The sequence below is a fragment of the Ochrobactrum sp. Marseille-Q0166 genome (genome assembly GCF_014397025.1).
Taxonomy (GTDB): domain Bacteria; phylum Pseudomonadota; class Alphaproteobacteria; order Rhizobiales; family Rhizobiaceae; genus Brucella.
Genome location: NZ_JACJUO010000001.1, coordinates 1538139 through 1653481 on the forward strand (window position 1 = coordinate 1538139; position 115343 = coordinate 1653481).

Here is a 115343-nt window from a genome sequence, read left to right on the forward strand (position 1 = left end):
CGGAGTACTCCTCTTATAAGAGCCACGACAATAATGTCTGTTCAGAGAGGGTTCAGAAACAGGCACCTAAAACATCTTCGTCGTGGTTGGGGAGTTAATTGGCATGAGGATGGCTTTATGGAAGGCAGCGTTGATAACGTTGTCTGTAGTTTTAATTTCTCTCGCAACAAGCTTTATTGTGGGTTTCTTTTTGGGCCAAATGCCGGGGGTCGTCGGTCTTTCATTAAGTACGTTTGTACCGATTGCTACTGCGTTTCCGTCTCTATTTTATATCTTCATTCAGCATAATAAGCTTCGTGATGCATATTCGCAGCTCGAAAAAGCCCATGGTGAGTTGCAGGCGCGTTCGCGTGTCGATCACATGACCGGGCTGCTCAACCGCGAAGCATTATTCGATGCGATGAAAATCAGCCGATCACGTATTGAAAGCGGAACACTTCTCGTTATTGATGCCGACCACTTCAAGGCGATCAACGATACGTTTGGGCATAGCGTTGGTGATCGCGCACTCAAGCTGATTGCTTTTGCACTACAAAATGTAACGCGTAAAGGCGATCTCGTGGGGCGTATCGGTGGTGAAGAATTCTGCGTTTTTCTTCCTGGTGCAACGGGAGAAACGGGTATGCGCGTCGCACAGAGAATACGCGCAGAAGTAGAAAATACACCATTCCATGCTACCGAATATCAAATATATCCGCTGACGATCAGTATCGGCGTGGCATCTGCACCAAAGAACGAAACCAATTCGCAAGTGTTAAGCCGCGCTGATCGTTGCCTTTATATGGCCAAGCAGCGCGGTAGGAACTGCGTCGTTTTTGATGAAGAAAGCGGTCGGATTACGAGTGCGTCTGTCGTTTTGATCACTAATGGACGCGAAGCCGCCCGCGGATAATTTAGTTCCAGGGCGTGACTTCTTCTTCGGACCAGCTGACGGGTACAAATCCCATCCTCTGATAAAGCTGCAACGCACGCGGGCTATCGAGCGTGTTGGTGTGGATAGCCACTTTCTGCGGGCTATGGGACCAGGCCGTAGAAATTGCTTCATTGAGGAAAAATTTTCCCAATCCCCTGCCCTGATAATCGGGAACCAGGCCGAAATAGAGAATTTCAGCCGTTTCAGGTAATGCAGACAAGTCCAGCTCGAGAAAGCCAGCCGGATTACCATCAGCGTAGAGAACGTGAATTTCGGCGGTTTCAGCGTGAATGGCTTCGGCCACTTCCGCATCGCTTTGCACGCGACGCATCATCCAGTGATGCTGGCGACCAACCTGTTCGTAGAGATAGCGATAGAAATGCACCGGCATTTCGGTCGAGCGCATTATGGCAAGGCGCAAGCTGGAGGGAACGGGAACCGACAGCGCGGGACGCGCTGTCATTTCCAGATGGGTTACTCTGGCCATGAGTTTTTCAGTCATACTTATTCTGCTTCGCCGGTCACCACAGGCGTATCCTGCCTGCTGCCCCACTCGCTCCATGAACCATCATAAAGCCGATTGTCTTCATGGCCAAGCGACGTTAATGCCAGAGTTATGACGGCAGCGGTTACGCCTGAACCGCAGCTGGTGACGACTGGTTTATTGAGGTCTACACCGGCACTGGCGAAGATTTCACGAAGGCTGTGGAGGCTTTTCAGCTGACCGTTTTCAGACAGAGAACCGACCGGAACGTTGCGAGCGCCCGGCATGTGACCGGAACGCATACCTTCACGCGGTTCTGCATCCCGCCCTGTGAAACGGCCTGCGGCACGCGCATCAGCAATCTGAGAGCTGCGTTGATCCACGATTTTGCTCATTTCGGCAAAACCAACAACCTTTGCCGCATTGAATGAAGGCGTGAAAAGCGTTGCGGCGATTTTCGTAACTTCATCGGTGACAGGGAAGTTTGCTGCTTTCCAACCATCAAAACCGCCATCGAGAACCAGAACGTTTTTCACGCCCATCACACGGAACATCCACCAGACACGCGGCGCAGAGAACATGCCGGGGCCATCATAGACGACAATGGTTTCATCCGCCGTGATCCCCATCGCGCCGACATGGCGCGCAAAAAGCTCTGGTGATGGCAAGGTATGCGGCAACCCAGAATCCTTGTCTGCAATCACATCCTGATCAAAGAAAACTGCGCCCGGAATGTGTGCTGCATCGTATTCATCGCGCCCATTGCGACCGGCTGCAGGCAAATACCAGGATGCGTCCACGATTGCGAGACCCGGCTCGCCCAGTCGGGCTTTCAGATCATCGCGGGAGATAACAAAGGCACTTTTGTCGGACATGATTGCTCCTGAATTTACACTAGAGCGTGTCGCAATTAATCGTATCCACTGCGCTCACTCTATCCCTTTGTTTTTAAGCATATCTTTATCCCATCGTAGCGGGAATAGAAATCAGTCCAGTGAACTGATTTCCGCGCGAAGGCGGTTCCCACGTTTGGGAGACATGCTCTCATGGTGCGTTGCCAAATCGAATGCGGAAGCGGCGGTTTTCCTTGCCCTTCTTTTCGATTTTGCCGATGTGGATTTCACCCACTTCCTGCGTTTCAGAAACGTGTGTTCCGCCGCAAGGTTGCGAATCCACCGAACCATTTTCACCGATAACCACCAGACGAAGACGCCCTGCACCCACAGGTGGGCGGACGTTCTTCGACTTCACAATATCCGGATTAGCCAGAAACTCTTCATCGCTGATCCAGTGCAGCGTAACTGGATCATTGGCTTTCACCATTTCCATGAGTTTTTGGGTAACGGATTCCTTGGTGTAGCTCGCATCTGGAAGATCGAAATCGACGCGGCTTTCGTCTTCACCAACCGCGGCTCCGGTAATTGGAAACGGGCACGCGACAGAAAGAAGATGGCAGGCTGTATGCATACGCATCAGCTTGTAGCGGCGCTCCCAATTGATATGCAGAACAAGCTTCTCGCCAATCGTGGGAAGCACTTGCCCTTCGGCTGGCACATGAACGATTTCGTTTTTGCTTTCGCCGGTAACGGTTGCAGCAATTTCAATGCGCGATCCATCGGCACGCTCAAAAAAGCCGGTATCTCCCGGCTGTCCGCCGGAAGTGGCGTAAAAATTTGTCTGATCGAGAATAATTCCGCCAGTATCTGTCAGGGCAAGGACCGAACCCTCCGCGCTTTTAAGATATGCATCTTCGCGGAACAGAGCTTCAGTCTCGTATGCCATGATTATCCCTCGTATGGTATGTGAACATCAGGTTTCGTTTCCAACCAACCCGGCACAGGCAGATCTTTGCCGCGCAGGAAAGCAGGATTGAACAGCTTGGACTGGTAACGATTACCATAGTCGCAAAGCACGGTCACGATTGTGTGGCCCGGTCCGAGATCTTTTGCAAGACGGATTGCACCGGCAATATTGATGCCCGAAGAACCGCCCAGGCAGAGTCCTTCCTCCTGCACCAAATCAAACAGAATATCGAGCGCATCGGCATCGCCAACACGGTAGGAAAAATCGGGTGTGAAACCCTCGAGATTGGCTGTAATGCGCCCCTGCCCGATGCCTTCCGTGATGGAATCACCTTCTGATTTCAATTCGCCTGTCGTGTAGAAGGAATGAAGCGCTGCGCCATGCGGATCAGCGAGAGCGATCTTGATATCCGCATTCTTTTCCTTGAGGCCAAAGGCCGTGCCTGCGAGCGTGCCACCTGAACCTACAGCCGAAACGAAGCCATCGACCTTGCCATCGGTATCACGCCAGATTTCCTGCGCGGTGGTTTCAATATGTGCGATGCGATTGGCGACATTATCGAACTGATTGGCCCAGATTGCGCCGTTGGGTTCGCTTTTGGCGAGTTGTTCGGCCAGACGCCCGGACAGACGCACATAATTGTTCGGATTGCGGTAAGGCGCGGCAGGAACCTCAATCAGTTCTGCGCCAAGGAGGCGCAGCGCATCCTTCTTTTCCTGACTCTGGGTTTCTGGAATGACAATCACCGTGCGATAGCCAAGCGCTTTGGCAACGAAAGTAAGGCCGATGCCGGTGTTTCCTGCCGTACCTTCAACGATAACGCCGCCGGGCTTGAGCAGTCCACGCCTTTCGGCATCACGGATAATGTAAAGCGCTGCGCGGTCCTTTACAGACTGGCCGGGATTGAGAAATTCGGCCTTGCCATAGATTTCGCAACCAGTGCTTTCAGAAGCCTTTTTCAAGCGGATCAGTGGTGTATTGCCGATAGCATCGAGTGCCGAATTGAGCATGGCTTCCGTTCCTTCTGGTTGACAGGAAACTATGTGGAAGCACGACGTTCTTCAAGCAAGCGGGGAATAATTTTCCAAATGAAATTGCAAGGAATAACTCACAAATCCAGCTAAAACGAAAAAACCGCCCCGTTAAGGGCGGCTTTTAGAAAAAGTAGTGCTGCGATTAAGCAGCGCGTTGGCCGCCGCCGCTGCCACCTGGACGACGTTTGCGATGGAATGGACGCTTTGGCTTCGCAACAGCTTCTCCACCTGCAGGCCGTGATCCTTGGGAACCCTGGCCTGAGCGATGTTCGCCAGACTTCGCCATCTTATTTGCAGGGCGGCGATGTTTCTGCGGCACAGAATGCGATCCCGGCTTGCGATCCGAACGTGGCTTGTCTTCGCCATCATCAAACTTTGCAGCCGGTGCTGGTGCGAGCTTAACAGGCGCTTCCTTGATGGTCAGCTTGTTACGCGTCACGCGTTCAACGGCGCGCAGCTTCGAATCTTCTGTTGCCTGATCGTAAAGCGTAATCGAAGCGCCGCTTGCGCCGTTACGGCCGGTACGGCCAATACGGTGCACGTAGGTTTCAGGTTCATCCGGCAGATCGTAATTGACAACGTGGCTGATGCCCGGAACGTCAATACCGCGTGCGGCGATGTCGGTTGCAACCAGAATGCGCAATGTGCCATCGCGGAAGCCGTTCAGCGCGCGCTGACGGGCATTCTGCGATTTATTGCCATGGATCGCAGCAACGTCAAAGCCATCACGTTCGAGATGACGAACGACCGCATCCGCTCCATGCTTGGTACGGGTGAAGACGATAACCGACTTCATGCCCTTGTCGCCCAGAAGGCCGGAGAGCAGACGGCGCTTTTCCTTGGTTGGAACAGGATGCACAACCTGCGTGATTTCAGCCGCTGTCGTACCCTGTGGAGCAACTTCAACGCGAATTGGATCGCGAAGCAGGCTCTGTGCGAGCGCTGCGATTTCCTTTGGCATTGTTGCCGAGAAAAGTGCTGTCTGACGGTTCTTGTGTGTGCCCTTGGCAATGCGCTTCACATCATTGATGAAGCCCATGTCGAGCATACGGTCGGCTTCATCGAGAACCAGCCAACGGGTTTCCGACAGGTCAACGCAGTTTTCGCGGACCAGATCGGTCAGACGACCCGGCGTTGCAATAAGAACGTCCACACCACCCTGCATACGCTTGATCTGGCTCAAACGCGATACGCCACCAAGAATAAGGGCGGTGGAGATATGGGCGTGCTTGGCAACAGTGCGGATTGTTTCTTCAATCTGCACGGCCAATTCGCGAGTTGGTGCAAGGATCAGCGCGCGCGCGGTTTTGCCCTTGCGCTTGTCACCAAGTGCAATGATTTTCTGCAGGATCGGCAGGCTGAATGCAGCAGTTTTGCCAGAGCCGGTCTGTGCAATACCCAGAATGTCGCGGCCTTCCAGCTGATGCGGGATAGCCTGCGTCTGGATCGGCTTTGGCTCGGTCATGCCAGCGGCTTCAACGCCTTTGAGTAGCACGCCAGTAACGCCAAGAGCGGCAAAGCCGCCGATGTTTTCAGCTGCGTTCTCGCCAATATTTTCAGTAGTCAATTTAAACTCTTTCGGCGGCACCGCATAGTTGCGGTCCGCTTTAAAACTTCGGGCAAGCGCAACTTGCCGAACGGAATATCTTGGATGTACGACGGGACGCCGGAAAACTCCGGTCGACTTGCGCTGCCGTGCCCGAAACCAGTCGGGTCTCCCCTGCTATCAGACCATTCTGACTGCAAGAGGCGAGACGCAACAAGTCCGATTCCGGGAAGGCTGAAATTGTTCAGCCCATGCGCCTGAGGCCCCATATGGGGTATTATGCCCCAAAAAGCAAATGAATTTTGCCTTTAGGTCTATCAGATGATGAAGTCGGCAAGCACCTGATTGTCGGTAATGTCCTGATAGGCCCAGCCCGCATCTGCAAATTTCTTTTCCAGAATTTTGAAGTTTGCAGCGTCCTTGGTTTCAATACCTATCAGCACAGAACCAAAATTACGTGCAGACTTTTTAAGATATTCAAAGCGTGCAACGTCGTCTTCCGGTCCAAGCAGGTCGAGGAATGAACGCAGCGCTCCGGGACGCTGCGGGAAGCGGAAGATGAAATATTTCTTGAGACCTTCATAGCGAAGTGCTCTTTCTTTCACGTCTGGCAAACGTTCAAAATCGAAATTGCCGCCAGATACGACGATGACAATGCGCTTGCCTTTGAGTTCGCTTTTCTTGAAATCCTTGAGGGCATCAATGCCGAGTGCGCCGGCAGGCTCAAGCACGACGCCTTCAATATTCAGCATTTCGACGATGGTTGAACAGAGACGATTTTCTGGAACTGTTATGACAATATTCTTGTCGAAGCCTTTGAGAAGTTTGAAGTTTTCTTTGCCGATCTCTGCGACGGCTGCACCATCAACAAAATTATCGACTTGGCTAAGCTTGATACGCTTGTCTGCTTCAAGGCTGCCCTTAAGGCTCGCAGCACCCTGTGGCTCGATAAAGCGATAGGCAGTCTTCGAGCCCAGAGCACTGAAATATTGCGTCACGCCGCCCGAAAGGCCGCCACCGCCAACCGGCAGAAAGACAAAATCCGGCTTCTTGCCATTCGGTAGCTGGCGTTCGATTTCGAGCGCAACAGTCGCCTGCCCCTCGATAATGCCTGCATGGTCAAATGGCGGCACCATCACGCCCTTGTTTGCCTCTGCATATTCTTGCGATGCAGCATAGCAAACATCGAAAATATCGCCGACGAGCTTAATTTCGATAAATTCTGCACCAAAAGCGCGGGTCTTGTCGATTTTCTGTTGCGGCGTCGTAACAGGCATGAACACCACACCCTTGCGACCAAAGTGTCGACAGGCGAAGGCAAAACCCTGCGCGTGATTGCCAGCAGATGCGCAAACGAAGACAGCATTTTCATCAGCAGTTTTTACCGCACGCGAAATGAAGTTGAAGGCACCACGTATTTTATATGAGCGAACTGGTGTCAGATCTTCGCGCTTGAGCCAAATCTCCGCGCCGTATTTCCGTGAAAGATAGTCATTGAGCTGCAAAGGTGTCTCTGGGAAGAGCGCACGCATGGCGGCTTCAGCTTGAGCTACGGCTTTAACGAAGGCGTTCATTGTTCAGCTTTCTGCTTTTTCTCAGGTATTCGCGCATGGCTACATGGCTTTGAGAGTGCAAACAAGCTTGAAACGATAAACATGAGTATAATTATCGTGTTTCATCAAGGGAGATGAGTGGTGCGGTCGGCGGGACTTGAACCCGCAAGCCTAAAAGGCGACGGATTTTAAGTCCGTTGCGTATACCAATTTCGCCACGACCGCAGCTGAGCATTTCTATGTCATGATTTGTGAAGCAAATTCAAGCTGTTTCGAGCAATTGTAACAACTGGTTTTTTTGCCAGTGGAAAAGATTTGAAAAATAACCCGCAACATTTTTATTGAATAAAAGTTATTTTGAAAACAAACAGTATCACGCGGGGAGCTTCCCTTTGAAAAACGCAGAAAACCAGTTGCAGCATTCATCTGCCGGGGATTAACTGTGCATACACAGAATGGAGTCTGGGCATGACGACTACCTCGCAGCAGGCCGTTACGGCTGCAATGCTTGCAATCGGCGATGAACTTCTCTCTGGACGCACCAAGGATAAGAATATTGGCCATCTGGCCGATGTTCTTACAGCGGCAGGCATTGATCTTAAAGAAGTCCGTATTGTAGCTGACGATGAAGATGCGATTGTTTCAGCGCTCAATGCGTTGCGTTCAGGCTATGATTATGTTTTCACGTCGGGCGGTATCGGTCCTACACATGATGATATTACTGCAGACGCCGTATCACGCGCTTTTGAAGTGCCATGCATCTATGATGAAAAGGCGATGAAGCTTCTGGGCGACAATTATGCCAGGCGTAATCTCGAGTTCACGGAAACTCGCAAACGTATGGCACGGATGCCTGAGGGCTCGGAACATATCGATAATCCGGTGTCCACGGCACCCGGCTTCCATATCGGTAATGTCTATGTGATGGCCGGAGTGCCGTCTGTCTTTCAGGCCATGCTGGATAATATTCTTCCGTCGCTGAAAACCGGGCGAAAACTCTTGTCGAAAGCAGTTCATTGTCCGTTTGGCGAAGGCGTAATTGGAGCACCGCTCACAAAGATCCAGAATGAAAACCCGGACACAATCATCGGATCTTACCCGAAGTTTGAAAATGGCAGGTTCAGCACAGAACTGGTTGTCCGTGGCAGCGATGAAGCGAAAATCGATGTAGCCGTGGTCGCAATCGAAGTGATGATAACAAGATTACAAGCGCAAGGTTCGGCTTAAAATTTCACCTGAGCTTGAACCACATGTCATGTTAAAATGAGAGTATAGCCGGAAGGAGAACTGATATGTCCTACAAAACGGTCGTAGCCTATTCCCGCAGTGAAGCCGAGTTAAAGCGGGTTTTGTCGGCAGTTGCTCTTCTGACGCGCAAAACGCCTGATATTCATGTAATAGGGCTTTATTCCGTTCCTTCACCCATTGTTTATGCCGATCCCAATGGATTCATTGATCCAGGCATGTTTGAACTGCATGACAAGCAGCACAATGAAATCTCTGCGCGTTTGAAGTCGCTTTTCGAAGAGGAAATGCTTCGTCAGAGAATCGATTACGAATTTCGCATTACACGATCAGAAACCGGTACAGCGGCAGATGGTGTACTAACCTCTTGCCTTGGCGCTGAGTTGTTGGTTGCAGGTCAACCGGACCCTGACGATCCAGCAACAAATGACGAAACCGCAGATACACTGGTGTTTAATTCAAGCTGCCCGGTTTTGCTTGTTCCCCATGCCCCAGCGCTTCCTCTTGAAGCGATTGATCGGATCGTTGTGGCATTTAATGGCAAGCGCGAAGCGGCGCGTGCCACGTTTGATGCTCTGCCCTTAATGAAAAACGCAACCCGAACTGAACTCGTCTGGATTGATCCCCCAGAACGCGAAGGTGAAGATGAAGCGCTCGCTGGCAGCGAACTGGCCGCAGCACTTGCACGTCATGGTGTCAATGTGGGGGTTACACCTCTTGCGTCAAACAGCCGTTCTGCGCAGGATGTATTAAGAGAGCACATCATTTCACACCGTGCAGACCTACTGGTTATGGGCGCATACAGCCACTCACGACTGCGCGAACTGGTTTTTGGCGGCGTGACGCGCTCCATGTTGAACGAGTTGCCAATTTTGACGCTATTCTCACGTTAATTGAAATAATAAGTCATGATGGCTGAAACTTGTATAGGCCGGAGCGTTATTTTGCTCTTTGAAGAACGATGATCTCACGCCGCTCTTGCGCAAACGCCATTTTTGCGGTTATCAGCATCACCCGGCGCTGACTGTGCCGGGCGGAGAGCCTTTTCTATTGTGCAGCATGCATGTGAAATGCTGTGCGCGCATCAAGAAAAGCGGCAGATCCATACAGTTCAGCGCGAATGGCACCAGTCATCGCGCATTTTTGGTTTTATAGATCCAGAAACTTCTGGATTTTCATGGAGCGTTTCGATGTCGTTGCCCGATAAAGCATTCCCCGTTTCCTGGGATCAGTTCCACCGTGATGCCCGCGCACTCGCATGGCGTATTTCTGATATGAACCGCGAATGGCGCGCTATTGTCGCTATCACCCGCGGTGGTCTGGTGCCGGCTGCAATTGTTTGCCGTGAGCTCGGTATTCGTTTGATCGAAACAGTCTGCGTTGCTTCTTATCACGATTATACATCGCAAGGGGAAATGGAAGTTCTTAAAGGGATTAGCTCTCCGCTTCTAGAAAACGGTGGTGAAGGTGTAATCGTCGTCGACGATTTGACCGATACCGGGAAAACAGCCGCAATCGTTCGCGAAATGATGCCAAAGGCGCATTTTGCAACCGTTTATGCAAAGCCAAAAGGTCGTCCGCTGGTCGATACATTCGTAACGGAAGTCTCTCAGGATACGTGGATTTATTTCCCTTGGGATATGGGTTTCACATATCAGGAACCAATTGCCGGCGGAAAACGCGGCTAAACGAAAACAAGTGAAAGTGGAGTGCGGTGGTAAATCCGCCGCAATTACACTATATTGAAAGTTAGCCGAAAAGAGATGGAGGCGCATCGCTTAGCTTTTTATTTAAAGCGAAGTGTTCGCTAATTTCAGTAAAGCCTTAAAAAGAAAGTGTTTTAAGCTTCTTGTTCTAAGAGCCTGTAAAATAATTCCATTGTCATTTTGGCGAATCAATCCATTCTTGGTAAAAAATGGTGGGACTTTCGCAGTGAAAACACAGGCTAAAAAATTTGTAGCAACGGAGAAGCGTATTCTGACGCCTTCTGGTCGTTTGCAGCAAGTTGCAGCACTTGTGTATCGTTATGAATCGGAACAACTGCAAATCCTCGTTATCACCAGTCGGGGTACTGGTCGCTGGATTATCCCCAAGGGGTGGCCGCAAATCGGCCGCACATTTGCTGAGACGGCTGCACGTGAGGCTTACGAAGAAGCTGGAGTTCATGGAGAGATTTCATCTCATCCAATTGGTAGTTTCGATTATTACAAAAATGACCTTCCGCCGGAATGCATCAATCAGTTTACCGTCGCTGTTTATGCTTTGCACTTTGTTGAACGTGCAAAGGATTGGCCAGAACGTGAGCAGCGCGTTTGCGAGTGGGTCTCTCCGCATCAGGCGGCAGAACGCGTCGACGAAATCGACTTGAAGCGTATTCTTCTCGGATTTGACGGCTCTTTGGCAGCGATCGCAGCCGAGTAACTTTCATAATCGCATTGCATTTCCAGTGGTCCAAGTGTTGCTAATTAGCAATGTTTCGGCAATATTTGAGTAGATAGTCATATATCTGTCATTCTCCCCGTTATCCACATTCGCCCCCAAGGCGTTATCACAATATCTAGCGTTGGGGAGCATATGGTAAACCAAAGCTTGACGCTCATGTTCGAGTCGTTTTTTATGAAATGGTCGTTGCGTAAGTAGCGTGGCCGAGCGTAGTCAATTTATTCGGTCTTTTTTCAATTTTGTCGGATGGATATCGGGCGTTGCGTCGGAAAGACGTCTATCGCGCGAGGTTTTTTGCGTCTCAAATTCAGAGGCTTAGCGTTGTAAGAAGCTCGGGTTTTGTTGGTGTGATTGTCAGATTAATACTAGATTTAGTATTTTTAATTATGGTAACATACCAGATAGGGAAAAACCTTATCCGCAAGTTCATTTGACTTCGAAGAAGGCCGCCCAAGCGGCTGGGACTGCTATCACGTTCATAGAACGCGTTTGGCGCAAGAATTCTAAAGGAGCGAGCTCCTCAACATGATTGCCCTCTCGTACAGGGAGGACGTTCGAAACAAATATGCAAGATGCCTCTTGCGGCTGGCACGCCGACGCTGAAATTGATCGCTTCGGCTACTATATATAGAACGTTTGGATGGGACAGATGAAGATCGAACGCCGTTTTACCAAAGAAAACCAGTCAGCTTATGCGGAGATCGAATTCCGCACGGCGACGAGTGAGATCAAGAATCCCGATGGCTCTGTGGTGTTCCGCCTTGAGAACATCCAAGTTCCTGCGCAGTTCAGTCAAGTTGCTGCCGACATTCTTGCGCAGAAGTATTTCCGCAAAGCTGGTGTCCCTGCCGAACTCAAGAAGGTTGAGGAAAACGACGTTCCCTCCTGGCTCTGGCGTTCGGTAGCGGATGAAGACAAGCTTGCGAAGCTCCCCGAAAGTGAGCGCTACGGCTCCGAAATGGATGCGCGTCAGGTCTTCGATCGTCTTGCTGGCACCTGGACCTATTGGGGTTGGAAGGGTGGTTATTTCGATACGGAAGAAGATGCGAGCGCTTTCCGCGACGAACTCGCTTACATGTTGGCGACGCAGCGCGTGGCGCCAAACAGCCCTCAATGGTTTAATACAGGTCTTCATTGGGCTTACGGTATTGACGGTCCTGGTCAGGGGCATTTCTATGTTGACTGGCAGACAGGCAAGCTGACGAAATCGAAGTCCGCTTACGAACATCCGCAGCCACATGCCTGCTTTATTCAATCGGTGGGCGATGATCTCGTCAATGAAGGCGGCATCATGGATCTCTGGGTTCGTGAAGCGCGTCTCTTCAAATACGGCTCAGGCACCGGTTCGAATTTCTCCTATCTGCGTGGTGAAGGCGAAAAACTTTCGGGCGGTGGCAAGTCCTCCGGCCTGATGAGCTTCCTTAAGATCGGCGACCGTGCCGCGGGCGCGATCAAGTCCGGTGGTACGACCCGTCGTGCGGCCAAGATGGTTGTCGTCGATGTTGATCATCCGGATATCGAAGAATATATCGACTGGAAGGTGAAAGAAGAGCAGAAGGTTGCCGCTCTCGTAACGGGTTCCAAAATTGTCAAGCAGCATCTGACTGCCATTATGAAGGCTTGCGTCAATTGCGAAGCCGATAATGATGATTGCTTCGAGCCTGCAAAGAACCCTGCCCTCAAGCGCGAAATTCGCGCGGCCAAGAAGAATCAGGTTCCTGAAAACTACATCAAGCGTGTTATCCAGTTTGCACGTCAGGGCTACACTGACATTCAGTTCAAGACCTATGACACCGACTGGGATTCGGAAGCTTATCTGACGGTCGCAGGCCAGAACTCGAACAATTCGGTATCGCTCAAGGATGAATTTCTGCGCGCTGTCGAAGAGGATGGCGACTGGAACCTGACTGCACGCCGCGATGGTCGCGTCATGAAGACGCTGAAAGCCCGCGATCTTTGGGAAAAGATCGGTTATGCTGCCTGGGCGTCGGCTGATCCGGGCCTGCATTTCAACACCACGATGAATGATTGGCACACCTGCCCGACCGCAGGCCCAATCCGTGCGTCCAATCCGTGTTCGGAATACATGTTCCTGGATGACACGGCTTGTAACCTCGCATCAATCAACCTGCTGACCTATCGCAACAAGGACGGCTCGTTCGACATCAGCGCCTATGAGCATACTGCTCGTCTGTGGACGATGGTTCTCGAAATCTCGGTGATGATGGCGCAGTTCCCTTCGAAGGAAATTGCCCGTCTCTCCTACGAATATCGCACGCTCGGCCTCGGCTATGCCAATATTGGCGGCCTGCTGATGACCAATGGTATTCCTTATGACTCTGATGAAGGTCGCGCCATCGGCGGCGCCCTCACCGCGATCATGACTGGTGTTGCCTATGCCACGTCAGCTGAAATGGCGCGTGAGCTTGGCGCTTTCCCAAGCTATGAGCCAAACGCTGAGCACATGCTGCGCGTTATCCGCAACCATCGTCGCGCCGCCCATGGTGAGACGGAAGGTTACGAAGGTCTTGCCGTCAACCCGGTCGCTCTGATTGCTGAGGATTGCCCTGATCAGAACATGATCATCCACGCACGTGCTGCATGGGACAAGGCATTGGAACTTGGTGAAAAGCACGGCTACCGCAATGCACAGGCAACCGTTATCGCGCCGACCGGCACGATCGGCCTTGTCATGGATTGCGACACAACCGGTATCGAACCAGACTTCGCGCTGGTAAAATTCAAGAAGCTTGCCGGCGGTGGTTATTTCAAGATCATAAACCGCGCAGTTCCTGAAGCACTTCGCACACTTGGTTACGCCGAAAGCCAGATCGCCGAAATCGAAGCTTATGCAGTCGGCCATGGCAACATCAATCAGGCTCCGGGCGTCAATCCATCATCGCTGAAGTCGAAGGGCTTTACTGATGAGAAGATTGAAGCGCTGAATACTGCTCTTAAGAGCGCATTCGACATCAAGTTTGCTTTCAACAAATGGACGCTGGGCGAAGATTTCTGCAAGGACGTGCTGAAGCTTACGGATGAGCAGTTGAACGATTTCTCGTTTGAAATGTTGCCAGCACTTGGTTTTGCCAAGAAGGACATTGAAGCGGCAAACGTACATGTTTGCGGTGCGATGACCCTTGAAGGTGCGCCGTTCCTAAAGGAAGAGCATTACGCAGTGTTCGATTGTGCCAATCCTTGCGGCAAGATCGGCAAGCGATACCTCTCAGTTGACAGCCACATCCGCATGATGGCCGCAGCGCAGCCGTTTATTTCGGGTGCGATCTCCAAGACGATCAACATGCCGAATGAAGCAACGGTTGAAGATTGCAAGAGCGCATATCTTCTGTCGTGGAAGCTGGCTCTTAAAGCCAATGCGCTTTATCGCGATGGTTCCAAGCTTTCGCAGCCGCTCAATGCGTCACTCATCTCTGACGATGAAGACGAGGATGATGCAGTGGAAGCGCTGATCGAAGCACCGGCCGCAGCGCGCGCAGTCCAGATTACCGAGCGCGTTGTCGAGAAGGTCATCGAAAAGATCGTTCACGAGCGTGAAAAACTGCCGAACCGCCGTCAGGGTTACACGCAGAAGGCAGTCGTTGGGGGCCACAAGGTTTACCTGCGCACCGGTGAATTTGGAGACGGTCGTCTCGGCGAAATCTTCATCGATATGCACAAGGAAGGCGCTGCTTTCCGTGCGATGATGAACAACTTCGCTATCGCTGTGTCGCTTGGTCTGCAATATGGCGTGCCGCTCGAGGAATATGTCGAAGCGTTCACCTTCACGAAGTTCGAGCCTGCCGGCATGGTCATCGGCAATGATGCGATAAAGACAGCAACCTCGATCATCGACTATGTATTCCGCGAACTGGCTGTTTCTTACCTTGGCCGCAATGATCTCGCTCACGTCGATACGAGCGATTTCTCAAACACGGCGCTCGGCAAGGGCATTCAGGAAGGCAAGACCAATCTCGTTTCGACTGGCTGGACACGCGGCTACAAGCCAACGCTTGTATCGAACGCTCTGCCCGCCAATGAATCGAAGGGTTCCGCTGTATCGACGCCACAACAGGTCTCGAATGTTACAACGCTCAAGTCCCCCTCAAACCGCCCGGCTTCCGTTGGCTTGGTGACGGATGGTGCGACTGCGTTCAAGCGCGAGTTTGAAGAGCAATCGACAGCAGCGCCACAGCTGGACAATGTCGCTGCGACTGAACTGTTTTCGGATAAGGCTGCGTCGGATGCGGCATCTGCCCGCGCAGAAACTGCGAATGCTGCGAAGAAGCTTGAAGCTGACCGTCGCATTAAGTCGATGATGCAGGGTTACACCGGAGACAGCTGCACGGAATGTCAAAACTTCACGATGGTTCGCAATGGAACCTGTCTTAAGTGCGACACTTGTGGTGCTACAAGCGGCTGCAGCTAAATTTCAAGTTCCCATATGATATAAAAGACAGGCCGGATTTTCCGGCCTGTCTTGTTTTTTAGTTTGGAATTATTAGTCAGATATAGATTGTATTAATTATCATTATATCCAATCAGAATATTAAAAATATTGGAACTCAATTGCCTTCTCTACGTTCATATAATGCAACCGAGCGTATAGAGGAGATAATTATGCTTAGAACAGCACTTCTGACAACGACGTGTGCATTGTTTATTGGTGGCACAGCCTTCGCGCAGACTGCGACCCCTGCCCCTACAGATGCGCCCGCAGCAGCACCGGAACTGCCGGTTTCCTCCCAGAACATGTTTGGCAATCCGCCAGCCGAAAATGCTGACAAAATTGGCTTTATGGAAGCTAAAGATGGCCAGATGCTTGTGTCTAGCTTCATCGGACAGAGTATTTATGAGAGCGACGCGCCTGACGCAGCCTCTGTCGGTAAGTTGAATGACCTGATTGTGAGCCCGGAAGGGCACGTTGAGGCAGCAGTGATCGGTGTCGGCGGCTTCCTTGGCGTGGGTGAAAAAGACGTCGCGGTAAGTCCGGATCAGCTTCAACTTGCGAAGCGCAGTGATGGTAAAAAATGGCTGGTGATCAAGGCCTCCAAGGACCAGTTGACGGATGCTCCAGCTTTTGACCGTTCAGCGCTCTTTTCGGACGGCGTGGCTGATCCAACTGCAACGGGACAGACAAATGCTCCAGCGATGGAGACGCCTGCTAGCGATCCAGCACCGGCAACGCCTGCTCCTGCGCAGTGATAAACCTCCTTGTGCCTTGAACGGCACCTATGGTGTAAAAGTCCTGGCCTTTGGCCGGGGCTTTTGTTTGACCTCCCCGCAAAGGTTGATTTCACAAGGTCATCCACGTACCAGTATCTCTCAATCGTGCGGTCATTTGGTTTAGTTCATTCAGGAAAGTCTATTGTCGGAATTTTTTATTTCCCACCCTTGGGCACAGACACTTGCAGCTCTCGCGGGGCTTTTTCTCGCTGCTTTCGCGGCAAACTTCCTCATAAAAGCGATCCTGCTAAAAGTTCTAGACAGGATCGTTCAGAAGACATCTTTCGGGCAGGATGAAGAACTCAAGCAACATGGCGTGATTGCGCATCTTGCAAATATCGTTCCGGCGCTGATTATCGCAACAGGCATTGCGGCTGTACCCGAACTTCCGCAAACAGCGTTGAAAGTGATTAGCAATGTAGCTATCGCGTTCATCATTCTCACTTTGGCTTTCACAGTCAGTGCCGCTCTAAGTGTCGTGGATACGCTTTACAGCCGTCGCGAAGAATCAAAAGACCGACCGATCAAGGGCTATGTTCAGGTCAGCAAGCTCGTCATTTATATCGTTGCTGTCGTCCTTATTATTGCAACGCTTCTTGATCGATCACCTCTGATTTTGCTGTCTGGTGTGGGTGCCATGGCTGCGGTTCTTATTCTGGTGTTCCAGGATACGCTGCTCTCGCTTGTTGCCAGTATGCAGATTGCCTCGTCGAACATGGTACGCGTGGGCGACTGGATCGAAATGAAAAACCTCGATGCCAATGGCGACGTCGTCGAGATCGCGCTTTATACGGTGAAGGTGCAGAACTTCGATAAAACAATCACCACGATTCCCATCCGAAAGCTTATCACCGAGCCGATGAAGAACTATCGCGGAATGCAGCAGTCTGGTGGGAGGCGTATCAAGCGCGCGCTGTTTATCGATCAGGCGACCATTCGCTTTCTGAGTGAAGATGAACTGCAGAGCCTTGCTTCGATCGATCAGCTCACAGGTTATCTTTCGAAGAAAGAAAAGGAAATCGCCGACTGGAATGCGAAGCTTGGCGACAAGGCAAAAAATCCGGTGAACACGCGTCGTTTCACCAATATCGGGACGTTCCGCGCCTATGTAGAAACATATCTGCGAAACCACCCTGGCGTTCACAAGGGCATGACCTTGCTCGTGCGCCAGATGGACCCGACACCGGACGGTCTTCCACTCGAAATCTATTGCTTCACCAATACGACCGTTTGGGCATCTTACGAGCAGATCCAGTCCGATATTTTCGACCATCTCTATGCAGTGATGCCGGAATTCGGCCTCTATCCGTTCCAGAATCCAAGCGGAGGCGATTTCCGCAAGCTCAGTCTTGCGGATTTGCCTGCAGTGACTGCAAAGCCTTGATGACTGCGGCCTGAAGTTCGGGAACCTTGTAACCCTTCCGAGACGGTGTGAGACCAAGGCGAATAATGGCCAGGTTCATCGAAGGTACAATGATCAGGCTCTGGCCATCATGGCCCGACATCCAGAAGGCGTCCTCCGGGATGCCTTCTTTACCCGCTTGAATGCCCGCACTTTGCAGCCATGTCTGAGCTGATCCGTAACGCCCCTGCGATTCTGTGGCTGGGGTGTGCATCAGACGCAAAAAGTCCTCGCTCAAGAGCTGCTTGTCGCCGACTTTGCCCATATCAAGCAGAAAGCGGGCGATCGAGAGCCAGTCGCGCGCATTGGCATAAAGATAAGATGAACCGACGAATATCCCGCTCGCATCCGCTTCCAGCGTGGCGCTTGCAATGCCCAATGGTTCAAAGAGCACTTTCTGCGGATAGGTCAATGCTTCTTCAGGCGTGTCGAAGCTTTCCATGTAAAGCTTTGAGAGGATATTGGCCGTGCCGCTCGAATAATTGAATTTGGTGCCAGGGCGTGCTTCAAGCGGCAGTGATGCTGCAAATTCCGTCATGTTGTTTTCGAGGAAAAGCATCCGCGTCACATCTGAGACAGCGCCGTAATCCTCATTAAATTTCAGACCGCTTTGCATGGAAAGCAGATCGGCAAGCCTGATATTAGCGCGTTCGTCGCCTTCCCATTCCGGCAGAAGATGGTCACGCTGAAAATCCATCTTGCCTTCCGAAATGCGCATACCAATCAGTGTTGCCATAACGGATTTCGTCATAGACCACCCCAAAAGAGGCATATCTGCATCAAAGCCTAGTGCATAAGTCTCTGCGATGATCTGACCATCTTTCAACACAGCAACAGCACGCATTCCGGGGCCTGCCAATGCGGGATTTTCGATAATGTTTTGAACTGCAGGGTTGATATTGATGTCGGCTATGAGAGCCGCGGCATCAATGGGCATCGTCAATTGAGGACGCAGATCTTCATCACGCACATTTGCGCAACCAAGGCCCTGACGATAGACTGCCTTGCTTGGCGCGAAAAAGCCAAAAATATGCGCGGTGACCGTTTCTCTTCCCTTATCGACTGACACATCGACAAACTTCAAAAGCGGATGACCCGGTGCCTGCACATCGAGTGCCAGAACTTCCTGCGGGTCGCGGTTTGCCAGAAACACATTGGAACACACGATTTTTGCGGCATAGCCAGTTCCGACTTTGAGAAGTTCGGGTGGTCGAAAGCCGAGCCACAAGACCACACCCAGCAGGCTTATGAGGATAATGAAACTGGCAATCTTCAAAAAGCGTATCATATTCCCTCCCATTCACCTGAACAGTTATGCGCCTAACTGCTTCTCGATAGCCAGTGATCCATACCCTCTGCTGCGGCCTTCGCAGTTGCAAAACATGCCGTGAGAAGATAGCCGCCAGTCGGCGCTTCCCAGTCAATCATTTCGCCAGCGACAAACATGCCGGGCAATTTTGTGAGCATATAATGCTCATCAATTTCGCTCCATTCTATGCCACCAGCGGAAGATATTGCTTCCTCAATGGGGCGTGGACGAAGGAGCGGAACCTCCAGTGCCTTGATGGTCTGGGCCAGTTTGGCTGGATCTTTTTCGCGCTGAAACTCAAGCACAAGTGCAGCTTTTACACCAGTAAGCCCAGCACCCTTTCGCAATATATTACTAATACTTAGCTTCTTATCCTGACGCGAAAGATCAAGTGTCAATCGTTCAAGCGTACGGCCTGGCGCAAGATCAAGAACGAGGTTGTTATGGCCATTACGTTCAAGGTCATCACGTAAGGCAGCCGAATGCGCATAAATAAGACCGCCTTCTACGCCGCCACGCGTGATCACGAATTCGCCCTGTGTTACGCCAGCCTTGCTGGAGATCGTAACCGACTTGACCGGTTCTCCCGCGAAGCGTTCTGCAAAGAAGTTGCTCCACCTGACATCAAAACCGCAATTGGCTGGTCGCATGGGAGCAACCTGAATACCCTGCTCGATAAAAGGTTCGAGCCATCCCCCGTTGGAGCCGAGCTTGGGCCAGCTTGCACCACCAAACGCGAACAATGCTGCATCGCAGGATATAGGCTCGATACCCGCCGGTGATTCAATGAGTGGCTTTCCAGACTGGAACCCGATCCATTTATGACGGGTTAGTATTCTGACACCCTGCGTTTCCAGCTTTCGCACCCATCCGCGAAGAAGCGGTGATGCTTTCATGGCCTTGGGGAAAACCCGACCCGATGAGCCTACAAAGGTTTCAGCGCCGAGCGCATCCGCCCAGTCGCGCAGATTCTGCGGTGTGAATTGCTGCAAAGCGGACCGGAGGCGTTTATTGCTCTCACCATATCGCTCGGCAAATTGTGAAAAATTTTCCGAATGGGTGATGTTAAGACCAGACTTGCCTGCCAGAAGAAACTTGCGTCCAACGGTCGGCATCTGCTCGTAAACTTTGACCGTATAGCCAAGTTCAGACAAAATCTCAGCGGAGAACAGCCCTGCTGGTCCGCCACCGAAAATCGCAATCACGCGTTCACGCATCGCTGTCTGCACCGCATTGAGGCGTCAATCTTCTTTCTCCAGCATTTCTTTAACAGCAGTTGCTAACTGTTTGAGTGAGAAAGGTTTTGGTAGGAAACCAAACTTGGCATCTGATGGTAGGTTGCGCGCAAATGCGTCTTCTGCATAACCAGAAACGAATATGAACTTGATGTCAGGATGCTTCTTGCGCAATTCGCGCAGCAACGTCGGACCGTCCATTTCAGGCATCACCACGTCGGAAACGACGATGTCGACCTGGCCGTTCAGCTCTTCAAGTACCTCAAGCGCTTCGACACCGGATGCTGCTTCATGCACGGTATAGCCGCGCGATTGCAGCGCGCGTACGCCGCCCATGCGCACCGCGTCTTCGTCTTCTACAAGAAGTACAGTTGCCGATCCGGAAAGATCGGCGGCCTTTTCTGCCTTCTTCTCCTTGACCGCCACGGGCGCATTGTCTGCACCCTTTTCTTCAATATGGCGTGGCAGGAAGATTTTGAACGTCGTGCCTTTGCCAACTTCGGAATCGCAATAAATGAAGCCGCCAGTTTGTTTGATGATGCCATAGACCATCGAGAGGCCCAGACCAGTGCCTTTGCCGACTTCCTTTGTCGTGAAGAATGGCTCAAAGATTTTTTCGAGCACATCGGCTGGGATACCCGTACCGCTGTCTTCAACTTCAAAGACCACATAGTCCGCTTCAGGAAGGTCGCGATAATTGAGCTTGGCTGTTTCGTTTGCTTTTACATTGCGGGTGCGCAGTGTGATCTCGCCGCCCTCCGGCATTGCGTCGCGGGCGTTTACGGCGAGATTGACTGCAACCTGCTCAAACTGACCGAGATCGGCCTTAACGGGCCAGACATCGCGTCCATGTTCGATCTTGAGGGCTATATCCTTTCCGACAAGACGCGCCAGAAGCATACGCAGATCGGCCAGAACGTCGGTAAGATCGAGAACCTCCGGGCGCAGCGTCTGACGACGCGAGAACGCAAGCAGTTGCCGCACGAGCGAGGCCGCACGGTTGGCGTTCTGCTTGATGTTCATGATGTCCGGGAAGGATGGGTCGGAAGCACGGTAGTTGCTCAGCAGCAAATCCGACGACATGATGATCGCGGTCAGCACATTGTTAAAATCATGCGCGATACCACCAGCGAGCTGGCCCACAGCCTGCATTTTCTGGCTTTGGGCCATCTGATTTTCAAGCGCCTTCTGCTCCGTGGTTTCCACCGCAGAAATAATCGCAGCTTCCTCGCTTGTTTCACCCAAATCAGTTACGGCACTCATATAGAACCGAATGTGGCGCTCTTCATTTCCCGGCAGGACCGTATCGACAGGGGAAATGCTGGCTTGACCTGCAAAGGCTGCAGCCAGTGCCTTGTTAAAGGTTTCACGGTCACGTTCATGAACGACATTTTCAAGCTTCACGCGGTTATCGACCGCATCACGATCAACCACAGGGGCAAAAATATCGAGGAAACGTGCATTTGTCCGCAGCGTATGACCTTCAGCATCCACTGCCGCAATGGCCATTGGAGCCGAATTGAAGAAGCGCGTGAAGCGCACTTCAGCGGAACGTAATGCTGCTGATGAATCTTCGCCTTCGGCGCGATCGAGCACAATCGTACGACTTGTGCCCCGTGTCCCATCACGAGCGGCCTGAACGCGGTGATAAAAGCGCACTGCAAGGCTCTGGCCATTGCGCTTGATCAGATCAAGGTCGATTACCGTATTGCGGCTGGTGCCCGGCTCTGCCTTAACAGCCTTGATCAAGGCCATGCCACTCCCGGCAACAATGTCATTGAGCGTAAGCGAGCCGGGTGTGAATTGAGTCAGATCAACGCCCAGCCATTCGGCAAGCGTTGCATTAAGATAGATGATCCGGCCCGACGGGTCCGCCGAGAAGAAGCCCGCAGGTGCGTGGTCAAGGTGGTTTATTGCTTCCTGCAATTCCTGAAAGAATCGCTCCTGTTCAGCGCGTTCGTTGGAAATATCTGCAATCTGCCAGGCGACGAGTTGCCCCTTGAAATCGTGACCACCATCAACCGGGCGCGCTTTGATTCGATACCAGACAGGCTCTGCCGAACTTTGACCTTCACGCGCGAGACCGCCTGAAATTCTCACTTCTTCCTGCGCGGAAAGACCGTCGCGAACTGCATTGGTCAGGCGATAGATAGCGTCGGATGCGGCCGGTTCGTTAGTTAGAATATTATCGAGTGAGCGCACGCCGTCAGCAGTCGCTACGCCTGTCATTCCTGCATATGCATTGTTTGCATAAACGATCTGGCCACGGGCATCCGAAATCACGGTCCCTTCAGGCAATGTATCCATGAAGGTGTGTGCGAGATCCTGTCCGCCATGTCGCTGGCTGAACTGGATAAGCCCGGTTGCCGCGCCAAAGAGATAGAAAACGCCAATCATGGACAGTATGCCCATCAAAACGATAGCAAAACCATCGCCTAACTGCTCACGGAAAACAAAATAAACGAGCGCTGCCGTCGTTAATACAATACCGATGATCAAAAGTCGCAAAGCCGAACTGGAGCCACGCTTCGGCATGACGAGCGGTTTCGGATAATTATCGTCCGTTAGTCGCGACATCAGGCCCACTGCCCTTTCCTGCTGTTTAGCTGAATAGCGAGAACATACATGTGTCCGCGCGCTGTTTGTTTCAGCTCAAGCGCTATCTTATTCATCGAGCAAAACCAATCACGTTCCCTGAATCGTTTTCTGACTTTTATGACTTCTGCCAGAATTACATTCATATTGCAGGGTATATACGATTCGCAGAATGCGTTAATTGCCCCGCAGTACAAGCTTTTGGGCGTTAGAATTGGTCAAACGAACGCGTTTTGCACTGTTTTGGCTGGGGATCATATGTTTCTCTTAAATCAATGGAACATTCCCAAGTCGTGCAAATTAAACTAATGTTTGGTGAAATATCTGTCGTCACGATAGGTGGTTGCGCGGGGAATTGTGGCCTCCATCCATTGGACACTACTGGTTTTAGTATGAGAGGGTTACCCGCATGAAGGAATGGCTCAGCGGTTTTGTTGGGGAAAGCGCGGCAAATATTGTCGGCTTTATCCTTATTTTTGCGATCATTCTTGGCGGAATTTTCGTTGTTTTGAGTATTATACGCCGATTTAGCGGCGGAACTTTTGCCACGCCCGGCCGTACAGGACGCCAGCCAAGACTTTCGGTGATGGATGCAGCGGCCGTCGATAGCCGTCGTAAGCTCGTGCTTATTCGTCGCGATGATGTTGAGCATCTTCTGCTTATCGGAGGCCCAACGGACGTCGTCGTTGAGCAGAATATAGTGATGGAAGCGCGCGCAAATGCGCGATTACAGCCATCGCGTATCGAGCCGGAACATATAGAGCGTTTCCGTCAGCACGAAGAAAATGTATCTTCGGACATAAAGGAAAGACAGATACTTGCACAACCTGTTCAGCAGCAGTTGACCAGGGAAGAGACTATTCAGCTCAACTCGCCAATTGAACCAGATATCGATGAAAAACCTCAACCTGTACGCCAGTCACCTGTGATTCATCCATCTCAGGAAGCAACACAGTTTCGTGCGCCTCCGCGTGCGCCTCTCACTCCTTCTGCCCCCCCTAAAGTCGAAGCGCCAGTTGCTGCGGCTCCGACCCGCCCTCAACCACCTCGCCCTGCCCCGAGTTATCCGCCACAGCCCCGCACAGTTCTCCCGGCAGTGAACACGCAGGAACAGTCGCAAGCACCACGCCTGCATCCCGCTTATCCGCTAAGCCAGGTTTCGCGTGGAGTTTTGAGTTCAACGTCCGGCTTAGGAGCTGGGGCAGCGGCGGCGGCAGCAGTTGTTGCAGCCGATCTCGGCAGTGTAACGCCCGAGCGTGAAGCTGCACCCAATGTAAAAGCCCCTGCACCGGATACAGCTGATATTCAGCAAAGCCCGGCCATCGCTACGTCATCAGCACCCAACTTTATTCCCGCTGCACCTAAATCGGAACCTGAGTTCGCTTCTTCGGTTTCAGAATCAGAATCTAATGATGGCCTAGAAGATCTCGGCGGTGCCTTGCATGATGCGATCATGGCGGATCTCGAAACTGAGAGCGCTGATGCTTCTGGCAATAAAGAGCCTGAAATGTTTGAAATCGATATTCTCGAGGAGGAACTTTTGGGGTCGCTCGACATAACTGCCGATGGCGCCAAGCCGGACGACAGCATTGAAGACGAAATGGAAAAGTTGCTCGGTGAACTTACAAGTGGTGAAACGCGCAAATTCTGATTTGAGAGTTTCACTGCAAAGGGCGTCTGCAGAAATGCAATCGCCCTTTGTTTTACCCTGTACAACAAAGAAAAAAGGCTGCGTAAAACGCAGCCTTACAAATTTCTTTTCGACTGAAATCGATCAATCGTCGCGATAGACCTTTTCGCGGCGCTCATGACGCTCTTGTGCTTCAATGGAAAGCGTTGCGATTGGGCGTGCGTCCAGCCTTTTTAAACTGATCGGGTCACCGGTCTCCTCACAAAAACCGTAAGTCCCCTCGTCAATACGGCTCATGGCTGCATCGATTTTTGAAATCAGTTTGCGCTGTCTGTCACGAGCGCGAAGTTCAATTGCCCGATCCGTTTCGGAGGATGCCCTATCCGCCAGGTCCGGGTGATTTGCATTTTCCTGCTGCAGCGCATCGAGGGTTTCGCGCGCTTCGCGCAGAATATCATTCTTCCATGCAATAAGCTTTGCACGGAAGTAAGACTTCTGCCGTTCATTCATGAACGGCTCGTCTTCAGTGGGCCTATAGTCAAGGTCGATCAATTCACTCATTCTGAATTACCCCACATCTAGGAGACGCGTGCGGTATATAAGTCCATCAAACCGATGACACAACATTAAACACACGCAGTACGTCATTTTTTAATTCATCAAAATTATGTGATTATGGTGAATTTATAAGCAACTGAAATGCAAAACGTAATTTATTCGCTTTTTCTTTTATAAAACGCTTGAAATAAGTAGGTTTACAAAATTTTACGAAACATAATTACAAGGGAAGAACAAGCCTTGTTTCAACTTCTGCCCAATAATGCAGCACAACTATCTGTGCATATTCATTTTCTTCCTACAAAAAGCCTCCCAAACTGAAAGTCGTATCCCTATTTCGCAGAAATTGTGGCATGAAATATATCCATTTCTCCTCAAAATACCTACGGGAGCCCCTAAATGAGTCGCCTCTATCTTCTTCGTCATGCCAAGGCAATCTGGGCCAAGCCTGGCATGAAAGACTTTGACAGGCCTCTTGATGAAGAAGGTTTTGCATCTCTGGATATACTAGCACATGCAATGAAACTGTCAGGCTTGTTGCCCGAGAGGATTGTGCTGTCAGGCTCATGCAGAACACGTGAAACTGCGGCTGGTCTTATCGAACGGCTCGAGGCTCATATTGACATGGTTATCGACGAGACAATCTACAGCGGCGGTGCCGGAGAATACTTGCAGGCTATAAAGAACAACTCCAGCTCCGGGCAATTGATGCTCATTGGACATAATCCTAGCATCGAAGATCTGACGCTCGCGCTTGTCCGTGACGGCGATCCCCAAAGCATATCGCGACTTGAAGCTGGTTTTCCGACTGCTGCACTCGCAACAATCACTTTTGATTACCCCCTATCAGAAATAGCAAGAAAACAGGGTTTTCTTACAAGTTTTCCTTTGCCGCGGTGAGTATGCTTTACCGCCGATTACAGGCACCTTGTTGATACACTGCAAGAATTCCTATCTATGGCTTTGACGGTAAGTAATTTTCACGAGGTAAAAATTGGCAAAACTGACCAGTTTCGGTGATGAGGCAAGGATCGCACTCGACACCCTGACGGATCGGGCAACTGGCCTGATGTCTCCATCATTGAGGCTTGGTGTGACGGGTCTTTCCCGGGCCGGGAAAACAGTTTTCATCACTTCTTTAGTACACAATATGGTGCATGGTGGCCGCCTGCCCCTTTTTGAGGCTTATAAATCCGGACGAATTTCGCGCTCGTTGCTCGAACCGCAGCCAGATGATGCTGTGCCGCGTTTTCAGTATGAGGAACACCTTTCAGCGCTTCTTGATGAACGCATCTGGCCGGACTCAACGCGTGCGATATCACAGCTTCGCCTGACTATCGAATATGAAAGCGCTTCTGCTTGGGGGCGATGGCTTTCACCTGGACGGCTTTCCGTCGATATTGTCGATTACCCTGGTGAGTGGCTGCTTGACCTGCCCTTGCTCGGTAAAACCTATAGTGAGTTCAGCGCTGATTCCTTCGCTCTGGCTCATGAGTCCACACATAAGGATCTGGCGCAGGACTGGCTTGCGGAGGTGCAAACAGTTACACCTTCGGATAGCGCCGATGAACTGACTGCGCAACGGCTGGCAAAAAGTTTCACAGCTTATCTGCGTGCCGGTAAAGCAGACGAGCGCGCATTATCAACACTCCCTCCCGGACGCTTCCTCATGCCTGGCGATATGGATGGATCACCAGCCCTCACCTTTGCGCCTCTGCCGGGCCTGAAGACGGAAGATTTGAAATCGGGCAGCTTGGCATCAATGATGGAGCGTCGTTACGAGGCTTACAAGACGCATGTCGTAAAGCCATTCTTTCGCGAGCATATTGCACGGCTTGATCGCCAGATTATTTTGATTGACGCCATGCAGGCTATGAATGCTGGCGGCGACGTTGTTACGGATCTCGAACGCGCATTGACCGATATTCTTTCATGCTTTCGACCGGGGCGCGCAAATCTGCTCACCGGATTGATCCAGCGGCGTATTGGACGCATTCTCGTCGCTGCTACAAAGGCAGATCATCTCCATCATGAAAGCCATGATCGCTTACAAGCCATTGTTCGCCGACTTGTTGAACGTGCGATCGAGCGTGCGGACTTTTCCGGTGCGGATATAGAAGTTTTGGCTATGGCTGCGGTTCGCGCGACCCGTGAGGCAACGGTGAAAGAAGGCAAGGATACGCTCCCCGTAATCATCGGAACGCCACTTAAAGGTGAGCGTATTGATGGTCAAACCTTTGATGGAGAAACAGAAACTGCTATATTTCCCGGTGATTTACCCAAAAACCCTAATGTAATATTTGATGCTTCGTTTTCGCATGAAGAGCCGGCAATCCGCTTTGTGCGTTTTCGCCCACCTCGCCTTGAGCGGACGGCTGAAGGAATTACGCTTTCGCTGCCACATATCCGGCTTGACCGTGCATTGCAGTTTCTGATTGGAGATCGTCTGGCATGAGTGAGAAATCTCCACGTAAACCAGCAGCCTTCAGCGTGAAACAACCCGTGCCAACGGGCTCAACAATACCAGATGAGATGTCACGTCGTCCGCGAGCAGTGACAGATCTTGAGAAAGTTGTGCCGGAAGTTGATGTATTTGCGCTAAGCGAAGAAGAAGCTGCGGAACTTGAAATTCTAGATCCGTCTTTTGAAGCGCCACCGCATCGGCGATGGTCTTTAAGCAAGGTACTGTTCGGTGCCTTAGGTGTGCTGGCATCCTTCGCGATTGGCATTTGGATTGAAGATCTTATTCAAGCACTTTTTTCACGTGCAGATTGGTTGGGTTGGACGGCTTTCGGGGTGGCGATGGTCGCTCTTGCAGCCTTCATAGCAATCATCACACGTGAGTTGATTGCATTGCGCAGGTTGGCTTCCGTCCAACATCTCAGAAAAGAGGCAGCCGATGCTTCTGAACGTGATGATATGGCGGCGGCACGCAAGGCTGTTGATGAACTACGTGCGATTGCTGCCGGCCTGCCGGAAACAGCACGAGGTCGGCAGATGCTTGAGGGCCTGACCAATGAGATCATCGACGGGCGTAATCTTATTCGGCTTGCCGAAACGGAAATCTTGCGCCCACTGGACCGTGAAGCGCGTGCCTTAATCTTAAATGCATCAAAACGCGTTTCTATCGTCACGGCGATCAGTCCTCGCGCACTTGTCGATATTGGTTATGTTATTTTTGAGTCAGCGCGTCTTATCCGCCGACTGTCACAGCTTTATGGCGGACGTCCGGGAACGCTTGGATTTCTCAAGCTTGCTCGACGCGTTGTAGCACATCTCGCAGTCACCGGAACAATCGCTATGGGCGACAGTGTTATTCAGCAGCTCATTGGTCATGGTTTGGCATCTCGCCTGTCGGCAAAGTTGGGAGAAGGTGTCGTCAATGGCTTGATGACTGCGCGCATTGGCATTGCTGCTATGGACGTGGTAAGACCCTTCCCGTTTAATTCGGAAAAGCGCCCTGGTGTAAGTGACTTCATCGGCGATATTGCTCGAATAAACGGCGATAAGACCGGGAAGGCGTCTGATCGCGTCTAAAGAGTCTTTTAAACATGTTTATCTTGTCAGCATTGACGCCTATGAAAACGAAGCATTAACCATTCGCGGCGAATATAACAGTTAAATATAGGGCGTTCGAATCTGTGATCCTTGCGCTATAAAACACCCTGACGTGTGGTTGTGGCGTGTTTACAGATAATCTATTGGAAGAGTGCCTTGAGGCCGAGATTCCGGGACAGAGCCGACTATGAAAAATTACATTGCTGCTTGCCTTACGCTCCTGCCCGCATCATTTTTTGTTGCGCCAGTTTTGGCCGCGGATAAGGACGAACAGTTTTTCCAGACGATTGAGGGCCAGTGGTCCGGCCCGGGTGAAATTGTTGCCGGTAAATACAAAGGCACTAAATTTGTCTGCAACCTCTCTGGCACGACACCTAACGATACGGTTGGTATGACACTTGATGGCACTTGTCGCGTTGGCGTGTTTTCTCAGCCAATGAAGGCTACCGTTACACGTGTTGGCTCGAGTTATGCTGGCAAGTTTAATGATGGCGCAGAAGGCAAAGGCCTGAATGTCACTTCCGGTTCCGTATCAGGCAACAAGGTGGTTCTTGGCCTTAATCGCAAAGAGTTGAATGGTGCCATGCTTGCTCGCGTTGCCGACAACAACACCATGAATGTCACCGTATCGGTGCGCGTCGAAAAGGAACTGGTTCCAGTGATCGGCATGAGCCTCAAACGCGTTGACAGTATCGCTGTCGGTAGCATTGCCAAAAATTAAGACAGATTTTCTTACAACCACCAGCCCGCATCTATGCGGGCTTCTTCTATTTCAGAACGCTCACAGAGCTTTTCCCATTCCAAAACTGTTTTACCGGCAATTTCAAGCTGTGGCGCAATATCTTTAAGTGGCACCAGCACGAAAGCGCGTTCCTGAATACGTGGATGCGGCAATTCCAGCATCGTATCGTTCATCCTGATCGCTTCGCCCGCTCTCGTTTTCATAACCAGAATGTCAATATCGATGATCCTTGGTCCCCAGCGCTCAAGTCGAACGCGCTTGAGTGACCGCTCTACATCCAGACAGGTCTCGATAAGCTGGAGCGGTTCCAGCGTGGTTGCAATTTCAGCACAGGAATTATGAAACCATGACTGATCAATCTTGCCCCATGGCGGTGTGCGATAGACCTTCGATACGGCAACGACGTTAATATCTTTTCGAGCGTCGAGCAGTCTTAAAGCCTTAGCCATGGAGGCTATGGGATCATCAATATTGCCGCCAAGGCCGAGCCAGGCGCGGTAAGGCATGGCATTGCTCATCAGCGCGGATAAACCACCGTAACTTCAACATGGTCCAACACGCCGGGAACGGGCGCATTTGGCTTGCGGATCGTGATTTCAGCACGTTTGATCTGCGGGAAACGTGCTACCAGTGCCTTGCCAACATCAAGTGCAAGCGTTTCAATCAGATAGCGCTGGCTACCTGTAATGATGTCTTGAATAACGGCAAAGGCGATACCGTAATGAACTGTGCCTTCGATGTCGTCATTTTGCAGTGCCTCACCCGGATCAACATCAAGGATCGCGTCAACATAAAAACGTTGACCGAGCTTATGCTCTTCGTCGAAGACGCCGTGATGCGCAAAGAATGCGCAATTCATAATACGGATGGTGTACACGGCTATGCTTTCTGTTTTGAGTTTTCTCTGCTTTGCAGGATAGCATCAGCAACTGCAAGGGCGTCTCTGTTAAACGCGACATTATGAACGCGAAAAATGTCGGCGCCTGCCAAACGCAGCATTACCGATGTAGCGGCTGTACCCGCATCCCGCTCTAAAGGATCAGCCTGTCCAGTCATCGCACCTATAAAGCGCTTTCTGGACGTTCCGACGAGCAAAGGCTGGCCAAAACGCTGCAGTTCTTCCATACGCGCCATTAGCGCTATGTCTTCCTCTTGATTTTTGCCAAATCCAAACCCCGGATCAAGCACAATACCTGCTTGTCTGATGCCTGCCCTGTCTGCAATTTCCAGCGACTTGTCCAAAAATTCAAACTGATCAGCAATCACATCGTGATCAGTCTGACGATCACGGCTTGTATGCATGATAACAAGCCCTGCGCTGGTTTCTTTTGCGACGTTAGCGATTTCGGGTTCTCTTTGCAGTCCCCACACATCATTGACGATATGTGCGCCCGCTTCCACCGCAAGCCGTGCTGTTGAAGCGCGGTAAGTATCAATTGATATGATGCATCCAAAATGCTCGGTTAGTGCCCGAATAACGGGCAAAACTCTGGCGGCCTCCACTTCAGGCTCAACAATGGCTGCGCCGGGGCGGGTCGATTCTCCGCCCACATCAATGATAGTGGCTCCATCATCGAGCATTGTTTTCGCAGCAGCAAGGGCCTTGTTCAATTCGATATGATTCCCGCCGTCAGAGAATGAATCCGGTGTCACGTTCAAAATACCCATGATGACCGATTTTGAACCCAATTGGAGACTACGGTCATGAGCGAGCTGCCACTGTTTGATCATTCAAAAATATTCCAATTGTTTATTAACGCTGCTGACAAAACTAACCGCCTACTATGTCAATTTGCGAGAGATGTTATAGTTCTCTTGACCTTTGCATGCCATGTTGCTCATCAATGAAGTTGAAGTTTTCTTTCTGGTTTTATGAAGAGGTGCCGGAACATGTCTTTAAAAAAACGAGTTCTGGCATTGGGGCTTTCCTTAGCCATTCTTGCACCTGAGGCTCAGGCTGCCTCGATTTTCCGTACATTCAGCTATTATAATGTCAATGGAAAGACCGCAGAAGATCTCGACAAAGCTTTATCACGCAGCGGACCTTTTCTTAAGAAAACCGGCCAGCACCACCCGGGCGCTGCCGAGATTCGCTTTGATGCAAAGGTTCGGTATGGGCGAGCAACCGGTCAAAAAGCCTGCAAGGTGCAGGATGTCTATGTTAACGTTCATGCCAAAGTTATGCTGCCACGCTGGAAGCAGCGCCGCAAAGCTGGACCGGAACTCGCGCTGATCTGGGATACTCTTTATCAGGATATTCGACGACACGAAGAAAGTCACATCGTGATTGCACGCAGCCATGCGACCGAAATGGAGCGTACAATACGTGCCCTGCGCAGCCGAAAAGATTGTGCAACATTACGTGCGGATATCGACAAAGTGACTGAACGATTGATGGCTGCGCACGATAAAGCGCAAGAACGTTTCGATAAGGTGGAAACAATCAATTTCGAACGGCGTTTTGAGCGTCTGCTCACGTACAAGCTCGAAAAAATGCTTCAGTAGTCATAAACCCAACGTGCCGATGATCCGCACGATCAAGTTCATCGGCACAATTTAAGAATAACAACCTTAATTCTGGCGTTCAGGCACCTTCACGACCAGTCCATTGATCTCATCGGTTACACGGATTTGACAGGAAAGGCGCGAATTGGGTTGCGGTTCGTAAGCGAAATCCAGCATATCCTCTTCCATTGCATCCGGCCCGCCAACCACTTCGGTCCATTCATCGTCAATATAGACGTGACAAGTTGCACAGGCACAAGCTCCGCCGCATTCTGCATCAATGCCGGGAACGCCGTTGCGAATTGCGGCTTCCATCACGCTCGACCCGTTATCGGCTTCGACTTCCATACGCGAAGCGCCGTCTGCGGATACGAAGATAATTTTTGTCATTTTAAGTTCCTAAGCACGCCAGCCTAGCGTGTTTGATAAACCCGTGCAAAATCGAAAAGATCGCTACAAGTTTTATTAACATCTCGCGGACGCAAATACGGCCTTATGCGCTGAGTTTCAACAGCCCTTACAAGCTCTTTAATCCAACTGCGCCAATATGCCGTTATGGTCATATCTTCCTGAAGGATGGATAGCGAGAATGCGAATATGCCATTTTTTGTCTTTACCTGAAAACACTCATATCAACATACAAACCAGTGACGCGACTTAATATTAAAAGAATGCAATGAATCTGAAACCACCCTCGATAGAGAAATATTGTCCGCTCACTTTTTGCGTGTAAATTTGTTAACTGTTTGATGCGGCCGTAGAATGCCTGTATGATGGGTTGGCGTGATTTCCACAGATTGATCGTTAACTCAAGAAGGCCACATTTCCGGGCTTTTTTACAAGTTCGCCTGTTTTTGTTAACCTTGTATTTAAAGTTTTATATATCGTGCGCGGGGGGCTATTTCCTTAACAAGCCCGAGCCGATACGATGAAAAATGGCGGAGTAAGTTTTGTAACGGCTCAGAGTTGATCCGGCCGTCGCAGTAATGAGTACGAGGTAGGCAAAGCTATGGCTTCTAAATCCAAGGCGCAAAAGCTCGACCACGAGGTTGAACAGGCACTTGAACAGGCTCTGGACATCGAGTTCGGTGACGATTTCGACATTGATATGGACCTGAGTGCGATTGAAGCAGAGTTTTCGGTCGATGATCTCGAAGAGCAGATTTCGCGCGCGGCTGAAGAACTCGTCGCAGAACAGAGCACGAAAGTGGTCGAAGAGGGAAAACTCGCTTCGTTAAATATATCCACTGAAGACAGCGCCAAGGCTGAGACGATTGCTACCGTTTCCGTGATCGCAACCCCTGCTGCACCACCCGTTCCGCCGGTTGTCAACGCCGTACTCCCTTCCGCTGCTCCCGAGGCTGCGAACGTTTCTCCAAAATCTGTAAACAAGGCTAAGCCAGAGGCTCAGAATACCGCAACGCCGTCCGCCAAGCCTGCACCGAGTGTTGTCGCCGCCACGCCTGCCGCAGCGCTAACCCCCGCTAATGATGATTCTCGTAATAGCCGTACCGTTATTGCCGCGCCGCGCCGCATAACTGAACGCTCATCTAAGCTTTACTGGACGACGACCGCAATGAGCGTGCTTTGGGCCGCGGGTGGTGTTGCGATCAGCAAGGCAATCAGCCCTGATGTCTTTTCAAGTCTTCAGGCGACTACGAATTTCTTTACCTCGCCTGCAGGTATCGGTGTTATGGCAGGCGTGGCGCTGCCTGTTGCCATGTTCTGGGGCTTTGCGCACATTGTGAAACGTGCGCAGGAAATGCACGTCGCGGCCCGCAGCATGTCAGAAGCAGCGCTCAAGCTCTTGCAGCCTGAAGCAGCAGCCGGCGATCGCGTATCGACGCTCAGTCAGGCCGTTCGTCGCGAAGTTGCAGCGATGAATGAAGGCATTGAACGTACACTTGCTCGCGCTGTTGAACTTGAAACCCTCGTTCAGTCCGAGGTCAATCAGCTTGAGCGAGCTTACAGCGATAACGAAGTTCGCATTCGCACGCTCGTCAGCGATCTTGGCAATGAACGTGAAGCTGTCGTCAGCCACGCTGAGCGCGTACGCTCGTCAATCACAGGTGCTCATGAGCAGCTTAAGGAAGAATTGTCGAGTGCCGCCAATATTATAAGAGATAATGTTGCATCGGCATCTGAACAGCTCAGCTCGCTCTTGGGCGACTCCGGTGAGCGCTTGATCAGCAGCATCAATGAAAGCGGCGGCGCGATTGCCGAGGCTATTGAAAAACGAACTGGCGATATTGCGACGCGTATTACAACGTCTGGCGAAGCATTCTCGAACGAACTTGATGCGCGCATCACGACGCTTGATCAGCAGTCTCGTGAGATTTCAGAACGTGTAAGCTCGGCACTTGATGAGCGTACAGCCGGTATCGCAACACTACTTGGCGGCGCAACTCAGTCCATGGTCAGTGAATTTGATGCTCGTCTTACGCAGCTTGATACGACGCTCAATGAACGTGGTCGTTCGCTTCTCACTGAGTTTGAAACGCGTGCTCACGCGCTCGACAGCAGTACAGAAAAGCTCAATGCGGCGCTTGAGACCCGTTCGCGCCAGATAAACGAAAACCTGATCGCACGCACTCGTGAAATTGCCGAAACCTTCTCAGGTGGCCGTAATGCCCTGAGTGCTATGATCGATGAAACAAAGACCAAGATCAGTGATGACCTGACTTCGATCAGTGAAAGTGTTGGTAACGTCCTTAGTGAAAAGGCTTCGTCGTTCGCTGGTAAGCTGGCTGAAAGCCGTGATGTTCTGGCAGCCTCTCTTGAAGGTGAAACAGAACGCGTTTCGGAAGTTATTCGCGGTCATGCCGACACGCTTTCCGCACGTACCAACGACATTGAAAATGCTATCAACAACAGCGCATCTGCTCTTGATACAGCCGCTGAGCGCCATGCCGCGATCCTTGCTGAAAGAACCAGTGCTCTTCAGGAAGAGATGGCAAATAACGCCTTGCGTCTAGATGTGACATTTGCTGATCATGCCCGCTCGCTTGACGAACGTGCGGCTTCGCTTGCCAGCGTCATTGCCGGCAATCAGGCTATTCTCTCTCAACTGATGGATGAACGTACCACCGCTCTGCGAGATAACTTTACTGAAAATCGCGACGTTCTGGCCCGTATGTTTGATGAACGCGTGAATGTGTTACAGGCTCTGATTGCCAATAATCAGCAGGAACTCTCACGCTTATTCGATGAGCGTTCGCAGATGATCGGCGATACGATTGGTGCGAGCCGCGATGCATTGGAAGCAACATTCAACGATCACGTACATCGTGTCGAGGAGCGTACAAGCGGTCTGCGTTCTGTGCTGAGCGACCATAATAGCGCCCTTTCCCAGATTCTCGATGGCCATGAACAGACAATTGAAGGTCGTACTGCCGCAATTCGCGAGACGCTGATCGAAAGTACAGCTTCGTTAAGCCAGACTCTGCAAGATCACGGCGATATTCTTTCGCAGCGTACAGCCAATCTGCACAACGCGATTGAAAACAGCAGCGACACAATCAGCCGCACCTTTGAAAGCCAGACCGGTATCATCGAAGAGCGGACGCAAACGATGGAAAAGGCGCTCACAATTGGCGTCGACAATGTCCGTCGGGCCTTGGAACAAAGCGCGGGCGTGGTCGCAGGTTCGCTGCGTGAAAAAATCACGGAAGCCGCCAGTGTCCTGTCCGCAGAGGCTGCCAAAGCCGGTGAATCGCTTAATGGCTTCGGCCAGAGCTTCAGCGCGGACCTGACAAGCAGCCTTGCAGCAACAGAAGAACGTCTAAGCGAACACGCCAGTGCAATCGCTTCACGTCTGTCACAGATTGAAGGAAGCATTGCTGATACGGCCAACAAGACGAGCGAGACACTTGCTGGGCATAGTGAAGCATTTGCGGCAAGCGTTGCGGACAATCTTGCAGGCACTGAATCCCGTCTCAAAGAACGTGCAAGCACGATTGCTGCTGGCCTTGAAGCTATTGAGGCACGCCTCACCGGTGATCTTTCAACAATCGAAGCCCGCATCGCCGATACTGCGGCAAAGACTAGCGAGACACTGGCCGTTCATAGTGAAGCCTTCTCGTCAAGCGTCACGGAAAATCTCTCTGGAACAGAGGCTCGTTTGACTGAACGCGCTGATGCTATAGCAACCCGTCTTGGTGACATCGGTTCGCGTATCACGATGGAACTGGGTTCCGTTGAAGCCCGCATTGCTCAGGTTACCGATACAACTGCTGTTACGCTTGAAGAACGTACGCGAGAACTCAATGCTGTTCTCGCTGCGCGCTCGCAGGAAATTACGCAGATACTCAATGATACTGCGGAGCCTCTCGTGCAGCGTCTCGCAGACAACGGTCGCGGCCTTGCTGAACAGCTCGAACAGGCAACCCATGCGGCAACTGATCGTTTGCGTGCCGAAAATGCTGCCCTCGTTAATGCTCTGGCAAGCCGGACCGCAGAAACAATTGCAGCCGTTCAGCAGGCAAAAGCAGGTCTTTCGGACAATGTCAGTGAATTGATTGACCGCCTCGCCGCCTCCAACGGCGAACTCGGCAAGCTGATCGATGCTGCTGCAAATAACCTCAACAGCATTGATGGTCGCCTTGTCGAGACGACAAGCAGCTTTGTCGAGAATGCAAATCGTGCAGCACAGATGTTCCAGGCTTCAACTGGTCTCATCGATAATAATATCGGAACACTTCGTGCACTATCCGACGGCACATTGTCGCAAATTGCAGATATTGCTGAGCGCTTTGAAGAGCATGGCAAGGTTCTCTCGACCGCTTCCGATATGATCAACTCAGCGCAGAACGGCCTTGCCGGTACGTTGGAAGATCGTCATCTGGCGCTCGATAAGCTGGCTGCTGGTCTTGTTGAAAAGTCCGAAGGTATCGAGAAACTGATGCAGTCGTTTGAGGCTGTCGTCACTCTCGCTTTCCAGCGCGCAGAAGGCCAGACACGGTCTTCCGCTGAAAAGATGCGCGAGAGCGTTGCCGAGATCGTTGAACAGGCATCACAGAAATTCTCTGCAGCAACCGATGATATTCGTCGCACTGCAACGGAAATTCGCACGGAACTCGATACCACCCGCAGCGAACTTAAGCGCGGTGTTCTCGACATGCCGGCAGAGGCTAAGGAAACAACGAGCGCGATGCGCAAAGCCGTTGGCGAGCAGATCAATGCACTCAAAGAGTTGGCCGAAATCGTCAATAAATCTGGACGTCTGGTCGATGTTGGTGAAAGCCGTGCTGATCGCTCTGTATCCCGTCCGGCCGCGTCCCAGCGTCCAGCTCCGGTTGCCGCACCACGCCCGCAGCAGGGAGATGTTGCGGTCCGTACACGCCAGGCAGAGGCTCCCAAACCTGTTCAGCCAGTGCAGACTGCTGAGAAACCACGGGGCTGGGTTTCAGACCTTCTTGCTCGCGCATCACGTGAAGACGACGTAGCTGCTCCATCTCAGGCGCAACCAACGCAAGTCACGCGTTCGCCAAGTCATGTGGTTGAATCGCTCAACTCGCTTTCAGTCGATATTGCACGCGCAATCGATCACGAAGCATCGGTTGAACTGTGGGATCGGTATCGCCGCGGCGAGCGTAATGTGTTTACGCGCCGTCTCTATACCCTCAAAGGTCAGCAGACTTTTGATGATATCAAGCGCAAGTATCAGACGGATAGCGAATTCCGTCACGCTGTAGATCGCTACATGGATGACTTCCAGCGTCTGCTTGAAGATGTAGCCCGCAACGACCGTGACAACATGGTGACTCAGACTTATCTGACGTCAGACACTGGCAAAGTTTACACCATGCTCGCTCACGCAAGTGGACGTTTACGCTAAGACAAAGCGCATAATAAATAAAAACGCAGCTCATAGCTGCGTTTTTTTATGCCCAGTTTTCGCAGCTGTAGCTGTTAGGGTGTTTCCTGTTTTGATTGATCTATTGGAAATGCTCTATTCAATTTATTTTAAATGCGCCTTCCTCTGATCGTAGCGGGATGGGTTAACAGGCGAATTGATTGATTTTGCTGCGTAGGTGTCTCACCCATTTGGGATGTGCTCTAGTGTCAGCTTTCTATCAAAAAGAACGGCGTGCAAGAGTTCCCAAATTAGGATACAAAAAAGGCAGCTCGTTTATCCGGGCTGCCTTCAAATTCCCTTTGGTAAATGTTGTCAGAGTGATGAAATCGTCCAACTGACAATCTCGCTCGCCACCTGTTCAAACGCTTTGTCCAGCGCTCTCACATATTCATTATTTGAAGTGCCACGAACTGGCGTTGATGCACGGAAAACGCGTGTAGAGCGAACTTCCCCGTTCTTGTCATTCATAAGCCTGACCGCAATTTCTACAACTGCTGCGCGTTGTGAGCCATAAGCCTGAATGCTGAATACCCGTAAGTCGCTCAGGATCTGATAGTTGATCGCGAGACCATCACCAGGGCGGCCTACACCACCGAATACGCCAGTGTTTTCATAGGCCTGTACCAGGCGTGATTGTACCAGATTAGGGAGTCTGTCACCCCACTGCGCACCTTTGAGATATTCAATTGCACCGGGTGCGGTGTTGACAACAATATTTTCGCTATCAAGCGCCTTTAAAGCATTCGGCAAAGGCACCAATATTTGCAAGTTCTTCCGACTGGCAGATGTACCCTGCTTCTGTTGTGGTGCTGACAGGCTGAATGTGTCCAATGGCGTTGTTGTTCCGCAACCGACAAGCGCAGTTGTCAACAAAAGAGGAATGATCAGCTTACGAGGGGATTTTGTCACGATGGAACCTGTAATGGACATTAATGACGCGTCCTTCCGTTATACTGCGGAACACTGCCTGGACCACCAAAGATCAAGCGCTGTGGGTTACGTTCAAGATCTGTAATCGCCTGTTCAACGCGCTGCACGGCACGACGACTATCTCCAATCAATGCCTGAACATCGCTCAAACCCTGACCAGAAAAGCGCTCAAGATTACTGGCAATTGGCGTAATGCGCTTGTCGAGATTGTTTGAAAGCTGACGGATTGATTCAAGGGTCGCCTTGGCCTGTGCAACAATACCGTTTTTATCGTCGCTGGAAAGCAACTGGTCGGCCTTGTTAATGACCGTTTCGACACGGGCAGAAGCAGCGTTGAGGCGCTCCATCATCTGCTTTGCTTCAGCGACGATCTGATTGATGTTATCGGCATTGGAACCAAGCTCATCAATAACATCAGCATTTTTTGCCAAAGCGTCGGTAAAAGTCTTTGTATTGTTGATCGTATCGACCAATGGACCGCGAGCTTCTTTTGCAAAGCTTTCCAGTTCACCAAGAATAGTATTTGCACGCCCGAAAATATCCTGCGCTGTTGCGAGCAGATTGTTGATGGATGAAGGATCGGCATCAATACGGGCAATCGTGTCTTCCTTCGCTGCTTCTGTTAGCAGATTGGGTTCTTCGAGACTACCGCCGTTCAATTCGATATAGGCCTGACCAGTCAACCCCTGAAACCCAAGTGTTGCCTTTGTGGATCGGGTGATAGGGGTGGTCGCATTGACGCGCGTCTGCACAATGACCATGCTTGGATTGGATTCATCAAGGTGAAGTCGGCGAACATCACCAACCTTGATCCCGTTAAACAGAACCTGACTACCAATGCTCAAGCCGGTTACAGACCCCGGAATGCGAACGTCGAGCCCCACGGAATCGCGTGCTTCACCATAACGCGCAATCCAGTACACGAAAGCGAAAGCCAGCAGGCTGACGACTAACGTGAAAACTCCTACCACAACGTAATTGGCCTTAGTTTCCATATCTTATCCAGTCTGCAAACGGTTGTCAGGCCGTCTTCTGCTCGGCGCTGAAGTATCAATCTGACGCGCACGCTTTCCCCGAAAGTAGGATTTAACCCACGGATCGTCTACAGTCAGCATCTCCTCAATGGAACCGCTAACCAGAATTTTTTTATTGCCCAGAACTGCAATCCGGTCACAAATTGCAAAAAGGCTGTCGAGATCATGCGTTACCATGAAAACGGTGAGACCCATAGTATCGCGTAAATTGGCGATCAATTCATCAAAGTCCGCAGCACCAATCGGATCAAGGCCAGACGTCGGCTCGTCCAGAAACACAATGTCTGGATCAAGAGCTAATGCACGTGCGAGCGCTGCTCGCTTAATCATGCCGCCGGAAAGCTCAGACGGAAACTTATCCGCCGCATCCGGGTTGAGCCCAACGAGATCTATTTTCAATCGCGCCAGTTCATCCATCAGTTTAGGTGGAAGATCAAGATACTCCCGCATTGGCACCTGAATATTTTCAAGAACACTCAGCGCAGAAAACAACGCACCATGTTGAAATAAAACGCCCATACGCATATCGATGGCCATTTTTTCAACTTCGGTCAGTTTGTCGATATTGTTTCCTAAAATCTCGATCTGCCCGGACTGCTTTTTATTTAGACCCAGAATAGTACGCGTCAGCACGGATTTTCCAGAACCGGACGGTCCGATAAAGCCCAGGACTTCCCCTTTAAAAACGTCAAGCGAAAGATGATCAAGCACAGGTGCGCGGCCGCCAAAACCAACGGTCACATCCCGCACGGAAATGATCGGCACAGGCTGATCGCTATTTTCTGTCTGCTGCACTTGCGGCTGATTATCTATGCTCGTGTCCATCACTATTCTTTATCCGAGCTTATCCAGCAACTGAATGGTAAGAAACGGCTTCGCAACGATTTTTATCCCTGAGTGTATCAGAAAGACCTCATGATACGCGGCTGAATGCCGTCAGAAGTCAATGGCTGCATAGAACATCGCAAACATGCCATCGACGACAATAACAACAAAGATCGATTTTACGACTGAAGCTGTTACCCGGCTACCAAGTGATTCTGCACTTCCACCCACTTTCATGCCTTCGACAGAAGCAAGTATACCAATAATCATCGCCATAAATGGCGCTTTAATAAGACCCGCAAAGTATGTGTTCAATGCCACGGCATCATGCAAGCGGGAAATAAATGCTTCGGGAGAGATATTTGAGTAAAAATAAGTAACGGCGGCGGCCCCAACCAAGGCAGATAAATCAGCAACGATCGTGAGAAGAGGCAAAATCACCACCAGCGCGACAAGCCGAGGGAAAACAAGCACCCCGACAGGATTAAGCCCTATGACCGTCAGCGCATCAGTTTCTTCGCGCATCTTCATGGAGCCTATTTCTGCCGTGATTGCACTGCCCGAGCGGCCAGCGATCATGATGGCAGTGAGCAAAACGCCCAACTCACGCAGAACAAGAATGCCAACAAGATCAACGACAAATATTTCAGCCCCGAAATATCGCAACTGAAACGCACCCTGCTGGGCTATAATTGCGCCAACAATTGTAGACATGAGGACGATGATAGGAATCGCACCGACACCCATCCGATCAATCTGTTTGACGATTGCTGGAAATGGAATCCCGCTACCGCGCCCTGCTTTGAGCTGTGCTCCACGAATGGTTGCACCCAAAATATGCATGGCCATCAGGAAATCCTGATAAACGGCAGCGACACCTCGACCGATAGAGTCCAGCATTTTGATGATAAAAAACGGCTTTTTTATCTGCTGCACGTCCAGCGTTCGCTGAACTGAGCTGCCAACTTCTTCTACAAGCGGCAGCCAAGCCGGTTTAATGCCTTCTAACTGAACGTCGATATTTTGTGACGAAAGCTTCTGACGCAACCGCTCGATTAGCCATGCTCCAGCTGTATCTAGCCCTTCCACACCTGACGCTTCAATATTGACGGCCTGCGAGCCCCCCATTTTTTCGAGTTCACGCATTTTACCGTCAACCAGACCGACGCTCTGCGAAACCCAGCGTCCGCTCAGAGCGATGCGACGCACACCTTCGTGCTCTGCCAAATCAATCTTAGGCGCGAGATCTGTAGCAGCACTTGCTTTGTCGGCAGCATCGGTCAACATGTCTTAGCCTCTTATACGAGTCGTTACACGACCGAAATACCGCGTCCTAAAGGGCATATCCATGCACAGTAGTTTGAAAATCATTCACGAACGCTATCCTATCGCCGGGAAATTCACAATCTCTCGCGGATCGAAGACCGAAGCATCTGTCATTGTGTGCGAGTTAAGTCGAGATGGTAGGATTGGCCGAGGTGAATGCGTGCCATATGCACGTTATGGCGAATCAATCGAAAGTGTAAGTGAACAGATTGAAGCGGTGCGCGCGATGATCGAAACGGGTGTCACACGCCAAGCAATTCAGACAATTATGCCAGCAGGTGCGGCCCGTAATGCGGTCGACTGCGCAATGTGGGACCTTGAAGCCAAGCTTTCTGGAAAAAGCGTAGCAGAAACACTGGGTATAGAGGCACATCCTTTGGAAACCGCAATCACCGTGTCGCTTGGCACACCGGCTGAGATGGCGGATTCAACTACAAAGGTCGCGCACTATCCGCTTATCAAAGTTAAAATGGGCGGTGATAATGACATCGAGCGCATTCATGCAGTTGCCAATGCTGCCCCCAACAGCCGCATAATCATTGATGCGAATGAAGGTTGGACCAACGAAAATATTGAAAAAAATATGATTGCGGCAGCCGAAGCTGGTGTGGTTTTGATCGAGCAGCCCCTGCCCGCTGGCAAAGACGAAATTCTAAGTCGGATTAAACGGCCCGTAATTATCTGTGCTGATGAAAGCGTTCATACGTCGATTGGGTTGGAAGATCTCGCCAAGCGCTATGATGCCGTTAATATCAAGCTTGATAAGGCCGGTGGATTGACGGAAGGCCTGGTTATGCGAGAGAAAGCCCGTTCTCTGGGCTTGCAAATCATGGTTGGGTGTATGGTCGGTACATCACTTGGTATGGCCCCAGCAGTTCTGCTTGCACAAAAAGCCAATGTTGTGGACCTCGATGGACCATTATTATTGGCGCATGATCGTGAACCGGGACTGCTTTACGAGGGAGCTCTGGTTTATCCCCCGGAAGCGGTTGTCTGGGGCTGATTATCCGGATACCTCATAGTTTGTGCGACACTTTTTGTGGAAGACAAAACATTTTCAAAGATGTCCGCACAGGCTTCCCATGTGAAATTCTTCAGCACTTCCGCCGGATCGAAGGCTGGCATGTTTAGGGCTGCTAAACAGGCAGCTTGCAAGTCTTCGGATAAAATTCCTGCTCCGGTGGTACCAACAACGTCGGAAGATCCCGGAACTGGAAATGCCGCAACAGGCAAACCCGATGCAATGGCTTCCAGCAAAACGAGGCCAAATGTGTCGGTTCTGCTTGGAAACACAAATACATCGGCTGATGCATAGATACGCGCTAGATCTTCGCCTTCTTTCTTGCCTACGAAATGGGCTTTCGGAAAACGGCCTTTCAAATCGTCAAGTTCCGGGCCGTCCCCAACGATCAGCATGGTTCCCGGTAGCTCGAGCTCCAAAAACGCGGGTAGATTCTTTTCTGTGGCGACACGTCCAACACATATGAACACTGGTTTTGGCCATTGCTTCGCCAATTTATCTCGCGGATGAAACAACTTGCGATCAACGCCGCGCGTCCAAAGCTCCAACCCGGTGAAGCCACGCCCTTGCAAATCATCAATGATTGACTGAGTTGGAACAAGCGTATGCGACGCCGCATTATGAAAACGGCGAAGAAATGCGTAGGTCCACTTTGGCGGGATGGGGACCCGGTCCCTAAGATATTCTGGAAAACGCGTATGGAAACTCGTCGTAAAACTCCACCCCATCTTAAGACAAGCGCGTCGCGCCATAAACCCGAGCGGGCCTTCCGTTGCAATATGCACGTAGTCCGGCTTTAGTTTGACCAGTCGCTGTCTAACTGTCGAAGGCCTTGTTAAGGCGAGTCGAATTTCTGGATAGGTCGGGCACGGGGCTGAGCGATAATCCTTTGGGGAAATCACGATCACCTCGTATCCCCGCTCCTTCATCAGCTCGCAGCATTTAGCCAGCGTTCTTACAACGCCATTTACTTGCGGATGCCAGGCGTCTGTAACGATGACAAGTTTTTTATCGGCTGCCATTTACCGTTTCTCGTGGCACTTTCGGGAACCCGACTATTTTGCCGCCGGTGTTTACATCCATAACCGCGGGTAGCAACGGCTTTTGATCCAATTGCTTCGCCCATTCGAGCAATTCCATACGGCCGTCAAAATGCTCCGCAACCGCTGTACAACTCTCAACCCAGTCCCCTGTGTTGATGTACTCAACACCATTCATTTTCTCTATTGTTGCATGATGGATATGTCCGCAGATAACCCCATCGACACCAATGCGCTGCGCCTCTTCTGAAACCACGTCTTCAAATTTACCGATGAAGTTAACCGCTTTTTTGACCCGGAATTTCGCCCAAGCAGAAAACGACCAATAGCGAAGGCCAAACTTGGCGCGTACGCGGTTCATAATCGTGTTGATCCAAATGGCGGTGTCGTAAGCCCAATCACCGAGATAGGCGATGAAGCGCGCATTTCGTACCACTACGTCAAACTGGTCACCGTGAATTACGAGAAACTTACGTCCGTCAGCCGCTTCATGAATTGCACGGTTCATCACCTCGATACCACCGAAATGCGTCCCTTGGAAATTGCGCAGAAACTCATCATGATTGCCGGCGATATAAATGATCGTCGCGCCCTTACGACTTTTGCGCAGAAGCTTCTGCACAACATCATTGTGTTCTTGTGGCCAATGCCAATTGCGTCGCAAGCGCCAACCATCAACGATATCGCCAACTAAATAAATCATTTCCGCATCATGACGGCGCAGAAATTCCAGCAAAAGTTCGGCCTGAGCCGCTTTAGAACCTAGATGCACGTCAGAAACGAACAGGGTGCGGTATTTCTTTGGCGCAGTCTGTTCTTCGCTCATTGGGTTGTCCTTCCGATGGCAACCTGAATTTGAGCGAAGAAGACCTGATTCAGGTCACAGGCATATGACGATGGAAATTATGCAACCTAAAACTCGTTGCACCCATGCTAACGCGAATAATCAGCAATGATTATTCTTCGACCCCTGTATATCGCAACGTCGGGCGAACAAGCCAAGGGGTTTGCATTTGCTCACGGCAATGAGCAACCCAACCGACAGTTCGTCCCATAGCGACTACACAACTGAACACCTCTGAAGGAAAACCCAACTGCTCTAGTAGCAGAGCAGAATAAATCTTGTGTCGAGTGAATAATCCGTTATTCCCATTATAGTTATTTTGGTCATCTATAAATTTATCGTCAAGACTTTCAATTAAAGATACCTTACTTGAAACTCTTAAGCCTATATCGTTCTGAAGATTGACGAGCGTTGACTTGATTATGTCAGCTCTTACATCTCCATTAGACGTTGATAAGCTGCCGCGTTCTTGAGTGGGCGCATTGCCATCAATGGCAGCAACTGGCCAATCATCCGTCATTTTTTCCGATGAAAGAATATCGAGGATGTTCGAAGCTGCGGTAGGATTACACTTTTGATTTTTTTCTGAAAGAACAGAAAGAGCAGTAATTATTGAGGACGTAATTGATTGCCGTTCCGATGCTGAAATTCGCGCAGCTAACGTTGCTGGTGTGAGGCCAAAATCCACGACAGAAATAAGAAAGGTATCGAGAGCTTGCGCTTCCTGCGGCTCAGGCATAGAAACATTCATCATTCGTAAAATATCTGCGCTATGAGGCAACGATGAATCAGGGCGAATTATATGCCTTCCACGTTTCATACGTATGAAAGCAGGTGCAAATACCGCCGGTGCAGCGACCACGTGCAGTGCGGTCGTAAAGTCATTACCATCAGGAATGCGGCTTACCAAAGCGCGAATTGCCTCCAGCGGTGACATTTCCAGTAAAGTATCGTCGATTTCTTCAGTGTAATGAAAGATCTGCTCTCGCGCCTGCCCAAGAGCAAATTGCAAATTATCATCAAACATATTCTTCTGGAAAAAATTAGGCCATAATAAATCGATACAGCCCTCTATTTTCACATCATGACAAATTCTTTTTATTGATTTTCCTAATAAAAAGAAATCACCTGTTTGATCATCATACCTTGAAATAATTGTTTCAGAGAAAACTACGTCATTGCAATTATCTTTCATTAAAATTACTCCGATTTTTACAAAATAAGATGTTATAATAACTCACTTTTTGAACAAATAAATCGAATAATGTTGTTAGCTAATTATAATTAATCTAATTTAAAAATTTTAATTCACAAATAGTATTGATTACTAAAAAGAAGGATAAATATAAGTAGCATAAAATTATCTTTCCTTAAAAATATACTTGAAATTTTTTCATATTTTGAACGAGACATTATCTCGCTGCATCCAATAAAAAATTTAAATTTTCTAACGTGGATAAAAGAGCAGTTGATTTGATATTACCGCATTTGCGTAATAACTGCTTGTTAGAATCGGGCCTACATTATTTTGGAAGTTTGAGATAGAAGCGACATTGGCTCAACGGGTGCGAATTGCCATCTGCGAAATTCCCCTATTGCAAGCATGAACCGGAAAGCGATGCGATCATGACGAATAAAAAGACACCTAAAACCTCCACGCGTTCGGATTTTGATGAAGCGGCTCTCTTCTTTCATCGCTATCCAAAGCCGGGAAAACTTGAGATTCAGGCAACCAAACCGCTCGGCAATCAGCGCGACCTTGCACTTGCCTATTCACCTGGTGTCGCTGCTCCGTGTCTCGCAATTCATGAAGACCCTTCGACCGCTGCTGAATATACAGCGCGCGGTAATCTCGTAGCCGTTGTTTCGAATGGCACAGCAGTTTTGGGTCTTGGAGATATTGGTGCACTTGCATCAAAGCCGGTTATGGAAGGCAAGGCTGTCCTGTTCAAAAAATTCGCAGACATTGACGTCTTCGATATTGAAATTGATGCGCATGAAATCAACCGAATGGTTGATGTAATATCAGCGCTTGAACCTACGTTCGGCGGCATCAATCTTGAAGACATCAAGGCGCCGGAATGCTTCGAAGTTGAAGAACAGCTTCGTGAAAAGATGAATATCCCGGTTTTCCATGATGACCAGCATGGAACGGCTATTATCGTTGCTGCCGCTGTTCTTAATGGTCTGGAACTGGCAGGTAAAGACATCGCAAGTGCAAAGATCGTCACTTCTGGTGCGGGCGCTGCGGCACTCGCCTGTCTTAACCTGCTCGTTAAGCTTGGCGCAAAGCGTGAGAATATTTTTGTCTGCGATCTTGAAGGCGTTGTTTATGAAGGCCGTAACGTCCTTATGGATCGCTGGAAAGACGTGTACGCTCAAAAAACAGATGCTCGCGTTCTGGCTGATGTTATTGGCGGTGCAGATGTATTCCTCGGTCTATCGGCCGCGGGTGTGCTGAAGCCCGAATTACTCAAGCAGATGGCTGAGAAGCCGCTTATTATGGCGCTCGCCAATCCAACCCCTGAAATCATGCCAGAGGCGGCGCGCGAAGCACGCGCTGATGCGATGATATGTACGGGACGCTCGGACTATCCAAATCAGGTTAATAACGTTCTTTGTTTCCCTTACATTTTCCGCGGTGCGCTGGATGTTGGTGCAACAGCCATCAATGAAGAAATGAAGCTTTCTGCGGTGCGCGCAATTGCTGCGCTTGCCCGTGAAGAGCCCTCAGATGTAGCGGCCCGCGCCTATTCGGGTGATACACCGACGTTTGGGCCCAACTACCTTATTCCATCTCCCTTCGATCAGCGCTTGATCTTGCGCATCGCGCCCGCAGTTGCTAAGGCCGCAATGGACAGCGGGGTCGCAACACGCCCAATCGAAGATTGGGAAGCTTATACAGATCGCTTAACGCGTTTCGTTTTCCGGTCCGGCCTTATCATGAAGCCGGTTTTTGCCGCAGCACGCGCGCAAAGCAAACCAATGCGCGTGATTTATGCTGACGGTGAAGATGAACGTGTATTACGCGCGGCTCAGGTTGTGATTGAAGAAGGTATCGCCTCGCCAATCCTGGTCGGTCGCCCGCACGTTATTGAAACTCGCCTTAGCCGCTATGGTTTGAAAATCCGCGCAGGTGTAGATTTTGACCTTATTAATCCTGAAGATGATCCCCGCTATCGTGATTATGTGGACCTTTACCTGTCTTACGCAGGCCGACAAGGTATAACCCCAGAAGCCGCACGCACTATCGTTCGTACGAATTCGACAGCCATTGCTGCTCTTGCGGTAATGCGCGACGAAGCAGATGCAATGATCTGTGGATTGGAAGGTCGTTTCGAACGTCATACACGTGTCGTCAAACAGATCATCGGAAAACTACCCGGGATCCGTGATTACTCTGCATTAAGCCTACTGATTTCACAGCGCGGCGCGCTATTCTTGACGGACACCTATGTCAGTGTGGAACCTAGTGCAGAAGAGATTGCTGAAATGGCAATTCTGGCAGCAAAAGAAATTCGTCGGTTTGGTATTGAACCCAAAGCTGCTCTTGTTTCCCACTCGAACTTTGGTTCAAAAGAATCTGCCAGCGCTGAAAAAATGCGGCGCGCCGCTGCTATCCTTGCTGAGAAAGCACCCGATCTTGAATCCGACGGTGAAATGCATGGTGATTCTGCACTTTCACAAGCTTTACGCGACCGCGTATTCCCGAATTCGCGTCTCAAGGGCGAAGCCAATCTGCTTGTCTTTCCTAATCTTGACGCTGCAAACATTACACTGAACGTCGTAAAGACAGTAACGGACGCACTGCATGTAGGACCGATTTTGCTCGGTGCTGCACGTCCAGCCCATATCTTAACGCCTTCCGTAACGTCGCGCGGAGTTGTTAATATGACGGCATTAGCTGTTGTTGAGGCAATACAAAAATCAAATGAAATCAATAGGAAGATGTAATTAAGTGCAAGCTTATTTATAATATATACTTTATATAAATGCCAAGTATTTAATAAATACTTGGCATTTATGTTTTTTTAACTATAGTCATCCAACATTCAGGCATACGGACAACGGGATGGGCTTGTTCTATGGTGATTGTTGACAGGAAAATTTGTAAGTTACGGCCGGCGATATTTTTTTTCGCTGCAATTGGCATTTTAAGCGGATGTACTACGACAACAAACAAGTCGAGTTTGCCTTGTAACTCTAGAGAAGTTACCAATCTTCGTAAACAGATTGAGCCAACAAAGTTTAAACTCAAAGTCAATCAAAGACAGCTTACACTTATTCGCAGCGATCTTTATAAAGAAAGTTGTAGCGGAGGTATTTTTTCTCCTACAAACAAGTCAGCGACATGTGAGCGCTTGAAAAAGCAGGAAGAAAGTCTGATTACCGAACGTCGATCACTTGAGAAACGTTTGGCGGAAATAAGCGCTGCTATTGCAGGCCAGTCGTATAGTGGTAAACACGTTAATTCATGTAAAGCCGCTTGGTTGCCTATTCGAACAAACAAGAAAAGCGCGGCTAAGACTGCTGATATGAAAGTATCTGCACACAAGCAACAAGTTGGAAAACTGGCTAAGATTGATAAGGTTCCAAAGGCTGATGCTTCAATTATAGAAGACTATATTGTTCCGGCATCTTCGCCTCCGGAAACCAATAAATTGGATCCTGTCGCTTACACATCTTCTGGACAACCCTTATCGCAGTCTCCGAATTACGTTGCGCCGGCAGCAATTTCGCCGCCGACAGAACGTTCTTATTCAGACAGCTCAAAAGTCAGAGTGATCGGATCGTCGTTTTTTCCGGACCAATCAAAACCAGTAGATCCGCAAGCTCCGGACCATGCGCCTGCCCCGTAAGCGCGATGCGCAGGGGCATGAACAGCGTCTTGCCCTTGCGTCCTGTTGCCGCTTTCACAGCGTCGGTCCAGGTCTTCCACGTCTGCTTGTCCCAAGGGGCAGCCGGTAGCAGTTTAAACGCTTCCCGCACAAATGCCTGATCTTCCTCAGACAGTTCCGGCTTTTCCGGTAAGTTGCCGTTGATGATCTCCCACCAATGGGCCACATCATTGAAGCGATCAAGATTGCCACGAACGGTCAGCCAGAAAGGCTCTGCCTGATGGCCTGAAATGCCGAGTGCTTCAAGACGCTCTTTTGCTTTTTCGAAAGGCATATCATGGAGCAGGGCCCGGTTAAGCGTATCAAGTTCCGCTGGATCAAATTTTGCCGACGACTTTGAAATCGCAGCCAGATCAAAACGTTCTGCCAAGGCATCCATATCTACCGCTGCCGAAACGGACTCGGATGTTCCGATCAGAATAGCCAGCGAAGCGACCGACATAGGTTCATAACCGCTTTCACGTAAGCTACCGACAGAAAGCGCGCCAGAGCGTTTCGAAAGACCCTCACCCGAAACCGTGGTGAGCAGGTTGTGGTGTCCAAAGACCGGCGGCTCGGCACCGAGCGCCCTGAAGATAGCAATCTGAACGCCCGAATTGGTGACGTGGTCGTCGCCACGGATGATGTGGGTGATACCAAGATCAATATCATCGACAACCGATGGCAGCGTGTAGAGATAAGTGCCGTCTTCGCGAACCAGAACCGGATCGGACATCGATGCCAGATCGACAGTCTGCGGGCCACGCACCAGATCGTCCCAATGAACTTCAGTACGTGTGGTCGTAAAAGGGTCGCTTTCGAAATTCGGCAAAAGGAAGCGCCAATGTGGCTTGCGGCCTTCGGCTTCAAAAGCTGCCTTCTCCTGATCCGTCAGCTTCAGGGCTTCACGGCCATAAACTGGCGGCAGACGACGCGCGAGACGCAGCTTGCGGCGGCGTTCGAGTTCATCGGCCGTTTCATAGCAGGCATAAAGAAGACCGGCCTGCTTCAGCTTTTCGACGGCTTTGGCATACACATCAAAACGCTTCGACTGATATTCAACCCGGTCAGGCGTAACGCCCAGCCACGCGAGATCAACGGCAATGGCATCTGCATATTCCTGCCTGGAGCGCTCAACGTCTGTATCATCGTAACGCAAAATGAAATTGCCACCGTTCTTTTTGGCGTAAAGCCAGTTTGAAAGCGCGGTGCGCGTATTGCCAATATGAATATACCCCGTCGGCGACGGTGCAAAACGAACGGTAAGAGTCATGACTAAATCTTTCAGCGGTCGCGGAAGCGGTTCGTTATTGGATAACGACGATCACGTCCGAAATTCTTCTTTGTAATTTTGACACCGGGTGCAGATTGACGGCGCTTGTATTCTGCCAGATTAAGGAGATGTTCGATCCGTTGCACGGTCTCAAGCTGATGGCCACGCGCGACGATCTCAGCATTGCTCATTTCGTTTTCCACCAGGCATTCGAGAATGTCGTCCAATACAGGATAAGGTGGCAGACTGTCCTGATCAGTCTGATTTTCACGCAATTCTGCGGATGGTGCCTTTGAAATGATGTTCTGCGGGATCACCTCACCGGAAGGACCAAGGCTGCCAACCGGAACATTGTTGTTGCGCCACTCAGACAGCGCATAGACCTGCATCTTATAGACGTCCTTGATGGGGTTGAAGCCGCCATTCATGTCGCCATAAAGCGTTGCATAACCAACCGACATTTCCGACTTGTTGCCCGTGGTGATAACCATCGAACCGAACTTGTTTGAAATTGCCATCAGGATTGTGCCACGCGCGCGGCTTTGCAGGTTTTCTTCGGTAACGCCGCTCTCGGTACCTTCAAACATTGGCCTTAAAGCAGACAGGAAACCTTCGACCGGCTCTGCGATTGGCACAATGTCGTAACGCACACCGAGCGCCTTCGCACAATCGGCAGCATCTTTCAGCGACTCTTCTGAAGTGTAACGATAAGGCAGCATCACGCAGCGCACGCGATCCTTACCCAATGCATCAACTCCCAACGCCGTACAGATCGCCGAGTCGATACCACCTGACAGACCAAGCACAACGTCCTTGAAACCATTCTTGTTCACATAATCACGCAGGCCGAGCATACAGGCTGCATAATCAGCTTCGAGACCTTCTGGCAGCTTTGCCTTTTCGGCTGCTTCGCAATACCAGCCCTCGCCGTTCCGCTTCCACACAGTCAGCGTGATCGCTTCTGCAAATTGCGGCATCTGCAAGCTAAGGGTCTTGTCGGAGTTGAACACAAAAGAGCCACCATCGAAAACCAGCTCGTCCTGCCCGCCAATCTGATTGGCATAGAGCATTGGGAGTTCGGTTTCGATAACCTGCTTCAGCACGACCTGATAGCGACGCTCAATCTTGGCGCGATGATAAGGCGAGCCGTTTGGCACCAAGAGAAGTTCAGCACCACTTTCAGCCAGCGTTTCCGCTACACCGAGATCGCCCCAGATATCTTCGCAGATCGGGATACCGATGCGTACACCACGGAAATTGACGGGGCCAGGCATTGGACCTGGCTGGAAAACGCGCTTTTCATCAAATTCCCCGTAGTTCGGCAAATCGACCTTGAAACGCTCGGCGATGATTTCGCCGCCATCGAGTACTGCAATCGAATTATGCAAACCGCTGTTACGTTGCATCGGTGTGCCGATAATAACGCCCGGGCCGCCATCAGCCGTGTCTTTGGCAAGCTCAGCTACGGCCTTTTCACAGGCTGCAACAAAAGCAGTCTTGAGAACAAGATCTTCCGGCGGATAGCCTGCAATAAACAACTCTGTGAACATCACGAGGTCGGCGTTCATTTTGGCTGCTTCTGCACGGGCAACACGAGCCTTGGCAAGATTTCCGGCGATGTCACCCATAACAGGATTGAGCTGTGCAACGGCAATACGAAGCATATCGGGATTCTCGTTTACGCTGATCATGCGTCAGCTTTAGCGCGCTTGTGCAGTTAATTGCAACGGATGGCGAACAAGAACAGGCGTTCTTTGTCAGGTCTTATAGGTCATGATCAGAATATAGCCCCATGTAGCAGCCACAAACACAATCGCGATCAGAACGGCGAGCGAACCGCAGTCCTTTGCAATCTGAATTTCTTTATGAAAATCACGCGAGACTGCATCGCAAGTGGCCTCAATACCCGTGTTGAGCACTTCAACCAGAATGAGGAACAGGATCGATCCCGTCATCAGCAGAAATGCCAACGGACTTGGAGCGAGGAAAAATGCGATTGGCAGCGAAAGCAGAAACAGGACAAGCTCCTGCTGCACCGCTTTCTCGTGCTTGGCCAAATGCTTGAGAGCACGCATTGAATTGAGAAACGCCAGAATAATCCGCTTCATCGATGCCCCAGGATGAGTTTTCGCCAAAATCAATAAGCAAATTCAGCCGAAATACAACAGGGCGAAGGATGAATCCTCCGCCCTGCGTTGAATGATGTGATTGGACCGGATCAGGCGTTAACGGCCTGTTTTTCCGAACCGGAGTCCCGTTCCTTCTTGAGCAATTCTGCCAGAAGGAAGGCCAGCTCAAGCGCCTGATCGGCGTTCAGACGTGGATCGCAGTGCGTATGGTAACGGTCGTGCAAGTCTTCCGCCGAAATTGCACGAGCGCCGCCGGTGCATTCGGTAACGTTCTTGCCAGTCATTTCGACATGGATACCACCCGGATGCGAACCCTCAGCGCGATGGATCGCGAAGAAGGATTCAACTTCCTTGAGAATACGGTCGAACGGGCGCGTCTTGTAACCGCCTGCGGTAATGGTGTTGCCGTGCATCGGGTCACAAGACCAGATAACCTTGCGGCCTTCCCGCTCAACAGCACGGATGAGCTGTGGCAGATGATCGCCGACCTTGTCGTAACCGAAACGAGCGATGAGCGTCAGACGACCTGCTTCATTTTCAGGGTTGAGAAGATCAATGAGACGGATGAGATCATCCGGTTGCAGCGATGGGCCACATTTCAGACCGAGCGGGTTCTTGATGCCTCGGCAATATTCGATATGCGCGTGATCAGCCTGACGTGTGCGGTCGCCAATCCAGATCATGTGACCTGAAGTGCCGTACCAATCGCCGGAAGTTGAATCGACGCGCGTGAGCGCTTCTTCATAGCCAAGCAACAGTGCTTCATGGCTGGTGTAGAAATCGGTTTCACGGAGCGAATGATTGCTATCGGAAGTGATCCCTATCGCACGCATGAAGTTCATCGTTTCCGAAATACGCTGAGCCAGCGCGGCATAGCGCTCTGCCTGGGGGCTTTTGCCTACAAAACCGAGCATCCACTGATGCACGTTCTCAAGGTTAGCATATCCACCCTGCGCGAATGCACGCAGCAGGTTAAGCGTTGCAGCAGACTGGCGGTAAGCCATGTCCTGACGCTGCGGATCAGGGATACGCGAAGCTTCATCGAAATCGATGCCGTTGATGATGTCGCCACGGTATGACGGCAGCTCGACGCCATTGAGCTTTTCCATGTCGGAAGAACGCGGTTTTGCGAACTGACCGGCAATACGCCCCACCTTAACAACCGGCTTGGAGGCACCAAACGTCAGTACAACGGCCATCTGCAAAAAGACGCGGAAAAAGTCGCGGATATTGTCCGCGCCATGTTCTGCGAAACTTTCCGCACAATCGCCGCCCTGAAGCAGAAATGCCTTGCCTTCGGCAACATCCGCGAGCTGGTTCTTCAGCTTGCGGGCTTCACCTGCAAATACGAGCGGTGGATAGGTACGAAGGCGAGCTTCAACATCGGTCAGAGCCTGTGCGTCCGGATAAAACGGCACTTGCTTGATCGGTTTGTCTCTCCAGGAATTCGGGGTCCAGTTCTTCGTCATTTCACACCTGTGTTAATTATCCGCGCGATTTCTCTCGGATTTTGTCCTCCTTAACACGAAAGCCGGCATCCGCTTCTATTGGGCAACTTAAAACCCAAACACGGAAACCGGCACACGTGACCGCGTTGATATAATGCAGACGCTCGCTTTATACCAGCAAGAATCGTTAACAGGATCAGCGTGCGACGAAAGATTTAGCTGTCGACCTTCTCTCCATTCACAACGCGATAGGTGGGCTTATACATGGTGACCAGTTCTTCAGCCGCTGTCGGGTGAACGGCCATGGTGCGATCAAAGTCATCCTTCGTCGCGCCAGCCTTGAGCGAAATGCCCAGTAGTTGCGCCATTTCACCCGCGTCCGGCCCCATGATGTGAGCGCCGATGACCCTGCGGCTCTTGGCGTCGACGATGAGCTTCATCAGCATTTTTTCATTGCGACCAGACAGCGTGTTCTTCATCGGGCGAAACAGAGCGCGATAGACTTCCAGTTCCGGATATTTCTTCGCAGCTTCATCTTCCGGCAAACCGACAGTGCCAATTTCCGGCTGAGAGAAGACGGCTGTGGCAATGAGCTCATGGTCAGGTTTGGTCGGATTGTCCTTAAAGGCCGTTTCGAGGAAACACATGGCCTCATGGATTGCCACCGGCGTCAACTGAACGCGATTGATCACGTCACCGACAGCCCAGATGTTGGAAACACTGGTACGCGAATAGTCGTCGACTTCGATAGCGCCCTGCGCATCAGTTTTAACACCAGCCTTGTCGAGGCCCAGACCCTTTGTGTTAGGCTTGCGGCCGATAGCCATCATGACCTGACCAACATTTAGCGTTTCACCATTGGTCAGCGAAACTTTCAGCTTGCCATCAGACTGTTTTTCGACCTTCTCAAACACTGCGCCGCAAATGATGCGTATACCTTTTGCTTCCATGGTTTCATGAAGCAGGTGGCGCAGATCATGATCGAAACGGGATAAAATTTCCTTGCCTCGATAGACAATCGTCGTTTCAACACCAAGGCCGTGAAAAATATTGGCAAATTCGACAGCGATATAACCGCCACCGGCAATGACGATAGATTTAGGCAGTTCTTCCAAATGAAACGCTTCGTTGGAGGTGATGCAATATTCGCTACCGGGCAACGTGTCGTGCACACTTGGATGACCGCCGGTTGCGATTAAAATCTGATCAGCCGTTATCCTGCGGCCGTCTGCTTTGAGTTCGATAGTGTGCTCATCAATAAGTTCGGCGCGGCTTGCAAAAATATCGACCTTCGAATTTTCCAGACCTTTGCGATACAGGCCTTCAAGTCGGGTAATTTCCCTGTCCTTGGCTTCAATCAGCTTCTTCCAGTCGAAGCTTCTTTGCCCCACTTCCCAGCCATAGCCCACGGCGTCTTCAAAATGTTCTGGAAATTGCGAAGCGTACACAAAGAGTTTCTTCGGAACGCAACCACGAATAACACAGGTTCCACCCATGCGATATTCTTCCGCCAGACCAACCTTCTTGCCCATGGCACCTGCCAGACGCCCTGCCCGGACACCGCCGGAACCGCCGCCGATAACAAAAAGATCATAATCATAGTCGGCCATGGTGGTCTCCATTCAAAATCAACGCTGCGCTTCATGTAAGCAAAACAAAAAGCCCGGCCAAGTCGCCGGGCTTCTAAATTTTAGTTTACTGCTAACAATTACTGCTGAGCAGGCTGCTCTGGAGCAGCGGCGGCACCAGCCTGAGCTGCCAATACTTCTGCAACCGATACAGCGAGATCACGGGCAATGCCATTCTGCCAGATGTTTGCAGCCTTAACGACTTCACGCGTAACAATCGGACCTTCTGCAAGCAGCTTCTTGCCTGCATCGGAGTTGTAGAAAGTGGCAATCGCCTTCAGTTCATCTTCGCTGAACGCGTTTGCATAGGCGCGGGCTGATTCTGTTTCGAGATCAGCACGACGGGCTGCAAGTGCCAGAGCCTTCTCATCAACAGTCTTGGTGATCAGTGCTTCGAGATTTGGGTCTTTCTGAATAAGCTCACCCTTGAGCGCGCGTGCTGCACTCGGAAGAATCTCGTCGAACTGCTCTGTTGCACTGATCGAAGCGATCGCTGCACGAGCAGCGTCCAGATGCGATGCGGAAATTTCCTGCGCGGAAGCCGCATGAATCCCTGACATCAGGACCAGTGCGGAAAACGGTGCAATCAGACGGCGGAAGCCAGTTGCCGGGATCATATGGTCAATACTCCGTTCAAATAATTCTTAGCGGCGTTTCAAGGCCGGTTCATGGTTCGGATACCGTCAGTGCCTGCGATCACAGCGGCACGAGCCAGTCCGATAAAAAGTCCGTGCTCAACAACACCGGGAACGGCGAAGAGAGCGTCAGAGAGAATCTTTGTATCGGGAATACGGCTAAAAGATGCATCCACGATATAATGTCCACCATCGGTTACAAACGGCTGGCCATCTTTTAAACGCAGGACGAGCGGACCTGCAAGGCCACATTCCGATGCGGCTCTTTCAATACCACGCAAAGTTGCGCTCAGACCAAAACGGTTGACTTCGATTGGCAAGGGGAAACGTCCAAGCGTTTCGACAACCTTTGAACCATCAGCTATCACAATCATCGAGTCCGAGGCCGCGGCGACGATTTTTTCACGCAGCAACGCACCACCACCACCCTTGATAAGTGAGAGATCGGAATCAACTTCATCCGCGCCGTCAACAGTCAGGTCAAGATGCGGTGTTTCTTCGAGTGTGGTCAGTGAAATGCCCAATTCGGTGCATAGCTCAGCTGTGCGTTCAGATGTCGGCACGCCTATAACGTTGAAACCGCTCTTCACTTTTTCGGCCAGCAGGCGAACGAATTCCTCGGCAGTCGATCCTGTCCCAATTCCAAGACGCATTCCGTCTTTGACGTGCGTCAATGCCTCTGCAGCGGCGGCGATTTTCAGCTTGCGTGCTTCATCCATGCCCGAATTCCTATATTCCCAGCGGATTCTCACCCGGCTCTAGCATGTGCGTGCAGCGCAACAAAGTGTTCAATACAAAATATCGCGATTTTTGCGATAGGCCCTCGTTTCTGTGTACAGTTTGGCCTATTTCAAAAAGCGGCTCGTAACGCGCTCGCAACTCTCATGGTCCTGAAGGAAGTTATATGTCTGCTGTCAATTCCACGCCCATCATCGTTTTCGATCTTGACGGAACTCTGGTCGAAACGGCGCCGGATCTTCTGGACAGTTTAAATCATTGCCTTGCTATTTCAGGTCTTCAAACAGCGGATCGCGAATCCCTCCGTCGCTTTGTTGGACAGGGTGGCCGCGTCATGATCGAGCGGGCTTTTGCTGCACAGCAAAAGCGGGTCGATGATGTCAAGCTGGATCACCTCGTTGAAGAGTTTCGCCAACATTACGCAGCGCATATGCCGGGCCATTCGACATTTTATCCAGGAGTTCTGGAAGCGATGGATCGCTTCGACGCACATGGTTATACGTTAGCGGTTTGCACAAACAAGTTTGAGGCTCTCGCTGTCAGACTGCTGACCTCAATGGGTGAAGCACACCGTTTTGCAGCAATTTGCGGTGCAGACACCTTTGCTTATCGCAAGCCCGATCCACGACATCTGACCGAGACGATCTCAAAGGCTGGTGGAAATCGCGACCGTGCTATAATGGTTGGCGACAGCCGCACAGATATTGACACTGCAAAAGCAGCGGGCATTCCTGTGGTTGCTGTCGATTTCGGTTATACTGACCTGCCGGTACAACACTATGAGCCGAGCCGCGTTATCTCTCATTATGATGAGTTCACGCTCGATATGGCTGAACAGCTTCTCGAATCCGTGGCAGATCAGGTTTGAAACGAGGATTGAGAATATGAAGCGATTTCTAATATTTACCGCTGTTTTCTCAACAGTGTTATCAACGAGTGCTTTTGCTCAGGACAATTCACCATCAGGGTTGCCGGGCGTGGAATCGCAGAAACCAATCGTTTCTGCTCCGCCGCCCGCGCCGGAACCTAATTCGCAACCGGCCGGAAGCTGGAAGAACTTTCGCGTCGGCAATACCGATGTCTCGATTTCAGGCAGTGTTACGGTCGATGTCGGATCAGGGGGCAGCCGTAGTTCAAGGCGTTAACCGTTCAAGTGCAGACCAGACGGCGGGAAGCTGGTTGGGCAAATCCTCTGCGATAAGCGCATGGCCGAACCGACGGCCCGCATCTGCGTGTATCCACACCGCCGCGCTTGCCGCCTCAAAGGCCGGCATCCCCTGTGAGAGCAATCCGCAGACAATACCAGTCAAGACATCGCCCGATCCGGCTGTAGCCAGAAACGCTGTGCCATTTGCATTGATAACGGCGCGCCCGTCAGGTGCTGCGATCACCGTATCGGGCCCTTTGTAGATCACGATAGCATTGGCGCGACTTGCAGCCTGACGTGCTTTATTCGTCTTCGAGCTCTCTGCTTTTGCAGCGATATCCGGAAAAAGACGTTTGAACTCGCCTTCATGGGGCGTGAGCACGAGAGCTGTATGCATACTGCGCCGGGCGTTGAAAAGTTGCTCGGGCTGATTTTCAAATGCCGTTATGCCATCGGCATCCAGCACCACGCCTTTTAAATGTTCAGCCTGTTCGTCAACGGCTGAAAGAAGCATCAAAGCATGATTGCGTGCAGATGACGGGCTGCCATAACCCGGACCGAGCACGCAGGCCGCGACCTTGCGATCCGCAACAAATACCGAAGCATCATTGATGCTGCGTGTTTCGCGCACCATGATGCTCGTCAGATGTGCAGCATTTGTCAGAAGCGCATCAGAAGGCGATAAAACGGTGACTGCGCCGGCACCGCTACGCGCTGCAGCCATCGCGGAAAGCCGCGATGCACCCGTTGAATGTGCAGGCCCGGAAAAGACGACCGCATGACCACGACTGTATTTATGTGCATTGATTGAAAGCTGCGGTAATTGACTGTGCCAAAGTTCCGGTGAGTTTTCGAAAGTTGTGGGTTTGATAGCGGTCAGGACGTCATCGGTGATGCCAATATCTGCAACATGAAGAATCCCGCAATGTGCCCTGCCCGGTTGCAGCAAATGGCCCGGTTTTTTACGGAAAAATGTGACTGTTGCACGTGCATTAATGGCTCCACCCAAAACCTGTCCGCTTTCACCGGAGACGCCGCTGGGCAAGTCAACAGCTATAGTCGGAATGCCGGACGCGTTTATTTCTCCGATGACGGAAGCTTCAACACCCTCGATGTTACGCGCAAGTCCTGCGCCATAAAGCGCATCGATAACGCCTGTAAAACCCGCTGGCGAAAACGCGCTGAGCCGATGCACTTCACCTTTATAAAACAGCAGTGCCCGCATAGCGTCGGAACCCTGCCGGGGCTGCGCAGTTCCGAAGCAAGTGACATCCACGCCTGCTTCGAGCAGAAATTGCGCAGCAACATAGCCGTCACCACCATTATTCCCAGGCCCGCAAAGCACCGCTATCGGCCCCTGACCTGCAAACACCCCCAGAGCCACATCCGCGACCGCATGACCTGCGGCAAGCATCAGTGAAAAACCATCGCGTTTGCCGGATTCGATGGTCAGTCTATCCGCAGTCGACATTTCCACAGGTGTCAGCAGTTCGAACATGGATTCCAATTCCCCTCGTTATAGAAGTGATTAATTACGCGGCACTCACCCTCAACCGAAAATGATTAACTTATTAGCATTTTGTCTATTTTTTAATCATCACTAACAAGCTTGAAACCTTGTTGGAAATCTTTCTCACGGACCGCCTTGTCTCCATGGCAATAATAATGCCACTCTGGATTAAAGAAAGTTGCACTTCTGAAATTTTTGAAAACGCGCTAGCCTTGGTATTAGTGCGATTTTTACGACAAAAGATGGAGCTACTTTGCTAAATTTTGCTTGAAAAAGCATGAAACTTGAAAAACCTGGTTGAGATAGATCGATTTGGCACAGTTCATGCTTCTATATCTGCGAAACGGGCACAATGTCCATTTCCGAACAAGAGCGGAGACCATTCTCTGATGAAAAAGATCGAAGCCATCATTAAGCCCTTCAAGCTCGATGAAGTGAAGGAAGCCCTTCAGGAAGTTGGTTTGCAGGGTATTACTGTAATTGAAGCGAAAGGTTTCGGCCGACAGAAGGGCCATACCGAGCTTTACCGTGGCGCGGAATATGTCGTCGATTTTCTTCCAAAAGTGAAAGTCGAAGTCATCGTTGCCGACGAAACCGTCGATGGCGCTATCGAAGCTATCCGCAAGGCAGCCCAGACGGGACGCATTGGCGACGGAAAAATTTTCGTTTCCAACATCGAAGAAGTTATCCGTATTCGTACCGGTGAATCCGGCGTGGATGCGATCTAACAAAATAAGACTACCGACCCAGTCTACCGACCATCGTCGTGCAAACAGGATACCAAAATGACGACTGCTAGTGACATTCTGAAACAGATCAAAGACAACGACGTCAAGTTTGTTGACCTCCGCTTTACAGACCCAAAAGGTAAGCTTCATCACGTTACGATGGATGTTAGCCTCGTCGATGAAGAGATGTTTGAAGACGGCGTTATGTTTGACGGCTCTTCGATCGGTGGCTGGAAGGCTATTAATGAATCCGATATGGTTCTCATGCCGGATCCAGAAACAGCTCACATCGACCCATTCTTTGCACAGTCAACGCTCGTCATTCTCTGTGATATTCTTGATCCGGTTTCGGGTGAAGCTTATGGCCGCGATCCACGCACGACCGCAAAGAAGGCTGAAGCCTACATGAAGTCGCTCAACATCGGCGACACTGTTTATGTCGGTCCAGAAGCTGAATTCTTCATCTTTGATGATGTGAAGTACAAGGTTGATCCATTCAATACCGGCTTCAAGCTTGACTCGACCGAACTGCCGTCAAACGACGACACCGATTACGAAACCGGTAACATGGGTCACCGCCCACGCGTCAAGGGCGGATACTTCCCGGTTCCACCAATCGACAGCGCACAGGATATGCGTTCGGAAATGCTTACCGTTCTGACGGAAATGGGCGTAACCGTTGAAAAGCATCACCACGAAGTCGCTTCCGCTCAGCACGAACTGGGTGTGAAATTCGACACGCTCGTTCGTAACGCCGACAAGATGCAGATTTACAAGTATGTTGTGCATCAGGTTGCCAATGCCTATGGCAAGACCGCGACCTTCATGCCGAAGCCAGTTTTCGGCGATAACGGCTCGGGTATGCATGTTCACTTCTCGATTTGGAAAGATGGCAAGCCAACCTTTGCTGGCAATGAATATGCCGGCTTGTCGGAAAACTGCCTGTACTTCATCGGTGGCGTTATCAAGCATGCTAAGGCTGTGAATGCGTTTACCAACCCATCGACCAACTCCTACAAGCGTCTGGTGCCGGGTTATGAAGCTCCGGTACTGCTGGCTTACTCGGCTCGCAACCGTTCGGCTTCGTGCCGTATCCCATTCGGCTCCTCGCCGAAGTCGAAGCGTCTTGAAGTTCGCTTCCCGGATCCATCAGCAAACCCGTATCTCTGCTTCGCAGCGCTGCTGATGGCTGGTCTTGATGGCATCAAGAACAAAATCCATCCAGGACAGGCCATGGACAAGGATCTTTACGATCTGCCTGCAAAGGAACTCAAGAAGATTCCAACCGTTTGTGGCTCGCTTCGTGAAGCGCTGCAGTCGCTTGATAAGGATCGCGAGTTCCTCAAGGCTGGCGGCGTATTCGAAGACGACCAGATCGACAGCTTCATCGAGCTCAAGATGGCGGAAGTGATGCGTTACGAAACCACACCGCACCCAATTGAGTTCGACATGTACTACTCGGTTTAATCGGGGTTCCGAGTGGCAATCAACGATTGCCACTCTCTCTGATTACTCTTTTTAAAGCGCATCTTATCCGAGAACCGTTTTATACTTTTCGGGATGTGATGGAGTTACCGAGGGGAACGACGTGCCAAAAGGTACGCAATAGAAAACCCGGCTCTCGCCGGGTTTTCTATTATTTTCAAACTTTTATATATATTAGCTAAACAATCACTAGAGTGCTTGCAGCACGCGGGCAGCGACCATCATTTCACCTTGACGTGTCTTGCGACGCGCCTGTGCTTCAGCATCTTCGCCCCAATGCTCAACGGTCCAATCTTCATCAAGATGCGCACGTTTCCAGCCATCTTCGACAGACACTTCACCTTTTGCAATTGCCAACGCAATCAGCGCGGAGCCGGTCAACGTGGTCATCGTATGGAGCGATGCCAGTGCGATTGGATTTTCGAATTCCGACAGATGAATGCCGAAAGCTGAGATCGCTTCGCGCGATTGCTCAACATGCATAACACCTTCTGCCAACGCAAAACGTGCGCCAAGGCTTTCAGCCCAGTCGATCAACGGATCCCACTGTTGAGTCTGACGTTCAACCAGTTCTTTCGGGCTTGCCGCACGATAGCAGATCATATCGGTTCCGGCAAAGCGCAGAATATCTTCAAAAACCGCTTGCGGGTCTTGTGCAATGCCGTCAATTGCCGTGTTTACCAAACGCGTGGCGGGCATTTTTGAAGGATCGATAACCTTTTCCTGTGCGCGAAATTCTTCGGCAATAATTTCAGCCGCTTCGCTTGTTGGTAGAAGGAGAACGGCCCGCGCCGGTGTTTTAACCGGACGGCCATCAAGATGCACGGTAAAGCCACCATCAACCTCGGCCACCTCAGCCTTTTCATAAAAGCGCTTTGGCAATGGGGTGCGCATCAGTTCCTGTGAGCGCTTCACCGGGTCTTTTTGAGAAATTGACATTTCAGATTGAGGATCGCTCAGAGTGTCGCGCATAATAATATCCAATGGTTGTCGGTCAGAATGCGAAGGCATCCATTTCATGCAAAATCGCATAGAGTTCTTCAGGCGTATTCAGGACATGATGGGCGCCTGCATCTTTCAGTGCGTCAGGCTTATGATAACCCCACGAAACACCGGCGGCACGCGCACCCGCTGAACGAGCCATTTGCATATCGTAAATAGCATCTCCGATCACAATGGTTCGCTCTGGTTCTATCCCCATTTCGGAGCAGGATTCAAGCACCATGGCCGGATGTGGCTTGGATGGGCAATCGTCTGCGGTACGAACGACCATGAAATGGTGTCCGATAGCATGTCGCTCAAAAACCGAGCGTACACCGCGTTGCGACTTGCCGGTCACAATTCCCAAAAGAAGATCATCGCGGCTGCCAAGCTCTGTCAGAAGCGGCAAGATACCATCATAAAGCGGTTCAGCGAAATCAGGCTTCTGACGCAGCTTTACAAAGTTTTCTTTATATCGCTGTGTGAGCCAGTTCACCTGCGCATCAACTTCACGTCCAAGCAGTTGAGCAATGGCGAGAGGCAAAGAGAGACCAATGATAGAATGCGTCTGCTCGATTGCAGGCGGGATTAGTCCTGCATCGATAAAACTTGCCGCCATGCAGTGATGAATCGTATCACCACTATCGACAATTGTGCCGTCACAATCAAAAAGAACGAGTTTCATCGGGCGGCTCCGGCTTTTGCTGGTCGATTAATGATAATGAGGCCTAGCCCGATCAGAGCGAGAGCAACAAAGATTTTCCAACTGAGTAATTCATTGAGAAGCAACCCACTCAGGAGTACGCCGAAAGCGGGCGTGAGGAATGCAAAGTTGGAAAGCTTTGACGCCGGGTAACGACGCACCATCCAGAACCACAACGGGTAGGTCACAGCGACCACGAACATTGACTGAAACAGAAATGAAAGAACCGAGAGCGCATCGGGATCGCGGATCAATGGACCGCTCAAAGACATGAACGGCAACGGCACAAGTGCGGCCACGGCAAGCTGATAAAGCAGGATTTTCTCAGGCACAGCATTGGCAAGCTTCGATCGCTTTATGACTATCGTGGTCATTCCCCAAAGCATTCCGGAAATCAATGCCAGAAGATCGCCATAAACCGCGTTAGGGCCGGGCCGGCTAATATGGTCTGAAAAGACCACGAAAACACCCATAAATGCCACGCACATGCCAATGAAGGCACGCATGGAGATGCGCTCACCCAGAAGGAAATGACTGCCGATTGCCACCCAAAAAGGCATTACATTCATCAACAAAGTGACACGTCCGACACTGGTTAACTCCATTGCCAGAAAGATCAGAACAAATTCGACACCAAAAAGAAGACCGGCCAGAATACCAGGCTTCAGCGTGCCATCACGGCCGAAGAGAGGAATACGTTTCCAGTAACACCAGAGAAAAACGCAGAAGCCGCCGAGAGCTGCACGACCTGCAGCCATGAGCATGGGATTAAAGCCGCGATTGCCGATCTTGATGGCGACCTGATTAAGCCCCCAGGTGAACATGATGAACATGACGAGAGCAATTGCCATCCCGTCGAACGACACCCGGCCCTGAACCGATCCTCCCCCCATACCCGACATGTTTACTCTTCCGCGTCTGCCTCATCAAAGCCAAGCAAATTCCATGACTGTACCATATGTGGCGGCAGCGGTGCTGTGACATCAATGATCCCGCCGGATGGATTCGGAATGCGAATACGGCGGGCGTGAAGATGTAATTTCTTCTGAATGCCTCCGGGGAACTCCCAGTTCTGGTCCGCTTCAAAATACTTCGGATCGCCAATAATTGGATGACCTATATGCGCTGCATGAACACGCAGCTGATGGGTTCGGCCTGTATAAGGCTCCATTTCCAACCAGGTCAGGTTGTTTCCAACCTTTTCGATGATCCGGTAATAAGAAACTGCATGATCGGAATCGGGTTCACCGTGCTGGCAAACACGCATTTTGTCGCCATCCGGCGTTTGTTCTTTAACCAGCCAAGTTGAAATCTTGTCTTCGCGCTTGCGTGGAACGCCCTTCACAAGTGCCCAGTACGTTTTCTTGGTATCTCTTTCGCGGAATGCAGCGGTCAGAGCTTGAGCACCACCGCGCGTCTTCGCAACAACAAGGCAGCCCGATGTATCACGGTCGATACGATGAACGAGGCGAGGCTTTTCACCCTTCTTATTGCGCCATGCTTCAAGCATACCGTCTACATGACGAACGAGGCCAGAACCGCCCTGCACTGCCAAGCCCGCAGGCTTATTGAAAACAAAGACCTTCGCGTCTTCGTAAATCAACATCTGCTTGAGAACATCACCATCCTCCTGACTGCGAATGGTACGAGCCGTTACAGGACCTGTAGCCTTCTCATCAACGCCAAGTGGCGGAATACGGACTGACTGGCCAGCTTGCAGACGTGTGTCCGCTTTTACGCGACCGCCATCGACACGAACCTGACCGGAACGCAGCAATTTCTGCAGGTGTCCGAACCCAAGTCCGGGAAAATGAACCTTGAACCAGCGATCAAGACGCATACCCGTCTCATCTGCAGCCACATTCTTTTGTTCAACGCCTGCCATGGAAAACCCGCTCAATACTTTTTTAGTGGCACGAGCTTCACGTGCCTTTCTCTGGTGCGTCTTACAGGCCGCAACCCTTAAACGGTCGCCGGAATGCGCTTTAAATCTGTCAATAGACGCGCCAAGGCCGGATTGCTAGGCATAATCTACGAAAACAACAATCTGCGTCTGTTACAAAATTGTTATAGAGTCTTCACGGTCGGTTACATCTATTTTTAATTTATGGTCAACCTTGACACCCAATCGCCACTTCTTGCCGTCATTGCATATTGATAGAACAACGGGACTGCACCATGTAGTCTCGTGAAATAGAACGAGCGGGAGTGCTAAGGTGTCGTTGCTCAAAATCTACTGGCGCGCCATGGAATATCTTGCGGCTGAGAAAGCTGCAACCATAACCATGTGTATAGCGAGCGTATTGGTTGCCCTCGTCATGCTGGCCGAACCGATCCTTTTCGGTCGGGTTATTCAGGCTATCTCCGATAAGGGAGATATCGTTACGCAGCTAGCCATGTGGGCGGCGCTCGGTGCTTTTAACATTGTTGCAGCAGTTTTTGTTGCGCGTGGGGCTGACCGGCTCGCCCATCGTCGCCGTCTGGGTGTGATGATCGAATCCTATGAGCGTATCATCACCATGCCACTCTCCTGGCACCAGAAGCGCGGTACCTCGAACGCATTGCATACGCTGATCCGCGCAACAGACTCACTCTTCACTCTTTGGCTTGAATTCATGCGTCAGCACCTGACCACGATCGTGGCTCTGGGTGCGCTTATTCCTGTTGCAATGAGCATGGACCTTCGCATGTCCATGGTGCTTATCGTGCTCGGCGTGATCTATGTGATGATTGGCCAGTTGGTCATGCGCAAGACCAAGGACGGACAGTCAGCGGTTGAAAAGCATCACCATAAGCTTTTCGAGCATGTTAGCGATACGATCAGCAACGTTTCGGTAGTGCAGAGCTATAACCGCATTGCCTCTGAAACGCAGGCACTACGCACTTACGCCAAAAACCTCGAAAACGTTCAGTTCCCGGTCCTTAACTGGTGGGCGCTCGCCAGCGGTCTTAATCGCATGGCCTCGACTTTCTCGATGGTTATTGTGCTTCTGCTTGGTGCATATTTTGTGACCAAGGGCCAGATGCGCGTTGGTGACGTGATTGCCTTTATCGGTTTTGCGCAGCTGATGATCGGGCGTCTTGACCAGATCAGCGCCTTTATCAATCAGACTGTGACGGCGCGCGCGAAGCTTGAAGAATTTTTCGAGATGGAAGACGCGACAGCCGACCGTCAAGAACCGCAGGGCGCGACCGATCTTGAGAACGTCAAGGGCGACATCGTGTTCGACAACGTGACCTTCGAATTCCCAAATTCTGGTCAGGGCGTTTATGACGTTTCGTTTGAAGTGAAGCCGGGTCAGACTGTAGCTATTGTCGGTCCTACGGGTGCCGGTAAGACCACGCTGATCAATATACTTCAGCGCGTATTTGATCCTGCCGCTGGTCGCATTCTGATCGATGGCATCGATACACGTACCGTTAGCCGCCGTTCGCTTCGTCACGCCATCGCAACCGTTTTTCAGGATGCCGGTCTATTCAATCGTTCGGTTGAAGAAAATATCCGCGTCGGTAATGAAAATGCGACCGACGAAATGGTTCACGCTGCCGCCAAAGCTGCTGCTGCCCATGATTTTATTCTCGCAAAAGGCAATGGCTACGATACAGTTGTCGGTGAACGTGGTTCACAGCTTTCGGGTGGTGAACGTCAACGTCTGGCGATTGCACGCGCTATTCTGAAGGATTCACCGATCCTCGTACTTGACGAAGCAACCAGTGCGCTTGATGTCGAGACCGAAGAAAAAGTCAAGCAGGCCGTTGATGATCTGAGCCAGAACCGCACGACCTTCATTATTGCGCACCGTCTGTCGACCGTCCGTTCTGCTGATATCGTCCTGTTCATGGACAAGGGCCATCTGGTTGAACGCGGCAGCTTCGATGAACTGGCTGCGCGTGGTGGCCGCTTCTCCGACCTGCTTCGTGCTGGTGGTTTGCAGCTTGAAGACAAGTCTGAAAAGGCCACAAAAGAAGACGAAGCAGAAGAAAGCAACGTCATGCCATTCCCGGTTAAGGGCTCTGTTGCCTGATACCGTTGCGTATCAATGAAAAAAGCCCGCTGCGAATTTCACAGCGGGCTTTTTCTTATTAAAGAGGCACTTCAAATCGCAAGCCGTCATAGCCAGGTTCTACGTGATCAGGCGTGTCCCGCATAACCGTGTCGTAATCGAGCGGCACATGCATATGGGTCAGGATTGCGCGTTTTGGTCCGAAGAATTCGATCCATTCAAGCGCCTGCTCCAGTGAGAAATGACTTGGATGCGGGCGATATTGCAGCGCGCCGATAATCAGCACATCCGCATGGCGAATATATTTCAGGCTCTCATCCGGGAACGCGCTGACATCCGTGCAGTAAGCGACATTGGCGATACGGAAGCCGAGCGATTCAATATCGCCGTGCACCTGCCTGAATGGCTCAAAGCGGATCGACCCGCCCGCGCCCGTGATCGAGAATGCTGTTTCTGCCATGATGTCATGCATGGAAAGGATTGGCGGATAGCTCGAACCCACAGGCGTCTCAAAACAATAGCCGAACGCTTCAAACAGGCGGTTGCGTGTCAGCCGGTTGGCATACACATCCATCAGTCGCCGATTTTCAACGACATAGGTTCGTAAGTCATCAATGCCATGGATATGGTCGGCATGGGGATGCGTATAAACGGCCGCGTCAAGCGACGACACGTTGACGTCAATCATCTGATCCCTGAAATCGGGGCCAGTGTCTATGACAACGACCGTGCTGTTACCGTCAACGTCGAACCGTTCAACGAGCAAGGCCGCGCGACGACGCTTGTTCTTGGGGTTTTTCGGATCGCAATTCCCCCAATCACCGTTGATACGTGGCACACCGGGAGACGAGCCGCACCCGAGAATTGTGAAACGCAGACAATTGCGAGGCGATACCACGATCTCTATTCCCCGGCAGGCTTTGGCATTTTAGAGAAAAGCCGAAAGGTATTTTCGCTGGTTATGTTCGCGATTTCTTCGTTGCTTACCCCAATCGTTTTAGCCAATACCGCTGCCGTGTGCTGCACGAATGATGGCTCATTGCGCTTGCCACGATGCGGCATGGGCGCGAGATAAGGTGCATCCGTCTCAACCAGCAAACGATCACGCGGAACTATCTGCGCTATCTCGCGAATATCGGCTGAATTTTTGAACGTCAGAATACCGGAGAACGAGACATACCCGCCTAGTTCAATACCTTTTTCAGCCAGAGCACGTCCTGATGAGAAGCAATGCAGGATGAAGGGGAATGCACCCTTAGCCGTCTCAGATTCCAGAATATCGGCCATATCCTGATCCGCGCTGCGTGCGTGGATCACAAGTGGCAACTGTGTGCGGCGCGCAGCTTCAATATGCACGAGAAAACCCTGCCGCTGGGCTTCTGGCGGCGCATAATCATAATGATAATCAAGCCCCGCCTCACCTATGGCGACAACTTTCGAATGCTCTGCCAGCTCCACGAGATCGTCGGCTGTCACATCCAGTTCTTCATGCGCATTGTTCGGATGGGTGCCAACCGAACAATAGACGGAATCATATTTCTCGGTCAGTGCGAGGATCGTATCGAACTTGCGCACTCGCGTCGAAATCGTGACCATGCGTTTGATGCCAGCCTCGAGCGCGCGGCTTACGATAGCGTCGCGCTCGGGTTCGAAATCCGCAAAGTCGAGATGGCAGTGACTATCAACCAGCATGTTCAGCTCAGTTCTGCTCTTCCGCTTCCACATAGCGCGGGAATACCGGCTGTGGTGCTGGCAATTCTGCGCCGCCGACAAGCGGGCTTGCTGCCACGTCAGCAAACTGACGCTTGTCTGCCGGTATTGCCAGAGTATCAAGCAACTTTTCTGCCGACTGCGGGATGAAAGGTTGAACCATAATGCCGACGCGACGGATAACTTCTGCTGTCACGTACAGAACCGTGCCCATGCGCTCCAGGTCGGTCTTGCGCAGTGCCCAAGGCTCCTGCCCCGCAAAATAGCGGTTTGCTTCTGCAACAACGGCAAAAATAGCCCCGAGCGCGATGTGTAATGCCTGATCGCCTACAGCTTTCCGCGCGGTTTCCAGTGCTGCATCGGCCTGATCGAGAATAGCCTTATCAGCGTCTGAGAAAGCACCCGGAACCGGAACCCTGCCTTCGCAGTTCTTTGCAATCATCGACAGTGAACGCTGTGCGAGGTTGCCAAGGTCGTTAGCGAGATCGGCATTGGTGCGGTTGACGATTGCATCGTGGCTATAGCTGCCATCCTGACCGAATGGCACTTCACGCATCAGGAAGTAACGCAGCTGGTCAAGGCCATAACGCTCGACCAGTTCAAACGGATCAATGACGTTGCCGAGAGACTTCGACATTTTTTCGCCGCGGTTGAACAAAAAGCCATGCGCGAACACGCGCTTTGGCAGCGGAATGCCGGCCGACATCAAAAATGCTGGCCAGTAAACCGCGTGGAAACGCGAAATATCCTTGCCGATAATATGCGCATCAGCAGGCCAGTAGCCCCACTTTTCATCCGCCTTATCAGGATAGCCAACTGCCGTAATGTAATTGGTCAGAGCGTCAACCCAGACATACATGACGTGCTTTTCATCGCCAGGGACAGGAATCCCCCAGTCGAACGTCGTTCGCGAAATCGACAGATCCTTCAGGCCCGATTTTACGAAGCTGACAATCTCGTTGCGACGCTCAGCCGGCATGATGAAGCCGGGATTGTTTTCATAAAGCTCCAGAAGCTTGTCCTGATAATTCGACAGGCGGAAGAAATAGCTTTCTTCTTCAACCCATTCGACCGGAGTGCCCTGTGGACCGTAGCGAACATTGTCGCCACGCACTTCAGTTTCTTCTTCGCCGTAATAAGCTTCGTCACGCACCGAATACCAACCCGCGTAACCGCCCTTATAAATATCGCCGTTTGCCGACATTGCCTGCCAGATTGCCTGGCTGGCCTTGTAGTGACGCTCTTCCGAGGTGCGGATATAATCGTCGTGCGAGCTGTTCAGAAACTCACCCATGCGCTGGAAAGCAGCCGTGTTCCGATCTGCGAGTTCGCGGGGCGTGATGCCTTCCTTGCGCGCGCTCTGCAACATCTTGATGCCGTGTTCATCCGAGCCGGTCAGGAAGTATACGTCCTTACCATCCAGGCGCTGAAAACGCGCCATGGCATCGGTCGCAATCAACTCATAAGCATGGCCGATATGCGGCTTGCCATTCGGGTAAGCAATCGCGGTGGTGATGTAGAATTTTTCGCGGCTCATAAGAAATCCGGCTTCTTCAAGTGTGATGTTTAAAAAACGCTAGCGGTGACATAACGCAACTAAGTCGGCATGTCACGTAAGCGGTGGCACGCCAGACCGATAAGCGCGATGCGTTTTTTCTAAAAGGATCATAACCGCCTGTTTGCGGTCGAGATTATAGGTCTCAGCATTGGCAATTTCGCGTGTCAGTTCGCTCCAGTAGCGTGACCACTGATCGGCTTCGCGCAATTGCCCCGAATCTGCATAGCGCCGTGCTTCATCGGCGATGCGGCTCATAAGATAGTCGCGGAACAGCTCATACTGAACTTCCGCCTCACGGCCATTGAGAACACCGGAGAGCGCTTGTGCTTTTGGCAGGTCGAAATTCTGTTCCTGCAAGATTGCGTCGACAGTATCGGAGATTTCCAAGCCACCATGCGCCACAAGCAGCAGCGCTTTCCGAACGCTGCCTTCAGAGCGATCAAGAAGCGATTGCGTGATGTTACCTGCATCAAGGCCAATGCTGGGGCCTATATGAGCGAGTGCATCAGTCAGCGCGTCACTGCCGAGAGGCTTAAACTGAATGCTCTGGCAGCGCGAACGGATCGTCGGCAGAAGTCTTCCTGACGAATGTGAAATCAGAATAAAGATTGCCCGCGCTGGCGGCTCTTCCAATGTTTTCAGAAGCGCGTTGGCTGCGTTGCGGTTCATGTCGTCGGCGGGATCGACAATCACGATACGCCATGCACCGTCCGACGCGGTACGGGTCAGAAAATGGGTAATACGCCGAATTTCCTCAACTGGGATGCCGGTTTTAAATTTCCCGGTTTTCTGATCAAAGGGTCGGTTAATATGCAACACCGCCGGATGCATACCGCCCGCGATCTGTCGCCAGAGTGGTTTACTAAAATCAGGTACGCCGATAGTTTCAGGTGCATGTGCCTGATCTGCATGGTCCAGCATATGACCTGCCAGATGAAAGCCAAGCGTTGCCTTGCCGATACCCTGCTCGCCCACGAAAAGCAGCGCATGATGCATACGGCCTTCGCGATAGGCCTGCGCAAGAAAAGCCGCAATTTCACTATGGCCAGTGAGATAATCGCTTGCCGACGGTTCGGCGACACCCTCAATGGAATCATGGGCCTTAGGGACATCGAGTTCTTCGATCACAGAAGACCTCTTTTCTTCAAAACTTCATCAGCGATAGCGATAATGTCGGCAGAAATTTCGTCCTGAGCGCGGTCAGCATCGACGATCCTGCAGCGGTCGGGTTCAGCTTTTGCAATGGCAAGAAAAGCCTGACGGCGCGCTTCATGTATGGCAATCGCTTCTTTCTCGAAACGATCTGCCTCGTCAGCTCCACGCCGCTTATTGGCACGTGAAAGACCTTTTTCCGCAGAAATGTCGAGAATGATCGTGAGATCAGGCATGACACCGTCAATGGCGATACGCTCGATCGCTGCCATATAGGTGGCATCGAGATTGCCTGTAATACCCTGATAGGCGCGGCTCGAATCGATGAAGCGGTCGCAAAGCACGATGCGATTTTCAGCAAGTGCAGGACGGATCAGCTGATCAACATGATCGGCACGCGCGGCGGCAAATAACAACGCTTCGATAGCCGGACCATAGGTTTCGGCATTACCGCTGAGAATCACATGGCGAACAGCCTCTGCACCCGCGGAACCACCGGGTTCGCGCGTTATCAATGGTTTAAGCCCAAGGGTTCGCAAATGCTCTGCCAGCAAGGCGATCTGGGTGGATTTACCCGCGCCTTCCCCACCCTCGAATGTTATGAACAATCCGGTCAAATTGACTTCCGCAAACTGAATTATCGCCTGTTCAGGCTCTTAATCTATTTACCGGCGTTTAATCCCAAGGTCGAGTATCTGAAACGCTTTTCGATCTGATTGCATTAGATCGGCCCTTCAGATATCACTTCTAGCGCGTATCGCTTTAGAAACTCGTCTCCCACTTTTCGGGATGCGCTTTAAAGATACTTCCTCAACCAACCAGTGGAGAGTTCCAGGACTGCACTCATGGCTCGCTGCGATAGCGTACCAACAGGTACTTCCTGTGCCGTGTAAAGTGGCATCTGTTGAACGACATTGCCATTCAGTTCAAACTGCAGCGTCCCGACCTCTGTATCGGCTAATACAGGTGCATGTAGCGGTCCCTTATACGTAATACGCGCCTTCAGCTTGTCGCGTCCTTCCTTGGGGAGTAACAATTCAACGTCATTTTTCACTTTCAGCGGTACACTGGATGCCGCACCACCAAAAACTTGTGCTGCGCTGATCTCTTCATTAACCGCATAAATATTTACGGTATCAAATGAAGTCATGCCCCACTGAATGAGCTTTTTGGCTTCTTCTTCACGCTCTTTGATGCTCGTTAGACCACTCATCGCCAGAAAAAGCCGACGTCCGTTTTGTTCAGCAGAGCCAACAAGCGCGTAACCGGAAGCTTCGGTGTAACCCGTTCCCATGCCATCCGCGCCGATATTGAGCCGCAAAAGCGGATTTCGATTGCGCTGCATGATCTTGTTCCACGTAAATGCCTCCTGAGCGTAATATTTATAGCGTTCCGGGTGGGCGCTGTGGATGTGGCGTGCAAGTTTTATCAAATCCGACAGCGTCACGGTTTGTCCGGGAGCAGGCAATCCGGTGGAGTTCACGAAATTCGAGCCAGTCAAGCCTAGCGCTTTCGCGCGCTCATTCATTGCTTGAGCAAAAGCACCTTCGCTCCCAGACAGGCCTTCAGCGAGAATGATGGCACCATCATTGGCCGCCTGCACGATCATGCCCTGAAGAAGATCGGCAACGGTCGGGGTGGATTTGATGGCAGCGAACATGGTCGATGTGCCGGACGGCGCCCCGCCGGTACGCCAGGCATATTCAGTAACCGGATAGTTGGTTTCAAGTGTCGTTTTGCCTTTTTCGAGCGCCTCAAAGACAACTTCCGCCGTCATCAACTTGGCAAGTGATGCCGGTGGGACTTTCATATCCGGATTTTTTGAAAGAAGAACTGTGCCGCTTTTGTCGTCTAACAAAAGCACCTGCGGCGCTTTCGTTGCAAAACCGGCTTCCACTGTTTGCGCATAGCTCGGCGCAGCCATCAAAACAGCGCTGGCAACAGCCATTGCAAGCTTTATGCTTATCGAGAAACGCCCCATCAGACACCTGTCATGCTTCTTCTTTGACGAAGCTAAGCGGCGTTTCAGGCCGAAATCAGTCCGCACGAACGACAAAGGCGTCGGTCGCTCCAGCCTTCCAAGCAGCGCGAAGCAGGTCGTCGTTATTGCCCTTTTCGGCATAAGCTGTCAGCTCGTAAACATCACCCTGCTCTGCCGGTATTTTTGTGCGTGTTATACGCGCGGAGCGAGGCAACGACCGTTCAAGCTTAACCACATCTTCCAGCGTATTAAACATTCCGATTTCGACATATTCGCGCTGGTCCTCCGAATCCCGACGCTTCCATGCGTCGGAAACAGCGCTTGCTGTCAGAATGCTGCCGTAGGTACGCTCTTGTGCATAGGCTGACACAGCCAAACGATCCGACGCATAGCCAAGTCCGCCAATACTCGCTGCAGTCGCAACACCGAAGCTGCCAGCCGGACGGTGTGAAGGCAGCGGAACATTTTGAGGCAACGATGATGTTTCACCATCACCATAAGCAGGGTTAACTTCAAATGGCGAATTTTGCGGAACCGGCATTGCAGCAATACCGGCCGGCATTGGTGTTGGCGCATTCATGGCCATCATCACGCCAGTGGCTGGTTGTCCTATTGGATCGCCATTACCGGGGCGATAGGATGCCATTAAATATTCATCGTCCTGACCATCAAGTGGCGCCCGGCCGATATATTCAACCTTCACGTCAGCGGTGCCATGATGCTGATAATCCAGCATTTCGGCAGCCTTCTGCGACAGGTCGATAACGCGATCGCGCTCAAACGGGCCGCGATCATTCACGCGCACGATGATGGAACTGCCGTTATAAGTATTCGTAACACGGGCATAACTCGGCAGCGGCATTGTAGGATGCGCGGCAGTTAGGTGCGTCATGTCGTAGATTTCGCCATTGGCAGTCAAACGCCCATGAAAAGCGCTGCCATACCAGGATGCACGACCTCTTGAGGCGTAATTCTTGTTTTCTTTCGGGTAATACCAGCGCCCTTTGACCTGATAAGGTTTACCAATCTGGTCGCGTCCACCACCACGCGGCAATGGCTTGCCCTGAACACTGGTCACCCGCGGACTGGCTTTAACGCCATATTTGGATTCTGCAAAATATTCTTTGGGGTGTTTTTTCTTCGAGGATTTCGGTTGAGGAGCGCTCGCACAACCCGCGAGAGCCACGGCTAATGCCATGAACGTCAACATTGCAGTCGATCCGTGTTTTTCACGCTTAATCGATAGCCCTAGGTTTCCAGCACGGTTTTGCCACCGGTTCGAACTCATACGCCACACGCCCGCAACTCTACACACGACCAGTCGATCGAAAATATCTTTTAGGAAACAGTGATGTCACCGAATTATTGACGGATCATTAATGAATTTGCAAATCTAATAATTGGGGCGATAAAGGTTAACAAATTTCAGCACATTTTTGCACGGAACTAAAATTTATCTAGCGCGTTGAATTTACAACATGAAGGAGAAACAAAATGTTCCGTGCGCTTATTCTTTGGCTTCTTGGTGTCCCTTTTATCGTGGTGCTGTTCATCTGGTACTTTTTCTTTTAATCCGGGAACAATCCTCGCTTAGAGCCGTTATTTATACGGCTCTTATGACCTCCGAGCCAGTCACCTAACGTCATAAACTGGGCCCGCTTTTATGAGAGCGGGCCATTTTTTTAAAAAATTCAGTTTAGAACGCAGCCTCATAAGTGGGGCGCGGTTTTTAAACAAAGATGTGTGTTTAGAAAAACTATACTGCTGATTTGATCCACTCTGATCGATACGCGCTCTATTCAGGCCTGAGAACTTCAATGGCCTTCCGATGGAGACGAAAGTGTGCAGGCGTCCAAGTGGAAAGCTCACCGTCAGTATTCACCGGACGTGGTTTCTTGGTGCGGATGATGACTTCCCTCGTGGGAAATGCACGCACATCATCCCATTTCGACTGCGTACCCTGTCGAAGACTAGGCAACAGCCTTAACAGCTCCCACCAGTGATCGACTTCAAGGCTAAAAACGCCCAGCTTTCCATCATCAATGCCTGCATCTTTTGGGACGCCCACCCCACCGCCATAAAACTTGCCATTACCGACAGACACCTGAAGAGTCTTTATCTTTTCTGTTACTCCATCATGTTCAAGATAGGCAGTGAAAAGCTCAGAACGCATTATAATACGGCTGGCAGCGATAGCATAACCCAGTTTACCCCATTTCTTTTTAGCGTCGGCACTCAGTTTTTGCGCAAGCTCCGCGCTAAAGCCGATACTGGCTACATTAAAATATAGATGGCCATTTACTTCACCCAAATCGATTGGAAGACGCGGATAATTTATTAATTGCGTTGCAGCCTCTGTAGGGTCAGCAGGAATACCAATCGTACGAGCAAAGTCATTCGCCGTCCCAAGTGGCAGAATAGCCAGTGGAAGCTTCGTATCAACAAGACCTTGCGCGCTAGCATTCAGTGTCCCGTCACCTCCGCCCACGATAACCAGATCAACATCATTATTGCTGCGGATGACATCGGATATCGACTCATCTCCTTTTGCAGCTTTCTCCAAAAGCGAAATGCCGCCATTTTCAAGTATTGCGCGCATGTCTGCGCTAAACCCTTTGCCATTGCGAGCCTTCGGATTAACAATCAGCAATGCTCGGCGCTTTGAAGCTATGGCCATAAATTACCCATTGAATATTCAAGTTGGATTATCGAACACCGGAAATGGCGATGCATTTCAGGATATCAATGGTAAGCCCGATGAAATCTTCTTACGCCTTTTAATGATTACTCGGCATTGAAAGCCGGTCAGATGTGAAAGCACATCAAATTTCTATATCTTAGCATACCGATGCGGTGATAGGTTATACGCGCAAGCAGCGGGTATGATGTAGTGGTAGCTTGCCAGCTTCCCAAGCTGGATGTGCGGGTTCGATTCCCGCTACCCGCTCCAGTTTAATGGAATCCGATTGGACGGAGATAGGTATGCATCGTTTAGCAATCACACTCGTCACGCTAACATTTTGTATAACAGCCAGTATATCGGAAGCGGCGCTTGCGCCAAATTATCAGCGCGCAAAGGAGCTCAGTGCTGTTATAGAAGCCGCTGCGCAATCAATGCCACAGCATCCAATCGATAAAATCATTTATCAAAAAGACGACCAATACCAGGTGATTGCAGGCCCCTGCACCATCAGAGCCACAATCGTTTCAAAGCCTATGAAAAACGGAATGGTTGGTCCACGCCAATTTGATGTGAAGCTCGGGAAGGCTCGCTGTCGATAATATTTCACACTATTATTAATCAGCAATTACTTGCATTCATCGCGGTTTTTGGCTTCATGGATTTATTGACTTTAAATCTCATGTTTGGAGAAACTCGTGGCAGAAAACAGCTCGCTCAATAAATATCAACCGTACGCCTTCGGCATTCTTCGTATCGTGACGGCGTTGCTATATTTTGAACATGGCACACAAAAGGCTTTTAGCTTTCCGATTGCCGGCCCTGATAGCCTCTCGGCGTTGCAGCTTGCCTCAGCCTTACTGGAAATCATTGGCGGCGCGCTCATTTTCTTTGGCTGGTTTACAAGACCCGTTGCCTTCATCCTTTCGGGCCACATGGCATTCGCCTATTTCATGGCGCACGCCCCAAAAAGCTTCTTTCCAATTGCCAACGGTGGTGACGCCTCAATCCTTTTCTGCTTTGTATTTTTGACACTCGTAACAACGGGTGCAGGAGCATTTTCGATCGACAACCGCAATCGCTGATCGAAATAATGTCATTAAACTAACCTGTCTGATAGGTTCAGATCACATACAGTTTTCTTGTATGTGATCTGAACAAGGCAGATGATCAAAAAATGAAAATACTTTTGATCGCCTTGGCCATTGCCGCCTTTCTAGTAATTAGCTGTTTTTTGCAGACGCATTTTGGTGCATGGCAATAAGAGATAAAGCGTCGCTTATCCTTGATTGATAGTTTTACAGCCTTACCTAGAGATTGTTACAATTAAGGAGTTATTCATGCGTACCATGCTTGCCGCCGCCTTCCTAACAGCAACATCTGTCAGCGCCTTTGCCACCGCCCCGGAAGGCGCAAAACTCTCAGACATTATTGCCAAAATCGAACAGACTGCCGATTTGCAATACATAGATGAAGTCGATTGGAATGATCGCGGCTACTATGAAATCGAATATTTTCTGAAGAATGGTGCGAAGGTGGAAATCAAAATCGATCCCAAGACCGGCGAATCTATCCGATAAATCGATTCCGTGAGAAACGGCACTCTGGTTCGGAGTGCCGTTTTTTTATTTTTCTGGCTTCAAATTTGAGTTTTATAACAGCCAAATTGCTCTTGACTGTGCACCTTTTCCACAAAGCGACCCTTAAATTAGAATTATCCGAACTTTTTTATGGTCTTACGCATAGAAACGATTGACGCTGAACGTCATCCCGCATAAATGAGCATCGTTCCTAGTCGAAAGACATAAGAACAATGCGCGGGTGTAGCTCAGTTGGTTAGAGTGCCGGCCTGTCACGCCGGAGGTCGCGGGTTCGAGCCCCGTCACTCGCGCCATTCCTCTCGAAGGAATGAATTGTGGTAAATACTTCATCATAGATAATTTGGATAAACTTGTCGTTTCAAAGCACTTAGATCAATGAGTATTTAATCTCCAAATAATAGACCAATATTTATTCCCGCAACCTAAATATGTTATATGGTTTTTTATCAAGTCATTAGATTTAATTGTACTGTTGATCACTGTATTGTTTATTACAAATTACTATAGATAAGAAAAATACCGAAAAACCTATTTCCAATAACTTTTTGACGCACGGTGCGGGCTTCCCGCTCAAAAGTAGAAGGCTTCGGTTATATAAATCTGACAGGGTAAGGCTGTCCAGCTACCGCACAGTCACATCACGTGGAACGTAAATGGTGAATATCTGCGTGGGTTCATTCACTGGCCAATACTGGATTTCGACACCTTCGACTGTCGTGTCGATAATGGCGTCCCAAAAGATCCGGATGCCAGCCTGTTCTTGTCCGTCTGCTCCAATAATTTTATTCGGCACTGCATTGAAGTTGACAAGTTGCGACTGATAATCTGGCTGTCCATTTGGGACTAAGACTGGAGGATTGGTTTCATAAGCAGTCGGATCAAAGATACCGTTGCCAACTTCCTGCCAAGAGATAGAGACATCGCGAACGCTGTCACTCCCCATCGCTCCAAGAGACTTGGAATGGATCTGCATCCTGATTGTGCGATTGTAACGGGCAGAAACCCACTGCACCCATTGCCCGACCTGAAGTGAAAGAAACTTCGGACGTATCGTGAAGCCGCCATTCGGCTGATAGCGCGATGCACGGATTGCAATGTCTGCCAGCCGGTCGCCCACACGAGGGTCGGTGACAGCGGTATAATCAACTTTTGACGCCAGACGCTCCCGATCTTCAGCCAGAGCCACTGCATCAATACGCGTGGTGAGTGAAGTCGTCTCATAGAACAAATCGGGGCTGACATAGGAAGCCGCAACTGTGTTCACCAATTCTGTACGGGTACGTGAAAACGAAACCTGAAACGACTTTTCCCATGCAATGTCATCATCGGTGATCGTCGCAACAATAGCCTGATTTGCACCAACGAGCGGGTATTCGCCTGTTACACCTTCAATCCATGACCCGGCACACGCTTCGCGTAACGGTGTCATATTGGTTTCGTGCGTTACGCCATCGCCAGAGGAAGCGATCAATGCAGCTGTGTAGCGCTTGCTGCCGTCTGGCATGGTTTCATCGCAGATATTCATTGCGGTGAACCATTCAGACAAAGGCAGACGACTTGCTGCCACGCCTCGCCCTACAATCTTTTCAGCGCCGTTAAACAAGCCGCGTTCAAGATTATACATCATGACGGCGTTGTTGTTGCTGAATTCCCATGTGCTTTGATCGTTCCAGCGATGCGAGCCAGAACCGCCGACCGAGCTATCCTTGCGAGGATCGTAAAGCGGTGCGCCACGCACCTCGAACATGAGGTTCGGAACAGATGTGAGATTGTCTACGTCTGTTATAGTCGTGACGATTGCATAGCAAAGGCCGGCGCCGCGATGCGCAGAAGTCCAGCGGCCTGCAGGATTGGCGTAAGCAATCAAAGCAGGATCGGCAGTCTGGTCTAGCGTACCGTGATAGAAGCGCACGAAGCACTGACCGCCGTTTTCTACACCAAGGATACGCTGCCCATAGATGCGGCCTTCGTCGCCCTGCTGATCGGGAGACAGTGATTTCCATTCACCATCCATCTGAAAGCGCAGCAGTTCAAGACAGCGAAAGTCAGACAGCTTGAACACGTCCTGGACAATATGATTGCCCTTGTCGAACGCGTTTCGGTAGACGTGATGGCCCATGGTGCCAAAGATACCGAGCCCGACCTCACGCACGAGGTTTTCGCCGTACTTGGTTTCCGTAGCCGATGCGGATGACTTCGGCGTCTGTTGGAAGATTGAAGTCAGGGCGTATTTAGCCGCAACCAGAAGTCCACCCAGCACGATATTCGCAAGAACCGTACCGCCGAACAGCCATGAACCAAGGCCGACAATGCCCGTCACAATAGAAACAGGGTCCGCCACCGCTGGCGAGGCCAGAAGCGCGAAGAATGCCACCAGAATGTAAATCATCAGGAAACCTTGAAAGCTCGCTCAGCCATCGTGCGTGGCAGGAAACGCAACCCGTCCTCGCCTTTCACAGCGAAGCCATATTCACAGAAGTAGCCGACCGTGTTCTGGTAAATGCCAACATCGCCGCGCCCCGCCATTGCAACCGGGATTTCGGCAAATCGATCAGCCAGAACAGCACCCAAGCTGTCATAGCCACGCTGTTTAATCAGACGATAAGCTCCGGCCGTGCTCTTGTATTTGCCACGAATATCCGCAGCCGGATCAACGCCAGTCATGGCTTCTATCGCGTCACAGGTGGTCAGGAGACAATCAGACTTCCCCCAAACCAAAGGCGTGTTTATGTGCGCCTCCGTGACTGCCACGAGGCGTTTTTCCCATTGCTGGTGCATATCTGTTGCCTTAGTTGGAAAGGGTGTGCTTATCTGCCATCGCACTCATGCGAAGTGGAGCCGCATCGATGGAATTCATTATCAAAGACATTACCAAATTCGATATTGAAAGCGGCATTATTGGCGGGAAAGTCGAATTCAACCTACCCGACGAAGCCGGTGACGTGGCAGTACATCAAGGCATTTCAATTGATCTGCGGATACAATCCCACGACGATTTAACGCTTTCGCAGATCGAAGAGCTTCTTCTGAAAAAAGCGATGGATCAATTACGCGCCGTTGTGTCCAATTACGCAGACACACCAGCACATGACCTTCGTGTGCAGTCAGAGCAGCTTTCATTGACGATATATCCTGATGAATAGGCTTATTGATAAGGCGTGATGTAGAAGTTCTCGCGCTTCACGGTTGAGGTGTATTCGAAGAACTTGTCACCCGGAGATATAAGCTGCTGATCTTCGTGCGAGGCGGTGCGGTACAGGCGCGAAGCCGATGAAGGAGAGGAAGTGGCGGCGGTTCATTTTGATATTCCTCGAATTGCCCCAGCTATCATCATCAACTGTGCTGTGGTGAGGCTTCTGATTTCCTCACCCTCGTCCCGCTGTGCAAGCTGTTCTGATTTGATCGACCATACGAATTCCGCGCCTTCGGCCTTTCCTATAAGACGTGTGCGCCGCTTGTAGCGGTCCTGACCAATCTCAATTTCAATGCCTGACGGTTGCATCACTACCTCTTTTCAAAAATCTACTGACCTAACCGTCACTGACCGTTATTAGATTTCACCGTTGCACTGACCGCCGGAATCAAGCGAACCTCCATAAAAACTATTTGGGGCTGCAAATGATTTTTCTTTCACATAACTACTTAGATAAACCTGTCGTTGAACAAATTGCTGTGAGTTTGGCCGACATATTCGGACGTGAAGGTGTATTCTACGACAGTTGGTCTATTCAGCCAGGGGAAGGCATCATTGACAAATTGAACAGTGGACTAGGAGAAACAACGCTGTTCTTTTTTTCGTTTCAGCAAATAGCCTCAAAAGCAAAATGGTAGAGTTGGAATGGCAAAATGCTTTAATTGCAAAAGCACAATCAAAGTTGCGCTTTATTCCAATCAGAATTGATCCCAGTCCTCTTCCACCCCTACTCATGCAGAGTTTTTACTTAGATCTTTATACAAATGGCCTCGATGTCGTTAAAAGACAGATTATTGATCTGGCAAAACGTAATGACAATTTCAAACCTCAGCACAGCAATTTTTCAAATATAATTTGCTCAATTCATTCGAGTAATAATATTCTTACCCTCAATTTTGAAGCAAAGTTTTACCTAGAGCCTGTTTGTGAATTTGCCATCTATTTTAAAAACAGCTTTGATGAATTTTCTTACACAGTCCCTAATGAGGCTATGTTTATTGACGGTACAAATCCAAACGTTGATACCTCATTAGGAAAACGAAATATCCTTGTTATTGGCAAGCACCAGTCCTTAGCGCCCAAATTTCCGTTTAAAGTTGTAGTCACGGCAAAAGATAAGTACATCATACATATTGATGGTATTCATCATAAAATTTCGCCTACTGAATGGATGTCTATCCCTATACTATCGTCGCCATTTTGAAACGTAATACTTATGGCATCAGTCGACATCTAAATGGGCCTGCCCACTTCACACTGCTTAATGCAAGTTATTGCCCCTGAGCGGCCAGTGTTGCTTCTACAGCCTCGAATGTGGCCTTGTTCCAAGCGACCGGCTGTCTCGGTTGGAGATACCCGCTCCCAAATGACAAAACACCGCTCAATGGCGGGGATGTAACAATTCGTGACCAGTGTAATTTTGTATTATCTGTGACTGTTTGAGACTGAGTGTTCCCCAGTGGCACAGCGGTGATACTGAACTTATTTTTCGGGTTGCGCCGGAAACCATCTCTGTCATATTGCGCAGCAAGCAGCACCTTTATTTTTGGTGAGAGGTGCGTCTATGCTGTTCGAATTTGCAACCCCTTCTGGTTATGTGTTCCGTGTGAAGCTGTCAATGTTCTTGCTGGCGGCTATATTTGCGATATTGCCGATATGATTGACATGAATAACCCCGCACTAGGCGGGGCTGAAACACGGTGGCCTACCACCATACGGTCAAGACCAGAACGGGCCATCGCAACCTGACGCCAGCAGCGAGGTCCAACGCAGATATACCGCTTTGAGCATCAAGGGTTGATCAGAAACAATCATATTAAGACCGCTATTTCTTTCGATCTACAAATGCTTGTCTGATAGCCGGAACCATCAGAGCGAATCCAAATACTGCCATTGCTGTGCCAAAAACTGCTGCGAACTGTGCATCATGACAATCATTACCTCCCGGACATTGTTGGTTAGCCACTGACCATCCGACGGCACCGACAAAACCGAATGCAATGAATAAGAGCAATCCACCGATTGCGGCGATAATCAGAATGATGCGCAAGTCTTTGCCTTTCAAAGAGGGCATCCATAGCCGATTTATTCACGTTTTTCCATGGCCTCGCAGAAGGCGCAAGTATAGACAACGTCTTTACGCCACCATTAACCAACTACGGCTATTTTCGCTGGCCGTCAGCTACTTGTGAAATGCTGGCCGCTACGTGCTGCTTAGTCCGCGTCCTGCTGAAAGGTTTTTTGGGGGATACCCATTACCAAGTTCAGTTACGGCATTTCACATTCTGTCCGAGTGGCAGGCTCGCAGCAGGATTTGAACCTACGACCTGTGAACCTAAGTCCAACGCTCTATCCAGCTGAGCTATGCGAGCCTGTTTATCCACTCGAATTGAGAACCGCCGCGTACCTTGCGCTATCTGGATGCAAAGCAGTGGCGACGGGTGTTATTCGAAATCCAGCTCAGAGGCGCATCGTTGAGAGGCGTGGCTGGATAGTATGGTCACCTTTGATATGAGAAGGTGACGTAGACGTTTATTAAAATTATAAGCAGAGCCAATACCGCCAAGAAGGCACGTCCTGACACTGCTGTTCACAGGGGTTCGCACTGTCTTGTCGTCCCATCTGACAGGTGAGTGCGTATGATTGTCCGATATTTCCAGCGGTTGCTGCGATAATAACCAAGCCAAATAGAGCTTTTTTCATGGTATCCTCCTTTTAGGATACCCTAATTTAAAGTTAGAATTTCAAGATAAATAAATTCCAATTTATGGCGATCATTAAATATTATGATGCTGATACTGCGTCGTCTGCGCTGGCCGTCAGCAACTTGCGAGGATCGGCGCTTAATACGCTCGATGTGCGAAACGCCGTCGCATTCCGTTGAGGCGTTAAACCTCATTCTCAAACCATCGCTTGTGCATTCGGCGAAGAAAATCTGTGGTTACTGAAAATCCCGAAGCATCCCCAATCACCGCATCAATCCCACAGCGAGGACATATGGCTGTATCGTCTTCGTCAGTCCATTCCGCAACTTCTTCTGGACTGTATATTTCAAGACAATAGAAACAACCGCTCTTTTCGCTGACGGCTAGCTCTGACCGATTATGAATGCATCGCTTATGTGCTTCGATAATATCCAATATCGCACCAAACTTTACCGTCAACATCTCATTAAAAAAGCGGCCCGTAAGCCGTTGCAAAACTACTTTGGATGCAACTCTGCACCTTAAAATCTGATGTCATTTATTCGCTGATTTGCTTTTTCTGTCAAGCATGAAATGTCTGTGAAGAACATTGCACACAAGTCTCGTTGAAGTTATCAGATGTGCGAGTTCTTGATCCTCGATTATAACGTATTGAAGGCCCGCCCAAAGGTTCTCTGATCGTTCTTCTGACTGCGCTTCGTGAATTGCGTTTTGGGCTTTTTTTATACGACTCTTTTACTCGTATGCACCAATCTGTGTGTGCTTCTGGGTCTGATGCATTAACTCCGCCTATTGCTTCATAATGCGCACCAGGGGAGCCGATAGCTTTCTGGTACGAGTTATATAAATCAAGATATCGGATTGCGGCCTCGTACTGATCTTGGCTGATCCCTTCCCCTCTGCCAGCCATAGCCAGACGGCCAAGATATGAGCCTGTGCGTGGATCGCGCGCCATGTTTGCCGGTACTCCATAATGTCTAATGCGCGCTTCTGTAGCCACCTTTGCTGGATCCTCCTTTAGACGGGATGCGCGCCCATTTGGTTCCCTCAACACCCCTTCCTTCTTCGGCCTTCCCCTTCCTCGTTTTGCTCTCAGCTTTTCCGCCTTGCTGTACGCCGCCATAGTGTTTCCTCATCGCCTGGGGTTATTGAATGCTTTTGCGCTTCAATGACGGTCGCTTGCCTTCTACATCGTCATTGATATGTCCTGTTAGGTCATCTCCAAGAATGTGATCGATATATTCGGGGCTGACTGTGACCTGCATCTGATACACACGATCAGACGGCGCATGTTCTGAGACTGTGATAATCGTCACAGGCTCATCAGAAGCGAATGTGACAAAACCGTTTTCATCCATTTCTACGAGTATGCGGTTCATCGCCCTCTCCTATGCCGCTTTCCGAATTGCTATTGCTTCCTTTGCGGAAATGCCGCCAGCGAGACACTTGCGCACGAAGACGTGAGCAAGTTCGCGATTTTCAAATCGGAAGTGCTTGAGTGAATTTAGAATTGTTGCGTGGTCACGTTCGCCCATCAGATGACCGATGCGTGGCAGTGAAAGGTCTTCTCGTTCAGCCCACACAGCTAATATTGCAAAATGTCTGACTGCTGAGACTTCATAAGTCTTGCCGCGTCCGATGATGCAGCGCGTCGAGAAATTCGATTGCTCACAGACTTCATCAACGATTTCTCGCCATGAACGGCGTGTTTCGACAGGCGCCTCTTTCCCCATCAGTGCATAAGCCGCTGCTATTGCAGCCTCTTTGTTTGCCTGTGCTTCTGCGGCAGCGGATTCCAGCTTTGCTAGATATTCCGCTTCGGCCTTTGCCTTGGCTTCTACCCTAGCTTGCTCAATTGCTTTATCCTGTGCGGCCTTCGCTGCTCGTTCTTCCTCGGTCTGACTGCTTACCAAAAGGAGTTGAGCTGCCTTTGCCGCTTCCTGTCTACGCTTGATACCTGCTTCCACATGGCTTGATCGTGCGAAGAACATCACACAGCCTCCCCGCGAGCTTTGGCGAGGGCGGCATGGCGCATGCGATTAAACTTTGCATCTGAAATGCTGCCATCTCCGAAGGCTTCTGCTAACGCATAAAGCTCTGGCGCTGCGGCGATTAGGTGGGCGTCTTCTTTGGTAAGCAGCCAACGTCCATTTTGATGATCTTGCTTGTGACCCGTCCAATATCCGACAGCCCCGTAAGATTCAGATAACAGCCACCACTGAAAATCGCCCCCCTGATCGTATTGCGCTTCTTTTGCTTCCTAAGGACCCGGCGTAAACTCTGTATCAGCCATCATGCTGCCTTCCCTTCGTGTTGCGGAAATGAAGGTGTATCTGGCATCATCAGGAAGATTACCGCCCTGCATGTAAATCAGATCGAGGACAAGCCGATACGCGGCCTTAAGCTCGAACGACATGCCGATGGTGCCCTCAATGAAATCACGCGGGTATGGCTTCATGCACTCTTTCAACGACTTTGATGTAGCGGAAATGCTTGAACGAGCTGCCGTTATCGTGAAGCCGGGGCCGAGCACCGCACTGCAAGAAAGGGGGAGAGATGACGAACCTAACAACAGATGAACACATCGCTTTTACACCAGACACATTGGCTGAACGCTGGCAATGCAGCGCGCAACACATACGCGATCTGGTAAACAAGAAGAAAATCCCGTCATTCCGCGTCGGTCGATTGTACAGGATTCCTTATAGCGCTGTATTGGATTATGAATGCCCTACGAAATCAGACAGAAATTATTCAGAGGAAAATGGTACGCAGTCTGGCATGACGGCGTCGAAACAAAGCGTAGGAGCCTCCGCACCACAGATAGTGATGGGGCCGCACGCCGTTTAGAGGATTTTAAGAGGGACTTTAAAGCACCAGTTGGATCACTGGTAGGAGATATCGTTCGTGCATATTTGGATGCACGTCAGGGCAAGATAGCAGATCCTGCACGTTTAAGGTTTGCGTGGAAACAAGCCGAAAGTCATTTCGCGCATCTTCGCCCAGATCAAATTACGGAAGATATCTGCTCAGCATATGCTGAAACTCGGTACCTTGCCGGCAGAAAAGAAGCCACTGTGCTGAAGGAAATAAACGTTGTTCGTCAGGCTTTAAACTGGCATGGCGCTAGCGGAGCAAAGTTTGAAGCTCCTGCAGCCCCGCCACCACGTGATCGGCACCTAACAAAAGACGAATACAGAAAGTTACTTAGCGGATGCGCGACGCCGCACATGCAGCTTTTTTGCATCTTAGCTTTAACGACAGCAGCGCGGAAAAGTGCTATTTTGGAACTCACATGGGATAGAGTCGACTTCGATCGTAAGTTGATAAAGCTTGGTATTCCAGGAGATAAGAATCGCAAAGGTCGCGCTATCGTTCCTATGACTGAAAGCTCATTTAAAGCTTTGCAGGATGCTTATGCAGCTAGACAATCTCCTTATGTCGTAGAATACGGCGGAGATCGCGTCCTAGATATAAAGAAGGGGTTTGCTGCAGCGGTTCGTAGATCTGGATTAGTTGACGTTGTCCCTCACGACCTTCGTCACAGTGCCGCTGTATGGATGGCAGAGGCTGGCGTATCAATGGACGAAATTGCGCAGTACCTTGGACATTCGACGCCCGCTATTACATTTAAGGTCTATGCACGATTCTCGCCTGATTATCTGCGAAAGGCGGCATCTTCACTGGAGTTCTAGGTTCATTTGAACCTGTGATCGCCGCCTAAAATATCTCTAAGTCATTGATTTTATGGCGCACCCGACAGGATTCGAACCTGTGACCTCTGCCTTCGGAGGGCAGCACTCTATCCAGCTGAGCTACGGGTGCATCGCTGGGAGGTCTAAGACCTGAATTGAAGTGTTGATATCTGAACCACGTCTCGCCTTCAATGCCCTTTTTAGCCATCAACCAGCTATTTGGCTAAATAATCGGAAAAACTATTCATCGTTTGTTGGTACGAGCATTAAGAAGGAATGCTGGAAAACCCAAACCCCTTATCGCGGGAATGACACCATTTCGCCGTATAACTCTTTAAGCTTTGCTTTTACGGCCTTTGAGTTCTGGTAAATTTCTATAAACTTTTTTAAGCGCGCATCATCGCGTAACTCAGGGCGTGTAACAAACTGGAATGCATAGATCGGTTCATTTTCAAATATCAGCCCGGCTGAAGCCTCTAACCCTGCAAGTTTAGCGAATGTTGGATAGGTCGCCGCGGCATCAACATCATCCAAGGAACGTGCAATTTGCGGACCATCAAGCTGCACAATTTTCAGCGGCTTTTTCCATGTTGTCACATCTTCCAGGCTGGCGCGCTGATCGGTTCCAGATTTCAATTCAAGAAATCCGGCCTTTTGCAAAAGCAATAACGAGCGCCCCGTATTGATCACATCACCAGAAAAAGCAATTTGAGCATTGCCGGGGATGTCTTCAAGTTTCGCATATTTCTTAGAATATAGTCCGAAAGGAGTGCTGAAGGCAGGTGCGACCGGCACAAGTCCATTGCCTGTGTTGGCGTTGGTATAATTCAAATACGGAATATGCTGGAAAAGATTGGCATCTGCGGTCTTATCTGCGACCGCTGTATTTGGTGTGTTCCAGTCACTGAATTCGATCAGTTCGACATCCAGTCCCTGCTCTTTCGCCTCAGCAGCAGCTACTTCCGCTGCCTGATTTGATATGCTGGTGGCGAGCGCTATGCGCAGAGACTGTCTGTCTTCAGCATAGGGTGTTGCTGGAAGAAAACCACTTGCGAGAACCAAAGCTGAGATTGCCATGAAACGTCGGCGGTTCATGTGATTTTTGGCCGATGATGTTTTCCTGTTCATACCGGTATCCATAGCACGTTCTAAAAGTTGATAATTTTTATCGACTATAACTCTAACGAAACAAATTAAGAAGCTATTTCGGTATGGCACATCAATAATTTAGGGTGAACTTGATTGTGATCAATGATGCGCTAATTCGATGCTGTAGAGTCTTGAGTATGTCATCTACGGATGCGACGCTACTCAGCAGTTCGTCAAACTGTTCAGCAGATTACCAGCAAAAAGGATATATCCATGTCAAATACAGCCAAAGTCGCATTGGTAACAGGCGCAGCTCAGGGCATTGGTCGCGGTATCGCTCTGCGCCTTGCTAAGGATGGCTTTGATATTGCGCTGGTCGATCTGAAGGCGGACAAACTTGAATCCGTGAAGAAAGAAGTTGAAGCGCTTGGCCGCAAGGCTTCGACCTTTTCCGCTGATGTTAGCAAGCGTGATGATGTCTATGCCGCAATCGATCATGCTGAAAAAGAACTCGGCGGTTTTGATGTCATCGTCAACAATGCCGGTATTGCTCAGGTACAGCCGATTTCTGATGTAAAGCCGGAAGAAGTTGATCGTATCCTCAAAATCAACGTTGAAGGCGTTTTGTGGGGCATTCAAGCCGCAGCAGCCAAGTTCAAGGCGCGCGGCCAGAAAGGCAAGATTATCAACGCTTCCTCCATTGCAGGTCATGATGGTTTTGCAATGCTTGGTGTTTATTCTGCAACGAAGTTTGCCGTACGCGCTCTGACCCAGGCCGCAGCCAAGGAATATGCCAGTGCAGGAATTACTGTGAATGCTTACTGCCCGGGCATCGTCGGCACAGATATGTGGGTTGAGATTGATGAGCGTTTCTCGGAAATCACTGGCGCACCAAAGGGCGAAACCTACAAAAAATATGTCGAAGGCATTGCTCTTGGCCGCGCTCAGACACCGGAAGATGTTGCTTCGCTCGTATCGTTCCTGTCGAGTCCAGATTCAGATTACATCACCGGACAAGCGATCCTGACCGACGGTGGCATTGTTTACCGCTAAGCATATGACAAAAAGAAAGGCGGGAAATTCCCGCCTTTCTTATGCAACATGTAACCCCGGCGCTTCCTGTCCGGTGCTTTCGACATATTCGGCGTAACCGCCACCATATTGATGAATGCCGTCCGGCGTGAGTTCCAGTACCCGATTGGAAAGCGCCGACAAAAAGCGGCGGTCATGCGATACGAAAAGCATTGTTCCTTCATAAGCGTCTAAAGCTTTGATCAACATTTCCTTGGTGTCGAGGTCCAGATGGTTCGTCGGCTCATCAAGTACAAGGAAGTTTGGCGGATCAAATAGCATTGCAGCCATAACCAATCGTGCTTTTTCACCACCGGAAAGCACGCGGCATTTCTTTTCAATGTCATCACCTGAAAAGCCGAAGCAGCCTGCCAGTGCGCGCAAAGGCGCCTGCCCTGCTTTCGGAAAACGCTGTTCCAGCCATTCAAGAATGGTGCTGTCACCGTCAAGAATATCCATAGCGTGCTGTGCGAAATAGCCAAGCTTCACACTGGCGCCCAGATTGACGACACCCTGATCAGGTTCCGTCGTACCAGTAACAAGCTTAAGCAATGTCGACTTGCCTGCTCCATTGACACCCATAATACACCAGCGTTCACGGCGACGAACCATAAAATCCAGGCCGTCATAGATCGTGCGGCTGCCATAAGCTTTTTTTACGCCTTTAAGGCTGACCACATCTTCACCGGATCGTGGCGCTGGCAAAAAGTCAAAGGCTACTGTCTGCCGGCGGCGCGGCGGCTCCACTCGATCAATCTTTTCTAGCTTTTTCACACGACTCTGCACTTGAGACGCGTGTGATGCGCGCGCTTTAAATCGTTCGATGAACTTGATTTCCTTGGCAAGCATAGCCTGTTGACGTTCAAACTGTGCCTGCTGCTGCTTCTCATTAAGCGCACGCTGACCTTCATAAAAAGCATAATCACCGGAATAGCTTGTGAGCGAGCCGCCATCGATTTCAATAATTTTTGTCACGATACGGTTCATGAATTCGCGGTCATGCGAAGTCATCAGCAAGGCGCCATCATAATTCTTGAGGAAAGATTCAAGCCAAATCAGACTTTCAAGATCCAGATGGTTGCTCGGCTCATCAAGCAGCATAACGTCGGGGCGCATCAGAAGAATGCGGGCAAGCGCCACGCGCATTTTCCAGCCACCGGACAATCGGCCGACATCGCCATCCATCATTTCCTGACTGAAGCTAAGGCCAGCCAATACTTCGCGTGCACGCCCATCAAGCCCATAACCATCAAGTTCTTCGTACCGGGCCTGAACTTCGCCGTAACGCTCGATAATCGTGTCCATTTCGTCGAGACGATCAGGATCACACATCGCAGCTTCAAGCTCACGCAGTTCCGCAGCAACGATACTGACAGGCCCTGCTCCATCCATAACTTCAGCAACTGCAGAACGCCCTCCCATTTCGCCGACGTTCTGATTGAAATAGCCAATCGTCACACCCTTTTCGACGTTGACCTGCCCTTCATCGGGCTGCTCCTCACCGGTGATCATGCGGAAAAGCGTCGTCTTGCCAGCGCCGTTAGGTCCAACAAGGCCGATCTTCTCACCGCGATTTAACGCGGCAGAAGATTCGATAAAAAGAATGCGGTGGCTGTTTGACTTGCTGATATTATCAATACGGATCATGGTCGTGGGAGGCCTTGTGAAAACTTGGCCTCCCTATGGCACGGCTTGCCCTCGCTGTCACGGATACAATGCCAATTACGGACGCTAAGGAATGTGATGCAGCCATTCTTTGGTTGCAAACTTTTCTTCAACCAGCTTTTCAGCAGCGGCAAACTCTTCCGGCGTTATAGCTCCGCTCACCCCACCATTGAGGGAAACGAACACATCTTTCATGCGATCGATAACTTCTCGCCTCGGAAGCCCCGTCTGGCTGCGAACGGGATCAACGCGCTTGACCGCGCTGGCTGTCCCCTTATCCGAAAGCTTTTCCCGGCCGATGCGCAACACTTTGACCATCTTTTCTGCATCCATGTCATAAGCCATGGTCACGTGATGCAAAACCGTTCCGCCTGAATAGCGTTTTTGCGCCGCTCCGCCGATCTTGCCTTTTGAGCTCGAAATATCGTTGAGTGGCTTATAGAAAGCATCAATCCCAAGCGAATTGAGTGACTTCAAAACCCATTCATCAAGAAAAGCGTAGGAATCTGCGAAACTCATATCGCGGACAAGTTCACCCGGTGCATAGAGTGAATAAGTAATGGAATTTCCCGGTTCTACAAACATCGCCCCGCCACCAGTAACGCGTCGGACCGTCTCAACGCCCATTTCCTGCGTAGCTTCCATATCAACCTCGTTACGCAGCGACTGAAACGCACCAATAATAATTGAGGGCCGTTCCCACTCCCAAAAACGTAAGGTTGGTGCACGACGACCTGCTGCCACTTCGCGCGCTAATACTTCATCAAGCGCTAGATGCATTGTCGGTGAGAGTGGAGGAATATCGATGATCTGCCACTCAAAGTCACGCCAGGTTCGAGCCACTCCCAGCGCTCGGCGAACGGCGATTGCAACTGCTTCGGGACTGAAACCGATCATAAAAGCATCCGGACGCAGCCCCTTGCGAACCGCATCCGCGATATCTTCGGCTGAAGCTGTTGCCGTCAAGCCGGTCAGTGCATTGCGAATATCATCAAGCGCTTCTGCCGGTTCGAGAAAGAAGTCACCGGCGACTTGGACCTGATGTAATTTATTATCCTGCACCTCCAGATCGACAACAACCAGCTTGCCACCGTGGACCTTGTACTCACCATGCATTTTTATACGACCTTGCTGAGACGAAACATCAAGGCGCACTCTTACGGATTGACAGGAGAAAAGGAACTGCGGCACGCACAAATGATGAGATTTTTTCTCAAATAAATGAAATTTCCATCAGTGCTTATCTTTAGAGACGTGGATCGTCGTTCATTTTATATTCAATATAGAGCTTATAGAATTATTTTATCAACGCTCAAAACGATGGTGTTCATCATGGCAGCCTATCTGTCTCGTAAAATCAGCCTCATCGCAGGCCTCTCTGCTTTCATCACATCTATTTATGCATTTGCGCCTGCGCCAGCGGAAGCTGCTCGATTGCAACGCTGCGCATCAGAAAATGGAATTTGCCGATTGCCTTATCCGACAGAAGTTATTTACGGTGCAGATGGACAAGGGACATCGCGTTTCATCGATCGCCCAGAAGTTCGTTGTTCGAACCGCATTTTTGGCGATCCTGTACCTGGCAAAGGAAAAAGCTGCTCCTATGTTGTCCGTGAGCGTTACGAGGATCGCCGCGATGATCGGCGCGGCGGCAGGCGAGATGATCGGGGCCGAGGCCAATGGCAGCAATGCGCCAAAGAAAATGGCTTCTGCGACTTCTACGGCCGCAAAACTGTTCGTTACGGAGCGAAGGGACGTTTTGTTGAACGGGTATTTCGCGATGGAGTCCCATGTGACAATCGCGCTTTCGGAGACCCTGCCCGCGGTCAGGGAAAAGCCTGTTACATTCAGAATTGAAAGTAAAAGGCGGGCTTCAAGCCCGCCTTTTTCATTATTGTCAGCTCAACCAATAAATCTTGTACTCAAAGCGAGGCCAACCGCGATTCAGCTGTTTTATCAGACGCTTTCTGCATTCCTGCGTCACGGTCATAAACATCATTAAAGAAACGCACTTTCCCACTCGCATCCGGCCAAGCTGTGAAATAGGCAATATAAACCGGCACAGGATTCGAGACTTTGATGCCGCGCTCATCTTTGCCGAAATATTTGCCAAGTTCATCAACTTGCTTGCCAAGGACGGCCGCAGCCATGTCGCGCGGGCGTTCCAGACGAATGCAACCATGGCTCAGAGCGCGCATATCGCGGCTAAAATAGGACTTTGCGGGGGTGTCATGCATATAAATGTCATGCGCATTCGGGAACAGAATTTTCAATTCACCCAATGCATTATCGAGGCTGGGCTTCTGACGAATGCCAACATGCGCTTTGCCTGCCGCGACAGCATTCCAATTTACAGCACTTGCCGATACCTTTTTACCACCGACATAAACCTCATAGCCGTTACGGTCGAGATAGCTCGTATCACGCATGACCTTCGGCAGCATTTCATTCAGAATGATCGAACGAGGCACACCCCATGATGGATTGAAAACAACGGTCTGGATCTTATTGTAAAAGAAATAGGTCTGATGTGTCGGTGAGCCAATAACCACATTCATGGCCAGTTTCTCTTTACCGTCTTCAAAATATTCGGCCCGATAAGACGGCTGATTGACCATCACGTAGCGTGAACCGAAGTCATGCGGCAGCCAGCGTAGACGCTCCATCGAATAAAGGATGCGATCACGCTTCACTGAACCTTGCTCGCCCTGCAAAGCCGCAATCGTATTCTTGCCAATAATACCATCCGGCGTACTGCCGGAAAGCTTTTGATAATCCTTGATAGCTGCCGCGAGTTCGGGGTCATAGATGTTTGCGTCGGCATGAGCCTGCAATACATCGCGATGCTCATTCATGTAGTTCGCAGGCGCATGACGCGTGATCAGCGCTACAACCTTGCCAAGTTCATCATTGGTATCACCCGGACGGATAGCCTTATCAAGGGAGATACGGATTGGCTCTCGTGAAGGTGTGGGCGTGTTCGCCAATTCACGCTTCAAAATGGCATAAGCTTCATTGTTGGGCTGAAAGCCTTTCAGGAAAGCGACCGGATCGCTCTCAGACGCAAGTTTTTCAAGAACAGCTTTAGGATCGACTCGATTTCGCGGCAAATCATAAAAGCCGCTCAGTCTGTCAGCAACAATACGCCCTTCACCCGCATCAATCGCGTATCGCAAAGCGCGTGCTGACATTTTAATTTCAAAGTCTGCGAGTTTCTGCTGACGTTCTGCAAGCTGCTGCTCGTTGAAATGATCACCAGGAATGGCAACAGCATATTCTTCCGGGTTGAGACCATCTTCATCGGCTTGCGCAAAGAACGCAGCAACGCCGCCCGCCTTATCGAGCGCCTTGTTATCCGCGGACCAGATAAATGTTCGCTTTTGCGAATAAAAACTGACAATCGCATCTGCGATTTGTTTCTCTGCTTTAACATCCGTTGTTTTCAGATATTCAGCAGCTGCATCAAAAGCCAGTTCACCAAGCGTCTCATCAACTCTTTTTGCTGCACCAATCGGCGACATACCAGACGTAAGCGGATCGATAGTCGCTGGCTGAACTGCAGCCGTCACCTGCATATCCAGAGCGCTGAAATCGACTTTGATCAGAGCGTCGGGCTTATAGTTGTAAATCTGTGGTCCTTTGACGGTAACACGTTGTGCCGGTGGCACTGCTGCCCGCGGAACAGAAACAGGCTTAGCGCTGTTCTGCACCGGCGCTGTTGGCGTAACCTGAACCGGCGGCTGAACAGGTTGAGCCTGTTGCTGACGGCGCTGCTGAAACAATTCCAGCAAGGAATTTGCAGCCTGGGCCTGAGCCGTGGAAAAAAGCGTTGAAGCGGCTAATGCGACCGCCAAAGCGCTGCGAATATAAGGGCCGCTTTTCCGATGATTATTCATGCCACTATACAACTGTCTGGAGAACTGCATTCTAACCGCCAATTCAGTGCGACCGCCGATAAGCAAGCCGCGTCAATCTTTGCCATTAGAATTGATGAATCTCGTATAGAATCTTTTAACGTTAACGCATCTTTCTATATTTTTTGCACTCTGTGCATCAAATTTTATTGAAAATTGTTGGGTGAATATAGCGGGCATATTTGTTTTCGATGTCGTTGCGCAAAGTGCCGCAGTGGATTCCAAGCCTCATCGCGTTAAAAGCCCCGCAGAATATAACGGGCAAGCAAGCGAGGTACCAAAATGGCAGAAGCAAGCGCCGCCGATCTCTTTCCACTTGGCGAAGACAAAACCCCTTATCGCAAACTGACTTCTGACTACGTTTCGGTTGATTCATTTAAGGGGCAGGAAATTCTAAGCGTTGACGCCGAAGGCCTGCGCCTTCTGTCGGAAGCTGCATTTGCTGACATTAATCACTTGCTGCGCCCGGGCCATTTGCAACAGCTCGCAAAGATCATGCAAGACCCGGAGGCGACGGATAATGACCGGTTCGTCGCTTATGATCTTCTGAAAAACGCCAATATTGCAGCCGGTGGTGTGCTGCCGATGTGTCAGGATACGGGCACTGCGATTATTATGGGAAAAAAGGGGCGTCGCGTTTGGACCGAAGGTGGCGACGCCGATGCCTTAGGCGCTGGCGTTCTTGATGCCTATAATAAGAAAAACCTGCGCTACTCACAGCTTGCCCCATTATCGATGTTCGAGGAAAAGAACACCAAGAACAATCTGCCGGCACAGATCGATATCTATGAAGAAGGCGAAGACGCTTACAAGTTCCTGTTTGTCGCCAAAGGCGGTGGCTCTGCGAACAAGACATTCCTGTTTCAAGGAACACCTTCTCTTCTGACACATGATCGAATGATCGAATTTCTGAAGGACAAAATCCTCAGCCTTGGCACGGCTGCCTGCCCTCCTTATCATCTTGCGATCGTCATCGGCGGAACGTCGGCAGAAATGAATCTGAAAACCGTGAAGCTGGCCTCCACGCGTTATCTCGATGAACTTCCTACTGAGGGTTCAGAAACTGGCCATGCTTTCCGTGACCTGGCAATGGAAGCAGAGATTCACAAGCTGACGCAGTCACTCGGCGTTGGAGCGCAATTTGGCGGCAAATATTTCTGCCATGACGTGCGCGTTATCCGGCTGCCGCGTCACGGCGCGTCGTTGCCGATCGGTCTTGGTGTTTCCTGCTCGGCAGATCGTCAGGCTAAGGGAAAGATCACCAAAGATGGTATTTTCCTTGAGCAACTTGAAACCAATCCGGCGCAATATATGCCAGAGATTGATGAAGAGAAGCTGTCATCACATGTGGTGAAAATCGACCTTAATCAGCCGATGGAAGACATTTTGAAAGAATTGTCGAAGCATCCGGTCAAAACCCAGCTTTCGCTGACAGGTTCGATCATTGTTGCGCGCGATCTGGCCCATGCGAAAATCCGCGAACGTCTGGAAAATGGTGAATCCATGCCAGATTATTTCAAGAACCATCCGATTTATTATGCAGGCCCTGCCAAAACACCGACCGGCTATGCTTCGGGTTCCTTCGGACCGACCACTGCTGGCCGTATGGATTCCTATGTCGATCAGTTCCAGGCGTTCGGTGGCTCAATGGTGATGCTGGCTAAAGGAAATCGCTCACGTCAGGTGCGTGAAGCCTGCGGAAAGCATGGCGGTTTCTATCTTGGCTCCATTGGCGGCCCCGCTGCCCGTCTTGCACAAGACTGCATCAAGAAGGTTGAGGTCGTTGAATATCCAGAACTTGGAATGGAAGCCATCTGGCGTATTGAAGTTGTTGATTTCCCTGCCTTTATCGTCATCGATGACAAGGGAAATGATTTCTTCAAAGACCTGAATCTGGGTTGAGCAATAAGGGCGGGAAACCGCCCTTTTCTTATCTCGGATCGCGTTTCAGACCTTTTTCAGCCAACTCATCGAGATAGGTCTGCCAGAGCTTTTCTTTCTCCGCGCCTAGCTTATGGAGATAAGTCCATGAAAACAGGCCGGTATCGTGCATGTCGTCAAATGTAATGCGAACAGCATAATTGCCAATTGGGTCCATACGCATGATCTCGACATTGCGTTTACCGCCAACAGTCACGCGCTGCTCTGGAGAATGGCCCTGCACTTCTGCCGACGGAGACAAAACCCGTAACAATTCTGCCGTCAACTCAAAGCGTTCGCCACGGTCGAAGGCGACTGTCAAAAGCTTGCGATCCTTTGAAACACGCAGTTCGGTCGGCCAGAAATCACTCAACATACTTCTCCGGAGCTTGGTGCGCATCTTTGTCCCAAAAGTGTGAAGTGCTTTCGGACAAAGATGCGTGTTAAAGAGACAATAAAAGCGCGGATATGATCCAATCAGGTCGAAACGCGCTCGATAAAGCGTCTATTTATTTAATAAACCCGCCGCCCGTCACGGTCTATTTTTTATTCTTCGCTTTTTGTTGAAGCAGGCTTGTATGTCTGTGAGCTAGACAAATCGAAAATTGAAAACTATCTCTAAATGTAGAATGCTAGAAAATATCGCGACACACGAGAACAATGGCAAATATTACGCAAAGTATTGATAAAATGCCTAACGTTTCTCCCGCCGGACCGATGATTGATCCGTTTGGGCGCGCTGTCACTTATCTGCGTGTGTCTGTCACAGATCGTTGTGATTTCCGCTGCACTTATTGCATGGCGGAGCATATGACCTTTCTGCCCAAAAAAGACCTGCTTACGCTCGAAGAACTCGACAGAATTTGCAGTGCCTTTATCGATAAGGGCGTGCGCAAATTACGTTTGACCGGCGGAGAACCGCTCGTTCGAAAAAACATCATGCATCTTATTCGAGGTCTCTCCAGACATTTGCAAACGGGCGCACTGCATGAACTGACACTCACGACAAACGGTTCACAGCTTGCACGCTATGCAGATGAACTGGCAGATTGCGGTGTTAAACGCATCAATGTTTCTATCGATACTCTTGACGCGGACAAATTTCGTACAATCACGCGCTGGGGCGATATTAACCGGGTTATCGAGGGAATTGATGCAGCACAAAAAGCAGGTATTCGCGTCAAGATCAACGCGGTCGCACTTAAAGACTTCAATGAATTTGAAATCCCGCAGCTAATCCGCTGGGCGCATGGCCGCGACATGGATATGACGCTTATCGAAACAATGCCTATGGGAGAAATTGAAGTTGATCGTACCGATCAATACCTTCCACTCTCCAAACTTCGATCCGATCTCAGCCGGCAGTTTACGCTCTCTGATATTCCCTATCGCACGGGTGGTCCTGCACGCTATGTTAAGATTGCAGAGACCGGCGGGCGCCTCGGTTTCATAACACCTCTTACGCATAATTTCTGTGAGAGCTGCAATCGCGTGCGCCTCACCTGCACTGGAACACTTTATATGTGTCTCGGCCAAAATGATGACGCCGATCTGCGTGCCGCGGTGCGTGCGAGCGAAGGCGACAGCGTTTTAAACGATGCAATCGATGAAGCTATTTCACGCAAACCCAAAGGACATGACTTTATTATTGACCGAGAACACAATCGGCCAGCGGTCGCACGCCATATGAGCCTCACAGGCGGATAAATAATTTAGATGGATTTGCACAAAGTATAAATTGGACCGAATCCAAATGATAAGCTAGCGATATAAAACCCTTAACCGGATTTCATATCGTGCCGCAGTCAGCGAACTTCCGTGCCAGTATTTTCATGCTCCTCGCCATGGGCACGTTCACCATTGGTGACACCATTACAAAATACCTTCTAGAGCAGATGAACAGCGGTCAGTACATGTTTGTCCGCGGAATATTTGCGACCATCGCGATTGGTTTTCTTGCCTGGCGCAATGGCGCACTGCGCCACTTGTCCATGGACTTGATGACAATATTGCGTGTTATTGGCGAAGTGGTCGCAACGATCACCTATATTTATTCACTGGGCCATCTTTCACAAGCATTCTGTTCGGCTGTTTTTCAGGCAACGCCGCTGGTTGTGACATTGGGAGCGGTGCTTTTTCTCAATGAAAAAGTGGGCTGGCGGCGCTGGATGTGTATTTCAGTGGGATTAATTGGCGTAATAATCATTATTCGCCCAGGCGCTGAAGGTACATCAAGCCTTGCGGCTGTCGGCGTTCTGCTTTCAAGCGTATGTTTTGCAGCGCTGCGTGATATCGCAACGCGCCGTGTTCCGGCACACGTGCCCACGCTCTACCTTTCAACGCTGACTGCCGGAGCTATCGCACTGACCGGTGGAGCACTGACCTTACCAATGGGCGGCTGGCAACCAGTCGGAATCGAACCCATTCTTTTGATGGCTTTAGCCGCAGGCCTTTTGCTTGTTGGTTATCACTTTATCATCATGGCGATGCGCGAAGGCGAAATCTCGTTCGTTTCTCCGTTCCGATATTCAAGCCTGCTATGGGCAATACTATTGAGCACCATTGTTTTTAATCAGGCACCCGATTCCTATACCATCGCCGGATCAGTTCTCGTGGTTGGTAGCGGTATCTATATGGTTTATCGCGAAAATATTCGCAAAAAGCGCGCGCAGAAAGTGCGTAGGCTGGAATCCATATAATGCCAAAATTTAACAACATAGCAGGCGTGATCATTGCTGGAGGTCAATCCAGCCGGATGCATGCCGACGGCATCTGCGGTGACAAATTTCTACAGTTGCTCGGCACAAAAACCATACTCGAACATGTTGCGGCTCGGCTCAAGCCACAGGTTGATCACCTTTTTCTCAATACCAACAGCGATCAAACCAATCTTCCAAACCTGAACATCCCCATTATATTAGATAAGAAGTCACGCAATGGTGGCCCACTTGTCGGCATCAAAACAGCACTTGAATATGCGCATGATTTTGCCTTTTTACTCTGCGTCCCCGCAGACAGCCCCTTCCTGCCAACCAACCTTTTGGTTCAGTTTTACAATCGACACAAGCAAACCAATGCGCGGATTGTTCTCGCCAGTTCAAATGGACGAACTCATCCAATTTTCGGCCTCTGGAAAACTGATCTATTGCAGCCACTGAGCGACTGGCTGGAACGTTCTGATAAAGCGAGTATTCTGGCCTTCGCGCATACAATCGGATTCGAGGAGGTGGAGTTTCCGCTGAAATCTTTGCCTGAAACGACAGGCAACTATGATCCGTTTTTCAACATCAACAGGGCCGAAGATCTTACAAACGCAAGAAAACTTTACGAGACACTGCAATGGTAAAGAAGATATTTGGCATCACTGGCTGGAAAAACTCGGGCAAAACAACGCTGACGGAAAAGCTTGTGCAGGAGTTTGCCAGACGCGGCATTAAAATTTCCACCGTGAAGCATGCGCACCATAACTTCGACATCGATCATATCGGCACAGATTCGCGGCGACACAGAAATGCGGGTGCTTCAGAAGTGGCCATCGTATCATCCGCGCGCTACGCAATCATGCACGAAAATATGGGCGAAGAAGAACCTTCACTGGCCGAAATTGTCGCGAAACTTTCGCCGTGTGATCTGATTCTTGTTGAGGGCTACAAACGCGAATCTCATTACAAAATCGAGCTGAGGCGTTCGGGGGCGCATGAAGGCCCAGCGCTTTCAGACGACGATCCAACCATCGTTGCCATCGCCAGTGATCATGGGGAACAAGACGAAAGATTGCCCGTATTTCATCTTGATGAAATTACAGATATTGCAGACTTTATTCAGCGATTGTTAGGCTTGTGAGGATTTCACTAAATTCTACAACTTTTACCCTATAAAAATTTTACTTATCGCCGTCAGAAGCAAAAATCCCTCTTAAATCCCCTTATCACATGCACAATTAAATTACGTCGACCGTCTTGCAATCCACTAGGAATTGGTGGGATGATCAGCATCGGGGTAGATGATTGGGCATGTACAAGAAAAAATATTGCGCATTGTTATATCCAGCATCTATTTGTATCGAATGAAGGATTACTGTCGAATTTGGTGCTAAATAACTTATACCGACAGCGTCCCTTAAAGCGGCTGAACCAGAAAAAGAATCAGGGAACCAGCCACAACGAAACGAGAGGACTAAGAATGCGCGTTATTCAGCGTATCGCTGCAGCAACATCCGTCGCAGCACTTGCTATTACACTCGGCAACATGACCATCGGCACTGCAAATGCTCAGGAACCACTGAAGCTCAAAATTGGTACAGAAGGTGCTTATCCTCCATTCAATTTCATCAAGCCAGATGGTACGCTGTCCGGCTTTGACGTCGAGATCGCCAAGGCGCTTTGCGACGAAATGAAAGCGGAATGTGAGTTTGTTACGCAGGAATGGGATGGCGCGATCCCTGCCCTTCAATCTGGCAAGTTTGATGCCTTCATTGCTTCCATGTCGATCACTGACGAACGCAAGAAGCAGGTCGATTTTTCGAACAAGTACTACAACACACCTCCAGGTATTGCAGCCCCCAAGGACACCGACATCAAGGGTGTGACCAAGGAAGACCTAGCCGGCAAGACTATTGGTGTACAGGTTTCTATCACGCACTCCAACTACTCTGAAAAGACTTTCACAGACAGCACGATCAAGGCTTATCCGACAGCGGAAGAATATCGTCTTGACCTCGCAAACGGTCGTCTTGATGCCGTCAATGACGATAGCGTGACTTTGGCTGAATGGCTCAAGTCGCCAGATGGCGCTTGCTGTAAGATGGTTGGCACCTTCCCGCCTGTGATTGAAATCCACGGCCCAGGTGCAGGTGTTGCGTTCAAAAAAGGCCGTCCTGAGCTGATAGAAAAATTCAACGAGGCAATCAAGGCGATCCGCACAAACGGAAAGTACAAAGAAATCAACGATAAATACTTTGATTTCGATGCGTATGGTGCTGAAAACTAAGAATATTTAACTTTATGCGCCGGTTTACTCTCAAGTAAACCGGCGCAATTATTTGGACTGTTAAGTAATTTCAAGATCTGTGAAAGGCGCGACAGCGCGACTGTAAAGCAGACCCGCAAACAGATCCAAGGGAAGAGAATAGGCGCATGGAACATTACGCCACCTTATTGAGCTTTGGTCCAGAAGGATGGGGCCGTAGCATCGCCTGGGGACTTCTTGTCACCATTTCGCTTGCTCTTGCCACGTTACCGCTCGGATTAATTCTGGGTTTTCTGGTTGCACTTGGAAAGCAATCGACCGAAGCTTCAATGCGTCTCGCCAGCAATATCTACACGACAATTTTTCGTGGATTACCCGAGCTTCTTACGCTGTTTCTGGTCTATTTTGGCGCTTCGCTGTTACTTCAGCAAGTTCTCGCATTCTTTGACGTGAGTGCAAGAATCGAAATCAATGCCTTTTTCGCTGGCATGATCGCGCTGGGCTTTGTGTTTTCCTCCTATTCGAGTGAAGTCTTTCTATCGGCTTTTCGCGCAATTCCTCGCGGTCAGTATGAAGGCGGTTATGCCGTGGGCCTTTCGCATTGGCAAACGATGCGTAAAGTCATTCTGCCACAGCTGATTAAGATTGCGTTGCCGGGACTTGGCAATCTTTGGCTGGTATTGCTGAAAGATACGTCACTCGTTTCTGTCATCACACTTTCGGATATTTTGCGTCAAACGTCGATTGCAGCGCGGGTAACAAAAGAGCCGTTCCTGTTCTTTGGGGTCGCCTGTCTGCTCTATCTCGCTCTTGCGATCATCTCCTCGTACTTCATCAACCGCATCGCCCGCTGGGCAGATGCTGGCAACAACGCGTCGCGAGGAGCCTGATTATGAACAATGCTATTTCAGAGGTTCTCGCCCCACCGCCAGTCGAACGAAAATGGACACGCGTCCGAATTGCCGGCCATATCATTGTGGGCGTTTGGGCGCTGCTTTTTGTCGGCCTCGCGATTTATCTCTACAACACATGGCGTGTCGACCTGTTTGAAACCTACGGCCCGCGCTATTGGTCTGGTCTGCTCGTGACCTTGCAACTTGTTGCAATCTCAATTGTGATCGGTGCGATCTTATCGCTACCAATTACGGCCGCACGAATGTCAAAGAACCGCTGGTTGCGCAGCCTCGCGTTTGGCTACGTCTATTTTTTCCGTGGTACACCGCTTCTGGCTCAGACATTCCTGATCTATTATGGCTTTGGCACCTTCCGACCATTCCTTGAAAGCATAGGGCTTTGGGTGTTTTTCCGTGATGCCTGGAACTGTGCAATCCTGGCCTTCTCGCTCAATACGGCTGCTTATCAGGCGGAAATCCTTCGCGGCGCTATTCAAAGCGTTGCACTCGGACAATGGGAAGGTGCGGCAGCTCTCGGGATTTCAAAACGCGTAACCTTCTGGAAAGTCATTCTACCACAAGCTTTGATTGTTGCCCTGCGGCCTTATGGGAATGAAATCATTCTCATGATCAAGGGATCCGCAATCGTTGCCATCATCACTGTCCTCGATCTCATGGGTGAGACGCGCCGCGCTTATTCTCGCACATTCGACTTCCAGACCTATATCTGGGCAGCCGTGATTTATCTGCTCATTGTTGAATGTCTCCGACATATATGGGATTTTCTGGAAAGACGGCTGACAAAACATTTGATCCGATAGCCACGGAATAAAAGAAAGCAAAACACCCTCGGTAGCCTTGCAGCCACCGGGAGCGATCTGCTTTAAATGCACATCTGATGCAATGCGTTATGCGTGCAATTCCAAATTAAATGATAGGCCAAACATGTTAAAAATCTGGGGTCGAATTAATTCAACCAACGTTAAAAAGGTGCTTTGGGCCGCTGAAGAACTCGGGCTTGCATATGACCAAATAGATGTTGGTGGAAAGTTTGGCGGCCTTAAAAATGCGGATTTCCTTGCACGCAATCCCAACGGTCTCATTCCACTTTTGGAAGATGAACACACCACACTCTGGGAATCAAATGTAATAGTCCGGTATCTCGCTGCAAGCCATCCAAATGGCGGTCTGTGGATCGAAAACGTAGCGGAACGGGCTGAGGCTGAAAAATGGATGGATTGGTCATCGACAACGCTTTATAACGATTTTCGCGATATCATGATGCATCTGATCCGCCTGCCCAAAGAAGAACGCGATCCGGCAATTTTACAACGTGGTATTGATGGCCTAACGCGCTCACTGCAGATAGCAGAAGATGCGCTGTCCAATCAGCCATGGCTCTCTGGCAAAGATTTCGGCATTGGCGACATTCCGCTTGGTTGCTATGCCTATGCGTGGTTCGAGTTTGAAATCTCACGCCCTTCAATGCCACACCTTGAAAATTGGTACCGGCGATTAGCGCAACGTAAGGCTTATCGTAAAGCTGTCATGACGCCCCTCACCTAATTGCGGCGCTTATCCTTATTTTCGTCATTCAGAAAATCCCTCTGGAGGTATCACACAATGAGCGCAACTAAAGTGGCCTTTCTTGGCCTTGGCGTGATGGGCTATCCGATGGCTGGCCATCTTAAAGTGAAAGGCGGCTACGATGTTACCGTCTTTAATCGTACTGGCTCGAAAGCTGTCAAATGGGCTGAACAATTCGGCGGCAAATATGCTTCTACACCTGCAGACGCCGCAAGCGATGCTGACTATATCTTTTGCTGCGTAGGCAATGACGATGATCTGCGTCAGGTTACCATTGGGTCAAATGGTGCTTTTTCAACAATGAAAAAGGATGCGATATTCATCGACAATACTACGGCTTCGGCAGAAGTCGCACGTGAACTGGATGCCGAAGCGCAGGCACGTGGCTTTCATTTTATTGATGCCCCAGTTTCCGGCGGACAAGCAGGCGCGGAAAATGGTGTACTCACCGTCATGGTGGGCGCATCAGAAAACATATTCGAACGTGCCAAGCCGATTATTGAAGCTTACGCCCGTTCGGTTGGGCTGATGGGACCGGTTGGCTCTGGCCAGCTCGCAAAGATGGTCAACCAGATTTGCATTGCAGGTCTGGTGCAAGGGCTTGCCGAAGGTATTCATTTTGGCAAAAAAGCCGGTCTCGACATTGAAAAGCTTATTGGTGTTATTTCCAAAGGCGCCGCCGGCTCATGGCAGATGGAAAATCGCCATACCACCATGAATGAAGGCAAATACGAATTCGGCTTTGCTGTTGATTGGATGCGTAAGGATTTGGGTATCTGTCTTGAAGAGGCCGACCGCAATGGCGCATTATTGCCCGTGACTGCACTCGTCGATCAGTTTTATAAAGAAATTCAGAGAGACGGTGGCGGACGCTGGGACACCTCCTCCCTGCTCGCAAGGCTCGAGCATTAAGCCATGATTATAAACAAAAAAGCCCGGCATTGCCGGGCTTTTTATCATCTGTGTTAAACGTTCAAAACTTAACCTTAGCTGTCAGAGACAATGCGCCGACGAAGTCATTGCCAAAATCGCCTTTGGAACCGGTTGGGCTTGCAACACCATTCACTACAGTGTCGTCGAGTTCACCCGAAGTCAGCCAACCCGCAGCACCCGCGAGACGGATCTCAAAATTATCGGTCGCTTTATAGTTCGTTCCCAATCCAAACAGCCAGATGTCAGTTTGTGACGTGAGACCGGTTGTCGTTCCACGATCCCATGTGACAGTAGCTGCGGCAGACCACTGATCGTTAAACTTGTGCCCAACGCCACCGCTGACAGTCCAGCCATCCTGATAATACAGATTCAAGCCGGTAATTTTCTGCCCTTGAGGGACAACTTGGTTAGCCTTGGCAAGGAAATTAACGACAGTAACTGAGGACCAGTCAGTCCACTTAACCGAACCGAAGGCCAGCCAGTCAGGCGCTATACCCGTCTGAAACTTGAATTCTACGGATTGCGGAGTGGAAACATCCCCTTCGACAGCAATTGGTATGCCGGCTTGGGTAATTGGGTTGATAGCCAGGTTGCCAATCGTTCCATCAAGTGAATATTTCACTTCCGATTGATAAACAACGCTGGCACGAACTGCATATTCAGGAAGTTCGTAAGCCGCACCAAGGCGCCAGCCAACAGACTTATCCTCAACATCGAGAGACGCGATGCGCCAATTGCCTCCGAATGGCTGGCCGAACGGAGGAATAAGTTTTGTCTGTTCGCCCTTCAATTCCTGATAGCTGACGCCGCCAAGGATGCGGAAATATCCTTTTTCACCAGCGGCGAAGCGATAGGAACAGTTCAGACCATAGTCGTGGGACGAAATCTTCTGCTCAATCGCGACAAAGCTACGAACAGTCCCGGTTCCAACGTCAGTATGAATACCCCATGGCTGACGATACTGGGCGGCACAGGCAAGATCGTCCGTAAGGTCAACTTTGGCAGAAAACTTGGGAACCCAATAGCTTTTCGCCTCGTCAACTTCCGTTGTATATGCCCCACCACTGAATGGATTTCCGTTAGGCGTCAAAGCACCGACCTGTGAACCACGAATATTTTTTAGCTTTCTCTGTGGCGATACAAACGTACCAGTGGTGTCCAGGACAGTCCCTTGTTCAAACAGAATGTCGAAATCCTGAGAACTGCGCTCTAAGCCGCCCGCCTGTGCCCCAACGGCACTCCCCATCAATGCGACCACTATGCCTGCCGCTTTCATGCGCTGCACATTCATAAAATGTCCTCCCAAACAAAATGTAATGAAGCTCAGCAATTTACGTTGACGCAAACGTAAATCAGGAATGATTCACTGCGCAAGATGCCAAACTTCGTGTGACTGCGCGTAGCGAAATGCGGATAAGGCGAAAATTCCAAATTTTTAGGAGTAATCGCGAATAATTCTAAAATTCCAAAGAAAGACTCCTTTCAAATGGTCTATTTCGGCCAATTTTCAGCGCAATTCATGCCTTGTTGCCAAACCGCAACAGCATAAAAAAACAATCGAAATGCTGGTTCGATGAGTGAGTGATGCTGCTGAATTGCAATTGAACCGATATCAAGCACAAAAAATACCCGGCTCGATAATTCGCCGGGTATTTGATTCGAGATCGTTATGATCGTTGTCGCCTGGCTGCTCAGCCTGCTTCGCGAATGCGGGCCTCTGCTGTGGCGACACGTGCAGCAGCTTCTTTCAATTCAGCCAGACGCTCACGGTCAGCCTGAACGACTTCTTCCTTTGCATTCGCAACGAACTTTTCGTTCGAGAGCTTTTTCTCGATTTTTTCCATTTCAGCGGCAATCTTGCCTGCTTCCTTGGCCATACGAGCAGCTTCTGCTTTGAGGTCAATCAAACTACCCAAAGGCAGGCATATTGTTGCCTCGCCGTGAACGAGCTGCGCCGAACCCTTCGGCGCTTCCTCAGCAAAAGAAACGGATTCCACACGTGCCAGACGTTTAATTGCAGCATCATGGCGCGCAAAGCGATCAAGCGTTATCGCATTCGCTTCAAGAACGACGATTGGCGCAACGGCACCTGCCGGGACGTTCATTTCGGAACGAACGGAGCGAATGCCCATAACCAGATCAACCAGCCAGTTGATGTCTGCTGCAGATTCTTCGTCTTCAAACGACAACTCCGGCCATTGTGCCAGTGCAAGAACGGTATCGCGCTTTGTACCCTCACCTGCAGTCAGGTTCCAAAGTTCTTCTGTCATGAACGGCATGAATGGATGCAAAATCTTGTAAATCTCATCCAGACAATAAGCAGCCGTTGCCTGAGCTTCAGCTTTAGCAAGCTCATCGTCGCCCATGAAGATCGGCTTGAGCAGTTCCAGATACCAGTCGCAGAACTGATTCCAGACAAAACGATAGGCCGCTCCCGCCGCCTCATTGAAGCGGTAATTCGCAATGCCATCAGTCACTGCGCGCGATGCCTTCGTAAGCTCCGTCAAAATCCAGCGGTTGACGGCAAGCTTTGCGTCATCCGGCTTGAAGTTCGGGTCAAGCTTTACGCCATTCATCTGCGCGAAACGCGTCGCATTCCATAGCTTGGTTCCGAAGTTGCGATAACCTGCAATCCGCGCCGGATCAAGTTTCACGTCGCGCCCCTGAGCCGCCATGATCGCAAGCGTAAAGCGCAGAGCATCTGCGCCGTACTCGTCCATCAATTCAAGCGGATCAATGACGTTGCCCTTGGACTTCGACATTTTCGCACCGTGCTTATCGCGCACAAGCGCGTGGAGATAGACCGTGTGGAACGGAATCTCTTCCATAAAATGCAAACCCATCATCATCATGCGGGCAACCCAGAAAAACAGGATATCGAAACCCGTTACCAGAACACTTGTTGGATAATAGGTTGCGAGTTCGGTTGTCTTATCCGGCCAGCCCAATGTCGAGAAAGGCCACAGACCCGACGAAAACCAAGTGTCCAGAACGTCGGTATCGCGCTCCAGAACAACGTCTTCGCCGTAATGTGCGAAAGCCGCAGCTTTTGCTTCCTCTTCGCTCTTTTCAACGAACCATTTGCCATCTGGTCCGTACCAAGCAGGAATCTGATGTCCCCACCAAAGCTGGCGCGAAACACACCACGGCTGAATGTTTTCCATCCAGTCGAAATAGGTCTTTTCCCAGTTCTTTGGCACGATCTGAGTACGCCCATCACGAACCGCAGCCATGGCTGGTTTTGCTAGTTCAGCAGCATTCACATACCATTGATCGGTCAGGTAAGGCTCGATTGGCACACCACCGCGATCACCATGTGGGACCGCATGTGTGTGGTCTTCAATCTTTTCCAGATAGCCCTGCTCTTCAAGCGTTTCGATTAGACGTTTGCGTGCTGCAAAACGGTCCAGCCCTTCAAACTCACTGATAAGTGCATTGAGTTCCGGTGTGACTTCCAGACCTTCAAGAAAATCAACATTGTCTTTCAGTGTGATAGCAGCGGAAGGCGTGAGAATATTGATCACCCGAAGATCATTGCGCTTGCCGACCTCAAAATCATTGAAGTCATGCGCAGGCGTGATCTTAACTGCGCCTGATCCTGCTTCCGGGTCAGCATAGTCGTCCGCAACGATCGGTATTCGGCGGCCAACAAGCGGCAGTACAATATTATTACCAATAGAGGCGTGATAACGCTCATCCTTCGGATTCACCGCAACGCCGGTATCACCCAGCATCGTCTCAGGGCGCGTTGTCGCAACGACGATGAAAGTATGTGGGTTCTCAGGATCGAACGGGACGTTCTCGAGCGGATAGCGCAGATGCCAGAGATTGCCTTTAATCTCGCGGGACTCGACTTCTATGTCAGAAATCGCGGTCAGCAGTTTGGGATCCCAGTTAACGAGACGCTTATCACGATAAATCAGCCCCTGTTTGTAGAGCGAGACGAATACTTCGATAACAGCGCGCGACAATCCCTCGTCCATAGTGAAGCGCTCACGCGACCAGTCGCATGATGCACCAAGACGGCGGAGCTGATTGGAGATCAGCCCTCCCGATTCCGATTTCCACTGCCAGATACGTTCGATGAACTTTTCGCGGCCCATAGCATGTCGGTTTGGTTCCTGACGTTCTGCAAGCTGACGCTCAACGACCATCTGCGTTGCAATGCCCGCATGGTCCATTCCTGGTTGCCAAAGTACATTCTTGCCACGCATACGCTCGAAACGGACCATGATGTCCTGAATCGTATTGTTTAGCGCATGCCCCATATGCAGCGATCCCGTAACATTGGGCGGAGGTATAACAACTGCAAATGGATCAGCGCCAGGCTTTGCACCTGCACCCGCTTTGAATGCGCCAGCTTCTTCCCAGCGTTCAGCGATTTTCGGCTCAACGGCCGCGGCGTCATAAGTCTTTTCAAGCATGGAACTATCCGGTCTGAATACGGAATGAATTGATTGACGGCTGAATAGCAACTAACCGCCAACAAATCATCCTAAAAGTGAAAACCCGCCTGCGAGACAGACGGGTCAAATGGTCCAATCTGGTACAGTTTTTTTTCAACCTTCGCCACGCACCACGCGCTCGATTTCTTCGCGAACAAGCCGTTCTACGAGCGACGGCAAATTGGTATCAAGCCAGTTTTGCAACATTGGGCGAAGAATCTCAGAAGCAATATCATCGAATGAACGACGCGGTTCCGAATGAACAGCGTGGTTCAAATCCTGAAATGCTGCCGATACTTTACGTTCCGTATCCTCAGACAAAATATGATCTGTATTGTTCTGTTTCAAGTTAACAGGCTCATCCTTCGCAACGGTCGATGCTTCTGCTGGCACATCAGAGGCTTGATCAGTTTGCACGATATTCAACTCGCTCGCAATCTGTGTTTCGAGCGATGGAGCGCCATCCTTTTCCAGAAGTGGCTTTGGAACTTCACTGAAATTATCGTCGTTCTGAGCATTCAGAACGAAAAAATCTTCCGCGTCTGCTTCAACATCATCAACGGAAACAGAACCTTCGTCAGCAGCGTCAGACACAGTACCACGCAGCACCGGCTCATCTTTAAAGACAACAGGTTTTAAATGTGGTTTCTCTTCTGCTTTGGGCGCAGGATCCTGAATGTGAGAGGGGGCCCGAAACTTGGGCATATCACTACGCGGCTTGTAAGATGATGAAGGTGGGATCGGGTGACGCGAAACATCACTATCTTCAATAATCCGGCGAATAGACGCAAGGATTTCTTCCATTGACGGTTCGCGTGCTGCGCTGGATGTTTGTGCCATAGCTATCCGACTTTCCTTACTGCCATTACTCACACAGGCAGAGAATCATTAACTAAGGGTACCGGACATGCAGCGCTTTGAGAATCCCTGCGTAGCCACACGCATTCCAAACTCACAGCTTTATCATTTTATTAAGAAAATACGCCATTCATTCGAATCAAAAGGCGGCACCAATGGCACCGCCTTCAAACCTATTTACCGGAAAAATTAACGCCCATCCGGTGTGCGTAGGCCGAACCACTTGTCCTTGACTGCGTTGTAATGCTCTTCCGGCTTATACTGAGCAACCTGCAACTGCATATCCTTCGCAGTCATACGTCCACTAGCAGCAAGAAGTGCATAGCTCGCTACAATCGAATTACTTTCCGCTTGAACGAGGGCTATCTGCACATCAACCAGGCTGTTTTGTGCGTTCAAAACATCGAGCGTTGTACGCTGACCAACCTTGCGTTCTTCGATGACGCCATCGAGAGCCAGCTGTGCGGCAGCGATACCGTCGCGGTTCGCCTTGACGGAAGCACGAGCTGCCTCAAGCTGTGACCATGCGGAACTGATCGCCTGACGCACTTTATCCTGTATAATATCGACTTCAATTCGTGCCTGGCCAAGCTGTTCTTTTGCCTGACGCACCTGAGCCGATGAACGGCCTCCAGTGTAAATTGGAATGTTTACGCCCACACCAACGGAAGCTGAATTACCGTCACCGATATTTGTACCGGCATAAGTATCAAGATGGCTTGCACTAGCTGTCAACCCAACGGTTGGCAGCAGAGCGCCCTCCTTGGCCTTGACGTTGTAACCTTGAGCATTAACTGCATATTGGGTGGCAAGGATACCTGGATGTATCTGAGTAGCATTTGCATAAGCAGCATCTGGCGAACGCGGAAGATTTTTGGCAGCCGGCGCTAAAGAGAGGCGATCTGGGTGCGAACCAATAACCTGAACATATGTCGCCTCTGCTGACTTCACGTCAGCACGCGCTGCGTTAAGCGCGGCAATTGCCGTTGAACGCTGCGACTCTGATTGTGCTACGTCCGTGCGGGTACCCTCACCGACGTCAAGGCGCGCCCTCGATGCACGTACCTGCTCGTTCATTGCGGCAAGATTTTTTTCCCGTAGCACCGCAATTTGTCGAAGCTGATAAACATCCATATACGCCTGAACAGCCGCAAAAAGCGTATTCTGCTCATCATTACGAAGATTTTCGCGCTGTGCAAAAACGGTTGTCTCTGCGGCAGCAACACTGTTCTTGGTCTGGAAACCATCGAACAACATTTGATTGAGTTGAATGCCATATGTGCCGGTTGTACGATAATCAGAACCGGGCGACTTACTGCGAGTGACATTATAAGAACCCGTCACTTGAGGACGATATCCCGACTTTGCAATCGCTACGTTTTCATCCTGAATTCTTACGCCAGCTCGCGAAGAGTTCAATGTCGCGTTGTTCTTATAGGCCTTTATGAGCGCTTCGTTAAGGGTTTCCGACAAAGCAGCATGACCCGATAAAACGGTGCCAGACAGAAGTATTGCCGCCGCCATAAGTCCTTTGCACGCTTTGAACACCGTATACCTCATATAAGAACAAACGAATCTACAATCGAACCGATCAGTTCGGAAAGACTTAATAACGTGTAAGCTTCGTTATTTCCATCTTTCCTAAGGCACTATCACAAACAATTTTAATATGGTTGCAGAATTGTCCCACGGACCAGATCAGAACTCAAACTGCTCAATACGCTCAAAACCAGGTAGCGGACGAACTGCCGTATTGAAAACGCTACGCCCCGAAGCTACGCCATTTTCCTTTACGTAAAGTCGCGCAACTCCGGCATTTCCGCGGCCTTCAACGACCACAAGACGTCCACCTTCTTTAAGCTGATTGAAAAGTACTTCAGGTACAAAATCAACCGCTCCTTCGATGAAAATAACGTCGTAAGGGGCTTCGGAAGCATAGCCAGCATTCAAATTTCCCGAAACGATCACGACATTGTCATAGCCGAGTTCCTGCAAACGAGCTGTTGCAACAGCCGCCAATGCGGAATCACTTTCAAGTCCAATGACCGATCCGGCAAGCTGGGAAAAGATCGCAGACGAATAACCTGTAGCGCAACCGATATCGAGAACGACATCGTTTTTGTTCACTTTTGCGAGCTGAACAAGCTTGGCAAAAGGCGATGGCTCCATAATGTAGCGCGGCGCTGAACCTTCGCCCTCAAGTAGTTGATCTTCATCAATGTAGGCAAGTACCTGACGGTGCGCAGGAACAAAAGCTTCGCGCGGAACGGCCAGAAAAGCGTCAATAACACTCAAATCTGTTACATCCGTCGTGCGGATCTGATTGTCGACCATTTTTGTGCGAAGATCTTGATAATCGGCTGACATAGCCATGCCCTACATCCTTCTATATCGCGCTTGCGCGATTATTATGCTTCCGGCGCCCGATAAAACAAGAACCATGACCATACGACAAAGCCGTAACAACCCTAGCTCACCGCCATTTAGGCACCATAAACGAGATTTGCCGTTGATGTGGCAAAAATCGACCTTACAGTCAATCAGACACAAGAGTTGCACCCCCCAACTGCAACACTTGGTCGCCTCTGCATTCCAACATAATGTGAAGCAATATAAAAATGCCGGACGCTTCCACGTCCGGCATGAAAGCATCAGCTCTTAAGCGGCCTCCCAAGAAAAACGATCACATTATTGCGTGACCGTTGCAGGATAGCCTGCTTCTGCAAGCGCATTGAGCGCCCTATCCTGAGAAACGCGGCTATCGAACTTAACCTGTTTTTTCTCGAGATCCACATCGACAACAGCCGCTTCATCAATCTTGTGCAGCGCATTCGTAACACTTTGCGCACAACCGCCACACTTCATTTTTGGAACTGAAAAGGTAACCACTTCGACGACTCCTTACTTAGACACTTCAGCCAATGTGCAGCTTCCCATCGTGTCAAGGTCAAGCGCGAGATATCTCAGGGAGCATCACAGCTTTCCGGGACACTTTTTTCAATATCGAGCGGCGATTTTGTAAGCGAGCCTGTCATTATCTCAATTGGCTTGTAAGGAGGCACTTCCTGCATAGCGGGATTGGTTAATCGCAGGGTGTAACAGCCGGTATAAACCTGCTTGTTTCCGTCATCGCTCTCAGATTCGATCGCGATCGGTAAACTCCAGTAAATCTGGCCTGCCCCAGGATCTGGATCCGTCTTTCGCACAGCTACCTTCACACTCTTTGTGCCGTCATACCCCTTGGCAAATTTCTTAAAGTCTGGCTCACGACCTTCTTCGGAATAATAGCTGTAAGCGCGCGCATATTCTTTACGATTAATTGCATTATAATAGGATTCGATCACAGCCTGAGGGGATGACCGATCATCGCGGTAATCAGGAACGATCATACCATCTGTGGCGTCTTGTGTTTGTTCAGACGGTTTCGTTTCCTCAACCGGCTTTGCATCTTCTTGGGTCGCTGGCGCCTTTTGGGAAGACTCCTGCGCCCCGGCGGCAGACATGAAAACAGTCGCCCCGAATATGCCTGCAAGCATCAAAGGCTTCATGCGCTCAATCAACATTCGCATCTCCTCTTCCAGCAATATTTTTCCAGGACACTGAAATCCGTGCGTGTGTTGTGATCGCGCTCTCGATTTGGTGTCTTGCAGTAATGATGTTACAACACTAACTATAGTAAAAAAGTGGCAATCCCGCAGAAAAGCGCGTTGCTTTGAGCAGACTGAACGATTCTTCAGTCGCTTACCAGCATAACACCGGAAGAGATGAAAATGGGCCGTTTCTCA

Annotated in this window: 102 protein-coding genes, 5 tRNA genes and 1 pseudogene (1 of these 108 only partly in view); 45 read left to right on the forward strand and 63 right to left on the reverse strand. The window is 50.4% G+C overall.

Going from position 1 to position 115343, the window contains the following annotated elements:
* The first annotated feature begins 103 nt into the window (after positions 1-103).
* Complete coding sequence (locus tag H5024_RS07340) at positions 104-892, forward strand: GGDEF domain-containing protein (protein WP_187544886.1); 789 nt, start codon at positions 104-106, stop codon at positions 890-892.
* Between the two features lies 1 nt (position 893).
* Here H5024_RS07340 and H5024_RS07345 read toward each other — a convergent pair whose 3' ends face one another.
* The 7 genes and pseudogenes from H5024_RS07345 to H5024_RS07375 form a co-directional block, all read right to left on the reverse strand.
* Positions 894-1415 (reverse strand): GNAT family N-acetyltransferase, encoded by a 522-nt coding sequence (locus H5024_RS07345; protein WP_187544888.1) that lies wholly within the window; start codon positions 1413-1415, stop codon positions 894-896.
* A gap of 2 nt (positions 1416-1417) precedes the next feature.
* Positions 1418-2272, reverse strand: a complete 855-nt coding sequence (gene sseA / locus H5024_RS07350) for a 3-mercaptopyruvate sulfurtransferase (protein ID WP_187544890.1) — start codon at positions 2270-2272, stop codon at positions 1418-1420.
* Positions 2273-2441: 169 nt separating this feature from the next.
* Complete coding sequence (locus tag H5024_RS07355) at positions 2442-3179, reverse strand: alanyl-tRNA editing protein (RefSeq protein ID WP_187544892.1); 738 nt, start codon at positions 3177-3179, stop codon at positions 2442-2444.
* Positions 3180-3181: 2 nt separating this feature from the next.
* A complete protein-coding gene (locus H5024_RS07360) occupies positions 3182-4210 on the reverse strand; it encodes a cysteine synthase A (protein WP_187544894.1) in 1029 nt (342 codons plus the stop codon).
* A gap of 166 nt (positions 4211-4376) precedes the next feature.
* Positions 4377-5980: pseudogene (locus H5024_RS07365) on the reverse strand (DEAD/DEAH box helicase).
* Positions 5981-6097: 117 nt separating this feature from the next.
* Positions 6098-7354, reverse strand: a complete 1257-nt coding sequence (gene ilvA / locus H5024_RS07370) for a threonine ammonia-lyase IlvA (RefSeq protein WP_187544898.1) — start codon at positions 7352-7354, stop codon at positions 6098-6100.
* A gap of 118 nt (positions 7355-7472) precedes the next feature.
* Positions 7473-7558 (reverse strand) — tRNA-Leu (locus tag H5024_RS07375).
* Positions 7559-7801: 243 nt separating this feature from the next.
* On the opposite strand from H5024_RS07375, the gene H5024_RS07380 reads away from it, so the two are divergent.
* The 7 genes from H5024_RS07380 (at position 7802) to H5024_RS07410 (ending at position 17627) form a co-directional block, all read left to right on the forward strand.
* Positions 7802-8560 (forward strand): competence/damage-inducible protein A, encoded by a 759-nt coding sequence (locus H5024_RS07380; protein WP_187544900.1) that lies wholly within the window; start codon positions 7802-7804, stop codon positions 8558-8560.
* Between the two features lie 65 nt (positions 8561-8625).
* On the forward strand, positions 8626-9471 hold the full coding sequence (locus H5024_RS07385) for a universal stress protein (RefSeq protein WP_187544902.1): 846 nt from the start codon (positions 8626-8628) through the stop codon (positions 9469-9471).
* Between the two features lie 297 nt (positions 9472-9768).
* Positions 9769-10266 carry a xanthine phosphoribosyltransferase gene (gene gpt / locus H5024_RS07390; protein WP_187544904.1) on the forward strand — a complete coding sequence of 166 codons (498 nt, stop codon included), beginning with the start codon at positions 9769-9771 and terminating at the stop codon, positions 10264-10266.
* Positions 10267-10510: 244 nt separating this feature from the next.
* A complete protein-coding gene (locus tag H5024_RS07395) occupies positions 10511-10999 on the forward strand; it encodes an NUDIX hydrolase (RefSeq protein ID WP_187544906.1) in 489 nt (162 codons plus the stop codon).
* 670 nt (positions 11000-11669) lie between these two features.
* On the forward strand, positions 11670-15446 hold the full coding sequence (locus tag H5024_RS07400; protein ID WP_187544908.1) for a vitamin B12-dependent ribonucleotide reductase: 3777 nt from the start codon (positions 11670-11672) through the stop codon (positions 15444-15446).
* Between the two features lie 191 nt (positions 15447-15637).
* A complete protein-coding gene (locus H5024_RS07405; RefSeq protein ID WP_187544910.1) occupies positions 15638-16222 on the forward strand; it encodes a PRC-barrel domain-containing protein in 585 nt (194 codons plus the stop codon).
* A 163-nt stretch (positions 16223-16385) separates the two neighbouring features.
* Positions 16386-17627, forward strand: a complete 1242-nt coding sequence (locus tag H5024_RS07410) for a mechanosensitive ion channel family protein (protein ID WP_187544912.1) — start codon at positions 16386-16388, stop codon at positions 17625-17627.
* Here the strand turns inward: H5024_RS07410 and H5024_RS07415 are convergent.
* From H5024_RS07415 to H5024_RS07425, 3 genes are read right to left on the reverse strand one after another with little or no spacing between them, the layout of a single operon-like run.
* Complete coding sequence (locus tag H5024_RS07415; RefSeq protein WP_247875220.1) at positions 17587-18933, reverse strand: serine hydrolase; 1347 nt, start codon at positions 18931-18933, stop codon at positions 17587-17589. The two genes, H5024_RS07410 and H5024_RS07415, sit on opposite strands and share 41 nt — an antisense overlap.
* A 32-nt stretch (positions 18934-18965) precedes the next feature.
* The gene (locus tag H5024_RS07420) at positions 18966-20171 is read right to left on the reverse strand and encodes a TIGR03862 family flavoprotein (protein ID WP_187544916.1); all 1206 of its coding nucleotides are present in this window, start codon (positions 20169-20171) and stop codon (positions 18966-18968) included.
* Positions 20172-20195: 24 nt separating this feature from the next.
* Positions 20196-22766 carry a PAS domain-containing sensor histidine kinase gene (locus H5024_RS07425; RefSeq protein WP_187544918.1) on the reverse strand — a complete coding sequence of 857 codons (2571 nt, stop codon included), beginning with the start codon at positions 22764-22766 and terminating at the stop codon, positions 20196-20198.
* A 427-nt stretch (positions 22767-23193) separates the two neighbouring features.
* On the opposite strand from H5024_RS07425, the gene H5024_RS07430 reads away from it, so the two are divergent.
* Positions 23194-24435 (forward strand): flagellar biosynthetic protein FliO, encoded by a 1242-nt coding sequence (locus tag H5024_RS07430; protein WP_187544920.1) that lies wholly within the window; start codon positions 23194-23196, stop codon positions 24433-24435.
* Between the two features lie 123 nt (positions 24436-24558).
* On the opposite strand, the gene dksA is transcribed toward H5024_RS07430, so the two are convergent.
* The gene (dksA, locus tag H5024_RS07435) at positions 24559-24975 is read right to left on the reverse strand and encodes an RNA polymerase-binding protein DksA (protein ID WP_187544922.1); all 417 of its coding nucleotides are present in this window, start codon (positions 24973-24975) and stop codon (positions 24559-24561) included.
* A gap of 396 nt (positions 24976-25371) precedes the next feature.
* Between dksA and H5024_RS07440 the strand changes: the two genes are divergently transcribed.
* The 4 genes from H5024_RS07440 to H5024_RS07455 all read left to right on the forward strand — a co-directional run bounded on the left by H5024_RS07440 (position 25372) and on the right by H5024_RS07455 (position 29251).
* Complete coding sequence (locus H5024_RS07440) at positions 25372-25872, forward strand: histidine phosphatase family protein (protein WP_187544925.1); 501 nt, start codon at positions 25372-25374, stop codon at positions 25870-25872.
* Positions 25873-25966: 94 nt separating this feature from the next.
* Positions 25967-27427 carry a YcjX family protein gene (locus tag H5024_RS07445; protein ID WP_187544927.1) on the forward strand — a complete coding sequence of 487 codons (1461 nt, stop codon included), beginning with the start codon at positions 25967-25969 and terminating at the stop codon, positions 27425-27427.
* Positions 27424-28509 carry a TIGR01620 family protein gene (locus H5024_RS07450; RefSeq protein WP_187544929.1) on the forward strand — a complete coding sequence of 362 codons (1086 nt, stop codon included), beginning with the start codon at positions 27424-27426 and terminating at the stop codon, positions 28507-28509. The genes H5024_RS07445 and H5024_RS07450 overlap by 4 nt, the downstream gene beginning before the upstream one ends.
* A gap of 208 nt (positions 28510-28717) precedes the next feature.
* Entirely contained in the window at positions 28718-29251 is a 534-nt protein-coding gene (locus tag H5024_RS07455; protein WP_187544931.1) for a hypothetical protein, read from the forward strand.
* Between the two features lie 11 nt (positions 29252-29262).
* Here the strand turns inward: H5024_RS07455 and folK are convergent, their stop codons facing one another.
* The 3 genes from folK to folP are packed head-to-tail and all read right to left on the reverse strand — an operon-like array spanning position 29263 to position 31003.
* Entirely contained in the window at positions 29263-29790 is a 528-nt protein-coding gene (gene folK / locus H5024_RS07460) for a 2-amino-4-hydroxy-6-hydroxymethyldihydropteridine diphosphokinase (protein WP_187544933.1), read from the reverse strand.
* Positions 29790-30149, reverse strand: a complete 360-nt coding sequence (folB, locus tag H5024_RS07465; protein ID WP_187544935.1) for a dihydroneopterin aldolase — start codon at positions 30147-30149, stop codon at positions 29790-29792. Before folB ends, folK begins: the two co-directional genes overlap by 1 nt.
* A 2-nt stretch (positions 30150-30151) precedes the next feature.
* Positions 30152-31003 carry a dihydropteroate synthase gene (folP, locus tag H5024_RS07470; protein ID WP_187544938.1) on the reverse strand — a complete coding sequence of 284 codons (852 nt, stop codon included), beginning with the start codon at positions 31001-31003 and terminating at the stop codon, positions 30152-30154.
* Positions 31004-31162: 159 nt separating this feature from the next.
* On the opposite strand from folP, the gene H5024_RS07475 reads away from it, so the two are divergent.
* Entirely contained in the window at positions 31163-31777 is a 615-nt protein-coding gene (locus H5024_RS07475) for a DUF922 domain-containing protein (RefSeq protein WP_187544955.1), read from the forward strand.
* A gap of 66 nt (positions 31778-31843) precedes the next feature.
* Here H5024_RS07475 and H5024_RS07480 read toward each other — a convergent pair whose 3' ends face one another.
* Positions 31844-32167: a 2Fe-2S iron-sulfur cluster-binding protein gene (locus H5024_RS07480; RefSeq protein ID WP_187544958.1), complete on the reverse strand. Its 324-nt coding sequence runs from the start codon at positions 32165-32167 to the stop codon at positions 31844-31846.
* A gap of 619 nt (positions 32168-32786) precedes the next feature.
* On the opposite strand from H5024_RS07480, the gene H5024_RS07485 reads away from it, so the two are divergent.
* On the forward strand, positions 32787-37613 hold the full coding sequence (locus H5024_RS07485; RefSeq protein ID WP_187544960.1) for a kinesin: 4827 nt from the start codon (positions 32787-32789) through the stop codon (positions 37611-37613).
* Positions 37614-37946: 333 nt separating this feature from the next.
* On the opposite strand, the gene H5024_RS07490 is transcribed toward H5024_RS07485, so the two are convergent.
* The 4 genes from H5024_RS07490 to H5024_RS07505 form a co-directional block, all read right to left on the reverse strand.
* Complete coding sequence (locus tag H5024_RS07490) at positions 37947-38564, reverse strand: ABC-type transport auxiliary lipoprotein family protein (protein WP_187544963.1); 618 nt, start codon at positions 38562-38564, stop codon at positions 37947-37949.
* The gene (locus H5024_RS07495) at positions 38564-39559 is read right to left on the reverse strand and encodes an MlaD family protein (protein WP_187544965.1); all 996 of its coding nucleotides are present in this window, start codon (positions 39557-39559) and stop codon (positions 38564-38566) included. Before H5024_RS07495 ends, H5024_RS07490 begins: the two co-directional genes overlap by 1 nt.
* Positions 39560-39562: 3 nt before the next feature.
* Positions 39563-40423, reverse strand: coding sequence for an ABC transporter ATP-binding protein (locus H5024_RS07500; protein WP_187544967.1), 861 nt, complete (start codon positions 40421-40423; stop codon positions 39563-39565).
* A 111-nt stretch (positions 40424-40534) separates the two neighbouring features.
* Positions 40535-41710: an ABC transporter permease gene (locus H5024_RS07505; RefSeq protein ID WP_187544969.1), complete on the reverse strand. Its 1176-nt coding sequence runs from the start codon at positions 41708-41710 to the stop codon at positions 40535-40537.
* A 61-nt stretch (positions 41711-41771) separates the two neighbouring features.
* Between H5024_RS07505 and dgcA the strand changes: the two genes are divergently transcribed.
* Positions 41772-42752 carry an N-acetyl-D-Glu racemase DgcA gene (gene dgcA / locus H5024_RS07510; protein WP_187544971.1) on the forward strand — a complete coding sequence of 327 codons (981 nt, stop codon included), beginning with the start codon at positions 41772-41774 and terminating at the stop codon, positions 42750-42752.
* Here the strand turns inward: dgcA and H5024_RS07515 are convergent.
* The 3 genes from H5024_RS07515 to H5024_RS07525 all read right to left on the reverse strand — a co-directional run bounded on the left by H5024_RS07515 (position 42722) and on the right by H5024_RS07525 (position 45849).
* Positions 42722-43792: a glycosyltransferase family 1 protein gene (locus H5024_RS07515; protein WP_187544973.1), complete on the reverse strand. Its 1071-nt coding sequence runs from the start codon at positions 43790-43792 to the stop codon at positions 42722-42724. The two genes, dgcA and H5024_RS07515, sit on opposite strands and share 31 nt — an antisense overlap.
* Positions 43779-44636 (reverse strand): UDP-2,3-diacylglucosamine diphosphatase, encoded by an 858-nt coding sequence (locus H5024_RS07520; protein ID WP_187544976.1) that lies wholly within the window; start codon positions 44634-44636, stop codon positions 43779-43781. The genes H5024_RS07515 and H5024_RS07520 overlap by 14 nt, the downstream gene beginning before the upstream one ends.
* Positions 44637-44766: 130 nt before the next feature.
* The gene (locus tag H5024_RS07525) at positions 44767-45849 is read right to left on the reverse strand and encodes a citrate/2-methylcitrate synthase (RefSeq protein ID WP_187544979.1); all 1083 of its coding nucleotides are present in this window, start codon (positions 45847-45849) and stop codon (positions 44767-44769) included.
* Positions 45850-46280: 431 nt separating this feature from the next.
* Here H5024_RS07525 and H5024_RS07530 point away from each other — a divergent pair, with 431 nt between their 5' ends.
* Both H5024_RS07530 and H5024_RS07535 read left to right on the forward strand, forming a co-directional pair.
* Positions 46281-48608, forward strand: a complete 2328-nt coding sequence (locus H5024_RS07530) for an NADP-dependent malic enzyme (RefSeq protein ID WP_187544981.1) — start codon at positions 46281-46283, stop codon at positions 48606-48608.
* 131 nt (positions 48609-48739) lie between these two features.
* Entirely contained in the window at positions 48740-49513 is a 774-nt protein-coding gene (locus H5024_RS07535; RefSeq protein WP_187544983.1) for a hypothetical protein, read from the forward strand.
* On the opposite strand, the gene gltX is transcribed toward H5024_RS07535, so the two are convergent.
* From gltX to rpiA, 7 genes are all read right to left on the reverse strand, one after another.
* Positions 49431-50804, reverse strand: a complete 1374-nt coding sequence (gene gltX / locus H5024_RS07540) for a glutamate--tRNA ligase (protein WP_187544985.1) — start codon at positions 50802-50804, stop codon at positions 49431-49433. The genes H5024_RS07535 and gltX overlap by 83 nt on opposite strands.
* Before the next feature lie 11 nt (positions 50805-50815).
* Entirely contained in the window at positions 50816-52495 is a 1680-nt protein-coding gene (locus H5024_RS07545; RefSeq protein WP_187544987.1) for an NAD+ synthase, read from the reverse strand.
* 66 nt (positions 52496-52561) lie between these two features.
* Positions 52562-52912 (reverse strand): diacylglycerol kinase, encoded by a 351-nt coding sequence (locus H5024_RS07550; RefSeq protein WP_187544990.1) that lies wholly within the window; start codon positions 52910-52912, stop codon positions 52562-52564.
* A 110-nt stretch (positions 52913-53022) separates the two neighbouring features.
* A complete protein-coding gene (locus H5024_RS07555; RefSeq protein WP_187544992.1) occupies positions 53023-54402 on the reverse strand; it encodes a 3-deoxy-7-phosphoheptulonate synthase class II in 1380 nt (459 codons plus the stop codon).
* A gap of 194 nt (positions 54403-54596) precedes the next feature.
* Positions 54597-55991, reverse strand: a complete 1395-nt coding sequence (gor, locus tag H5024_RS07560; RefSeq protein WP_187544994.1) for a glutathione-disulfide reductase — start codon at positions 55989-55991, stop codon at positions 54597-54599.
* A gap of 98 nt (positions 55992-56089) precedes the next feature.
* On the reverse strand, positions 56090-56626 hold the full coding sequence (locus H5024_RS07565) for a DUF2059 domain-containing protein (protein WP_187544997.1): 537 nt from the start codon (positions 56624-56626) through the stop codon (positions 56090-56092).
* Between the two features lie 38 nt (positions 56627-56664).
* The gene (gene rpiA / locus H5024_RS07570) at positions 56665-57363 is read right to left on the reverse strand and encodes a ribose-5-phosphate isomerase RpiA (protein ID WP_187544999.1); all 699 of its coding nucleotides are present in this window, start codon (positions 57361-57363) and stop codon (positions 56665-56667) included.
* Positions 57364-57548: 185 nt separating this feature from the next.
* Between rpiA and H5024_RS07575 the strand changes: the two genes are divergently transcribed.
* The gene (locus H5024_RS07575; protein WP_187545002.1) at positions 57549-58250 is read left to right on the forward strand and encodes an HAD family hydrolase; all 702 of its coding nucleotides are present in this window, start codon (positions 57549-57551) and stop codon (positions 58248-58250) included.
* 16 nt (positions 58251-58266) lie between these two features.
* Positions 58267-58527, forward strand: a complete 261-nt coding sequence (locus H5024_RS07580; RefSeq protein ID WP_187545004.1) for a hypothetical protein — start codon at positions 58267-58269, stop codon at positions 58525-58527.
* Here the strand turns inward: H5024_RS07580 and H5024_RS07585 are convergent.
* Positions 58516-60027, reverse strand: a complete 1512-nt coding sequence (locus H5024_RS07585) for an NAD(P)H-hydrate dehydratase (protein ID WP_187545007.1) — start codon at positions 60025-60027, stop codon at positions 58516-58518. The genes H5024_RS07580 and H5024_RS07585 overlap by 12 nt on opposite strands.
* 401 nt (positions 60028-60428) lie before the next feature.
* Between H5024_RS07585 and H5024_RS07590 the strand changes: the two genes are divergently transcribed.
* Positions 60429-60767: a P-II family nitrogen regulator gene (locus tag H5024_RS07590; protein ID WP_007874909.1), complete on the forward strand. Its 339-nt coding sequence runs from the start codon at positions 60429-60431 to the stop codon at positions 60765-60767.
* 57 nt (positions 60768-60824) lie between these two features.
* On the forward strand, positions 60825-62234 hold the full coding sequence (gene glnA, locus H5024_RS07595; RefSeq protein ID WP_187545010.1) for a type I glutamate--ammonia ligase: 1410 nt from the start codon (positions 60825-60827) through the stop codon (positions 62232-62234).
* Positions 62235-62441: 207 nt separating this feature from the next.
* On the opposite strand, the gene H5024_RS07600 is transcribed toward glnA, so the two are convergent.
* Genes H5024_RS07600 through H5024_RS07615 form a run of 4 tightly spaced genes read right to left on the reverse strand, consistent with a single transcriptional unit; the run spans position 62442 to position 65821 of the window.
* Complete coding sequence (locus H5024_RS07600) at positions 62442-63224, reverse strand: ATP12 family chaperone protein (protein ID WP_187545013.1); 783 nt, start codon at positions 63222-63224, stop codon at positions 62442-62444.
* 22 nt (positions 63225-63246) lie between these two features.
* A complete protein-coding gene (locus H5024_RS07605) occupies positions 63247-63918 on the reverse strand; it encodes an HAD-IA family hydrolase (protein WP_187545015.1) in 672 nt (223 codons plus the stop codon).
* Complete coding sequence (locus H5024_RS07610) at positions 63915-64838, reverse strand: DMT family transporter (protein WP_187545018.1); 924 nt, start codon at positions 64836-64838, stop codon at positions 63915-63917. The genes H5024_RS07605 and H5024_RS07610 overlap by 4 nt, the downstream gene beginning before the upstream one ends.
* Before the next feature lie 2 nt (positions 64839-64840).
* The gene (locus tag H5024_RS07615; protein WP_187545020.1) at positions 64841-65821 is read right to left on the reverse strand and encodes an RluA family pseudouridine synthase; all 981 of its coding nucleotides are present in this window, start codon (positions 65819-65821) and stop codon (positions 64841-64843) included.
* A gap of 331 nt (positions 65822-66152) precedes the next feature.
* On the opposite strand from H5024_RS07615, the gene H5024_RS07620 reads away from it, so the two are divergent.
* Positions 66153-67961, forward strand: coding sequence for a glucan ABC transporter ATP-binding protein/ permease (locus H5024_RS07620; RefSeq protein ID WP_187545023.1), 1809 nt, complete (start codon positions 66153-66155; stop codon positions 67959-67961).
* Positions 67962-68019: 58 nt separating this feature from the next.
* Here H5024_RS07620 and H5024_RS07625 read toward each other — a convergent pair whose 3' ends face one another.
* From H5024_RS07625 to H5024_RS07660, 8 genes are all read right to left on the reverse strand, one after another.
* On the reverse strand, positions 68020-68838 hold the full coding sequence (locus H5024_RS07625) for an MBL fold metallo-hydrolase (protein WP_187545025.1): 819 nt from the start codon (positions 68836-68838) through the stop codon (positions 68020-68022).
* Positions 68839-68843: 5 nt separating this feature from the next.
* On the reverse strand, positions 68844-69632 hold the full coding sequence (locus H5024_RS07630) for a TatD family hydrolase (protein ID WP_187545027.1): 789 nt from the start codon (positions 69630-69632) through the stop codon (positions 68844-68846).
* A 7-nt stretch (positions 69633-69639) separates the two neighbouring features.
* Entirely contained in the window at positions 69640-71187 is a 1548-nt protein-coding gene (metG, locus tag H5024_RS07635; protein WP_187545030.1) for a methionine--tRNA ligase, read from the reverse strand.
* Between the two features lie 72 nt (positions 71188-71259).
* A complete protein-coding gene (locus H5024_RS07640; protein WP_187545032.1) occupies positions 71260-72336 on the reverse strand; it encodes a DNA polymerase III subunit delta' in 1077 nt (358 codons plus the stop codon).
* Positions 72333-72977: a dTMP kinase gene (gene tmk, locus H5024_RS07645; RefSeq protein WP_187545035.1), complete on the reverse strand. Its 645-nt coding sequence runs from the start codon at positions 72975-72977 to the stop codon at positions 72333-72335. Before tmk ends, H5024_RS07640 begins: the two co-directional genes overlap by 4 nt.
* Positions 72978-73156: 179 nt before the next feature.
* Positions 73157-74341 carry a D-alanyl-D-alanine carboxypeptidase family protein gene (locus H5024_RS07650; protein ID WP_187546691.1) on the reverse strand — a complete coding sequence of 395 codons (1185 nt, stop codon included), beginning with the start codon at positions 74339-74341 and terminating at the stop codon, positions 73157-73159.
* Positions 74342-74396: 55 nt separating this feature from the next.
* Positions 74397-75629 carry a septal ring lytic transglycosylase RlpA family protein gene (locus H5024_RS07655; RefSeq protein ID WP_187545037.1) on the reverse strand — a complete coding sequence of 411 codons (1233 nt, stop codon included), beginning with the start codon at positions 75627-75629 and terminating at the stop codon, positions 74397-74399.
* Positions 75630-76136: 507 nt separating this feature from the next.
* Positions 76137-77018 carry a lipid kinase gene (locus H5024_RS07660; protein WP_187545039.1) on the reverse strand — a complete coding sequence of 294 codons (882 nt, stop codon included), beginning with the start codon at positions 77016-77018 and terminating at the stop codon, positions 76137-76139.
* A 199-nt stretch (positions 77019-77217) separates the two neighbouring features.
* On the opposite strand from H5024_RS07660, the gene H5024_RS07665 reads away from it, so the two are divergent.
* The 5 genes from H5024_RS07665 to H5024_RS07685 all read left to right on the forward strand — a co-directional run bounded on the left by H5024_RS07665 (position 77218) and on the right by H5024_RS07685 (position 78915).
* Positions 77218-77291: transfer RNA gene (locus H5024_RS07665), tRNA-Gly, on the forward strand.
* Positions 77292-77323: 32 nt separating this feature from the next.
* Complete coding sequence (locus H5024_RS07670) at positions 77324-77623, forward strand: hypothetical protein (protein ID WP_187545040.1); 300 nt, start codon at positions 77324-77326, stop codon at positions 77621-77623.
* A gap of 96 nt (positions 77624-77719) precedes the next feature.
* Complete coding sequence (locus tag H5024_RS07675; RefSeq protein WP_187545042.1) at positions 77720-78106, forward strand: DoxX family protein; 387 nt, start codon at positions 77720-77722, stop codon at positions 78104-78106.
* A 255-nt stretch (positions 78107-78361) separates the two neighbouring features.
* On the forward strand, positions 78362-78601 hold the full coding sequence (locus H5024_RS07680) for a PepSY domain-containing protein (protein ID WP_187545044.1): 240 nt from the start codon (positions 78362-78364) through the stop codon (positions 78599-78601).
* 237 nt (positions 78602-78838) lie between these two features.
* Positions 78839-78915 (forward strand) — tRNA-Asp (locus H5024_RS07685).
* Between the two features lie 329 nt (positions 78916-79244).
* Here H5024_RS07685 and H5024_RS07690 read toward each other — a convergent pair.
* Both H5024_RS07690 and H5024_RS07695 read right to left on the reverse strand, forming a co-directional pair.
* The gene (locus H5024_RS07690; RefSeq protein ID WP_187545046.1) at positions 79245-81011 is read right to left on the reverse strand and encodes a phage tail protein; all 1767 of its coding nucleotides are present in this window, start codon (positions 81009-81011) and stop codon (positions 79245-79247) included.
* On the reverse strand, positions 81011-81400 hold the full coding sequence (locus H5024_RS07695; RefSeq protein ID WP_187545049.1) for a hypothetical protein: 390 nt from the start codon (positions 81398-81400) through the stop codon (positions 81011-81013). The genes H5024_RS07690 and H5024_RS07695 overlap by 1 nt, the downstream gene beginning before the upstream one ends.
* A 68-nt stretch (positions 81401-81468) precedes the next feature.
* Between H5024_RS07695 and H5024_RS07700 the strand changes: the two genes are divergently transcribed.
* Entirely contained in the window at positions 81469-81765 is a 297-nt protein-coding gene (locus H5024_RS07700) for a hypothetical protein (protein WP_187545051.1), read from the forward strand.
* Positions 81766-81917: 152 nt separating this feature from the next.
* Here H5024_RS07700 and H5024_RS07705 read toward each other — a convergent pair whose 3' ends face one another.
* Positions 81918-82124 carry a hypothetical protein gene (locus H5024_RS07705; RefSeq protein WP_187545053.1) on the reverse strand — a complete coding sequence of 69 codons (207 nt, stop codon included), beginning with the start codon at positions 82122-82124 and terminating at the stop codon, positions 81918-81920.
* 116 nt (positions 82125-82240) lie between these two features.
* On the opposite strand from H5024_RS07705, the gene H5024_RS21135 reads away from it, so the two are divergent.
* A complete protein-coding gene (locus H5024_RS21135) occupies positions 82241-82453 on the forward strand; it encodes a TIR domain-containing protein (RefSeq protein WP_210309605.1) in 213 nt (70 codons plus the stop codon).
* Positions 82378-83019: a toll/interleukin-1 receptor domain-containing protein gene (locus H5024_RS07710; protein ID WP_348770686.1), complete on the forward strand. Its 642-nt coding sequence runs from the start codon at positions 82378-82380 to the stop codon at positions 83017-83019. The genes H5024_RS21135 and H5024_RS07710 overlap by 76 nt, the downstream gene beginning before the upstream one ends.
* Positions 83020-83640: 621 nt before the next feature.
* On the opposite strand, the gene H5024_RS07715 is transcribed toward H5024_RS07710, so the two are convergent.
* From H5024_RS07715 to H5024_RS07735, 5 genes are all read right to left on the reverse strand, one after another.
* The gene (locus tag H5024_RS07715; RefSeq protein WP_187545055.1) at positions 83641-83880 is read right to left on the reverse strand and encodes a hypothetical protein; all 240 of its coding nucleotides are present in this window, start codon (positions 83878-83880) and stop codon (positions 83641-83643) included.
* A 234-nt stretch (positions 83881-84114) separates the two neighbouring features.
* Positions 84115-84187, reverse strand: a tRNA-Leu gene (locus H5024_RS07720).
* 1478 nt (positions 84188-85665) lie between these two features.
* A complete protein-coding gene (locus H5024_RS07725; RefSeq protein WP_187545058.1) occupies positions 85666-85899 on the reverse strand; it encodes a hypothetical protein in 234 nt (77 codons plus the stop codon).
* Positions 85900-85908: 9 nt separating this feature from the next.
* Positions 85909-86511, reverse strand: a complete 603-nt coding sequence (locus H5024_RS07730) for a helix-turn-helix domain-containing protein (RefSeq protein ID WP_187545060.1) — start codon at positions 86509-86511, stop codon at positions 85909-85911.
* Positions 86512-86780: 269 nt separating this feature from the next.
* The gene (locus H5024_RS07735) at positions 86781-86978 is read right to left on the reverse strand and encodes a hypothetical protein (protein ID WP_187545062.1); all 198 of its coding nucleotides are present in this window, start codon (positions 86976-86978) and stop codon (positions 86781-86783) included.
* A 268-nt stretch (positions 86979-87246) separates the two neighbouring features.
* Between H5024_RS07735 and H5024_RS07745 the strand changes: the two genes are divergently transcribed.
* Positions 87247-88215, forward strand: coding sequence for a site-specific integrase (locus H5024_RS07745; protein ID WP_247875221.1), 969 nt, complete (start codon positions 87247-87249; stop codon positions 88213-88215).
* A gap of 53 nt (positions 88216-88268) precedes the next feature.
* On the opposite strand, the gene H5024_RS07750 is transcribed toward H5024_RS07745, so the two are convergent.
* Both H5024_RS07750 and H5024_RS07755 read right to left on the reverse strand, forming a co-directional pair.
* Positions 88269-88345, reverse strand: a tRNA-Arg gene (locus H5024_RS07750).
* Between the two features lie 167 nt (positions 88346-88512).
* Complete coding sequence (locus H5024_RS07755) at positions 88513-89355, reverse strand: MetQ/NlpA family ABC transporter substrate-binding protein (protein ID WP_187545070.1); 843 nt, start codon at positions 89353-89355, stop codon at positions 88513-88515.
* 222 nt (positions 89356-89577) lie between these two features.
* On the opposite strand from H5024_RS07755, the gene H5024_RS07760 reads away from it, so the two are divergent.
* Entirely contained in the window at positions 89578-90357 is a 780-nt protein-coding gene (locus H5024_RS07760) for an acetoin reductase (RefSeq protein ID WP_187545072.1), read from the forward strand.
* Between the two features lie 39 nt (positions 90358-90396).
* On the opposite strand, the gene H5024_RS07765 is transcribed toward H5024_RS07760, so the two are convergent.
* Both H5024_RS07765 and H5024_RS07770 read right to left on the reverse strand, forming a co-directional pair.
* Positions 90397-92022, reverse strand: coding sequence for an ABC-F family ATP-binding cassette domain-containing protein (locus tag H5024_RS07765; RefSeq protein ID WP_187545082.1), 1626 nt, complete (start codon positions 92020-92022; stop codon positions 90397-90399).
* 84 nt (positions 92023-92106) lie between these two features.
* Complete coding sequence (locus tag H5024_RS07770) at positions 92107-93156, reverse strand: biotin/lipoate A/B protein ligase family protein (RefSeq protein ID WP_187545084.1); 1050 nt, start codon at positions 93154-93156, stop codon at positions 92107-92109.
* A 216-nt stretch (positions 93157-93372) separates the two neighbouring features.
* Between H5024_RS07770 and H5024_RS07775 the strand changes: the two genes are divergently transcribed.
* Complete coding sequence (locus H5024_RS07775) at positions 93373-93897, forward strand: hypothetical protein (protein ID WP_187545087.1); 525 nt, start codon at positions 93373-93375, stop codon at positions 93895-93897.
* Positions 93898-93962: 65 nt separating this feature from the next.
* Here H5024_RS07775 and H5024_RS07780 read toward each other — a convergent pair whose 3' ends face one another.
* Positions 93963-95966: a L,D-transpeptidase family protein gene (locus tag H5024_RS07780; protein ID WP_187545090.1), complete on the reverse strand. Its 2004-nt coding sequence runs from the start codon at positions 95964-95966 to the stop codon at positions 93963-93965.
* Between the two features lie 270 nt (positions 95967-96236).
* Here H5024_RS07780 and H5024_RS07785 point away from each other — a divergent pair, with 270 nt between their 5' ends.
* Positions 96237-97856, forward strand: a complete 1620-nt coding sequence (locus H5024_RS07785) for a fumarate hydratase (RefSeq protein WP_187545092.1) — start codon at positions 96237-96239, stop codon at positions 97854-97856.
* 28 nt (positions 97857-97884) lie between these two features.
* Here H5024_RS07785 and H5024_RS07790 read toward each other — a convergent pair whose 3' ends face one another.
* The gene (locus tag H5024_RS07790; protein WP_187546693.1) at positions 97885-98247 is read right to left on the reverse strand and encodes a DUF971 domain-containing protein; all 363 of its coding nucleotides are present in this window, start codon (positions 98245-98247) and stop codon (positions 97885-97887) included.
* Between the two features lie 287 nt (positions 98248-98534).
* Here H5024_RS07790 and moaA point away from each other — a divergent pair, with 287 nt between their 5' ends.
* From moaA to H5024_RS07835, 9 genes are all read left to right on the forward strand, one after another.
* Entirely contained in the window at positions 98535-99581 is a 1047-nt protein-coding gene (gene moaA / locus H5024_RS07795) for a GTP 3',8-cyclase MoaA (RefSeq protein ID WP_348770679.1), read from the forward strand.
* Positions 99582-99706: 125 nt separating this feature from the next.
* Positions 99707-100573 (forward strand): DMT family transporter, encoded by an 867-nt coding sequence (locus H5024_RS07800; protein WP_187546696.1) that lies wholly within the window; start codon positions 99707-99709, stop codon positions 100571-100573.
* Positions 100573-101220, forward strand: coding sequence for a molybdenum cofactor guanylyltransferase (mobA, locus tag H5024_RS07805; protein ID WP_187545095.1), 648 nt, complete (start codon positions 100573-100575; stop codon positions 101218-101220). The genes H5024_RS07800 and mobA overlap by 1 nt, the downstream gene beginning before the upstream one ends.
* On the forward strand, positions 101214-101717 hold the full coding sequence (mobB, locus tag H5024_RS07810) for a molybdopterin-guanine dinucleotide biosynthesis protein B (RefSeq protein WP_187545098.1): 504 nt from the start codon (positions 101214-101216) through the stop codon (positions 101715-101717). The genes mobA and mobB overlap by 7 nt, the downstream gene beginning before the upstream one ends.
* Positions 101718-102056: 339 nt before the next feature.
* Positions 102057-102863 (forward strand): ABC transporter substrate-binding protein, encoded by an 807-nt coding sequence (locus tag H5024_RS07815; protein WP_187545100.1) that lies wholly within the window; start codon positions 102057-102059, stop codon positions 102861-102863.
* Positions 102864-103009: 146 nt separating this feature from the next.
* Positions 103010-103732, forward strand: a complete 723-nt coding sequence (locus tag H5024_RS07820) for an ABC transporter permease (protein ID WP_187545103.1) — start codon at positions 103010-103012, stop codon at positions 103730-103732.
* Positions 103733-103734: 2 nt separating this feature from the next.
* Positions 103735-104556 carry an ABC transporter permease gene (locus H5024_RS07825; protein ID WP_187545106.1) on the forward strand — a complete coding sequence of 274 codons (822 nt, stop codon included), beginning with the start codon at positions 103735-103737 and terminating at the stop codon, positions 104554-104556.
* A gap of 124 nt (positions 104557-104680) precedes the next feature.
* Positions 104681-105301: a glutathione S-transferase gene (locus H5024_RS07830; RefSeq protein WP_187545108.1), complete on the forward strand. Its 621-nt coding sequence runs from the start codon at positions 104681-104683 to the stop codon at positions 105299-105301.
* Positions 105302-105358: 57 nt separating this feature from the next.
* On the forward strand, positions 105359-106234 hold the full coding sequence (locus H5024_RS07835) for an NAD(P)-dependent oxidoreductase (RefSeq protein ID WP_187545111.1): 876 nt from the start codon (positions 105359-105361) through the stop codon (positions 106232-106234).
* 61 nt (positions 106235-106295) lie between these two features.
* On the opposite strand, the gene H5024_RS07840 is transcribed toward H5024_RS07835, so the two are convergent.
* From H5024_RS07840 to H5024_RS07870, 7 genes are all read right to left on the reverse strand, one after another.
* Positions 106296-107546: an OmpP1/FadL family transporter gene (locus tag H5024_RS07840; RefSeq protein ID WP_187545113.1), complete on the reverse strand. Its 1251-nt coding sequence runs from the start codon at positions 107544-107546 to the stop codon at positions 106296-106298.
* A 400-nt stretch (positions 107547-107946) separates the two neighbouring features.
* The gene (locus H5024_RS07845; protein WP_187545122.1) at positions 107947-110679 is read right to left on the reverse strand and encodes a valine--tRNA ligase; all 2733 of its coding nucleotides are present in this window, start codon (positions 110677-110679) and stop codon (positions 107947-107949) included.
* A gap of 135 nt (positions 110680-110814) precedes the next feature.
* Positions 110815-111540 (reverse strand): PopZ family protein, encoded by a 726-nt coding sequence (locus H5024_RS07850; RefSeq protein ID WP_187545124.1) that lies wholly within the window; start codon positions 111538-111540, stop codon positions 110815-110817.
* Positions 111541-111747: 207 nt separating this feature from the next.
* Positions 111748-113118: a TolC family outer membrane protein gene (locus tag H5024_RS07855; protein ID WP_187545126.1), complete on the reverse strand. Its 1371-nt coding sequence runs from the start codon at positions 113116-113118 to the stop codon at positions 111748-111750.
* A gap of 138 nt (positions 113119-113256) precedes the next feature.
* Positions 113257-113925, reverse strand: a complete 669-nt coding sequence (locus H5024_RS07860) for a protein-L-isoaspartate O-methyltransferase (RefSeq protein WP_187546697.1) — start codon at positions 113923-113925, stop codon at positions 113257-113259.
* Between the two features lie 321 nt (positions 113926-114246).
* Entirely contained in the window at positions 114247-114447 is a 201-nt protein-coding gene (locus H5024_RS07865) for a heavy-metal-associated domain-containing protein (RefSeq protein ID WP_187545129.1), read from the reverse strand.
* A gap of 74 nt (positions 114448-114521) precedes the next feature.
* Complete coding sequence (locus H5024_RS07870; RefSeq protein ID WP_187545131.1) at positions 114522-115121, reverse strand: hypothetical protein; 600 nt, start codon at positions 115119-115121, stop codon at positions 114522-114524.
* A 207-nt stretch (positions 115122-115328) separates the two neighbouring features.
* Between H5024_RS07870 and sufA the strand changes: the two genes are divergently transcribed.
* Positions 115329-115343, forward strand: the beginning of a protein-coding gene (gene sufA, locus H5024_RS07875; RefSeq protein WP_187545133.1) for a Fe-S cluster assembly scaffold SufA. Its footprint extends 366 nt past the window's final position; 15 of the gene's 381 nt are visible here — the first part of the coding sequence; the start codon lies at positions 115329-115331; its stop codon lies off the right edge, out of view.

Excerpts from the sequence above, each read along its gene's own strand:
- H5024_RS07835 (WP_187545111.1), top strand. The coding sequence starts at position 105,359 with ATGAGCGCAACTAAAGTGGCCTTTCTTGGCCTTGGCGTGATGGGCTAT.
- H5024_RS07525 (WP_187544979.1), bottom strand. The coding sequence starts at position 45,849 with ATGAAAGATAATTGCAATGACGTAGTTTTCTCTGAAACAATTATTTCA.
- H5024_RS07695 (WP_187545049.1), bottom strand. The coding sequence starts at position 81,400 with ATGCACCAGCAATGGGAAAAACGCCTCGTGGCAGTCACGGAGGCGCAC.
- gpt (WP_187544904.1), top strand. The coding sequence starts at position 9,769 with ATGTCGTTGCCCGATAAAGCATTCCCCGTTTCCTGGGATCAGTTCCAC.
- H5024_RS07655 (WP_187545037.1), bottom strand. The coding sequence starts at position 75,629 with ATGAGTTCGAACCGGTGGCAAAACCGTGCTGGAAACCTAGGGCTATCG.
- H5024_RS07430 (WP_187544920.1), top strand. The coding sequence starts at position 23,194 with ATGAAGGAATGGCTCAGCGGTTTTGTTGGGGAAAGCGCGGCAAATATT.
- H5024_RS07500 (WP_187544967.1), bottom strand. The coding sequence starts at position 40,423 with ATGGACACGAGCATAGATAATCAGCCGCAAGTGCAGCAGACAGAAAAT.
- H5024_RS07550 (WP_187544990.1), bottom strand. The coding sequence starts at position 52,912 with ATGAAGCGGATTATTCTGGCGTTTCTCAATTCAATGCGTGCTCTCAAG.
- H5024_RS07505 (WP_187544969.1), bottom strand. The coding sequence starts at position 41,710 with ATGTTGACCGATGCTGCCGACAAAGCAAGTGCTGCTACAGATCTCGCG.
- H5024_RS07765 (WP_187545082.1), bottom strand. The coding sequence starts at position 92,022 with ATGATCCGTATTGATAATATCAGCAAGTCAAACAGCCACCGCATTCTT.
- H5024_RS07755 (WP_187545070.1), bottom strand. The coding sequence starts at position 89,355 with ATGGATACCGGTATGAACAGGAAAACATCATCGGCCAAAAATCACATG.
- moaA (WP_348770679.1), top strand. The coding sequence starts at position 98,535 with ATGGCAAATATTACGCAAAGTATTGATAAAATGCCTAACGTTTCTCCC.
- H5024_RS07690 (WP_187545046.1), bottom strand. The coding sequence starts at position 81,011 with ATGATTTACATTCTGGTGGCATTCTTCGCGCTTCTGGCCTCGCCAGCG.
- H5024_RS07455 (WP_187544931.1), top strand. The coding sequence starts at position 28,718 with ATGAAAAATTACATTGCTGCTTGCCTTACGCTCCTGCCCGCATCATTT.
- H5024_RS07480 (WP_187544958.1), bottom strand. The coding sequence starts at position 32,167 with ATGACAAAAATTATCTTCGTATCCGCAGACGGCGCTTCGCGTATGGAA.
- H5024_RS07420 (WP_187544916.1), bottom strand. The coding sequence starts at position 20,171 with ATGCGTGAACGCGTGATTGCGATTTTCGGTGGCGGACCAGCAGGGCTG.
- H5024_RS07775 (WP_187545087.1), top strand. The coding sequence starts at position 93,373 with ATGGCAGCCTATCTGTCTCGTAAAATCAGCCTCATCGCAGGCCTCTCT.
- H5024_RS07555 (WP_187544992.1), bottom strand. The coding sequence starts at position 54,402 with ATGACGAAGAACTGGACCCCGAATTCCTGGAGAGACAAACCGATCAAG.
- H5024_RS07345 (WP_187544888.1), bottom strand. The coding sequence starts at position 1,415 with ATGACTGAAAAACTCATGGCCAGAGTAACCCATCTGGAAATGACAGCG.
- sseA (WP_187544890.1), bottom strand. The coding sequence starts at position 2,272 with ATGTCCGACAAAAGTGCCTTTGTTATCTCCCGCGATGATCTGAAAGCC.
- H5024_RS07580 (WP_187545004.1), top strand. The coding sequence starts at position 58,267 with ATGAAGCGATTTCTAATATTTACCGCTGTTTTCTCAACAGTGTTATCA.
- H5024_RS07700 (WP_187545051.1), top strand. The coding sequence starts at position 81,469 with ATGGAATTCATTATCAAAGACATTACCAAATTCGATATTGAAAGCGGC.
- H5024_RS07660 (WP_187545039.1), bottom strand. The coding sequence starts at position 77,018 with ATGGCCATAGCTTCAAAGCGCCGAGCATTGCTGATTGTTAATCCGAAG.
- H5024_RS07355 (WP_187544892.1), bottom strand. The coding sequence starts at position 3,179 with ATGGCATACGAGACTGAAGCTCTGTTCCGCGAAGATGCATATCTTAAA.
- mobB (WP_187545098.1), top strand. The coding sequence starts at position 101,214 with ATGGTAAAGAAGATATTTGGCATCACTGGCTGGAAAAACTCGGGCAAA.
- H5024_RS07520 (WP_187544976.1), bottom strand. The coding sequence starts at position 44,636 with ATGAGCGAAGAACAGACTGCGCCAAAGAAATACCGCACCCTGTTCGTT.
- H5024_RS07650 (WP_187546691.1), bottom strand. The coding sequence starts at position 74,341 with ATGGGGCGTTTCTCGATAAGCATAAAGCTTGCAATGGCTGTTGCCAGC.
- H5024_RS07565 (WP_187544997.1), bottom strand. The coding sequence starts at position 56,626 with ATGATCCCGGCAACTGGCTTCCGCCGTCTGATTGCACCGTTTTCCGCA.
- H5024_RS07575 (WP_187545002.1), top strand. The coding sequence starts at position 57,549 with ATGTCTGCTGTCAATTCCACGCCCATCATCGTTTTCGATCTTGACGGA.
- H5024_RS07800 (WP_187546696.1), top strand. The coding sequence starts at position 99,707 with ATGCTCCTCGCCATGGGCACGTTCACCATTGGTGACACCATTACAAAA.
- H5024_RS07850 (WP_187545124.1), bottom strand. The coding sequence starts at position 111,540 with ATGGCACAAACATCCAGCGCAGCACGCGAACCGTCAATGGAAGAAATC.
- H5024_RS07490 (WP_187544963.1), bottom strand. The coding sequence starts at position 38,564 with ATGTCCATTACAGGTTCCATCGTGACAAAATCCCCTCGTAAGCTGATC.
- dksA (WP_187544922.1), bottom strand. The coding sequence starts at position 24,975 with ATGAGTGAATTGATCGACCTTGACTATAGGCCCACTGAAGACGAGCCG.
- H5024_RS07385 (WP_187544902.1), top strand. The coding sequence starts at position 8,626 with ATGTCCTACAAAACGGTCGTAGCCTATTCCCGCAGTGAAGCCGAGTTA.
- H5024_RS07530 (WP_187544981.1), top strand. The coding sequence starts at position 46,281 with ATGACGAATAAAAAGACACCTAAAACCTCCACGCGTTCGGATTTTGAT.
- ilvA (WP_187544898.1), bottom strand. The coding sequence starts at position 7,354 with ATGAACGCCTTCGTTAAAGCCGTAGCTCAAGCTGAAGCCGCCATGCGT.
- folP (WP_187544938.1), bottom strand. The coding sequence starts at position 31,003 with ATGATCAAACAGTGGCAGCTCGCTCATGACCGTAGTCTCCAATTGGGT.
- H5024_RS07515 (WP_187544973.1), bottom strand. The coding sequence starts at position 43,792 with ATGGCAGCCGATAAAAAACTTGTCATCGTTACAGACGCCTGGCATCCG.
- H5024_RS07820 (WP_187545103.1), top strand. The coding sequence starts at position 103,010 with ATGGAACATTACGCCACCTTATTGAGCTTTGGTCCAGAAGGATGGGGC.
- H5024_RS07380 (WP_187544900.1), top strand. The coding sequence starts at position 7,802 with ATGACGACTACCTCGCAGCAGGCCGTTACGGCTGCAATGCTTGCAATC.
- H5024_RS07535 (WP_187544983.1), top strand. The coding sequence starts at position 48,740 with ATGGTGATTGTTGACAGGAAAATTTGTAAGTTACGGCCGGCGATATTT.
- H5024_RS07860 (WP_187546697.1), bottom strand. The coding sequence starts at position 113,925 with ATGTCAGCCGATTATCAAGATCTTCGCACAAAAATGGTCGACAATCAG.
- H5024_RS07615 (WP_187545020.1), bottom strand. The coding sequence starts at position 65,821 with ATGGCAGGCGTTGAACAAAAGAATGTGGCTGCAGATGAGACGGGTATG.
- folK (WP_187544933.1), bottom strand. The coding sequence starts at position 29,790 with ATGAGCAATGCCATGCCTTACCGCGCCTGGCTCGGCCTTGGCGGCAAT.
- H5024_RS07405 (WP_187544910.1), top strand. The coding sequence starts at position 15,638 with ATGCTTAGAACAGCACTTCTGACAACGACGTGTGCATTGTTTATTGGT.
- H5024_RS07745 (WP_247875221.1), top strand. The coding sequence starts at position 87,247 with ATGCCCTACGAAATCAGACAGAAATTATTCAGAGGAAAATGGTACGCA.
- H5024_RS07600 (WP_187545013.1), bottom strand. The coding sequence starts at position 63,224 with ATGCGCGACACTCTGAGCGATCCTCAATCTGAAATGTCAATTTCTCAA.
- H5024_RS07815 (WP_187545100.1), top strand. The coding sequence starts at position 102,057 with ATGCGCGTTATTCAGCGTATCGCTGCAGCAACATCCGTCGCAGCACTT.
- H5024_RS07855 (WP_187545126.1), bottom strand. The coding sequence starts at position 113,118 with ATGAGGTATACGGTGTTCAAAGCGTGCAAAGGACTTATGGCGGCGGCA.
- H5024_RS07705 (WP_187545053.1), bottom strand. The coding sequence starts at position 82,124 with ATGCAACCGTCAGGCATTGAAATTGAGATTGGTCAGGACCGCTACAAG.
- H5024_RS07495 (WP_187544965.1), bottom strand. The coding sequence starts at position 39,559 with ATGGAAACTAAGGCCAATTACGTTGTGGTAGGAGTTTTCACGTTAGTC.
- H5024_RS07870 (WP_187545131.1), bottom strand. The coding sequence starts at position 115,121 with ATGTTGATTGAGCGCATGAAGCCTTTGATGCTTGCAGGCATATTCGGG.
- H5024_RS07545 (WP_187544987.1), bottom strand. The coding sequence starts at position 52,495 with ATGATCAGCGTAAACGAGAATCCCGATATGCTTCGTATTGCCGTTGCA.
- H5024_RS07415 (WP_247875220.1), bottom strand. The coding sequence starts at position 18,933 with ATGATACGCTTTTTGAAGATTGCCAGTTTCATTATCCTCATAAGCCTG.
- H5024_RS07770 (WP_187545084.1), bottom strand. The coding sequence starts at position 93,156 with ATGCATGGTGAGTACAAGGTCCACGGTGGCAAGCTGGTTGTTGTCGAT.
- H5024_RS07730 (WP_187545060.1), bottom strand. The coding sequence starts at position 86,511 with ATGTTCTTCGCACGATCAAGCCATGTGGAAGCAGGTATCAAGCGTAGA.
- H5024_RS07485 (WP_187544960.1), top strand. The coding sequence starts at position 32,787 with ATGGCTTCTAAATCCAAGGCGCAAAAGCTCGACCACGAGGTTGAACAG.
- H5024_RS07585 (WP_187545007.1), bottom strand. The coding sequence starts at position 60,027 with ATGTTCGAACTGCTGACACCTGTGGAAATGTCGACTGCGGATAGACTG.
- dgcA (WP_187544971.1), top strand. The coding sequence starts at position 41,772 with ATGCACAGTAGTTTGAAAATCATTCACGAACGCTATCCTATCGCCGGG.
- glnA (WP_187545010.1), top strand. The coding sequence starts at position 60,825 with ATGACGACTGCTAGTGACATTCTGAAACAGATCAAAGACAACGACGTC.
- H5024_RS07725 (WP_187545058.1), bottom strand. The coding sequence starts at position 85,899 with ATGAACCGCATACTCGTAGAAATGGATGAAAACGGTTTTGTCACATTC.
- H5024_RS07780 (WP_187545090.1), bottom strand. The coding sequence starts at position 95,966 with ATGCAGTTCTCCAGACAGTTGTATAGTGGCATGAATAATCATCGGAAA.
- H5024_RS07440 (WP_187544925.1), top strand. The coding sequence starts at position 25,372 with ATGAGTCGCCTCTATCTTCTTCGTCATGCCAAGGCAATCTGGGCCAAG.
- H5024_RS07680 (WP_187545044.1), top strand. The coding sequence starts at position 78,362 with ATGCGTACCATGCTTGCCGCCGCCTTCCTAACAGCAACATCTGTCAGC.
- H5024_RS07425 (WP_187544918.1), bottom strand. The coding sequence starts at position 22,766 with ATGTCGCGACTAACGGACGATAATTATCCGAAACCGCTCGTCATGCCG.
- H5024_RS07670 (WP_187545040.1), top strand. The coding sequence starts at position 77,324 with ATGCATCGTTTAGCAATCACACTCGTCACGCTAACATTTTGTATAACA.
- H5024_RS07785 (WP_187545092.1), top strand. The coding sequence starts at position 96,237 with ATGGCAGAAGCAAGCGCCGCCGATCTCTTTCCACTTGGCGAAGACAAA.
- metG (WP_187545030.1), bottom strand. The coding sequence starts at position 71,187 with ATGAGCCGCGAAAAATTCTACATCACCACCGCGATTGCTTACCCGAAT.
- H5024_RS07830 (WP_187545108.1), top strand. The coding sequence starts at position 104,681 with ATGTTAAAAATCTGGGGTCGAATTAATTCAACCAACGTTAAAAAGGTG.
- H5024_RS07840 (WP_187545113.1), bottom strand. The coding sequence starts at position 107,546 with ATGAATGTGCAGCGCATGAAAGCGGCAGGCATAGTGGTCGCATTGATG.
- H5024_RS07475 (WP_187544955.1), top strand. The coding sequence starts at position 31,163 with ATGTCTTTAAAAAAACGAGTTCTGGCATTGGGGCTTTCCTTAGCCATT.
- mobA (WP_187545095.1), top strand. The coding sequence starts at position 100,573 with ATGCCAAAATTTAACAACATAGCAGGCGTGATCATTGCTGGAGGTCAA.
- H5024_RS07760 (WP_187545072.1), top strand. The coding sequence starts at position 89,578 with ATGTCAAATACAGCCAAAGTCGCATTGGTAACAGGCGCAGCTCAGGGC.
- gltX (WP_187544985.1), bottom strand. The coding sequence starts at position 50,804 with ATGACTCTTACCGTTCGTTTTGCACCGTCGCCGACGGGGTATATTCAT.
- H5024_RS07630 (WP_187545027.1), bottom strand. The coding sequence starts at position 69,632 with ATGCTGGTTGATAGTCACTGCCATCTCGACTTTGCGGATTTCGAACCC.
- H5024_RS07360 (WP_187544894.1), bottom strand. The coding sequence starts at position 4,210 with ATGCTCAATTCGGCACTCGATGCTATCGGCAATACACCACTGATCCGC.
- H5024_RS07825 (WP_187545106.1), top strand. The coding sequence starts at position 103,735 with ATGAACAATGCTATTTCAGAGGTTCTCGCCCCACCGCCAGTCGAACGA.
- H5024_RS07605 (WP_187545015.1), bottom strand. The coding sequence starts at position 63,918 with ATGAAACTCGTTCTTTTTGATTGTGACGGCACAATTGTCGATAGTGGT.
- rpiA (WP_187544999.1), bottom strand. The coding sequence starts at position 57,363 with ATGGATGAAGCACGCAAGCTGAAAATCGCCGCCGCTGCAGAGGCATTG.
- H5024_RS21135 (WP_210309605.1), top strand. The coding sequence starts at position 82,241 with ATGATTTTTCTTTCACATAACTACTTAGATAAACCTGTCGTTGAACAA.
- H5024_RS07610 (WP_187545018.1), bottom strand. The coding sequence starts at position 64,838 with ATGTCGGGTATGGGGGGAGGATCGGTTCAGGGCCGGGTGTCGTTCGAC.
- H5024_RS07845 (WP_187545122.1), bottom strand. The coding sequence starts at position 110,679 with ATGCTTGAAAAGACTTATGACGCCGCGGCCGTTGAGCCGAAAATCGCT.
- H5024_RS07340 (WP_187544886.1), top strand. The coding sequence starts at position 104 with ATGAGGATGGCTTTATGGAAGGCAGCGTTGATAACGTTGTCTGTAGTT.
- gor (WP_187544994.1), bottom strand. The coding sequence starts at position 55,991 with ATGGCCGACTATGATTATGATCTTTTTGTTATCGGCGGCGGTTCCGGC.
- H5024_RS07400 (WP_187544908.1), top strand. The coding sequence starts at position 11,670 with ATGAAGATCGAACGCCGTTTTACCAAAGAAAACCAGTCAGCTTATGCG.
- H5024_RS07450 (WP_187544929.1), top strand. The coding sequence starts at position 27,424 with ATGAGTGAGAAATCTCCACGTAAACCAGCAGCCTTCAGCGTGAAACAA.
- H5024_RS07590 (WP_007874909.1), top strand. The coding sequence starts at position 60,429 with ATGAAAAAGATCGAAGCCATCATTAAGCCCTTCAAGCTCGATGAAGTG.
- H5024_RS07735 (WP_187545062.1), bottom strand. The coding sequence starts at position 86,978 with ATGAAGCCATACCCGCGTGATTTCATTGAGGGCACCATCGGCATGTCG.